Origin of the sequence: Kineococcus deserti, assembly GCF_050871945.1 — a bacterium.
GTDB lineage: Bacteria > Actinomycetota > Actinomycetes > Actinomycetales > Kineococcaceae > Kineococcus.
Genome location: NZ_JBJLSI010000004.1, coordinates 1 through 115,343 on the forward strand (window position 1 = coordinate 1; position 115,343 = coordinate 115,343).

The following is a 115,343-nucleotide window of genomic DNA, read 5'->3' on the forward strand; positions in this document are numbered from 1 at the left end:
CCCCCCCCCCGCCCCCCCCCCCCCCCCCCCCCCCCCCCCCCCCCCCCCCCCCCCCCCCCCCCCCCCCCCCCCCCCCCACCCCCCGGCCCCGCCGCCGCCACCCGCCCGTCACCGCTGATCGACAGCGGGTGCTCGGCGGCCGTCACGAACGCGCTCTGCCCCTGCGCCAGCTCCAGCGAGCCCGCCGAGGACTCCAGCCGCACCGATCCCTCGAGGACCAGCACCGCCCGCGGCACCGCCCGCTCCCAGCGCGTGGCGGCACCGGGGCGCACCCGCAGCACCGTCAGCGCGAAGTCGTCGACGTCGTCGGGTTCGAACACCTGCTCGTCGGCCGAGACGACCCGCGGGGCCAGCAGCGGCGGCGGGAGCACCCGGAAGTCCAGCACCCGCAGCAGCTCGGCGACGTCGACGTGCTTGGGCGTCAGCCCCCCGCGCAGGACGTTGTCGGAGCTGGCCATGAGCTCCACGCCGGTTCCCTCCAGGTAGGCGTGCACGTTGCCGGCCGGCAGGTACAGCGCCTCCCCCGCCGCCAGCCGCACCTGGTTCAGCAGCGTCGAGACCAGCACCCCGGCGTCTCCGGGGTGGTGGCCGGCGAGTTCGACGACGCAGCGGGCCGAGGGGTCGTCCAGGGCCGCGCAGGCCTGCGCCACCGCCTCCACCAGCGGGGCCACGGCCTCGCCGGGAGCGGTCAGCAGCAGCCGCGTGGCCTCCCGCAGCGCGTCGGAGTCGGGGCGGGTCAGCACCTCCAGCAGGTCGTCGAACAGCTCGCGCGAGTCCGCCGGCAGCGCCGGCAGCGCCAGCCCGGCCAGCAGCTCGCGCGCCTGCGCGGGCGCGCGGAACCCGGCCATCGCGGCGAAGGGCTCGAGGGCGAACAGCAGCTCGGGCTTGTGCGAGGTGTCCTTGTACAGCCGCTCGGGCGCGTCGATCGGCACACCCGCGGCCTCCTCCTCGGCGAAGCGCTCGGCCGCCGTCGCGTCGTCCGGGTGCGCCTGCAGCGACAACGGCGCCGCGGCCGACAGGACCTTGAGCAGGAACCCCAGCCGGTCACCCGATCCCGCCGAGGAGCCGAGGAACTGCGCGGGGGACGCCGCGATCCGCTCGTCCAGCCGCACCCCCTCGGCCTGCGACGGCGCCGCCGGGTGGGCACCGATCCACAGCTCGGCCTGCGGTCCGCCGTCCGGCTCGCGGCCCAGCAACCGCGGGATCGCCGTCGTCGACCCCCAGGCGTAGGGCTGCACGGCGTTCGTCAGTCTCAGCACAGCACCGAGGCTACGGGGACCGGCGGGCGCCGTGGCTAGAGTCGAGGTCATGAGCGTTCTCGTGACGGGCGGTGCCGGCTACATCGGATCCCACGTGGTGCGGCTGCTGCAGCAGCGCGGCACCGACGTCGTGGTCGTGGACGACCTGTCCAACGGCCGGGTGGAGCGCGTCGGGAACGCCGCGGTGGTCGAGCTCGACCTGGCCACCGACGCGGCCGTCCCGGCGCTGACCGGGGCGTTCGCCGAGCACGGCGTGGAGGCCGTCATCCACTTCGCCGCCCGCAAGCAGGTCGGCGAGTCGGTGGCGCACCCGGCGCGGTACTGGTCGCAGAACGTCGGCGGGATGGCGAACCTGCTGCAGGCCATGGAGACCGCGGGCGTCGGCAAGCTGGTGTTCTCCTCCTCCGCGGCCACCTACGGCGCCCCGCAGACCCCGGTGGTGCGCGAGGACGGCCCGGCCGAGCCGATCAACCCCTACGGCCAGACCAAGCTCGTCGGGGAGTGGATGAGCCGCGCCGCGGGCGTGGCGTGGGGGCTGCGCTCGGCCAACCTGCGCTACTTCAACGTCGCGGGGGCCGGCTGGCCCGACCTGGGCGACACCGCCGTCATGAACCTCATCCCGATCGTGTTCTCGGCCCTGGACGCCGGGCAGGCGCCGGCGGTCTTCGGCGACGACTACCCCACCCCGGACGGGTCGTGCATCCGCGACTACGTCCACGTCCTGGACCTGGCCCAGGCGCACCTGGCGGCCCTGGACCACCTGGCCACCGAGGACCGTCCCCACGACACGTTCAACGTCGGCAGCGGCCGGGGTGCGTCGGTGTTCGAGGTCCTCGCCGAGGTCCGGAAGGTGACCGGCATCGACGTCGACCCCGTCGTCAACGCCCGCCGCGCCGGGGACCCCCCGCAGCTGGTCGCCGACGTGGAGCGCATCACCACGACCCTGGGCTGGTCGGCGACGAAGGACCTGAGCGACATCGTCACCAGCGCCTGGGAGGCCTGGCGGAAGTAGCCGCGCGCAGCGGGAGCGGACGTCCGCCTCGCCGGCCGTGACCGTCGCGCAACGGGCAGTCGTCGCGGTCAGCCGGTGCGTCCCGCTCACGCCGCGGAGCGGTGGCCGACCCTCAGTGCGGCAGCAGCACGCTGATCAGCAGCAGCACGGGCGCGACCAGGACCGTCGTCACCAGCACGGTGTCGCGGGCCAGGTCGCGCCCGACGCCGTAGCGGACGGCGTAGGTGAAGACGTTCTGGGCCGTCGGCAGCGCCGCCACGACGGTCGCCGCGAACACCGCCGTCTCGTCCAGGCCCAGCACGAACCGCGCCACGGCCCACGTCACCAGGGGCTGCACGAACGCCTTGAGCGCGCTGGCCACCAGCACCTCCGGCGAGCGCCAGCCGGTGGTGCTGCGCCCGTGCAGGGAGATGCCGAAGGCCACCAGCGCGCCGGGGATGGCGAAGCCGGCGAGCAGGTCCAGCGGCTGGGCCAGCGCCGTCGGCAGCGTCCAGCCGGTGACCGACAGCACGATCCCGACCGCGCTGGCGATCAGCACGGGGTTGGCCAGCGGCGCCAGCAGCCGCTTGGCCGAGGCCCAGCCCCCGCCGCCCGGCGGGTGCCGGCTGACGTCCAGGATCCCCAGCGCCACCGGGGACAGCACGACCATCTGCAGCAGCATCGCCGGCAGCACCGCGGTGAGGTCCTGCAGCACGTAGGCCGCGACCGGCAGGCCGATGTTCGCGGCGTTGACGAAGGCGGCGGCCAGGCCGCCGATGACGAGGTCGTCGCGGGACAGGCGCAACCGGTAGCGGGCGATGAGCACCCACAGCACCACGGCCGCGACGACGCCGCTGGCGGTGACGACCAGCTGCTCGGAGAACAGGACGTGGACGTCGGCGTCGGCCAGCGTCTGCACCAGCAGCGCCGGGGACCCGACGAAGAACACCAGCCGGGACACCACCGCCTGCCCCGAGGGGCCCAGCACGCCGGTGCGGCCCAGGACGTACCCGACGGCGACGAGACTGGCGACGACGACGAACCCGGTGAGGACCCCGGTCACTGGACCTCGGTGCCGGATCGGCGCAACGCAGTCACCCGCAGGAGGGTATCCGTGGGCCGGGCCCCCGCCGGACGCCGCCGACCCACCCTCCGCAGGGGGTCACAGTCCCCTCACGATCCCCTCCGCCGGGCCTCGGTCGGCAGGGACCTGCCCGAACCCGTTGCTAGGGTCGACCGCTGTGATCGACGCGCTCGGAAACCCCCGCTCGGTCCTGCTGCTCGGCGGGACCTCCGACATCGGCCTGGCCGTCGTGGAGCGGCTGAGCCCCGAGCGCCCGCTGCAGGTGACCCTCGCCGCCCGTCCCGGCGCCCGCCGCGACGAGGCCGTCAGCCGCCTGCACCGCCGCGGCCACGAGGTCCGCACGGTCGACTTCGAGGCGACCGACCTCGGCTCGCACGCCGGGGTCGTCGAGCAGTGCTTCGACCCGACCTTCGGCGACGTGGACGTGACGGTCCTGGCCTTCGGGGTCCTGGGCGACAACGAGGTGTCCTGGCAGGACGCGGACGCCGCCGTGCAGGTGGCGACGGTGAACTACACCGCACCGGTCAACCTCGGGGTGCACCTGGCCGCCAAGCTGAAGGGGCAGGGCCACGGGGTCCTGGTGGCGCTGTCCAGCGTCGCCGGTGAGCGGGCCCGGCGCTCGAACTTCGTCTACGGCTCCTCCAAGGCCGGTTTCGACGCGTTCTTCACCGGCCTGCGCGAGGCGCTGCGCCCCAGCGGCGTGCGCGTCGTCGTGGTGCGGCCCGGCTTCGTCACCACCAAGATGACCGAGGGGCTGAAGACGGCCCCGTTGTCCGTGTCCGCCGAGCAGGTCGCGGAGGTGACCGTGAACGCCGTGCGCAGCGGCAAGGAGACCGTGTGGGCCCCTGAGCCCATGCGGTGGGTGATGTCGGCGCTGCGTCACGTGCCGGCCCCGGTGTTCCGCAAGCTCCCCCTCTGACGAGCGAGGTCCCACCCTGTCGACCACGCCCACGCGGCCCGGTGCTCCCGCCCTCGGGATCCCCGCCGCGCGACGACGTGTCCTGGGACGGGCGGAGGTCCCGGTGCTGCGCTCACGAGGCCGGCGGCCCGACCTGCTGCTCGGCCTCGGGGCGGTCGTCAGCGCCCTGCTCGTCTTCTCGTGGCGGCTGGGCACGCCGAGCCCCTGGCGCGACGAGGCCGTCACGATCGCCGTCGCCTCGCGCTCGGCCGGGCAGATCCGGGCGCTGGTGCAGGACGTCGACCTCGTCCACGCCCCCTTCTACTTCCTCACGCACGCCCTGTTCGGCGCGGACGTCGACATCGTGCAGGCGCGGTGGATCTCCGTCGTCGCCGCCTCGCTGACGGCCCCCCTGCTGTACGGCCTCGCGCGGCGGGCGGCGGCCCCGGCCGTGCCGGTCGCGACCGCGCGGCTGACCGGGGTCACCGCGGCCGCGCTGTTCGTGTCGATGCCGTTCGCGAGCCGGTACGCCCAGGAGGCGCGTCCGTACGCCCTGGCGACGCTGGTGGCGACGCTGGGGACGTACCTGCTCGTGCGGGCCGGCTCCTCGCACCGGCGCGCGTGGTGGGTCGCCTACGCGCTGTCCATCCCGGTGCTCGTCGCGCTGAACACGGTGGCCGCCCTCGTCCTGGTCGCGCACGCCGGCTGGGCGCTGGCCGCGGGCCGGACGGTGCGCTGGCGCGCGGCCGTGGCCGCCGGCACGGGGGTGGTGCTGTCGGTGCCGCTGCTGCTGGCCCAGGACGCCCAGAGCGCGCAGGTGGCCTTCCTGCAGCGGCCGACGGTCGCCGAACTGGGTGGTCACGTCCTCTTCGCGCTGGGCTCCTCCGGCGTCGCCGTGGTCGTGGCCGGGCTGGCGGCCGCGCTGGCCGTGTGGCGGGCGCGGGCCCGCCGCCTGGTGCTGGTGGGTCTGCTGTGGGGTGTGCTGCCGTGGCCGCTGCTGTGGGCCGTCTCGCAGGTCACACCGTTCTGGACGACGCGCTACCTGGTCTTCGTCGTGCCCGGGACGTGCCTGCTGCTGGCGTCGGTGGTGACGGTCGCCCTGCGCCGACGGGTCCCGATCGTGGTCGCCGCGACGCTCGTGGGGGCGATGACGGTGACGGGGCTGCACATGCAGCTGGTCTTCCGCTCCCCCACGATCGGGCACGCCGAGGACCTGCGCGGGACGGCCGACTACGTGGCGACCCACGCCCGGCCCGGCGACGGGTTGCTGTTCCTGCCCGACGGGGAGTACCGCTACCGCGTGCTCACCCAGCTGTACCCCGAGGTGTTCGCACCGCTCGACGACATCGCGCTGGAACGCACCGCGACGGAGTCGGCCACGTTGGTGGGAACGACCGTCCCGGCCCGGTTCCTGTGGCAGCGGATGGCCGACGTGCAGCGGGTGTGGGTCATCGGCGGGGTCGGTCCGGTCGTCACGAAGACGGCCGCCGACCGCGAGACGAAGCGACTGCTGGACAACGGGTACGAACTCGTCTCCACGGAGGAGAAACGGGCGTTCAGCGTCAAGCTGTACGTGCTGGACGATCCGGCGGTTCAATCCGACGCAGGGGTTTCTCAGTGATTGCGCCGAGATGACGCCCCCCTGTCGTCACGCCGGTCACACCTGACCCTCCATTTACAACTCAGCCCCACATCGCCTACGTTCCGTCGCAACCCCACGCGGACGGAGCGCACTTCCCCCATGGCCTCGCCCATCCCTGGACCACGTCGTCCCTCGACGCGGCCCCTCAGCCGCCGTGCCGCCCTGACCGGGATCGGCGGCGCCCTGGCCGTGCCGGCCGTGCCGGCCGTGCCGGCCCCGGCGCTCGCGGCGCCGACGATCCCGACGCCCACCACGACCGGAGGCGTGCAGACGTTCGGCCTCGCCGACCGGGTCCGCGCGCTGCTGTCCGGCGCGCTGTCCGGCGCGACGACCACCACGGTGTCGGTCCCGGTCGACGGCGGCGCGATGGTGGGTGTGACGTTCCCCCGCGGGACGCGCGCCGCGTCGGTGGCCGTCCGCGTCACCCGTGCGGGGGCCGCTCCCGGGCCGTGGCTGGACCTGGCGCTGTCCGACAACGCTCCCGACCCCGGCCGCGCCGACCCCGACGTCGTCGCCTCGGACCCGGTGTGGACCGGTGACCTCGGCCCCGGCGCGACGGTCGAGGTCCGGTTGCCGCTGGCCGACGCCGCCCACGCGCAGCTGGCGGTGGTCGACCCCGGTCCGGCGCCGTCGGCCACGCCCTCGCGGACCGCTGTGACGCTGGCCGCCGCCTCGGTCTCGGGTTCGACGGCCGACTCGCTCCGACCCCGGATCCGGTCGCGGGCGGAGTGGGGCGCCGACGAGTCGTTGCGCCGCGGCGCGGCGGAGTACTCCCCCGCCATCGCCGCCGCGGTCGTGCACCACACCGCCGACGGCGGCAGCTACAGCCAGGCCGACGTGCCGGCCGTCATCCGGGGGATGTACCGCTACCACACGCAGACCCTGGGCTGGAGCGACCTGGGCTACAACTTCGTCGTCGACCGGTTCGGCGGGATCTGGGAGGGCCGGGCCGGGGGCGTGACCCGGGCGGTCCTGGGGGCCCACGCCGGTGGGTTCAACTCGGGCACCTTCGGGGTGTCGATGATGGGTGACTTCACCTCCCGTGCCCCGTCGGAGGCCTGCCTGCAGGCCGTCGCCGCCGTCATCGCCTGGAAGTTCCGGCTGCACGACGTGCCGGCCGAGGGAACCGTGCAGCTCACCTCCTCCGGTGGTGGCACGGCCCGCTACGCCGCCGGCGCGGTCGCCACGATCGACCGGATCAGCGGTCACCGCGACGTGGGGTACACCGCCTGCCCCGGCGACGTCGGGTACACGCGCATGGGCGACGTGCGCGCGCGGGTGCGGACCCTGCTGGCCGGCCACCCGCGCGGTTCCGCGGTCGACCGCAAGTACGACGAGGTCGACGGCCCGTCCCTGCTCGGCGCGCCCACGAGCGCCGAGGGGAACGCCCTGCGCGGCGGCCGGTTCCGCCACTACGAGAAGGGGTCGATCTACCACCACCCCGACCTCGGGACGCACGTGGTGCGCGGGTCGCACACCGGCAAGTACGCCTCGGTCGGCTGGGAGTGGTCGCCGTTGGGTTTCCCGACGGCCGACACGACGAACCTGCCCGGGGACGTCGGGAGTTTCACCCACTTCGAGCACGGCTCGATCTACCGGCGCGCCGGGCAGGAACCCCGGATCGTGCGCGGCGCGATCCGGACGGCGTGGGCGGCGCAGGGCTGGGAGAACTCCGCCCTGGGTTTCCCCGTCTCGGACGAGTACGACGTCCGCGGCGGGCGCGCCTCGGACTTCGAAGGTGGTCAGTTGCGGTGGAACTCCTCCACCGGCCGAGTTCAGGAGGCTTCGTGAAACGTCTGCTCACCGTCACCCTCACCAGCGTCGGGGTGATCGCCCTGAGCGCCCCGGCCGCCTTCGCCGACGTGCCGCAGGCACCCGGTGGCCTGCCCGCGGCCGTCGACGACCTGGCCGAGTACGAGGGGGCGTCGACGTGCGACGTCGTCCAGCCCGGCACGGAGGCCCTGCGCGACCTGATCCGGGACGCCTACGGACAGCAGACCATCGGGATGACGCGCGCCTGCCCCAAGAGCGGCGCGGTGAACTCCGAGCACCACGAGGGCCGGGCGCTGGACTGGATGCTCGACGCGGCCGACCCGGCCGACGCCGCGCTGGCGCAGGAGTTCCTGACCTGGCTGCTGGGCCCGGAGGCGAACGGCGAGTCGGCCGTCAACGCCCGCCGGCTCGGCGTGATGTACGTCATCTGGGACAACCAGGTCTGGAAGTCCTACCGCGCCGACCAGGGGTGGCAGCCCTACACGGGGGCCAACCCGCACACCGACCACATCCACGTCTCGCTGTCGCACCGCGGTGGCGCGGCCGAGACGTCCTGGTGGACCGGGCAGACCGACCCGCTGGACGGCCACTGGGTCGCCACCGGCGGCGCCGGCTCCCGGTTGGGCAACCCCACCTCGGAGGAGTACTCCTACGAGTACTCCGGCGGTGAGGCCACGGCGAAGAACTACGACCACGGCACGATCCTGTGGTCGGAGGACACCCAGGCCCACTCCGTCCTCGACGCGATCGCCGCACACTGGTTCGAGAACGACCTGGCCGACGAGATCGGCCTGCCCGTCACCGACGAGTACGAGGTGCACAAGGGCGGGCGGGCCTCGCACTTCGAGACCGGCTCGATGTACTGGAGCCAGGACACCGGCGCCCACGAGGTCCGCGGCGACATCCGCACCGCCTGGGCGCAGCTGGGCTGGGAGAACAGCGCCCTGGGGTTCCCGACCAGCGACGAGTACGACGAGGGCGACGGCCGCCGCTCGGACTTCCAGGGTGGGTACGTGACGTGGACCGCGCAGGGGGGCGCGCAGGTCCACCTCAACTGACCCCTCCGGCGATCAAGGAAGCGACCCCGGTGATCAAGGATTCGCGAATCCTTGATCACCGGGGTCGATTCCTTGATCGTGGTGGGGGGTGGGAGCGTTGCCCCCCGGCCGGGCAGGACGGTGCTCGCGGGGGCGGGCGGCAGCGCCGGTGCGGACCTGAGGCCCCGTCACCCGCTCGGCTCAAGCTTTCAAGATCCTCTGCCGAACAGGTGCCGTGCCCACCCCGATCCGCGTCTCCCGTGGCAGCCGCAGCCCGGTCACCAGCCTCTCCACCCACGAGTCCGCCGCAGACCACCTCCACCTGCTCCGCCGCGCGACCTGGGGTCCCACCCCCGAGTCGCTGGCCGAGGTCGCCCGGATCGGCACCGTCGCCTGGCTGGACCGCCAGCTGAACCCCGCCGCCGTCGCCGACACCGCGATGGACGCCTTCGCCGGGCGGATGAGCTTCTACGGCCGCAGCCCGCAGGACCTGTGGGGCCGGCCGTACGAGGCGACCGAGTGGAACGCCATGTTCGAGACCGGCCGCCTCACCCTGGCCCGGCAGATCTGGAGCACGCGGCAGCTGTTCGAGGTCGTCGTCGACGTCTTCAACAACGTGCTGCACGTCACCAACCCGAGCTCGGAGGTGTGGTGGTGCCGGCAGGACTACGACCGCAACGTCATCCGCGCCCACGCCTTCGGGTCCTTCGCCGACATGCTCGTCGCCTCCGCCCGGCACCAGGCGATGCTGATCTACCTGGACAACACCTCCTCGAGTGCGGCGCACCCCAACGAGAACTACGGCCGGGAGCTGCTGGAGCTGCACACCGTCGGCGTGGAGGCCGGGTACGGCGAGGAGGACGTCAAGAACTCCGCGCGGTTGCTGACCGGCCTGACGATCGCCCGCGACGGCAGCTCGGTCTACGACGCCGGCCGGCACGACGGCGGCGCGCGCTCGATCTTCGGGTTCACCGTCCCGGCGCACAGCCCGGCCGACGGCAACGTCTGGATCGAGGGCTACCTGCGCTGGCTGGCCGTGCACCCCAGCACCGCCCGCCGCATCAGCACCAAGCTGGCGACCCGGTTCGTCTCCGACGAACCTCCGGCCTCCCTGGTCGAGGCCATGGCCCGCACCTGGCAGCAGACCGGCGGGCGGATCGTCCCGGTCCTGCGCACGCTGTTCGACTCGGCCGAGTTCTGGGCCTCGGCCGGCCAGAAGGTCCGCACGCCGCAGGAGGACTACGTCGCGACGCTGCGCACGCTGGGCACCGGCATGGAGTCCAGCGGCCTGGAGGGGATCACCAAGATCTACTGGCACGTCCTGGACCAGGGGCACGCGCCGATGGCGTGGGGCGCCCCCAACGGCTACCCCGACGTCGCGACCGCCTGGACCTCCCCCAGCGGCACCCTGAACCGCTGGAACCGGCACATGGACTTCGCGGCCGGCTGGTACCCGCCGGAGCTGAAGTTCGTCCCCGCGTCCTCGCTGCTGGCCTCGATCCCGGGCACGTGGGGCGAGCTCGTCGACGCCCTGGGCGTGCGGATCACCGGCAGCAAGCTCACCGCCGACGAGAAGGCGGGTCTGCTCGTGTACGCGGGCCGCTCGGCGAGCGCCCCCTGCTCCGCCGGTGACCGGTGGATCCGGGACAACCTCAAGTACCTCGTCGCTCTGACGCTCGACACCCCGACCTTCACGATCCGCTGAGGAGCCCCGTGAGCAAGAGCACCGCTTCCACCTCCACGGCCCAGGACCCCCGCTGCGGCTGCGACGAGGGTTCGCGCCTGGTCTCCCGCCGGTCCGTCCTGCGCGCCGCCCTGGCCGCCGCGGCGGCCGGGACGACCTCGTACGCCGTGGGTGACGTCTCCACCCAGGTCTCCTTCGCCGGCTCCGGCTGGAACGGCGAGACGCTCGTGGTGCTGAGCCTGCACGGTGGTTTCGACGGCCTGTCGGCGGTCGTGCCCGGCGGCGACGGCGGCTACTACGCGGCCCGCCCGAACATCGCCGTCCCGCGCTCCACGCTGCTGGGCCTGGACCAGATGTTCGGCCTGCACCCGGCCATGGCCCCCCTGATGCCGTTCTGGCGCAACGGGACCTTCGGCGTCGTGCACGCCGTGGGGCAGTCCGACCCGACCCGCTCGCACTTCGCGGCGATGGAGCAGATGGAACTGGCCGCCCCCGGCAGCTCGATCCGCACCGGCTGGATCGACCGGACCATCGGCTCGCTGGGCACCGGCTCGGTGCTGAACGCCGTGGGGATCTCGAACCAGACGCCGCGCTCGTTCGCGGGCCCGTCGCAGGAGACGACCACGACGTCGCTGGACGGGTTCGCCCTCATCGGCCCCGGCGACGACCGCGCCACCTGGCACGCCGCGCTGCGCCGCATCCACACCGGAGCCCGCGCCGAGGTCGCCCAGCCGGCGACCACGCTGATCACGGCGATGGAGGACGTCGCCCGCCTCAAGGGCACCACCACGAGCCCGGCCGGCTCCTACCCCGACACCGACCTCGGGCGCGCCCTGTCCCAGGCGGCCGTGCTGAAGAAGTCCGGCGCTCCCGTCCAGGTCATCGCGCTCGACTACGGCGACTGGGACATGCACGCCAACATGGGCCGCGTCGAGGCCGGCTGGATGCGCGACAAGCTCACCGAGCTGTCCTCGGCGCTGGCGGCGTTCGCGACCGACCTCGGTCCCTCCTTCGCCTCGACCACGCTGGCGACGCTGTCGGAGTTCGGCCGCCGGGTCGGCGAGAACGCCTCGGGCGGGCTGGACCACGGTCACGGCAACGCCGTCCTGCTGCTCGGCGGCGGGGTCGTCGGCGGGCGGGTGCACGGCCTCTGGCCGGGCCTGGGCGCCGACCGCCTCGTCGACGGCGACCTGGCCGGTACCACCGACTACCGCGCCGTCATCGGGGAGATCCTGCAGAAGCGGTGCGGGGCCGGCTCGCTGTCGACGATCTTCCCCGGGTTCACCGGCGGCCAGCTGGGGGTCGTCCGTTCGCGTTCATGATCACGGAGCGTGATCTTCGCACCGGCTGAACGTTTTCTGGACACGGCCCGACAGGACCCTCCGGACTCGCTGCGGATCCGGGGGGTTCTGCCTTGTCGCACACCGGAAAGCAGGGAACACCGTGGGACGAAACGGACGCGTGTGACTTAGAGTGAATGCGTGACCACGGAGGTGTTACCTGGTTGTGCACTCCCGTACCTTGTGCATCACCCGCACCATCCCCTACTTTGCGTTACGAATCAGGCACAGCCCGGTAGCGACACGCTCAAGGTCCGTTGCCAGCACGCCGATGCCGAGGACGAACGTTCACCCGTGTGGGTCTGACCACCGGTGAGCACCGCCCCCGCCAGAAGGAGGAACGAGGCCAGATGCGGTCCGTCACCACGCCCCTGTCCCGCCGCACCCTGCTGTCCGGCGTGGTGGGCACCAGCGTCACCGGCGCCGCCCTCCTGTGCGCGCAGAGCCCGGCCAGCGCCCAGACCGGCACGGCGCTGATCCCCACCGCCCTGACCCCCACGGCCCTGCAGGTCGGCGGCTCGACGCGCGCCTTCGCCCTCGCCGCCCAGCGCGCGGCGTCCCTGCTGTCGACCGGGGACCTGGCCACCGTGAGCATCGGCGTCGACGGCGGGCACATGGTCGGCGTGACGTTCCCCTCCGGCGCCTCCACCGACACCATCTCGGTGCGCGTCCGCACCGCCGGTGCCGACTGGACCGCGTGGAGCGACCTGCCCCTCAACGACTCCGAGCCCGACCCCGAGACGGCCGAGGGGCGGCGCTCGGTCACCGCCTCGGACCCGCTGTGGGTCGGCGCGCTGGGCACCGGGGCCACCGTCCAGGTCCGCCTGCCGCAGGCCGACGTCGCCGACGCGCACCTGCAGCTGGTCGACGCCGGGGAGAGCACCGCGCTGGCCCAGCCCGCCCAGGCCCGCACCACCCTCGCCTCCCCGGGGACCAAGACCAGCCCCAAGGCCGTCGCGCAGCCGACCATCCGCACGCGCGCGCAGTGGGGCGCCGACGAGTCGCTGAAGAAGGGCGGCGCGTCCTACAGCAGCACCATCAAGGCCTGCGTCGTGCACCACACCGCCGACGGCGGGACGTACAGCCAGTCCGAGGTCCCCTCGGTCATCCGCGGCATGTACCGCTACCACACCGTCTCCCTGGGCTGGTCCGACCTCGGCTACAACTTCGTCGTCGACCGCTTCGGCGGGATCTGGGAAGGCCGCGCCGGCGGCATCAGCCAGCCGGTCGTCGGCGCGCACGCCGGCGGGTTCAACACCGACACGTTCGGCGTGTCGATGATGGGCGACTTCACCTCCGTCGCCCCGAGCGCGGAGTGCCTGGAATCGGTCGCCAAGGTCATCGCCTGGAAGTTGTCGATGTACGGGCTGCCCGCCGACGGCGCCGCGTACCTCACCTCCGCCGGCGGCGGAACCGCCCGGTACGCCAAGGGCACCAACGTCAAGCTGCGCACGATCAACGGCCACCGCGACGTCGGGTTCACGGCCTGCCCGGGCAACGTCGGGTACACCAGGATGGACCAGATCCGCTCGCGCGTGGCGCAGATCATGGGCTCGGCGACCAGCACCGCGATCGACGCCAAGTACGCCGCCGTCGGTGGCGCCGGGGTCCTGGGCACGCCCACGACGTCCGAGAACGACACTCCCGCCAAGAACGGTTCCTACCGGTTCTACACCGGCGGCGCGATCTACTGGAGCTCCAGGACCGGCGCGCACACCGTGCGCGGGGCGATCCTGGCCGAGTACGGCCGGCTGGGCTGGGAGAAGAGCGGTCTGGGTTTCCCGACGACCGACGACTCCCCGGCCAAGGGCGGGTTCTACAACCACTTCGAGGGCGGCTCGATCTACTACTCCGCCGCGACCGGTGCGCGCGACGTCCGCGGCGCGATCCGGCAGAAGTGGGCCTCGATGGGCTGGGAGGGCGGTCGCGCGGGTTTCCCGACCACCGGCGACTCGCAGGCCAAGGGCGGCTGGTTCAACCACTTCCAGGGCGGCTCGATCTACTACTCCGCCGCCAGCGGTGCGCACTTCACCGGCGGCGCCATCCGCGACCGCTGGGCCGCCCTGGGCTGGGAACGCGGCGGCATGGGTTTCCCCACGACCGACGACACCCCGACGCCCAACGGCAAGGGCTGGTACACCCACTTCCAGGGCGGTTCCATCTACTGGAGCGCCTCGACCGGCGCGCACGCCGTCCGTGGCGGGTTCCGCGACACCTGGGCCTCCCTGGGCTGGGAGACGTCCTGGCTGGGTTTCCCCACGAAGGACGAGTACCCCGTCGCCGAGGGCCTGCGCATGGAGTTCCAGGGCGGGTCGCTGACGTGGAACAAGGGGACGAACAAGATCACCGCGAAGAAGAACTGACGTGACCCGGCTGCGCAGGCTCGTCGTCGCGGTCCTCGCGGGAACCCTGCTGGCCGGGGCCCAGACCGCGGCCGCGGCCCAGACCGCGGCCGCGGCCCCCCGCACCCCGGGGGGCCTGCCGGCCGCGGTCGACGCGTTCCCGTCCCGCTACCAGGCGCCGACGGCTTGCGCCGCACCGCAACCGGGCACCCTCGCCGTCGCGCAGCTGATCCGCGACGCCTACGGCCGGCAGACCACTAGCACCGCCCGCGCCTGCCCGGCGGGCGGGATCCCCACCTCCGAGCACTCCGAGGGCCGGGCCGTGGACTGGATGCTGCGGGCGTCCGACCCGGCGCAGGCGGCGCTGGCCCACGAGTTCCTGACCTGGCTGCTGGCCACCGACGAACGCGGCGAGGTCGCCGCGAACGCCCGCCGCCTCGGCATCATGTACGTCATCTGGAACCGGCAGGTCTGGAAGGCGTACAACCCCACCGCCGGCTGGCAGCCGTACACCGGTGCCGACCCGCACACCGACCACGTCCACCTGTCCCTGACGTTCTCCGGCGCGGCGCGTGAGACGTCCTGGTGGACCGGGACGGCCGACCCGCTGATCGGGCACTGGACCGCCCTGGGCGGCGACCGGTCGGTCCTGGGTCGCGACACCGGCGCACGGCGGACGACCTCGGCCGGCGGGATCGCCCGCAAGGACTTCGCCGCCGGCTCGGTCTACTCCTCCCCCACCACTCCGGTGCGCGAGGTGCACGGTGCGATCGGCAGGCGGTTCCTCGGCCTGGGCGGAACTGCCGCGCTCGGCGTACCCCTGACCGACGAGACGCGGACCCCGTCGCGGGCCGGCGCGTTCAACCACTTCCAGGGCGGGTCGATCTACTGGTCCCCGGCCACCGGCGCCTTCGAGGTGCGCGGCGCGGTCCGCGACCGCTGGGCGGCCCTGGGCTGGGAGAACGGTCTGGGGTTCCCCACCACCGGCGATCAGCGCACGCCCCGCGGAACCGGGAACTACACTCACTTCCAGGGTGGATCGGTGTACTGGTCCCCGGCGACCGGGGCCCACGCCGTGCGCGGCGCGCTGCGCGACACCTGGGCCGCCTCGGGGTGGGAGAACGGCCCGCTGGGTTTCCCGACCGGTGACGAGCACCCCGTCCCGGGAGGGCTGCGCATCGAGTTCCAGGGTGGCTCCATCACCTGGGACGCCGCGCGCCGCACCACCGCGATCTCTCGCGGCTGATCGACGAGAACAGAACAGCAGTCGGCGGAGTCCACGGAGGAACCAGTGAAGCGCAAGAAGTTGTCCCGACTCCTCGCCACGGGGCTGGCCACCGGCACCGTGGTCGCGGCCCTGACCGCGCTGCCCGCGCAGGCCGTCGAGGTGCGCCCCGCGGTGGGCGGTTCCTTCGCGATCACCGGGCACGGGTACGGGCACGGCATCGGCATGTCGCAGTGGGGCGCGCAGTCACGCGCCGTGGCCGGGCAGTCCTACCGGGACATCCTGGGCTTCTACTACCCCGGCACCGAGGTCGCCTCGCGCGAGAACCGCACGCTGCGCGTGGGACTGACCGCGTTCGCGAACGCGGCGGTGGCCGTCTACGCCCCCGGCCAGGGCCAGCTGACGCTCAGCAGCAGCGGGCAGCGGATCGGCGCCGGCCAGCGACTGGTCGTCGCACCCGACGGGTCGGGGCTGCGCGGGTTCGTCGACGGCGGCTGGAGCGAGAACTGGGGCGGCACCGTCACGATCAGCGGACCCCAGGGCGTCCTGCTGCAGAAGGGGGACGGCAGTTTCGTCCGCTACGACGGCACCATCCGCATCGTCACCGGCAGCAAGCTGACGGTCGTCAACGACGTGCCCATGGAGACCTACCTGCGGGGTGTCGTGCCCGCCGAGTCCCCGGCGTCGTGGAACGCCGAGGCGCTCAAGGCGCAGGCCGTCGCCGCCCGCAGCTACGCGCTGGCGGTGCTCAACCCGCAGACGCAGACCGACATCTGCGACACCACCGCCTGCCAGGTGTACCGCGGCGCGGAGACCCGCGACCAGAACGGCACCACGACCTGGACGACCCCGGCCTCGACGAACAACGCGATCGCCGCGACCGCCGGCGAGGTCCGCGCCTACGGCGGCCAGGTCGCGTTCACCCAGTTCTCCTCCTCCAACGGCGGCTGGACCGTCGCGGGGTCCAAGCCCTACCTCGTCGCCAAGGAGGACCCGTTCTCCGGCCCGGGCCGCACCGCCCCCGGGGACAGCGTCGCCGCCTGGAACGCCACCGTCCCCGCGGCGAAGTTCGACGCCGGCTGCGCCCCCGGCGGCACCGCCACCGGCATCGTGATCAAGGGCCGCGACGGCCGCGGCGACTACGGCGGCCGGGTCAGGACCGCCAGCCTGCTGTGCACCAACGGGTCGGTGGAGGTGACCGGCACGAAGCTGCGCCAGCTCGGCGGGCTGCGGTCGGACTACTTCTCGATCGTCTCCGCCGTGCAGTCGCGGTACCAGGCCCTCGGCGGCGCGGGCGGATCGATGGGCCCGGCCGTGAGCGGTGAGGCGGCCACCCCCAACGGGCTGGGTGCCTACCAGCACTTCGCCGGCGGTTCGATCTACGCCTCGGCGGCCGGAGCCCACGAGGTGCGCGGTGCGATCCGCAGCGAGTGGGCGCGCCTGGGCTGGGAGACCGGCCTCGGCTTCCCCACCACCGGTGACACCCGCACCCCGAACGGCGTCGGCTACTACAACCACTTCCAGGGCGGGTCGGTCTACTGGTCGCCGGGGACCGGCGCCCACGCCGTCGGCGGCGCCATCCGGGACCGGTGGGCGGGCCTGGGCTGGGAGACCGGGCTGGGCTTCCCGACCTCCTCGGACGCGCGGACCCCGAACGGCCTGGGCTGGTACACCCACTTCCAGGGCGGCTCGATCTACTGGACCGCCTTCACCGGCGCCCACGAGGTGCGCGGGTCGATCCTGCAGAAGTGGGCCTCGCTGGGCTGGGAGAACGGCCTGGGGTTCCCGACCACCGGTGACCGCGCCCTGCCCGGCGGCCGCTGGTTCACCGCCTTCCAGGGCGGCTCGATCTACTACGGCCCGACGACCGGCACCCACGCCGTCCGCGGCGCCGTCCTGGACGCCTGGGCCGGGCAGGGCTGGGAGAACGGCCCGCTGGGGATGCCCACGGGCGACGAGGTGTGGTCCGGTTCGACGATGTCGCAGACGTTCCAGGGCGGGACGCTGAGCTTCGACGCGGTGACGAAGCGGGTCACCCGCAGCTGAGGCGCCGGGCGGGCCTCACACGTCGGGCCCGGCGTCGGCGTCGGCGTCGGGCTCGGCGTCGGGCTCGGCGTCGGGTTCGGCCGCGAGGCCGGCGGTGCCCGCCTCCGCGTCGGCGGCGGTCAGCGGCTCACCCTCGGGTGGGGTGACCCGCTCGACGGCCGCGGCGGCAGGAGCCTGGGAGAAGTCGGGAACCGAGCTCATGGCCCCAGCCTCGCAGCGGGGCCTGTCGGGGGCGAGTCCGGGCGTGGCCCGCAGCGATGAGTCCGCGCGGTCCCCGAGGTCGACCCCGACGACGGCCGACCGGCCGCCGGACGCGACCCCGGAGGTCCCCGTGAGAACCAAGCGTGTCGTCGGGTGGGTGCTGCGCCTCGCGCTCGCCCTGGTGTTCCTCGCCGCAGGTGCGAGCAAGCTGGCGGGCGAGGCCTCGCAGGTCACCCTGTTCGCCGACATCGGCGCCGGGCAGTGGATGCGCCACCTCGTCGGCGTCTGCGAGGTCGCCGGCGCGGTGGGTCTGCTGGTCCCCCGCCTGCACCGCGCCGCGGCGGCGGGCCTGGCGCTGGTGATGCTCGGGGCGACCCTCGTCAACGTCGTCGTCCTGGGCTACGACCCGGCCCTGACGATCGGCCTGTTCGTCGCCGCGGTCGCCGTGCTGTGGCTGACCCAGCCCGTCTCAGACCGCGACCCGCTCGTCGCGGCGGACCGGTGAGACCAGCAGCACCACGAGCACCAGCAGCGACAGCGGCCGCGTCTGCGCCAGCACCGGGCCCCACTGCAGCACCGGCAGCGACCACGGCACCCCGGCCAGCACCACGAGGACGGGGAACCGGCGCAACCCCAGCAGCACCACGACGGCCAGCGGCGCGGCCAGCGCGTGGTGCGACCACGTCACCGGCGAGACCAGGCACGTCACGAGTGAGACCAGCAGGCCGAACCGCACCCGGTCCACGCGGTCGAGCCAGTCGCAGCGCCGGGCGAACCAGAGCACCAGCCCCACCAGCGCGACGGCCAGGACCACGGCGGGCCACGTCGGCAGCCCGGCGTGCGCGAACGCCCCGGCCAGGGAGTTGTTCGTCGTCGTCCCGGGCGCGGCGACCCGCGCGGAGTCCCACAGCAGCTCACCGAAGTACGACACCGCCGAGCGCGGAGCCAGGAGCACGCCGAGCACCGTGGCCACCGCGCCGACGACGGCCACGGCCACCGCGAACCACCACCGCGCCCGCCGGTTCACCACCGCGGCGACGACCAGCGCGGGCGTCACCTTCACGGCCCCCGACAACCCCGCCAGGACCGCTCCCCCCCGACCGCCGTACAGGCAGCCGACGACGAGGCCCACGACGACGAGCGGGCTGATCTGCCCGAGCACGAGGGCCTCGCGGAACGGGTCGCTCACCAGCACGTACGCGGTTCCCAGCCCCACCAGCAGACCCGCGCCGACCGAGCGGAACACCTTCCAGCACGCCCACACCGCGACCGCCACGAGGACGGCGTCCCAGACCACCAGGTCCACCGGGGCGGGCAGCAGCAGCAACGGCACGAACAGCACGGCCGCGAAGGGCGGGTAGACGAACCAGTGCCCGCGGTAGGTCTCGCGCAGGTACAGGTCGCGGCCGGCGAGCAGGTCGCGCGCGCCGTCGCGGTAGACGGCCAGGTCGTAGCCGGGTTGCCAGGACTGCTGGCCCCACCCGCTCAGCACCAGTCCCACCGACAGCAGGACCCCCAGCACGAGGGGGACCTGGAGGCGGGGACTACGCACGGGTTCTACGCACGGCTCTCCGCGCGGTCCGGGAAGACGAACGTGCGGAACGTGTAGAAGCGGAACACCATCGCGATCGCCATCCCGACGACGTTGCCGGAGACGTTGTCCACCAGCGGTGAGGTCCAGCCGAACCCGTAGTGGGTGATCGCCAGGCACAGCAGCTGCAGGCCCGCGGCCAGGGCGCTGAAGAGGAAGAACAGCGCGTACTCGCGTCCGGGGTGCTCGCTGCGCCGGTCGCGCCAGGTGTAGTACCGCGACCCCAGGAACGCGATGAAGATGGCGATGACGCTGGAGACGACCTTCGAGAGGGCCGAGCCGACGCCGGAGAACAGCAGCACGTTGAACACCAGCAGGTCGGCCAGGTACGCGATCCCGCCGGAGATGAGGAACCGGACGACCTCCCGGACCTTCTCGTGCTCCCTCACCGCGCGCATCACAGCCACACCGCCAGCAGCAGCGATCCGACCCAGAGCCCGGCCAGCGCCAGGAGCACCCGGTCGTGCAGCGCGATGTCCTCGGGTTCCTCGGCGTGGCCCTTGTCGACGTCGACGGCGTAGCGCAGGACGGCGAGCACGAACGGCACGATCGTCAGCGTCGCCAGGCTCGTCCCGGTCTGGGCGACCAGGACCTCCACGGCCCACAGCGCGTACGTGGTGACGACGACGGTCGCGGCCAGCGTCCAGACGAACCGCAGGTACGTCGTCGTGTACTTCTGCACGACGCGGCGCACCGGTTCGCCGGTGAGTTCACCGCGGCGCGCCTCGCCGTAGCGCTTGCCGGCGGCCATGAACAGCGACCCGAACGCCGTGGTCAGCAGGAACCACCCGGACAGCGGGATGTCGCCGGCCGTGCCGCCGGCCAGCATGCGCAGCAGGAAACCCGACGCGACGCAGGCCAGTTCGAGGACGGGTTCGTGCTTGAGCCCGAAGCAGTACGCGAGCTGGATCGCGAAGTAGACCGCGAGCACGACCCCGAGCATCGGCTGCCACCAGAACCCGACGGCCAGCCCGGCCAGCACCAGGACGACGGCCAGCACCACCGCGGTGCGCGCCGACAGCTCGCCCGCGGCGATGGGCCGGAACCGCTTGCGCGGGTGCGCGCGGTCGGCCTCGACGTCCTTGGCGTCGTTGACCAGGTACACCGAGCTGGAGACCAGGCAGAACAGGACGAACGCGACGCCGACCCCGGTGAGGGTGTCCAGCCCGACCTGCTCGCCCGCGGGGAACACCGGCGCCAGGACGAGGACGTTCTTGACCCACTGCCGCGGGCGCATGGCGCGCAACCACGCCGGCACCACCGACGTGGGGCGTTCCTGCGTGGTCACGCCCACCGCTCCGCCATCCCGCGCACGGCCACGGTGGTCGCCGCCCCGAGCAGCGCCCCGGCGGTCACGTCGGTCGGGTAGTGGACGCCCAGGACGAGCCGGGAGGCCATCATCGCCGGAACCAGCGGCCACGTGGGCACCGGCAGCAGCGGCGCGAAGGCGATGGCCGCGGCCGTCGTCGAGGTCGCGTGCGAACTCGGCATGCTCCACCGGCTCGGTGTGCCGACCCGGACCTGCACGTGGTGGTCCAGCGGGCGGTGCCGGCGGGCGATCCGCTTGAGCACCACCGAGGCGCCGTGCGCGGCGACGACGGCCGTGGTGGCGACGGCCCACTCGCGCCGGCGGCGGCGGTCCAGCGCGAAGCCGGCCGCGCCGATGCCGATCCAGGCCGCGGCGTGCTCGCCGGCGTGCGACAACCCGGTCGCGACCTCGACGGCCCCGGGGAAGCGGACACCGTTCTGCACGGTCCGCAGCAGGGACAGGTCCGCAGCCGCGACGGCGTCGAGAGCGCTCACAACCCACCTTCAGGTAGCAGGACGATGTCGGACACGGGCATGTCCCAGGTCGAGGAGACGGGCCACGTCGGCAGCCCCTGCGCCGCGGGCGGTGCGGTCCCGCGGTCGAAGCGGAACAGGTCGCCGGCGACGGGGACGGGTTCGGCGTCGCGGTCGCGGTGGGTGAAGTTGAACTCCAGCAGCCGCCGGCCCAGGGGCGACGCCTCGGCCTCGACCTCGTCGATCATCGGCTGCACCCGTGCGGGGTCGGCGAAGTAGTCCACGACGCAGTCGCAGACGAAGGCCAGGTGACCGATCTCGCCGGGCGAGGTGACGTGCTGCGGCCCGCCCCGGGCCTGCAGGATCGCGTCGACCTGCGTCGCGATCTCGGTGTACCGCGCCGGTTCGGCCCAGTTGGTCTGGATCGGGGCGATCGGCCACGGGGTGCCCGCGCGCAGGTCCGAGCCGACGCTGGCCACCACGAGCAGCGCCGCGGCCAGGCCCGCGCCCAGCCCCACCGGCCGCAGCTCGACGGTGCGGAACAACGCCCCGAGCGCGGCGGCCCCGGTGAACGTGGACAGCGCGATGAGCACCGCGTAGTACCAGTGGTAGGGCGGGACCCCCAGGACCGACAGCGCGACGTAGTGCGCGACGCCGGCCAGGCCGGTGACCAGCCAGGGCCAGTACCGCACGCCGGTGGGCTCGGAGGGGCGTTCGCGCCGGTCGTTCCAGCCCATCGCGGCCAGCACGCACCAGCCGAGGCCGCCGAGCACGACGGGCAGGAAGGCGAGCACCGCGACCAGCCCGTACACCTCGACGTACAGCTGGGCGCCGTTGCGGACGTCGAACTCCTCCCAGGCCGCCTGCAGCGTCTTGATGACGACGGTGTCCGGGACGGCGGAGCCGAGGAAGTACCAGCTCCACACCATCCACGGCAGCACGACCACCAGCGCCGCGGGGACCGCGAGGTGCACCCGGCGCAGGATCGCCGGGGTCAGCAGCGTCACCACCGCGATGACGACGCCGGCGTCCATCCGGGTCAGGAACACCGCCCCGGCGACGAGCCCGAACAGCACCGCCCGGCCGCGGACCGCGGTGAGCAGCAGCAGCGCGAGCAGCAGGACCAGGAACGCCGACTCCAGCCCGACCGAGCTCAGCAGCAGTGGGTTCACCCCGACGGCCACCGCGGCGGCCGGGCCCACCCACGCGGGCAGTCCGGTGCGCCGGGCCGCGGACGTCAGGGTCAGCGTCAGCCCGACGGCGACGAGGACGTGCAGGATCCCCAGGGCCAGCACGGGCCGGCGCACGACCGCGGTGACGCCGGACAGCACCAGCACCCACAGCGGGGAGGTCGCCGTGTTGGACTCGACGTCGGACAGCAGACCCCACGTGCCGTGCAGCGCGAGGTTCCGCGCGTAGGCCAGGGTGATGTAGGCGTCGTCGACCAGGGCCGTGCGCACGAGCAGGAACGTCGCCGCGGCGAGCACCCCGACGAGCGCCGCGGGCAGCAGGGCCCGCAGCCGGGACGCCGAGGGCCCGCTGGTTCGAGCGCGTTCGGCGACGGAGGCCATCGAGCTCACCCCTGCCCGCGCATCCGGGCCACGACCTCCACGGCGGTGTCGTCGGCCACGATCCGCCCCTGCTCCAGCAGCACGCCGCGCGTGCACAGCCCGGCGACCATGTCGAGGTCGTGGCTGACGATCACCAGCGTGCGGCCCTCGGCGCGCAGCTCCTCGATCCGCGCCAGGCACTTCTTCTGGAACGGCTCGTCACCGACGGACAGGATCTCGTCGATGAGGAAGACCTCGGGGTCGGTGTGCACGGCGACGGCGAACGCCAGCCGCAGGAACATCCCCGAGGAGTAGAACTTCACCTCGGTGTCGATGAAGCGCTCGATCTCGCTGAACGCGACGATCTCGTCGAAGCGGGCGGTGATCGTCGCCTCGTCCATGCCGAGGATCGCGCCGTTGAGGAAGACGTTCTCCCGGCCGGTCAGGTCGGGGTGGAACCCGGCGCCGACCTCGATGAGCCCGGCGATCCGGCCGCGCACGCCGATGGTGCCCTCGTCGGGGCGCATGACGCCGGAGATCAGCTTCAGCAGGGTCGACTTGCCCGAGCCGTTGAAGCCGAGCAGCGCCAGCGACTCACCCTGGTGGACGGTGAGGTCGATGCCGTGCAGCGCCCGGAAGTTGTCCGAGATCGGCTTGCGGCGGATCTTGGCCATCGCCAGCTCCTTGAGGGAGCGGTTGTGGCGCAGGGTGAAGTCCTTGACGAGGCCGTGGACCTCGATGGCGGTGGGGGCGCCGGGGACGGCGGCCCCCGGAACGCTCGATGTGTTGGAAGTCGTCACGCTCATCACAGCTCCTGGGCGAAACGGCCCTCGATGCGGCGGAAGACCGCCTGACCGGCGGCCAGCAGCACCAAGGCGATGAGCAGGCCCCACAGGCCCGACCACAGCAGGTGCGGCGGCAGTTCCGGTGGCACGGCGGCGGCCCGGACGTCCCCGGTCGGGTACCAGAAGGCCCAGTGGAACAGTTCCACGGCGGCCGTCACGGGGTTGAGCTGGTACAGCGTCATGAACCACGAGTCGGGGCCGCCGACGGCCTCGGCGACCCGGTGCCAGTCGTACAGCACCGGCGAGGTCCAGGTCACGACCATCAGCAGCAGGTCGACGATGTTCTCGAAGTCGCGGTACAGGACGTTGATCGCCCCGAACAGCAGCCCGAGCCCGACGGCGAGGACCGCCACGATGGCGAACCCGAGCAGCGCCCCGCCGATCTGCTGGGGCAGCGGTCGCCACCCCGTGGCGAGGCAGGCGATGAGCAGCACCACCAGCTGCGGCAGGAAGTGGATCGCCGCGACCCACCCCGAGGAGACCGCGAACAGCTCCCGGGGCAGGAAGATCTTCTTGATCAACGGCGCGTTGCCGACCACCGAGCGCGTCGCGTTGCCGAACGCCTCGGTGTAGAAGTTGATCACGACGATGCCGGAGAACAGGTACACCGCGAAGTTGGGGATGCTCTCGTTGAGCTTGAGGAACTCCCCCATCGCGAAGTAGAAGACGGCGAACTGCACGCCCGGCTTCACGTAGGACCACAGCAGGCCCATCACGGACCCGCGGTAGCGGACCCGCATCTCCTTGCGGACCAGGAGCTTGAGCAGGTACCGGTACCGGACGACGTCCAGCAGCCCCGAGCCGTGGCCCGGGGCCACCAGCGGGGCCGTCGCAGTGTCGGTGGTCACGGTCAGTTCTCCACCCGGGACTCAGCAGGGGGTTCGGACAGGTCGACGCCGAAGGTCTTGGCCCAGGCCTGCATCGACGTGATCTCCGGCAGCGACTTCTTGTACGCGGCGCGCAGCTGCGGCCACGACGTCAGCATCCGGCGGTGCAGGTCGGCCGACTCGGCCAGCAGCGCGCGGAACTTCTTCGGCTCGCGGCGGTACCAGACCGCGCCCTTGCCGTCGGCCATCGAGACCACGGCGCTGTCGTACAGCGACAGTTCCCACCACTTGCCCTCGCTGGCGGCCAGCGTGGCGTCGGGGCGCTGGGAGGACTCCGGCTTGGCCGGGCGCAGCTGGCGCAGCGCGGCCTGCGCCGCCCACGGCAGCAGCATCCCCTTGCGCGGGGCCTGCGGTTCCTTGCCCTTGTGCGCGGGCTTGCCGCGCTTGGGGGTCGGGAACGCGTCCGGCTCGGCCGCGACCTGCGCGTCCGGGTGCTGCGCGCGCAGCCCGCGGATGGCCGGCAACGTGCTGCCGAGCAGTTCGTGCAGGTGCCCCGGGCCCTTGAGCAGGTCGCTCAGCGCGCGGTTGCGCAGCGTCTGGGCGTAGTACTGCATCGAGATGAGGTGCTTGACGTCGGTGTAGCTGCTCTCGCGGAACAGCCGGCCACCGCGCTCGTACGGCGAGTACAGCAGCGCCACCAGGAAGCGGTTGCGCTCGTGGTAGTAGGCCTGCCAGTCGATCGTGTCGTCCTTGTCGTTCCACGACACGTGCCACACGCAGGCGCCGGGCAGCGACACCGTGGAGTAGCCGTGCTCCATGGCGCGCAGGCCGTACTCGGCGTCGTCCCACTTGATGAAGGCGGGCAGCGAGAGCCCGATCTCCTTGACGACCTCGGTGGGGATGAGGCACATCCACCAGCCGTTGTAGTCGGTGTCGACGCGGCGGTGCATCCACGGCGTCTGCCGCAGGTTCGAGGCCGCGAGGTTGTGGCCGTGGTACAGGCCGCGGGCCGGGCCCCAGAAGAACCGGTAGAGGTTGACCGACTCGCCCAGGGTGTGCAGGACCGACCGGTCGTACATGTCGAACATGTGCCCACCGACGAGGGTCGGCTTGCGGCAGGCGTCACCGAACTGCACGGCGCGCACGATGCCCTCGGGCTCGATGTTCACGTCGTCGTCCAGGAGCAGGACGTACTTGCTCTTGTCGGCGCGGACGGTCTCGAACATGCCGCGGGCGAAACCGCCCGAACCGCCCAGGTTCGGCTGCTCGATGATGCGCAGCTTGGCGCCCAGCGCGGCGGCGACCTCCTCGAAGCCGTCCTCCTCGCGGACCTTCTGGGTGCCCTGGTCGACGATGACGATCTCGTCGAGGACCTCGAGCACCGAGGCGTCCGCGGCCAGCGCGCCCAGGGTCTTGACGCAGTAGTCGGGCCGGTTGAACGTCGTGACGCCGATCGTCGCCTTCCCGGCGGGCTGGTCGGCGACGGGCGCGCTCCAGGCGGCCTCGACGAGGGTCAGCTCCTGCGAACCACCGGCGACGTCGATCCAGTACCAGCCGCCGTCGGCGAACGGCGCGAGGGTCAGTTCCTCGGACAGCCGCGCCTCGCCGTCCACGCGCCAGGACGTGACGCGCTGACGCGAGCCGCGGGCGTTGGACTTGAACAGCGTCACCGTGCCGAAGCCGGCGAAGGTGCCGTCGAAGCGGACCTTCTCGGCGCGCGTCCAGCGGCGCCAGTAGCTGGCCGGGAAGGCGTTGAAGTACGACCCCAGCGAGTAGCGCTTGCCGGCCGGGACGGTGAGGCTGCGCCGGTTCCCGGCCGCCTCGGTGTCGTGGTCCCCGCCACCGGTGTTGACGAACTCCATCGAGTCCGACTCCGCCGAGGCGTAGCCCTCGGACTGGGAGAAGTCGACGTACAGCGGCAGCACGTCGATGTCGGCGCGCGAGGGGAAGACGATGCGGTGGACCTCGCGCCACGCCCCGTCGTCCGGGGCCAGGCCCCGCGAGGCCTCCAGGTGCAGTTCGTTCCCGTGAGTCACCGTGGTCATGCGTCCACCCCACCGGCCACGAGGGCCGCGCCGTCCTTGAAGTGCGGAGTCAGCTTGTTGTCCACCATCGACAACGCCGCCCCGATCGCCATGTGCATGTCGAGGTACTTGTAGGTGCCCAGCCGGCCGCCGAACAGCACGCCCTTCTCCCGCGAGGCCAGGTCGCGGTAGGCCAGCAGCCTGGTGCGGTCCTCGGGCGTGTTCACCGGGTAGTACGGCTCGTCGCCGGCGACCGCGAAGCGGGAGAACTCCCGCATGATCACGGTCTTGTCCTTGGGGTAGTCCCGCTCGGGGTGGAAGTGCCGGAACTCGTGGATCCGGGTGTACGGCACGTCCTCGTCGGCGTAGTTCATGACCGGCGCGCCCTGGAAGTCGCCGATCGGCAGGACCTCCTGCTCGAAGTCGAGCGTGCGCCAGGACAGTTCGCCCTCGGCGTTGCCGAAGTACGTGTCCACCGGGCCGGTGTAGACGACCGGGACGTTCCCCACGACGTTCCCCTGGGAGACCTGCTGGTTCCCGTCGAAGAAGTCGGTCTCGAGACGGACCTCGATGCCGGGGTGGTCGGCCAGCCGCTCCAGCCACGCGGTGTACCCGTCGACGGGCAGACCCTCGTACGTGTCGTTGAAGTACCGGTTGTCGTAGTTGTAGCGCACCGGCAGGCGGGTGACCGTGGCGCCGGGCAGGTTCCTCGGGTCGGTCTGCCACTGCTTGGCGGTGTAGCCCTTGAAGAACGCCTCGTACAGCGGACGGCCGATCAGCGAGATCGCCTTGTCCTCGAAGTTCTCCGCCGCCGCGGTGTCGATCTCCCCGGCCTGCTCGGCCACGAGCGCGCGGGCCGCGTCCGGGCCCAGCGCCTTGCCGAAGTACTGGTTGATCGTGTGCAGGTTGACCGGCATCGAGTAGACGCCGCCCTGGTAGGTCGAGAACACGCGGTGCACGTACGGGGTGAACTTCGTGAACCGGTTGACGTGGTTCCACACGCGCTCGTTGGAGGTGTGGAACAGGTGCGCGCCGTAGCGGTGCACCTCGATGCCGGTCTCCGGCTCGGCCTCGGAGTAGGCGTTGCCGCCGATGTGGTCGCGGCGGTCGATGACCAGGACCTTCAGCCCGAGGTCCTCCGCGCACTGGCGCGCGACGGTGAGCCCGAAGAAGCCCGATCCGACGACGACGAGGTCTGCGTTCACTGCTGGGTCACCCTCGTTCGCTCCGTCTCACTGATCAGGTCTGGGGCAGCACTGTGCTCAGGCATGGTGGCGTCAGCGTAGCCGTCCCACGCGGCGAGCCCCGTCAACGACGCGGGGTGAGGCGCGCGCGGCCCACCGCGCGCAGTCGACGGCGGGCCGGTTCCTCCACGAACCTCCACAGGACCCACCCGAGACCGATCGCCACGATCGGCAGGTTGGGCACGAGGAAGCTCGTCCACGGCCCGCCCGGGGCGATCTGCGGGACCTCGCGCTGGAACGTCCAGAAGATCTCGTAGACGGGCACGTGCACGAGGTAGACGCTGTACGAGATCCGGCCCCCCAGCACGATCGCGGGCCGGGACAGGAAGGACGAGGGCCCCCGGTCGGTGAGCGCCAGCGCCCCGACCAGCAGCGGGAACAGGACCGCCACGACGGCGAACCGGTCGTAGGGGCGGCCGGCGGCCCAGCCGACGACGAGCACGGACTCCAGGACCAGGATCCAGGCGATGCGCGGCGCCCACACCGCGGCACGGGCGCCGGAGACGGGCCCGGCCTGCAGCTTGCGCACCGCCAGGCACACCAGCGCACCGGCGCCGAAGCAGGTGAAGATCCGCGACAGCCAGCTGTAGTCCCAGTAGATCTCCCCGGTCTGGTAGCTGCGCAGCGCGGCCGGCGCCATGAGCGCGACGGCCCCGGCCAGCAGCAGCCACCACGGCAGCCCCTTCAGCCGGTGCAGCACGAGCGCGAGCAGCGGGAAGGCGACGTAGGCGGCCATCTCGGCCGACACCGACCAGGTCGCCCCGACGAAGCTGGCCCCGTCGAAGTCGGGGCGGTGCCACAGCTGGACCAGCAGCAGCTGCTCGACCCAGGCCCACCAGCCCAGGTCCGGCTGGACGCCCTGGTAGGCGTAGAACGCCGGGTCGATGCTGCGCCGCCACAGCAGCCACCCGCCGAAGAGGACGACGACGACCGCGTACGCGGGCCAGACGCGGCAGATGCGGGCCCACCAGAAGTCCACCCAGGCGCGCAGCCGCGGCCGGCGGCCCATCTTCTCCACGTACGTCAGCGTGATGACGAAGCCGGAGATCACGTAGAACAGGTCGACCCCGAGGTGACCGGAGTCGACCACCGGGGTGAGGAAGGCCCGCACCCCGCCCCAGTCCGGCAGCGGGGTGAACTTCCAGTGGAACAGCAGCACCCACACCGCGGCGACGATGCGCAGGCCGGTGATGGAGCGGACCTCCGGCACGCGCGCGAGGGCCGTCGTGTCCGCGGGTGGTGTGGTGTCGGTGACGGCGGTCAACGCCCTGTCCCCCTAGCGATCAGCGCCCGGTAGGCGACGGTGCGGATCCGGGTGGGCACGAACCGGTACCCGCCGCGGACGACGACGTTGCGGGCGGCCTGGGCCGGTGAGGTGAAGCCCTCGCGGCGCAGGTGCCACTGCAGCCTCAGCTCCGAGCGGAACAACCGCAACCCTCCGCGCCGGGCGTAGGACCCCGCGTCGGGCGAGGCCCCCACCCGGTACTTCACGAGCGGTTCGGGCAGGTTCTCCACGCGGGCGCCGGCGGCGATCATCCGCGCGAACAGCCAGTAGTCCTCCATGAGGTCCAGGTCGCGGTACCCGCCGGCCGCGGCGACGGCCGAGCGGCGGTACACGACCGTGGGGTGGTTGAAGGGGTCGTGGAAGCGGGCGTACCGGGCGATCTCGGCCGCGCCCGTCGGCGGGACGCGCCGGCCCACGACGTCGTCCTCGTGCGCGCCGATCTCCAGCAGCCCCGCACCCACCAGGTCCGCGCCGGCGGCGATGACCGGCAGCTGGCGGGCGAACCGGTCGGGCAGGCTCACGTCGTCGGCGTCCATCCGCGCGACGACGTCGAACGTGCAGTGCCGCAGCCCCTCCTCCAGGGCGCAGGCCAGGCCGACGTTCTCGGGCAGTTCGTGGACCCGCACGCCCTCGAGGGCGTCCAGGGCGTCGAGGGCGCGTTGCAGGTCCGCGGGCACGGGCCCGTCGCGGACGACCAGCACCTCGTCCGGCCGCAGGTGCTGATCGGTCGTGACGCTGGCCACGGCCCGCCGCAGCTGCTCGACGTCGTCCCCGGCCCACACCGGCAGCAGCACCGAGAACCGCGGCACCTCCCCCGCGATCGAGGATCCGGTGCTCGAGGACTCAGCCCCGGCGATCGGGGATCCGGACCCCACGGCGCGGCCGGCGGCGGCCTCGACCGCGCGCACGTCCTCGGAGACCTCGCCCAGGCCGCGCAGCACGCTGGCGGTGGGCTCAGGACGGCCGAGGCCCTGCCGCAGCCCGCTGAGGAGCCCCTCGACCAGCACGTCCCGGCGCTGGGAGCGGGCCAGCGTGCGGGCCCAGCGGCGCACGGTGGCCCCGCCGTACAGGACGGTGTCGCGCGCGCCGAGCGGACGGGAGCGGGTGAAGGTCCACAGCTTGTTGCGGACCTCCAGGACGAACCGCTCCCCCGGGTCGGCGTCGGTGGAGCCGAAGACCTTCGTCCGGTGCTCGACGACGCTGGCCGGGCAGGAGACGCCGCGGCGGTGCCGCAGCAGCCGCGTCGTGTACTCGAAGTCGTCGTTCCACAGGAAGAACGCCGCCTCGGGCAGCCCGTCCTGCCGCACGGCGGCCGCGTCCAGCAGCAGCGCGACGAAGCTGGCCGAGCGGACCGGGACGCACCCGGCGCGGCGGGCCGCCGCGCGTTCGGCGGCGCTGACGCCGGGACGTTCGCGGGGAGTGTTCATGGGGTGCTCGCGCCCGTCGGTCCACACGACGCGGCTGGCGACGACGGCCGAGCCGGTGCTCCGCATCGCCGCCAGCGAGGCCTCGAGCGCCTCCGGACGCGGCACGGTGTCGTCGTCCATGAGCCAGACGGCGTCGGCGGCGTGCCGGTGCACCGCCCGGGCCAGCCCGGCGGCGAACCCGCCCGCACCACCGGTGTTGCGGGGCAGGACGACGAGGTCGACGGGCAGCTCGTGCACCTGCGCCCACCGCTGCACCGCCTCCGGCGAGCCGTCCGAGCTGGCGTTGTCGACGACGACGACCAGGTCGGGGCGGCGGGACTGCGCGGCGAGGGCGTCGAGACCGGCCAGGAGGAGGTCGCGACGGTCGTAGGCGACGACGACCACGACGACACGTTCGACCACCTGCTGCGGGGAGTGCACCGCCACAGGGTGCCAGGTCACGGCACGTCCACCTTCCACACACCGACGGTGCCGCTGGTGAACACCCTGGTCAGGCCGGGCACGGAGTCCAGGTCGACCAGACCCGGCGGGACCGCGTAGCCGGGGACGCCGAAGAACTGCGCGTCGGCCGGTTTGAGCGGCAGCCCGGGGGCGTCGGCGTCGACGACGACCCAGCCGACGTCCTCCTGCTCGACCAGGCGCGCGACCTCCGCGTCGGCCGGCAGGTCGCGGAAGCGGGCCAGCAGGGTGCGCAGGCCGGGCTGGGCGGGGCCGGGGACGGCCGTCGTGGCCAGGACCGGCACGCCCTCCAGGACGTAGGCGTAGGTGGAGCCGTCGTTGCCGGAGTTCAGGACGCGCTCGCCGTCGGTGACGTGGTCGGCGAGGTAGCGGGCCGCGGCGAGGTCGTCGGCGTCGACGCGCTGGTAGGTGGGGTCGGCGTACCGCTCGCGCAGCGCGGCGACCTCGGTGGGTCCGGACTCCACGGCCGCCCCCGCGAGGAGCACGAGCCCGAGGACGGTCGACACCACGGGCGCGGACCGGCGGCCGGCCAGGTCGGCGAGCCGCACGACCGCCACCCCGGCCAGCAGCCACGCCCACGCGCTGCCGTGCGCCACGATCCGGTAGTAGGAGTTCCAGGCGCTGTCCCACACCAGGTCCAGGACGAACCCGTGCACGTCGACGAGGTAGGCCGCGGCGACCGCGGACCAGACCAGCCAGGTCAGCGCGACGGCCCCGGCCCTGCGCCCGGCCAGCAGGGCGCCCAGGACGACGGCCACCGCCAGCCACCACTGCTCGTGGGTGGCCTCGGGGTCGATCCCGCCCTGCAGGGGCAGCGTGAGGACGCGGTGCAGGGCGTCCGGCCAGGACTGCGGCGGGACGTCCCGCGCGAACCGCGAGCTCGACCCGCCCCCGGTCGCCGCCGCCTGCGCCAGCGCGGCCCCCACCAGGCCCCCCGCCAGCAGCCCAGCCACCGTCAGCCCGGCGCACCACTTCCCCGCGGAAACAACAGTCTCCGTCCTCCGGACCCCCCGTTCGGCGACGGAGACTGTTGTTTCCGCGCGGGAGGGGAGCAGCGAGAGCAGGGCGGTGAACACCAGCCAGCCGGCGAACCCGCCGGCGACGGTGAGGACGGCGCTGGGGTGCACGGTGACCGCGCCCGCGCAGGCGAGCGCCAGGGCCGGCACGACCCCGGCGACGGCCCGGCCGGTCACGCGCGCGGGCGGCAGCAGCAGCGCGACGACGCCGGGGGCGAAGGCGATGGCGGCCGCGTTGGCCAGGGCGCCGGAGTCGTGGTGCATCGCCTGGACCGGCTGGTAGGCCAGCACCGAGGCGATCGCCGCCACGCCCCCGGCCGGCAGCCACGCCGGCGGCAGCGTGCGCGAGGCCAGGGCCAGCAGCCCGAGGGTCTGCACGACGGCGAGCACGACGACGCTGGTGGCGTTCAGCGCGCTGACCGCGTCGACCCCGCCGCTGCCGGCGACCAGCGCCGCCCACTGGTGCAACCCGTTGGGGTAGTAGACGGCCGGCTCGCCCGTGACGACGTCGAGGGCCTGCCCCCGCCACGGCGCCGCGTCACCGCTGCGCAGGATCCGCGCGACGACCAGGGTGTGGGTGATGGTGTCGTGCTCCTGGCTGGGGGTGGCCAGCGTCCCGGTCCCCCGCCGGAACAGGACGCACGCCGTGGCCGCGGCCGCCGCGACCAGCAGCCCCGCCGGCAGCAGCGGCCCCCGCGGCAGCTCCGGCCGCTCGGCGCGCCCCCGCACGAGCGCGGCGACGGCGGCCACTGCCGCGGTGACGGCCAGGACGAGCCACCAGCTGAACCGGGCGCCCGTCAGGCCGCTGACCGTCGCGGCGAGGGTGGACGCGCCGATCGTCGTCGCGGGCGCGGCGCCCAGCAGCAGCGGCACGCTGCGGATCCCCGCGGCGAGCAGGACGGCCCCACCCGGCACGAGCACCCACGCGACGGCCAGGGCGGTGGTCAGCGCGTCGCCGAGGGCCGTCCCGGCGGTGATGACCGTCACAGCAGTTCCAGCACCGCGTCGGCCGCCCGCCGGGCCGCGGCCGCCAGCGAGCCGTGCTCCAGGGCCCAGGCGCGCAGGCGCTCGCGGTCGTGCACCGTGGGCGCGGTCACCGACCGCAGCGCCTGCGCGACGGCGTGCGGGTCGTGCTCGACGACCCACCCCAGGTCGTGCCGGCGCACGAGCTGCGCACCGCTGCCGACCCCGGCGAACAGCACGGGTGTCCCGCACGCGGTCGCGGCGAAGATCTTCGTCGGCGACATGAGGTCGTAGCCGGTGCCCGGCACCAGCGAGGCGAGCGCCACGTCGGCGGAGGCGAGCAGTTCGGCGGCGCGCTCGGGCGGGACCGTGCCGGGCAGGTCCACGGTCGGCAGGTCGCGGGCCAGCTGCCGCAGCCGCGGCACGTCCACACCTCCCCCCACCATCGTCAGGTGGGCGTCGGGGCGCTCGCGGGCGAACTGCGCGAAGGCGCGGACGAACACCTCCGCCCCCTGCCACTCCGACATGGTCCCGCTGTAGACCACGCGCAGCCCGTGCGCGGCGAGCGGGGGGCCGGGCCGGAAGACGTCGACGTCGACCCCGTTGCCGACGACGCGGACGCGCTCGGCCGCGACCCCGCGCCCGATCACCTCCCGGGCCATGCCGTCGGTGACGGCCAGCACCCGCGCGGCCCCGCGCAGCGCGGTGGTCTCGGCGATCTCGACGGCCCGCAGCACGGGAACCGGTGCCCCGGCCGCGACCGCGCCCTGCGACCAGACGTCGGGCAGGTAGGAGACGTAGGGGATCCCCCGCAGCCGGGAGGTCAGCCGGGTGACGACGCCGGTGGTGGGCGGGGGTTCGTGCACGACGACGTCGGGCCGACGTCCGGTGAGCAGTCGCGCGGTGAGCGGGACGTCGAAGGAGAGGTAGGGCAGGTAGCCGCGGACGGTGCCGTCGGCGTCGCGGAGCACGGGGGCCCGGCGCGTGGCGACCCCTGGGTCTCCGGGACCGGCCGCGGGGTGGGAGGCGGTGAGGACCTCCACCTCGCAACCCCGCTCCACGAGGGCCTTCGCCAGCGCACGGAGGCGGAACGGCGCGGCCCCCACGTCGGGTGGGTAGGTCCGCGTCGCGATGCGGACCAGCGGCGACACGATCGGTGACCCTACCGACCGGGTCCGTGGTCACTTCCGCGCCACACCGCCGGTGGCCGCCACCACCGGTGTTCCGGCACCTAGGCTCACCCCCCATGAGCCAGCGCGGGCGCAGCTTCGTCGTCGCCGTCGACTCCGGCGGCACCGAGACACGGGTCGGCTGCTTCGGCCTCGACGGCCGCCCGCTGTCGACGGCCCTGGGCCCCGCCGGCGCAGCCCACCACGACCACGACGCCGCGGCGAACCTCACCTCGACGGTGCGCTCGGCCCTCGATGCCGGCGGCCTCACCCCCACCGACGCCCGCGCCCTGGTGGCGGGCGTCTCGGGCATCGCCCGGCGCGGGTCGAACCAGGGCGGCCTCACGCCGGCCGCGGCCCGGGAGTTCTACCCGATGCCGTGGCTGGACTGCCCCGTGGTCTTCGTCAACGACGCCGTCGTCGCCCACCGCGGTGCGCTGCTCGGCCGGCCGGGTGTCGTGGTGGTCGCCGGGACCGGTTCGATGGTCCTGGCGATCGACGGGGACGGCCGCGAGGTCGAGAGCGGGCAGTTCGAGCACTACGCCGGAGCGGCCCGGCACCTGGTGTTCGACGTCGTCCACCAACTGCTGCAGGAACGCGCGACGGCGGCCGACGCCGACCTCCTCACCCGCGTGCTGGACCACTGGGGCGCCTCCGACGTCGCGGCCCTCCGGTCGACGCTCCTCGACCTGGCGACCGTGGACCGCAACGAGGCGAAACGTCGCTGGGGCGCGCTCGCGCCCGCCGTCACCGAACTCGCCGACGCCTCCCCCGTGGCCGACCGGGCGCTGCGGGAGCTCACCGACCGGACCGCCTCAGGGGTGCTGCTCCTGGCTCCCCTCGTGGGCGGGACGCCGGTTCCGGTCGCCCTGACGGGTTCCCTGGCTCAGGCGCCCGCGTTCCGGCAGCGCCTGCGCACCTCCCTGCGGGTTCCGGGAACGACGGTCACCGACCTGGTCCCCACCGCACTGGGCGCGGTCGGCGGGGCGGCCCTGCTGGCGCTGCAGCGGCTCGGGCTGCGAACGGGTTCCGACGTCGTGGCGAACCTCCGTGCGGAACTCCCCGTCGCGACGGTGGCCCCGGCGTAGGAGCGCTACGCGGTGCCCGGTGGGCCGGGAACGCTCGACGTCGCCGGCTGGTCCCCGGGCTCCTCCCGCTCCGCCTGCGTCGCCCGCGCCTTCCGGGCGCCGTTCGGCGACACCTGAGCCGCGGCCGTCTCGTGCTGCAGGAACGTGCCGAGCTCGGAGATCGTCGACATCAGCGGTGCGGGCAGGACGACCGTGCTGTTCTTGTCGACCGCGATCTCGGCCAGCGTCTGCAGCGTCCGCAGCTGCAGCGCCAGCGGGTGCTCGGTCATGACGTCGGAGGCCTGGCCCAGCGCGTCGGCGGCCAGCATCTCCCCCTCGGCGTTGATGATCTTCGCCCGCTTCTCCCGTTCGGCCTCGGCCTGCTTGGCCATGGCCCGCTGCATGCCGGCCGGCAGCTGGATGTCCTTGAGCTCCACGAGGGTCACGTCGACGCCCCACACGCCCGTGGTGCGGTCCAGGATGCGGCGGATGTCCTCGTTGATCCGGTCGGTGTCGGCCAGGATGTCGTCGAGCACGTGCTGGCCGACGACCTTGCGCAGCGTCGTCTGCGCGATCTGGTTGATGGCCGCCGAGACGTTCTCGATGACGACGACGGACCGCGCCGGGTCGACGACGCCGTAGTAGGCGACGGCCGAGACGTCGACGCTGACGTTGTCGCGGGTGATGATCCCCTGCGACTGGATGGGCATCGTGACGATGCGCAGGGAGACGTGCCGCAGCACGTCGACGACGGGCACGATCAACCGCAGCCCCGGGTCCCGGACCGCGATCAGCCGGCCCAGCCGGAACACGACACCGCGCTCGTACTGCCGCACGATGCGCACCGACAGCAGCGCCGCCAGCAGGACCACGCCCAGCACGACCAACCCGACGACGACCGCAGTTCCCACGGCGCACCTCCACCCCCACGCTCATCCCCGCACTCCTCCCCGGCCCAGGGACTTCGGTCCCGCAACGGAACGGGCCGGCGGCGCCTCGGCGCGCGGATCCACCGCCCGTCGGCAACGCTGGGACGCATGAGCGACCCGCAGCAGAACGACCAGCCCGGCCTCGACCCCGACGCCGACCCCGAGGAGCTGAACCCGCGCGACCTGCGCGACACCGACAGCGAGGACGGCGCCCGTTCGGGGGACGAGGCCGACACCGACGCGGACCCGGAGACGCTGAACCCGGCCGACTGACCGACCGGTCCACCGAGCTGCTGCTCCGTGGCGCGAACCTGACGCACGACCGGTCCCGGGACCAACGTCCCGGGACTCGCGTCCCCCGGGACGTTTGGGTCGGCACCAGGTGGCACGCGCCACCGGAGCGGACCGACGGAGAGGTCGGGATGAGCAGCTACGAGTACCGCTGCGCGCGGGACGGGGTGTTCGAGCAGCGCCACGCGATGGGTACCGCTCCACCCACCGGGACCTGCCCGCAGTGCGGCGGGTCGTCGTCCCGCGTCTTCAGCCCTCCCCTGCTGGGCACCCGGGCCCGGGGGGCGCTGTCGCTCATCGACGCGACCGAACGGACCGCGAGCGAACCCGACGTCGTGTCCGCTCCGCCACCACGCCGCACGGGCGGACCCGCGAGAACGGCGAAGAGCCGGCCCGAGCCGAATCCCGCCCTGGCGCGACTGCCCCGGCCCTGAACCGGCCGGCCGTCCCCTGGAGGTGAATCGTCGATGGGAAGTGTCGGACTGCTCTACGTCGGAGCCGTCCTGGTCATCAACGGGCTCGCGCTGCTGGGTCTCGTCAGCGCGCGCGACGCCGTGCCGATCAACCTGTTCGTGGGAGGTCTGCAGGTCCTGACCCCCACGTGGCTGGTGTTCTCCTCGGGCGGGGATCCCGACGCCGTGCTCGCCGCCTCGGGGTTGTTCCTGTTCGGGTTCACGTACCTGTACGTGGCGATGGGCACGCTGCTGGGCCTGGACGGCACCGGGCTCGGCTGGTTCTCGGCGTTCGTGGCCGCGTGCGCCCTGGTCTACTCCGGGCTGAACTTCGGCCGGTTCGACGATCCCGCGTTCGGCGTCGTCTGGCTGATGTGGGCCTTCCTGTGGTTCCTGTTCTTCCTGGTGCTCGCCCGTGGCCGCACCGCGCTGACGCGCTACACCGGCGCCGTCGCGGTGGCCCAGGGCATCGTCACCGGCGCCGTGCCGTCGTTCATGCTGCTCACCGGGACGTGGGCACCGAACACCACGGCCACGGCGGTCGTGCTGGCCGTGTTCGCCGTGACGGCCTTCGTCGGACTGTTCGCCCTGTTGCGCCGGCCCGCGACCGTCACCCTCCCCCCGACCACCCCCGGCACCAGTGAGGACTCGCAAGCGTCAACGCCGAACAAGGAGCACAGACATGCCTGAACTGGTCTTCCCCCTGGACTCGCGCAAGAGGTTCTCCGAGCAGGACCTCGTGGGGCACAACCGCTGGCACCCCGACGTGCCCGCGCAGGTGCACGTCCGGCCCGACAGCTCCTTCCGGGTCCACTGCCGGGAGTGGTTCGACGGCGCCATCCACAACGACGACAACGCCGACGACATCCGCGACGCCCCGCTGTCCACGGTGCACGTCCTGTCCGGCCCGATCGCGGTGGACGGCGCCCACCCCGGGGACCTGCTCGTCGTCGACATCCTCGACGTCGGCCCCATCCCCGGGGAGGACTCCGGCCCGCTGGCCGGGCAGGGCTGGGGGTACACGGGCATCTTCGCCACGCAGAACGGCGGGGGTTTCCTCACCGAGCAGTTCCCCGACGCCTACAAGGTGATCTGGGACTTCCGGGGCCAGGTCGCCACGTCCCGGCACGTCCCGGGGGTGTCGTTCACGGGCATCGTGCACCCCGGCCTGATGGGCACCGCTCCCTCGCACGACCTGCTGGCCCGCTGGAACCAGCGCGAGGGCGCTCTCATCGCCACCGACCCGGACCGGGTTCCGCCGCTGGCCCTGCCGCCGCTGCCGCAGGACGCCCTGCTGGGCACCCTGTCCGGCGACGCGTTCGAGCAGGCCGCCGCCGAGGCGGCCCGCACGGCGCCGCCGCGGGAGAACGGCGGGAACCAGGACATCAAGAACCTCACCCGGGGCAGCCGGGTCTTCTACCCGGTGTTCGTCGAGGGCGCGAACCTGTCGATGGGCGACCTGCACTTCTCGCAGGGCGACGGGGAGATCACGTTCTGCGGTGCCATCGAGATGGGTGGGTTCATGGACCTGCACGTCGACGTGATCCCGGGCGGCATGACGACGTACGGCGTCGGGGAGAACGCGGTGTTCATGCCGGGCACCACCGACCCGCAGTTCAGCCAGTGGCTGGCGTTCTCCGGGACCTCGGTGACGCTGGACGGCGAGCAGCGCTACCTCGATTCCCACCTGTCGTACCAGCGCGCCTGCCTGCACGCGATCGACTACCTCACGAAGTTCGGGTACACCCCCGAGCAGGCGTACATGATCCTCGGCGCCGCGCCCATCGAAGGACGGCTGTCGGGTGTCGTGGACATCCCGAACTCCTGCTCCACGGTGTACCTGCCCACGGCGATCTTCGACATCGACGTCCGCCCGTCCGCGCAGGGCCCGGAACAGATCGACCCCGGTCAGGGAGTTCCGCGCTCGAGCTTCTGACCCCTACGAGCGTGCCGTGCTCCGTTCGCCCTCCTCGGCCACCGCGTCGGGGAGGACGGCGGGGACCGGGGCCGGGACGACGATCAGCGGTACCGGGCAGCGCCGCACCAGCGTGGTGGTGGTGGAGCCGAACAACGCCGACAGGAACGCACCGCGGCCGCGGTGCCCCGTCACGACCAGACCGCACCCTTCCGACCCGTCCGTTCGGCTCCAGCCCTGCAGCAGGGCGTCGGAGGCGAAGGCGCCCTCGACGATCCGGGTCCTGGTCACCAGCCCCGGGTGGGTCGCGGCGATCCGGGCGAGGGCGGCGTCGACCTGGTCGACGCGGTGACGTTCGGCGGCTTCCAGCCGGTGCACGTAGTTCCCCGGTCGCGTCGGCACGCCCGGCGCCTCCAGGCTCACGATCCCCACGAGCTCCAGCACCGCCCCGGCCGCCGCGGCGTAGCGCGCCGCGATCGTCACGGCCTCCTCGGAGGCGGGCGAACCGTCGAGCCCGACGGTCACACCGGGTGCTCCCGTGGGTTCCTCGGCGCCGACGGGGACGAACGCGACCGGGACGGCGGAGTGGTCGGCGAGGTACCTCGCCGTCGAGCCGAACAGCGGCGCGTCCTTGCGCCGCCCCCGCGTGCCCACCACGACGAGGTCGGCCGCCCCGGCCGCCGGCAGGAGTTCGACCCGTGGGCTGTGCCAGGAGAACTCCTCCACCAGCGTCCGGGAGGCGTCGGCCTGCCGGGCCAGCTCCGCGGCCGTCGCCAGGGCCTGGCGACCGGCGGCCACGGCGGCCCGGCGCGCGGGCGGGAAACGTCCACCGCCGGCGCGCGACTCCTCCACGCAGTGGACCAGCTGGAGCCGGGCGTCGGCCGGCAGACCCCAGCGGGCCGCCCACACCACCGCCGACTCCCCCGTCCGGCTGCCGTCCACGCCGACCACGATCGTCCTCGCGCTTCCCGCGTCCATGTCTGCCCTCCTGGGTGGTTGCCCCCAGGGTCCGGGTTGTTCAGCGGCCGCACAGGGCAGAACGTCCCGGGACCGACCACCTCGTGCGGGTTCCGCGGCCTCCACCTCCCGGCGAGGTGTGCGTCGGTGAGGTGGTCGTGCACGATCCGCCCAGGGACCGGGCCCGCTGTTCGAGGTTGGCCAGGCCGCTGCGCCGGTGCGCCGTTCCCGTTCCCGCGGCCGGCCCCGTCCCGACGCCGTCGTCGGCCACGGTCAGCACCAGTTCGTGGGGGGACAGTTCCACCTGCACGGTGACGTGCCCGGCGCGGGCGTGCCGGGCGCAGTTCGACAGCAGTTCCCGCACGACGGCCTCCACGTGCCCGGCCACGTCACCGGTGACCAGTGCACCGGCCGGGACGTCGAACGCGACGGTCGGCGGGAAACCCAGCAGGTCGGTGAACTCGGCGACCAGCGGCAGCACGACGTCGCGGACGTCGACCTCCCGCGGAGCGTGGGTGAGCTGGAAGATCGTGGAGCGGATGGCGCGGATCGTCTCGTCGCAGGCCTCCACGACCTGCCGCAGCGCCCGCGCGGTCTCCGGCTCCGCGGTGCGCCCGGCCAGGGCCGACAGCCGCAGACCCGAGGCGAACAACTGCTGGATCACGTGGTCGTGCAGGTCCCGCGCGATGCGGTCCCGGTCGTCGACCAGCGCGAGGCGACGACGGTCCTCCTGCGCCCGGCCGAGTTCGAGGGCCAGCGCCACGTGGCCGGTGAAGTCGCCGGCCATCGCCAGGTCGTCGTCGCCGAACGCCCGGGCGCCCGTGCGCCTCAGCAGCACCAGCAACGCGGGTCGCTGCCCGGGGGTGAGCGGGACGTGCACCATCATCGCCGGACCGCTGGGCACGGCGGTCAGCGACGTGTTCATGCCGGCCTGCGCGGCATCGGTGAACACGGCGTCGGCCTCCTGGCCCAGCACCCGGCCGGCGAGGGTCTCGACGCGCCTCCACGTGGTGCCCAGCAGCAGGTCCGCGACCTCGCCGTCGGCGGCCACGACCTGCAGCAGCTCCTCGTCGCCGTGGTCGACCCGCAGCACCAGCCCCAGGTCGGCCAGCGCCGCGGCACGGGCCTGCCGGGCGATGAGGGACAGCGGGGAGGACCGCTCGGCCAGCAGGTCCCGGACGATCTCGGCGGAGGCCTGCAGCCAGCGCTGCCGGCGTTCGGCGACGTCGAACAACCGCGCGTTGTCGATCGCCACCCCCGCGGCCGAGGCCAGGGCCACCAGCAGTTCGGAGTCCTCGGAGCTGAACGGCACCACGGTCCCGCCGACGATCTTGCCGCTGACGTGCAGGTTCCCGAAGAACTCCCCGCGCACCCGGACGGGAACCTCCAGCCGAGAGGTCCCGGCAGCGGGTTCGGCGACCGCGTCGCCGGCGCGGTACTCCTGCCACCCCGGGCCCGACTCCCCGCCGGGCCCGGGAACGGCGAGCACCGCGTACCGGGCCCCGACCAGGTCGCGGGCCGCGACGGCGGTGCGGCGCAGCAGAACGGGCAGGTCCAGGTCGGTGCTGATCGCGCGCGTCGCGGCCAGCAGGCTGCGCAACCGGCCCTGGGTGGACAGCACGTCCTGGGCCCGCTCGATGAGCTGTTCCAGCAACTGGTCCAGTTCCAGCCGGCCGACCTGCGGGAAGGTGATGCCGGGGTCGTCCGGGCCGCCGTCCGGATCACCGTCCGACCCGCCGTCCACCCCGCCGCGCGGACCGTCCCAGCGCGTGCGCTCGTCGAACCCGGACGTCATCGGCCTCGCCTCGCCTCCCGTCGCGCCCGACGTCTCGCCCGACGTCGCGCGCACCGCCGATGCAAGCACACGCGGGGCCGGTTGCCCAGGTGCGTTCCAGCGGGCGGGTACCGCGGGGCCGGGAGGTCATCCGGCGTGGGAACCGGCGGCCGGTGCGGCGCCGTGGGCGACCCGCGCGGGGTCGGGGACGACGACCACGGGTCCGCTCGCGCGGTGCAGGACGTCGTGGCTGGTCGAGCCGAGCAGGGCGGTCGCGAACGCCCCGTGGCCGCGCGCGCCGACCACCAGCAGGCGGGCACGGGCCGCGTACTCGACGAGCACCGGCCCTGGTTCGACCCCCTCGAGCACGTCGACGTCCACCTGCAGGCCGGGGTGGGTGGCCCGGACCTGCCCGGCCAGGACCTCGCCGTCGTGCCGGTGCGCGGTCTCCTCGACGCTGCGCAGCTCCCCGATCCGCACCGGGTCCCAGTCCCCGGCGTACCGGGAGGTGGACCGCCAGGTGCGGACGATGCGCAGGGGTTCGGCGAGGTCGGCCGCTCGCGTGGCCGCGAAACCCACGGCGGCCCGGGCCGCCGAGGAACCGTCGTCCCCCACGACGATCCCACGGGTTCCCGCGGCCGGGGCGGAGCGCACGACGGCGACCGGGCACGGGGCGTGCGCGGCGAGGAACAGGCTCGTGGAACCCAGCAGGAGACCGGAGAAACCGTGGGTGCGGACCCAGCTGCGGTGCGCCGCTCCACTCACCAGCAGCGCGGCGCCCTGGGCGGCCTGCTGCAGCACGCGCCGCGGACGGTCGCGGACGGTCTCGCTGGTCACGGTGAGGCCGGGGTGTTCCTCCCGCACCCGGGCGGCGACCTCGGCGAGCGCCTCCCGGGCCCGCTCGTCGACGTACCGCCGCAGGTCCTCGTCGTACCAGCGTGCGGTGACGTCGCCCGTGACGGTCTCCGGAACCGCGTGCACCAGGTGCAGGGCGAGACCGTCGTGGTGGGCGTGCTCGGCCGCCCAGTCCACGGCGGGGCGGTCGGCGTCGCCGTCGGCGACCCCGACGACCACGCGACCGGTCCGCTGCCCGGCGCCCATCAACCCACCGCCGTCCGCGTCCCGGCGGGCGGGACGAGCCGCAGCGGGCCACCGGAACGCGGCAGCGGCCGGATCCGCGGTGCGCCCGCGCCCGCTTCCGCGCCCGGCTCCGCGCCCGGTTCCGCGCCCGGCTCCGTTCCGTCGGGGACCCGCAGCGACCGGGAGCGGACGAGGAGTTCCCGATGCCCGGCCGGCGCCTCGCGGACGGCGGCGGGTCCGGGTCCGCCCGCCTCGTCGTGGGCGTGGACCGGGCGCGGTTCCACGGTGTTCCGCACCGCCTCGACCACCACCGGCCCGTCCCGCCCTCGTCCGCTCACGGGTGCAGCGTGTTCGGGGAACCGCCGGTGGATCAGGGCAGAAGGTCCCGCAGGAACTGCGGGAACCCCCGGCGCCGCGCCGCGGCCGGAACGTCGTCGACCCGACGGTCCCGGGTGCCCGGTGACGGCTGACCCGGGACCTCGGCCCCTGTCGCCGGAACCGGGCGGGAACCACGATCCGCCTCTGGTGCACCCACCGGAGGAGGCCGGTTCGCGTGGACGGTGAAGACCGCACCCTGCACCGGCGAGCGGGACTGCTCGCCCGTTGCCGCAGTCGCCTGGCCGGTTCCCTGGCGCGGGAGCGGACCGTCGTCGTGGTCCGCGGGGAACTGCACCGGTCCCCCCTGGTGAACCGCGCGACCCTGCTCGAGGCCACGGTCCTGTGCGCTGTCACCGTCGCGGGCCTGCTGGGCAGCGGGGCGCTGCTCGCGCACGCCCCCCGGGCCGCCGCGCAGGCCGGTGCCCAGGCCCGTGAACGGATCAGCGCCCAGACGGTCGTGCCGGCGACCTTGACGGTCGTCGCGGACGAGGCCTCCCGCGATCCCGCCGGTGACCACCGGGCGAGCAACGTCACGGTGCAGGTGCGCTGGGAGTGGGAGGGCCGCCCCCGCGAACGCACCGCGGCCCTGGGCACCGTCAGCGCGTGGCGGGCCGACGACGCCGCGCCCACCGGCACGGGACCGGCGTCGGGAACCGCGATCCGCGTCGACGCCCACGGCGCGCCGGCCCTGCCCGCCGAACCGCCCGCCCAGGCCGTGACCCTGGCGTGGATCACCCACCTCGTGGGGGCCCTGATCGTGGTGGTCCTGACGTCCGTGGCGCGCGGGGTCGTGACCGCGGCCGCGATCCGGCTGCGCGGCGCGGCGTGGCAGCGGGAGTTCGACCGGTGGCGGCCGGTCAGCGGAACGGGGGGACGGCGGCCACCGGAACCGTGGCCGTGAGCAGCACCGCGGGCCGCACCTGCCGCAGGAACTCCCGTTCCCCCTCCAGCGGACCACCCGGGTCACCGTCGGGAACACCGTCGGGCACACCGTCGGGCACCCGGACCAGCGCCCGGCCGCCCAGGGGACTTCGTCCCTGGCGCCGACCGCGGAACGGGGCCACCATGGGGGCCCGGGTCCTGGGAGGTGCTCAACGGTGCTGGTGAGGGAGGCGCTGCCGTCACGGCAGCCGGTCACCCTGGTGGCCGACGACGAGATCGCGCACGCGGCACGGGTGCTGCTGCACCACGGTTTCTCCTCGGCGCCCGTGCTGGGCACCGACGGCGGGCTGGTGGGCGTGGTCAGCGAGTCCGACCTGCTGCGCGGACGGGTGCGCCCGGACCCGCGCTCGCACCTGCTGCCCCACGACGACCTCGACGACACCGGCGAGGAACTGTTCCGCACGGTCGCCGAGGTGATGACCCCGCACCCCGTGACCGTGGACCTGCGCGACGACCTCGCCGACGCCGTCGCGGTCCTGCTGGATCGGGGTTTCAAGGCGGTTCCGGTGATGGACGGTCACCGCCTCGTCGGCGTCCTGGCCCGCCGCGACGTCCTGCGCACCCTCACCCACGACGACGAGGACGTGCGCCGGGCCGTGCAGGACCGGCTGGCGGAGGACCTGCCCGACCAGACGTGGACGGTCACCGCCGACAACGGCGTCGTCACCGTGAGCGGCCCCTACGACGCCGCCTCGCAACGGGTCGCGGCCGTCGTCGCGCGCACGGTCCCCGGTGTCGTCCGGGTCGCGGTCACCGCGGACCCGCTGAGCTACGACGATCCCGACGCCACCCGCCGGGACGGTCTCACCCGCGGGAACGCGCGGTGGTGAACAACGCCGCCTGCGTCCGGCTGGCCAGGCCGAGCTTCGCGAGCACGTTCGAGACGTAGTTCTTGACGGTCTTCTCCGCCAGGTGCAGTTCGGCGCCGATCTGCCGGTTCGTCCGGCCCTCGCTGAGCAGCCGCAGGACGCGGCGTTCCTGCGGGGTGAGCTCGGCCAGCCGCCGGTCGGCCGCCAGCGGGTCCTCCAGCCGCCGGCGCACCTGCTCCACCGCGGCCGGGTCCAGCAGGGTCCTGCCCTCGTGGACCGCGCGCACCGAACCCACCAGGTCGGTGGTGCCGATCTCCTTCAGCAGGTACCCCGCCGCGCCCGCCAGCACCGAGGCCATCAGCGCCTCGTCGTCGTCGTAGGAGGTCAGGACGATCGTGCGCGTCCCCGGTGAGAGCAGCGCCACCTGCCGGCAGACGTCGATCCCCGAACCGTCCGGCAGCCGGCCGTCGAGGACGGCGACGTCGGGACGCGTCAGGGTGATCCCCTCGAGGGCGTCGGCGACGGTCGCCGCCTCCCCGACCACCTCGACGTCGTCGCCGGCCTCCAGCACGGCGCGCAGACCGGCGCGGACGACGGCGTGGTCGTCGAGCAGGAAGACCCGGATCCTGGGCACGCGCGCGACCTAGCCGCGGCTCCCGACGACCGACTCCGCCCGGGCGGTCAGGCTGTCGGCCAGCTGGCGCAACGCGCGGGCGGTGGCGACCTCGGCGCCGACCTCGGCCGACGGCGCGTCCGCGGGCTGCCGGTGCGCGCTGCCCGTGCCGTCGAAACCGCTCAGGACCGCGTGCGCCGTGGTGTCGTCCTCGTGGGCGAACACGTCGACGGTGACGGTCCAGCGGCGCACGTGCTCCCAGCCCTGACCCGGTGGCCGCTCGCCCGCCGCGGAGGCCGCACCCCCGTCCGAACCCCCGTCCGAACCTTCGTCGTGGGAGACGCTGGCGTCGTGCCCGGGGAAGAAGACGGTCTCGGTGCCGGTGTCGTCCCAGCGGACGCGGTAGGGCGGGCTGCCGTCGGGGTGGGGGACGTCGACCACGACCCCGTCGCGCCGGGTGGCGCCGACGGTGGCCGAGGCGATGACGATGCGGTCGCCGGGACGAGCTCTCATGGTTCCTCCTCGAACAGCTGGAGCAGTTCCTCGACGGGGGTTCCCATCGTCCTCCTCCGGCGCGGCCAGGTCCACGCCCCACCTCGGCCGCCGGGCACCGCCTCAGCCGTCGAGGCGGGCGCGGTGGACCAGCGCCACGTCCACGGCGTGGAAGGAGTCGCGGACGCCCGGGGCCCACGGCGTCAGCCCGCGCCGCACCTCCTCGGGAGGATCGGGCAGCGCCCGGCAGCGCCCGGTCACGGTGATCGTCCACCCGGGGCCGCTCCCCGTCGTGGGGCCGTCCACGTCCACGGCGAAGGCGACCACGGCGTCCCGCACCGACCGGGCCAGGACGGTGTCGACGCCGGTGCGGAAGAGGATGCGCGCACCGAGCACCCGGTAGTTCACGGTCGCCACCGCGGGCAGCGCGCCGTGGGTGAACACGATGCGCCCCACTCCCTGCGGAGGCAGCCCGGCCACCGGAACCTCCGGCGCAGCCGTCGTCGGCACGGGTGCGTCCACGCCTCCCACGCTCACCGCCCCCACGCCACGACGGGGGTGCCGCGCCCGGACCGGTGCCGGGCCGTCACCCGCGGCGGACCGCTCCCGGACGAACTCCTGTCCATCCCCACCTCCCACCCGTGCGGCGTCGCACGGTCTCGGCGACGCCCCGCTCACGGTGGGTCCGCCGCGGCCGCGGTCCCAGGGGCCAAGGTCCCTGACGCCCTCAGTCGGTGCGGGGCGGCGGGATCGGCCGGGCGCTGAGCAGCCTGCCGGTGAACTGCACCATGTCCAGCGCGAGCACGGGCCCTCCGGGCTGGGGGCAGAACTCCTCCACGGCCTGCGGCCGGGCCCCCGGTGGCGCCGCCCGGCACCCGCCGAGGACGGTGACGCTCCACCCGTCGCCGATGGCCGCCTCCGCGTCCACCTCGACGTGGTCGACGTGGTAGGCCAGCACGTCGCCGTCGCGGTGGTGGCGCAAGGCGCTGCGGGCCGGTGTCGGGAACCACAACCGGTCGCCCCACACGACGTAGCGCGTGGAGGCCACCGCCGGGAGCGAGTCCTCGGTGAACACGATGCGGCCGCGTCCGCTGGTGCCGAGGAAGGTCCGGCAGGCCTGCGCGCTGAGTTCGGTCAGTTCCTGCACCCCCGCACAGTGCCCCCGGCCGCCGCGTCCGGGTCAGGGCCCTTCGTCCCCCGTCACCGCGCCCTCGCGCAGGTTCCCGCGGCCGGCGCGGCGGGCCACCAGCGCGCGGAACACCAGCGCGCCCAGCAGCCCGACGACCACTCCGACCAGGGTTTCGAGCACCCGGTCCGCGACGAGCGTGGCCACGGGACGGGTGAGCGCCAACTGTCCCGACAGCAGCGCCAGCGGCGTGATGAACAGCATGGCCAGGCCGTAGTTGCGGGTCACCACCAGTTCGGTGGCCCCCTGCAGCACGGCCAGCAGCACGACGACGGCCAGGGCCGGCAGGGGTGGCGCCAGCAGCACGGCCGCCACCAGGACGCCGACGACGGTGCCCAGGCTGCGCTGGACCCCGCGCACGACCTGGGTGGAGGACGTCGGCGCGGCCAGCGGGACCACGGCCGCCACCATGGCCCAGTAGGGGTGGCCGATGCCCAGGGCGACCGCGACCCCGCCGGCCGCCGCCACGACGACCGCGCAGCACAGCGCGTGGGCGAGCAGCGGCACCTCCCGCGGGACGTGCGGCGGCGGTGGCGCGGCGGCACGCGAGGGCGCCAGCCGCACCTCCAGCACGCCCAGCAGCACCGACAGCGCCGCCGCCCCCGCGGCCACACCGGTCACCGGCCCCACGTCCGAGGCGGCCACGGGGACCGAGCCGCAGGCGGTGACGGCGAAGACGAAGAACATCGGGCCCGGCGGCCGCCAGCGCCCGCGGTCGGCCAGCAGCGAGGTGCCGGCCGCCCAGGCGGCGGCGACGGGCACGACGAGCAGCGTGCGGTCCACGCTGACGGCCACGGCCGCACCGGTCGCGACCGCGGCGACGAGCAGGATCCCGACGGCACCCTGGGTCCGCCACCGGCCCGGTACCGGTGCGCGGCCGCCGTAGACCGAGGCGAACACGCCGAACGTCGCGTACAGCGCCCACGCCAGGTGCTCCAGCCACCACAGGGCCAGCAGCGCCAGCAGCAGGCAGCACGAGGCCCGCACCGCCACGCGCCAGGCGCCGGGTGCCGGCGCCACCCTCAGCAGGTCCGTCAGGAACTGGTGCACCCACCCAGTCTGCGGGCCGACGCAGGCACACCTGTGACGCCCGCGTCGTGGGGAGGAGTTTCGAGTGGTTGACCCTGCTCATCACGGGTAGGACAGGGCAGGACAGTTCGAAACCCCTACTGGACCAGGAGCACCTCACCGTGGCAGAGCGTCAGACCGTCATCCGTTCGCTGCACGACATCGGACTCGCCGCGTGGTTCGGTGGCTCGCTGTTCGGGGCCGTCGGTCTGAACGGCGCCTCCGCCGCGGTCAGCGACCCCACCGACCGCACGCACGTCGCCACCGCCGGGTGGGCACGCTGGGCTCCGGTCAACGCCGCCGCCCTGGCCGTGCACGCCATCGGCGGCATCGGGCTCATCGCGGGCAACAAGGGCCGCGTGGTGGGCCAGTCCGGAACCCGCGGGAACACCGTCCTCAAGAGCGCCGTGACCCTGGCCGCCATGGGCGTCACCGCCTGGTCGGGGCTGGAGGGTGCACGCCTGGGCAAGGACTCCAAGGCCCCGGCGAACTCCGGTGTCGACCCGAGCCCGGAGACCCCGGCGGAGCAGGCGAGCGCCATGAAGCGCCTCAAGGTGCTGCAGTGGACCATTCCCGCGCTGACCGGTGTCCTGCTGGTCATGACCGCTCAGCAGGGCGAGCAGCAGAAGGCGTCGCAGGTGCTCAAGGGCCTGCTGCCCGGCCGCAGCTGAGGACCCTCGCGGAAACCGGACCGCCAGCACGTCGGGAACGACGTGTCGGCGGTCCGGTCACGGGTGCGCCGGCTCCGCTCTGCGGCTCCTCCGGCCGCTTCCACTTGCCGCCCCCGCAGGGCGGTCCTAGCGTCGCGAACGGTCCAACCAGGGCCGACGAACCCCCTTCCGACAGGATCCCGGCGACCATGAGCGAACGCGCCACAGGCAGTGAGACGACGCACGGGACGATCCACCGCCACACCTCCCACCAGGACCAGCCGTCGGCCGGGCAGCTCATCTCGGCGGTGCTGGGGACGACCTACGTCGTCGTGGGGTTGCTGGGTTTCCTGGTGACCGGTTCCTCCGACTTCACCGGTCACGACCCGGCGCACAACATCGCCGGCATCACGGTCAACCCCCTGCACAACGTCGCCCACCTGCTCGTCGGCGGTCTCGGGGTCGCCGCCTACGCCCGGCCCACGTTCGCGCGCGCCTACGGCGCGCTGCTGCTGGTCGCCTACGGCGGCCTGTTCGTCTGGGGCCTGCTGGTCGCCGGGGAGCCCAACGCCATGAACCTCGACACCGGCGCCAACGTCCTGCACGGCGCGACCGCCCTGTTGGGCCTGCTCATCGCCCTGCTGCCGGCCCGGCACGAGGAACGGGCCGACTCCGCCCAGGGTGCTCGCTGACGGCTCGGCGTTCCCGGTCCTCCTCCACCGGCAGCAGGTCGCCCGCCGGCGTGCGCAGCCGGACCCGGTGGCCGCCCGCGAGCAGGGCGTCGCGGGTGGTCCACGACTGCCCTGTCGCCGGCGCGTGCTGCCGCTCCTCCGAGCGGACCCCGCACGACGCGGCGGGCCCGGCCGACGGCTCCGCTCAGTACTTGGCGGACTGTCCGCCGTCGATCGGGACGACCGCGGCGTTGACGTAGCTGGCGTCGTCGGACAGCAGGAAGGCGACGACCGAGGCGATCTCCGGAGCCCTGCCGTAGCGCTTGGTCGGGTTGACCTGGATGAACTGCTCGGCGGCCCCCTCCGGGTTCTCGGGGTCGAGCTGGCGCATGGAGTTCTCGACCATCGGCGTCCAGATCGCGCCCGGGGCGATCGCGTTGATGCTGATCCCGTACTGGCCGTACTCGACGGCGGAGTTGCGGGTCAGGCCCACGACGCCGTGCTTGGCGGCGGCGTAGCCGGACTGGTTGCCGACACCGCGGATGCCACCGACGCTCGCGGTGTTCACCACGCGACCCGAACCCTGCTCGCGCATGACCTTCAGGACCTTCTCCAGGCCCAGGAACACACCGCGCAGGTTGATGCCGTGGACGCGGTCGAACTCGGAGACCGTGAAGTCCTCGGTCAGGTTCTGGCGGCCCTCGATGCCGGCGTTGTTGAAGAACCCGTCGATGCGGCCGAACCGCTCGAGGGTGGCGGCCACGTAGGCCTCGACGTCGGTCTCCTCCGACACGTCCGCCACGACGGTGATGACCTCGGCCTGCGGGGCGGCCTCGGTCACGGCCGCGGCCGACTCGGCCAGGCCCTGCTCCGAGACGTCGACGAGCGCGAGCTTCGCGCCCTCGGTGGCCAGCCGTACCGCGGTGGCGCGGCCCAGGCCGGACCCGCCGCCGGTGATGAGGATGACGCGGTCGCTGAAGCGGTCCACGGGAACGTCCTTCCGACTCTGGTGTGCGTCCGCCGCACGCCGGGACGACCTCCGTCGACCGTTCCGGCAGGTGCTGCGCCTTCTGCTCAACACCTGTCGCTCAGGCTACTCGGATGTTTGAACCTCGAACAGCACGGGATGGCCCGTCCGGCTCAGTCCGCCCAGACGATGCCGACCTTGCCCCCGACCCCGGAGTCGGCCACCGCGTACGCCTCGGCCGCCTCCTGCAACGCGAAGGTGTGGGTGACGACCGCCTCCGGGTGCAGCCCCCACCGCACGAGGTTGGTCAGCAGTTCACCCGTGCGCACGGTCGAGGACACCCAGGAACCGTGGATCGTCAGCTGCCGGTGGATGATCACCTCGCTGACGTCGACGGCCAGCTGCCCACCCTCGCCGACCAGCGCCACCCGCCCCCACCGGCGGGTGTGCCTGAGCGCGGTGAGCTGGCCGGCCCCGTTGCCGGAGCAGTCGACGGAGGTTTCCGCGCCGTCGCCGAGCAGGGCGTCGAGTTCGTCGTCGGCGCCGGCCACGGCGTGGTCGACGGCGCCGAGCTCCAGGGCCAGCGCGCGCCGCTGCGGGCTGGGGTCGGTACCGACCACCGTGCCGGCACCCATGGCCTTGCCGAGCAGGCCGGCCGCCAGGCCGACCGGGCCCAGACCGGTGACCAGCAGCCGGTCGCGACCGGAGACGCCGATCCGGCACAGCGCCTCGTAGGCGGTGCTGAAACCGCACGCGACGCAGGCGCCGTCGAGGAACGTGAGTTCGTCCGGCAGGACCAGCAGGTCACGCTCCTCGGCCAGCAGCAGGTCGGCGTGCCCGCCGTCGCGCTGCCACCCGTACGCGGCCCGTTGCGGTGCGGTGCAACTGATCTGGTACCCGCGTCGGCACTCCTCGCACTGCCCGCAGCCGCTGATGTGGTAGACGACGACGCGGTCGCCGACGGAGATCCGCTGGACGCCCGGCCCCACCGCGACGACCCGCCCGGCGGGTTCGTGGCCACCGGCGACGCCCTGGTAGGCCTCCGGCCCCTCCCCGAGGTGCTCGCGGTAGATGGCGCGCAGGTCCGATCCGCAGATGGTGGAGGCGCGCATCGCCACGACCACCTGGCCGTGGCCGGGGCGGGGGTCCTCGACCTCGCGCAGGTCGACCTCGCGGTTGCCGGGCAGGTGGGCAGCGCGCACGGGAGAACTCCTCACAGGTCGTCGTCGATCAGCTGTTCTCACTTGAGCACGCGTGCTCGCACGTGATGCACTGAGCATCGGAACGAGCCCGCGCGTTGTCAACCCTCGCCGAGACCTCACGGAGGAAGCCGTGGCGCGCAGACCCACAGCGCAGTCGGTGGCCGCCCTGCGGCCCGGGGCGCTGGCCCTGGCGGTCGACGTCGCCCGCCGGTTCCACCTCGACGGCGACTCCAAGGTGCGGATCGCGCAGGACCTGGGGATCAACCGGTTCAAGGTGGCCCGGCTGCTGGAACTGGCCCGGCTCGCAGGTCTGGTGCAGGTCGTCGTGGGCGCCCCGGCCGACCTCGACGCCGGCCTGTCCGCCGCGTTGCGCGAGCGGTACGGGCTGCAGCACGCGCTCGTGCTCCTCGACGCCGGTGCTGACGGCGCCGTCCAGCGCCTGCGCGTCGGCCGGCTCGCCGCCGAACTGCTCGAACAACTCCTCACCGAGGACGACGTCGTGGGACTGGCCTGGGGGCGGACCGTGTCGGCCGTCGTCGACAGCTGGAGCGAACGGGTTCCCGCCACGTTCGTCCAGCTCGCCGGGTCGCTGGCCCGCGACGACGTCGCGCAGAACGGTCCCGAACTCATCACGTCGATGGCCCGGCGCGCGGGCGGCCGCGCGATCACGTTCTACGCACCGCTCGTGGTGGCCGACGAGAACACCGCCGTCGCGCTGCACGGCGACGGGCCGGTCGCGCGCGCCGTGCAGGCGATGGACGACCTCACCAAGGCCGTCGTCTCGATCGGCGCCTGGGCACCGGGCCAGTCGACCGTCCGCGACGCCCTGTCCCCCACCGACCGCGCCGAACTCGACCGCGCCGGCGTGCGCGCGGAGGTGACCGGCCTGCTGTTCGGCGCCGACGGCCGGGTCGTCGACGCCCTGGGCCCCCGGTCCCTGTGCGTCACCGAGCAGCAGTTGCGGAGCACCCCGCAGGTCATCGCCCTGGCCGCCGGCGCCGAACGCGCCGGAGCGGTGCAGGCCGTCCTGCGCAGCGGACTGCTCGACGGGCTGGTCACCCACGCCTCCCTCGCCCGGGAGGTGCTCGACGGTGCCGGCCCCTGAGCGCACTGCCCTCCCGTGATCGTGCACGGGAAATCCCCGTCGGGTCCGGCGACCCCGGTCACTAGGATCACCGCGACGCGAGGGCGCGGGCCGCGGGCACGCACCTCCCGGACCGACCGCCACCCCGCCGACCGGAGTTGATCCGCCGTGACCTCGCCCGTCTCCACCACCGCGCCGCCCACCACACCGGTGCGCCGGGCCCGCTCCGCCGTCGCCGGCTGCTTCTTCCTCAACGCCGTCTTCTACTCCAGCCTCGTCCCGCGCCTGCCCGAACTGCGCGACGGCCTGGGCATCAGCAACGCGGCGCTGGGCACGGCGATCGCCGCCCTGCCGCTCGGCAGCCTCGTCGCGGCCCCGTTCTCCTCCGTCGTGCTGCGCCGGCTGGGCTCCGCGTGGACGGCCTCGGCCGGGCTCGTCCTGCTCGCCGCCGCCATCTCGGCGGCGGTCGCCGCACCCACCTGGCCCCTCCTGGTGGTCGCGTTCTTCCTCGCCGGCCTCGTCGACGCCCTCGTCGACGTCGCCCAGAACGCGCACGGCCTCCGCGTCCAGCGGGCCTACGGGCGCTCGATCCTCAACTCCTTCCACGGCGTCTGGAGCGTCGGTGCGGCGACGGGCGCGGTGCTCGGCTCGGCCGGGGCCGCCCTGACGGTTCCGCTGACGGGTCAGGTGTGGGTCACCGCGGCCGTCCTCGGCGTCGTCGCCCTCCTGCTGCAACGCCTCATGCTGCGCGGACCCGACCGCCCCGAACCCACCGGGGACGAGACGGCGGCAGCGCGCCGGGCCACGCCACGCCGCCGCGCCCGGGTGGTCGCCGCGGTCCTCGCCCTCGGTCTGCTCGCCGCCTGCGGCAGTCTCGTCGAGGACGCCGGGTCGTCCTGGAGCGCCATCTACCTGCACGACGAACTCGGCACCGCCGCGGGTACCGCGGGGCTGGGCTACCTGGCGCTCATGGTCGCCATGACGTTCGCGCGGCTCACGGGTGACCGGCTCGTCGACCGCTACGGCCAGCGCCGGGTCGTGCGCACCGGTGGCGCCATGACGGCGCTGGGGATGGGCACCGCCCTCCTGTGGCCGTCGCTACCGCTGACGCTCGCCGGGTTCGCCCTGGCGGGCGCGGGCGTCGCGACGCTCATCCCCGCCGCCTTCCACGCCGCCGACGAACTTCCGGGCCTGCCGCACGGCGTGGGGTTGTCACTGGTGAACTGGGCCATGCGGCTGGGTTTCCTGCTCAGCCCGCCGTTGATCGGCCTGATCGCCGACACCGTGAGCCTGCGGCTGGGGCTGACCGTCACGGTCGCCGCGGGGCTCGCCACGCTCGTGCTCGGCCGGTCCCTGGCCGGCCGGGAACGCTGAGCCGGAGGGGTCGCAGGCCGACGGCCGGGTCGAGATCGACGAGGCGAACCTCCCCGCGGCGCATCGACGCAGTCCGTCAGCGGTGGCGCCCTCCCACACCTCACGGTCTCGCGGACGTCCTCGTCCAGTGCGGCCAGGCCGGGGAACCGACCGGACGGCGCCACGGATCGGAGCCGGCACGAACGGCGGCGGAACGGGAACCGAAGAGCTACCCGGTCGCGGTGTGCTCGCCGGGTGGCAGCAACCGGCACCAGAGGTGGGCACCGTCCGGGGCCGACCGCCATCCCCAGTCGGCCGAGAGGTTCGACAGCAGCGCCTGCGTCTCCGGTGGCAGGGGCGGCGGGCTGCTGTCGGGCAACTGCAGGTCCACGCCCAGGACCAGCGTGCCGCCCGCGTCCGTGACGTGCAGGGCGGTCGGCCGCAGGCGCTCCCCCAGCCCGCCGAGCAGTTCGGCGGTCACCTGCACCGCGTCGTCGCCCTGCTCCTCCAGACCGCTGCGTTCGGCCTGGAGGCGGACGAAACGCCGGGCCTGGCGCAGCGGTTCGGCGTCGCCGAGGAGGTCGATCCGGAGGCCGTCAGTCGTCGCGTCCACTCGCTGCCTTCCCGTCGCAGGAGGCCACCGGGTTGGACCACCGGTTGAAGTCTGACCCGGAACCCCGCCCGGGGCCACCACAGCCGCGGTCGCGGCCGGCCCGGCACCGCGGGGTGCCACAGGTGGGCCGGCCGCGCGCCTCAGCGGCCCAGACCGGCGCGGTCCACCCGGCGGTGGAAGCGCATGCCCGCCAGACCACCCAGCACGGCGCCCACGAGCGCGACGAGCGCGGCGGCGACGACGGCGATGACCGACCCGGCGGTCAGCGAACCGGAGTCGACGGGCAGCCGCGGGAAGCTGTTCAACTGTCCCAGGACGTCGTACTGGTTGCCCGCCACGGCCGCGACCACCGCGACCACGACGGCGATGACGACGGCCCACACCCAGACCGCGATCCCCTGGCGCGCCCCGTTGAAGCGCGCCATCCGGCCCGCGACGTAGCCGCCGCAGAAGTAGGACACCAGCAGGACGACGAGCAGCGCGATGCCGCCCACCACCCCGATGGTCCCCGCGTTCTGGTCGGCGGAGTTCTGCGCGGCGTCCAGCGCCTGGTCGACCCCGCCGGCCGAGGCGAGCCCGACGGCCGTGCCGGTGGCCGCCAGGAGGGCGGTGAGCAGGACGGCCGCCCCGGTGGCGGTGAGCCAGCCGAAGAACGCCGATCCCACCTTCACCCCGCCGTGGGCGTTCTTCTCCCGCTCGACCACGGCGTGACGGTCCATCGGCCGTTCGCGGTGCGGTTCCTGTCCGGCCTCGTGCCCGGGTCGCCGCACGAGGCGGGGGGTGTCGTCGCGGGTCTGCTGCTCGTTCCCGGCGCGGTGCGAGCCGGAGTTGTCGGGCGTGCTCATGATCGGCTCCTCAGCTGATGGGAACGGCCGGTGAGGCGTCCCGGTCGGGACGCCCCACCGGCCGGTGGGTGGTGCTTCGTGCTCGGGCGGGGTCAGGACCTGGCGTCCTGCGCGCTGCCCTTGACGTTGCCGGCCGATTCACGACCCTGCTCCTGGACCGTCCCGGCCGCGCTGCGCGCGTCCTCCTGGACGGTGCCGGCGGCGTCCTGCGCGGTCTCCTTGACCTGCGCCGCAGCCTCCTTGGCGTGCTCGCCGAGGGAGCTGCCGACCTCGGAGGCCATGCTCTTGGCCTCCTGCAGCAGCGGCTGGCCCTTGTCCTTGGCCGTCTCGACCAGGGCGCGGGTCGCCTCGGTCTCCTTGGCCGAGGCCGGGAAGAGCGAGGACAGCAGCCAGCCGGCGCCGAAGGCGATGACCCCGGCCGCGAGCGGATTGCCCTGGGCCTTCGACTTGGCCTTGGCCACGCCGCCACCGGCGGCGTCGCCGGAGGACGAGGCCGCACCCTTGACGCTGTCGGCCGCGCCCTTGACGCTGTCGGCGGCGTCGTGCGCCGACCCCATGATCCGGTCCCGGACGCCCGCCACGCTGGCCTTGGCCGCCTCGACCTGCCGGTGGGCGACGTTCGAGGGACTGATCTTGTCGCTCAGGGCGTCCAGGTCGGCGGACAGTTGGCTGCGCGTCCCCTCGATGTCGTGCTTCAGCTGTTCCGGTTCTTCAGCCACTGGACGTCCTCCTTCACACTCTCCTGCGTCTGCTGCATGGGCGGGGGAACCTTCTTGAGTTCCGTGCGGCCGCGCTGGACGAGCACGGCGGCGATGACGGCCCAGACGACGGTGACGATCAGCGCGGCCCAGCCGTAGCCGATGACCCCGCCGAGGGCGATGACCACCAGGGCGGTCAGCGAGATGAGGAACAGGTGCCCGGCGACGCCGCCGCCGGCCAGCAGGCCCACCCCCTTGCCCGCCGTCTTGGCGTCCTGGGTCGCCTCGGCCTTGGCCAGCGCGATCTCCTGGCGCACCAGCGTCGACAGTTCCGTGGTGATGCTGCCGACGATGTCGCCCAGGGAACGGTCCTCCCCCGCGCCGGTCGGTCCCCCGGGGGGCGGGGCGGCGGTGGATCCGCTCACGGCCGGTACCCGAGGTCGGCGCGCGTCGCGTTGCCCGGGAGCACGGGGTCACCCGTGGGGGTTCCCGGCACGCCGTACCCGGCGGAGGCGGTTCCCGCGTAGGGCTCGACCGGCGGGGTCAGGGTGGGGATGTCCGCCGGGCGCGCGGTGGGCGAGCCGGCCGGGACCAGTTCCGCGGACGACGCGGAATCCTGGTCGTGCTGGGCCTTGGCCCCACGGCTGAGCCGGCCCGCGGCCACCCCCGCGACGAGGGCACCGAGCAGGAACGCGCCCGGCCTGCGCCGCGCGAACGAGCGGGTCTGCTGCAGCAGGTCACCGGAGGAGGCGTCGTTCAGGTGCGAACCCCACGACGACGTCCGGTCGCCGAGCTGGCGCACCAGCTGGGTCGCGTGGCCCGAACCGCCACCGGAGGAGGCCATCTCGCCGAGTTCGGCACCGAAACCGGTGAGGAACTGCGACAGCTTGTCCCGCACGGCGTCGGACTGCTCGGACAGCTGCCGACGCAGCTCCTCCAGCAGGTCCCCGGCCTGGTCCTTGGCCTCCGCCAGGACGTTCTGCGCCTGCTCCTGCGCGCTGCCCGCCACCGCCGCGGCCTGTTCCTTGGCCGTGCCTGCGACGTTGCCGGCCTCTTCCTTGGCGGTGCCCGCCACCTGCTCGCGGGCGCTGCCGGACTGCCCCGGTCCCGCCGGTCCCGTCGTCGTGGGGCCCGTCACCGGGCCCGTTCCCGTGACCGGCCCGGTCGCGAACTGCGGGGCCAGCGGGTCGGCCGGCTCGGCGCGGTGCGCGGCGGTCGCCCCGGTGTCGTCGTTGCTGCTCATGCGTACCTCCGGATGTCTCACTCGGTGCTGGATGTGTTCTCGGTCGCCGGACCGACGACGGTCACGTCCGCGACCTCGGTCGCCAGGTCGGCCGAGACGACGTCCTCGCCCCGGACCGTCCGCTTGCGGACGACAACTCGCTCCACGGGCAGGACCCGCAAGGTCACCTCGGGAACCTCCTCGTGCAGGACGACGACGATCTCGTCAGCGTCCGCGGCAGGTTCCGCGAGGGGCACGGGGTCGAGTTCCTCGCGGGTGACCACGAGTTCCTCGGTCCGCACCGGAACCTCGATCGTGCGGGTCTCGGTCACGATCCGTTTCGCGACCCGGACACGTTCGACGGCGACCCGTTCGGTCCCGACGTGCAGGACCTCCTGGTGCAGCTGGACCTCCGGCGCTGCCCGCCGGCTGCTGGGTTCTGCCACCGCCGGCTCCTCCGGCTCCTCGGGGTTCAGTCGCGGTCGCCGCGGCCCGTGGTGCCGGTGCGGGTGGTCGAGTCCGTGTCGAGGTCGATGTGCTCCTCGCGCACCTCGGCCTGGACGGTCTCGGTGTCCTGCACGGTCTCGGTGCCGAGCTTGACGCGTTCGACCGGAACGGTCTCCTTCGCGGCGACCGCGTGCTCCTCGGTGAGCACGACCTCGTGCTCCTCCTCGGTGAGGTCCCCACCGGACAGCGCCGCGCCGCGGTTGGCCTCGGTGATCGGCTCGCGCTCGACCACGACCTCCTCGTGCGAGACGGGAACGGACTTCGAGACGGTCTCGCTGGTGATGTACTTGCGCAGCCGGGCGCGGCCCGCTTCGCGGGTCTCGGTGCCGACGTGCAGTTCTTCCTTCGAGCGCGTCATGGCGTCGTCGGTGTTGGGGCCGGAGGTGTCGTGGCCCTCGGTGCGACCCTCGGTGTACCCCTCGGCCCGCGTTCCGGTGGCGAACTCCGCGTCGCGGTCCGTGCCGGAGGTGACACCGGTTCCGGTCGTCCCGACCGTGTCCGTGGTCGTGTGGCCCGTGGTCGCGGTGCCCGTCGTGGTGGTCGTGTCGGTCGTGGTGCCGCCACCGGCGATGCCGTAGTAGCGGTACAGGTCGTCCTCGTCGCTCGGGCTGAGTTCACGGCCCGGGTCGTGGTGCGGGGCGTCCTTCACGAACGACTTGTCGAACGGGACGGTGACGGTGTCCCCCGAGACGGTCGCCTGCGACAGCGGGATGAGGGAGACGTTCGAGCCGAAGAGGCCGGTCTTGACCGAGACCCATTCCGGCTGGCCGGAGGTGTTGTCGAGGTACACCTCGTCGACCTTGCCGATCTTGTCGCCGTTGGAACCGGTGACGGTGGCGCCGAAGAGGGTGTCAGGCGTGTCGAACTGAGGCAATGTCGTCATCTCCTGCGTGAGTCGGTCGTCTCGGGCAGGGCTGCTTCCGAGCCCGTGTTCGCGGCGCCGATCACCGGCGCCGACCCCATGGTGGACACGGCTGGAGGCGTGCGCGACTCGAAACGTTCTTGCGAACTGGTCGCAGGAGGCGGGACGGCCGTTCCCCGGATGGATCCCCCCGGGGAACGGGACGTCAGCCCTGGACCGCGTGCCGGGGCGCGGACCGCGCGCGACGGCGCTCGGCCCGGCGGGTCCCCCACCGCTGCCCGAGGACGTAGATCACCGGGACGACCACTAGCGTCAGCAGCGTGGAACTGATCAGCCCGCCGATGACGACGACCGCCAGCGGCTGGGAGATGAAACCCCCGTGCCCGGTGATGCCCAGCGCCATCGGGATCAGCGCGAAGATCGTCGCCGCGGCCGTCATGACGATGGGCCGCAACCGTTGCCGCGCGCCCTCGGTCACGGCCTCGTCCAGCGACCGGCCCTGCGCCCGGTACTGGTTGACGAGGTCGATGAGGACGATGGCGTTGGACACGACGATGCCGACGAGCATGAGCAGCCCGATGAGCGCGGGAACCCCCAGCGCGGTGTCGGTCACCAGCAACCCGATGAGCGCGCCCGTCGCGGCGAACGGCACGGACACCAGCAGGATCAGCGGCTGGGTCAGCGACCCGAACGTGGCCACCAGGACGATGTAGACGATGGCGATCGCCAGCAGCAGCGCCAGCCCCAGGTCGGCGAAGGCATCCTGCTGGTCGGCCGCCACCCCGCCGACGGTGAGTTCGACGCCGGTGGGCAGGTCGAGGGGGTCGGTGGCGGCGGTCAGGTCAGCCGTCAGCGAGCCGACGTCCTGGCCGGCCGGGGTGACTGAGACGGTCACGGTCCGCTGCCCGTCCTGCCGGGTGGTGCTGGCCGGCGCCGAGACCTCCTCGACGCTGGCGAGCGCCTGCAGCGCAACCGGTCCGGCCGGCGTGGTGACGGGCAGGTTCCGCAGGGCGGCCAGGTCGGCGGGGGCGTCGGCGAAGTGCGCGACGACGTCGACGGGACCGCTGCCGAGGTCGACGGAACCGACCGTCGGGTCGTTCATCGCCCCGGCCACCGCGGTGGTCACCGCGGCCTCGGTGACGCCGGCCGCGGCGGCCGCGGCGCGGTCCACGCTGACCTGCACGACGGGCTGCTCCTGGGCGAGGGTGTTGGTGACGTCGGCGACCCCGGACACGTCCTGCACGGCGGCCTGCACCGCCTCGGCCGCCTGCGCCAGCGCCCCGGGGTCGTCGCCGGCCAGGACGAGGTCGACCGTCGAGGAGCCGAAACCGCCGCTGTCGGCGCTGACGTCGAGGCCGGTGACGGGGTCGTCCTCCAGCCCTTCCAGCGCCTGGGTGATGCGGTCGGCGGCACCCTGGCCGTCGGCGTCCTCGGCCAGGGTGAGCGCGAAGCTGGCCGTGAGGGTGCCGCCTCCGCCGAAGGCCGCGAACCCGGAGCCGCTGCCCACGGTCGTCTGGACCGTCTCGACGTCGTCGTGGCCGATGAGCCGTTCCTCCACGGCCCTGGCCGCGGCGTCCTGCGCGGCCAGCGACGTGCCGGGGGCGAAGGTCTCGGTGACCGTCAGGGTGTTCTGGCCCGAGTCGCCGATGAGGTTGGTCTGCAGGCGCGGGACGAGGGCCAGCGTGCCGCCGAGGACGAGCACGGCGATGACGAGGGTGACCACGGGGCGGCGCAGCGAGGCGGCGAGCACGGGCAGGTAGCCGCGCTGCCACAGGCTGCGCCGCTCCTTCGCCTCGGCCGTCTCCCGGGCGTGCGCGGCGGCGGCGAGCTGCTCGACCCCGCGCGGGGAGCGCAGGAACCAGAACGCCAGCACCGGGATGATCGTCAGCGCCACGAACAGCGAGGCGAGCATCGCGATGGCCACGGTGAGGGCGAACGGCCGGAACAGCTCGCCGACGAAACCGGAGACGAAACCGATGGGGGCGAACACGGCGACGGTGGCCAGGGTGGAGGAGGTGATGGCGCCGGCGACCTCGCGCACGGCGGTCTGGACGGCCTTGCGGCGTTCCTCCCCGTAGGACAGGTGCCGGGCGATGTTCTCGATGACGACGATGGAGTCGTCGACGACGCGGCCGATGGCGATCGTCAGCGCGGCCAGGGTGAGGATGTTCAGCGTGTAGCCGGTGATCCGCATGACGGTGAACGTCACGAGCAGCGACAGCGGGATCGACATCGCCGAGACGACCGTGGAACGCCACGAGGCGAGGAACAGCAGGATCACCACGACGGCGAACAGCAGGCCGAGGCCGCCCTCCTGGGCCAGGCTCTCGATGGACTGCTGGATGAAGGGGGCCTGGTCGAACACGACGCTGACCTGCACGTCGAGCGCGTCGAGGCGGTCGGCGACGTCGTCGAGCGCGGCCTGCACGGCGTCGGAGACCTCCACGACGTTGCCGTCCGGGGTCCTGGTCAGCGCGACGCCCAGGGAGGGCTGACCGTCGAGGCGGGAGAACGACGTGGCGGCGGCTTCGCCGTCGACGACCTGGGCGACCTCGCCGAGCGTCACGACGCGGCCGGTCGTCCCGGTCAGGGGCAGGCCCGCCAGGTCCTCGACGCTGCCGAGGGGCGTGCCGACCTGCACGGAGACGGTCTGGTCGCCCTGGGTCAGGGTTCCGGCCGGCGCGCGGATCCCGTTGTCCTGCAGCACCGACAGCACCGCCGCCGGGGACAGGCCCGCAGCGGTCAGGGCCGCCAGGTCGACGTCGAGGCGGACCTGCGCGGTCGGCTGCCCGGTGACCGAGACCGAGCGCACGCCCTCGAGGTCGGACAACGCCGGGCTGAGCACCTCCTCGACGGCGGCCTGCAGCGCCGCCTGGTCCGCACCGCCGGCGACGGCCAGCTGCACCACGGGCAGGTCGTCGACGGAACCGGCGACGACCTGGGGTTCGACGTCCTCGGGCAGCCCGGCGGACACCTGGTCCAGGGCGCCGCGCAGGTCCGACAGCGCGGCGCTGATGTCGGTGCCGTACTCGAACAGCACCGTCGTGGTCGACAGGTTGGCGGCCGAGGTGGACTGGACCGACTCCACGCCGCCGACGCCGGCCACGGCGTCCTCCACGACGGCGGTGACCTGGTCCTCGACCACCTGCGGGGAGGCGCCGGGGTAGGCCCCCACGACGGCGGCCGCGGGGAACGAGATGGAGGGGATGAGTTCCTGCCGCAGCGACCCGAGGTTGACGGCGCCCAGGACGGCGATGGCCACCGTGATGAGCGCGGTGAGCGCCCGGTGCCCGAGGGAGAAGTGGGAGAGGCGGTGCACCCCGGAAGTCTCCCCTACGCGCGGTGACCGGTGCGTGACGAGGCGGATGGACGCCGGTGCAGTGGGTAGATGGCGTGTCAGGAACCGCAGCACCGATCCAGGAGTTCGCCCGTGGCCAGCAGCGACACGTCCCTGCCCTCCCCCGCCGGCCGGCCCGACGAGCCGGAGCCGGAGGTCGAGGACGCCTTCGACCGTCTCGTCGAGGAGGGCGAGGACCGCCTGCGGCGCCCCCTGCTGCCCCTGCTCAGCGTCGGGCTGCTCGGCGGCATCGACGTCGGCACGGGGGTGCTGGCCTACCTCGTCGTCGAGCACGCCACGGGCAGCAAGCTGCTGGCGGGTCTGGCGTTCTCCCTGGGTTTCGTGGCCCTGCTGCTGGCCCGCAGCGAGTTGTTCACCGAGAACTTCCTCGTGCCGGTCACGGCGCTGGCCGCCCGCCACGGCACCCTGGGCCAGCTGCTGCGGCTGTGGTCGGTCACCCTGGTCACCAACCTGGCCGCGGGCTGGGTCATCACGTGGGTGATCGTGCGGGCGCTGCCGGAACTGTCCGGCACGGTGGTCAGCTCGGCCCGGCACTACGCGCAGTTGGGGATCGACCTGCAGTCGTTCTGCCTGGCGGTCCTGGCCGGTGCCGTCATCACGCTCATGACGCGCATGCAGCACGCCACCGAGAGCATGGGCGTCAAGCTCGTGCCGGCCGTCCTGTTCGGGGCCCTGCTGGCCGGGGCGCAGTTGTTCCACTGCGTCCTGGACTCGCTGCTGATGTTCGCCGCGTTCCACGTCGGCGCGCCGTTCGGCTACTGGCACTGGCTGGGGTTGCTGGGCTGGTCCGCCCTCGGCAACCTCGTCGGCGGCCTGTTCCTGGTGACGGCCGTCCGGTTGCTGCGGGTTCCCCACCGGCTGGCCGAGGCCCGCAGCGACGGCTGAGCGGAACAGGGCGCACCCCTCGTCGTCACCGCAGGAGCCGGACCCGGTGGAGCAACCGGCGGGCCCGGCGGCGGCTGGGGGCCGGAACCACCGCCCGCACCAGCGGTGTCAGCGCGCCGAGGGGCGGGGCCGTGGGCAGCTGCCGGGCGCGGGCCCGCTCCTCCAGGTCCAGCGGGGTGAGGACCTGCTGCACCGCGGTGAGGATGCTGCCGCGCAGCAGCCACAACGACGTCTCGGCCCGCGGGTCGACGAAGAGGAGTTCGGTGAGGATCGCGCGCGCCTCCCCGGCCGTCTCCAGGCTGCGCGCCAGCGCGCGTTCGGCGTCCTGTTCGGCGCCGGAGACCTCGGCCTCCACCAGCGCGCCGAAGGTCTGCAGGCAGGCGGCCACCTCCGCCAGGACGACGGCGAAGGCCTGCCGGACCTCCTCGCCGTACCCGTCGTCGAGGGTGGCGCGGTGCGGGGCCTCGGTCAGCACGACGGCGAACAGGCTGCGGACGGCCAGGCCGCTGCGCTGCAGGGCGTCCAGTCCACTGCTCAGCCGGGGCTCGACGTCGGGGGCCCTCAGGGCCCGCGGGTTCAGCCGCCGCACGTCCCGGACGGTGCCGAGCACCTCGGCGGCCTGCTCGGCGGTGCCCTCCACCCGCCGGGCCCGGGCCAGCCAGGTGGCGACCTCCTCGCGGGTGATCGGCTGGGTCGCCATCGAGACGCTGGCGGCCAGCAGGCAGTCCGCCTGCTCCTCGGCCACCGTTCCGACGCTCACGGCCGCCTCGCGGGTGGGCACCGGCGGGGGCAGCAGCAGGTTGAACGCCATGCCGATGCCCGCGCCGACGAGCGTGGTGACGATGCGCGTCTCGGCGGCGATCTCCTGACCGCCGACGGCGAGGACGAGCATGGCGCTGATGGGCGTCTCCAGCGCCTGCGCCCCCAGCCGCAGCGCCGCCGCCAGCAGCAGCGAGACGGCGATGGCCAGCCCCAGGCTCCACCAGGTCAGCCCGCTCCACGCGGACAGGGCGACGGCGACGAGCACCCCGGTGACCACCGCCCCCACCCGCACCAGGCCCATGCGCAGGCTGGCGTGGGCGGAGGCCTGGATGACCAGCAGCGCGGTCAGCGCGCCGGTGAGGTCGACGGGCCCGTCGGTGACCTCCAGCGTCAGGAGGTAGGCCAGGACGCCGGCCGCGGTCAGGCGGGCGGTGGTGCTCAGGGTGGGCCTCACCCGGTGCGCCGTGTGGCGCCAGGCGGTGCGGGTGCGGCGGAGCCGGTGCGGACGTGGGCTCACGGGTGCTCCTCGTCGGGCGGGACGTGCCGGCAGGACCACTGTCGTGGACCCCGGGCGTGAGCACCACGCCCCGCCCGGTGCCCGGGACGGCGAGCTCGGTGGTCAGGTCACTCGGGCAGGCGGACGGCGCGCCCGTCGCCCCGCCCCACGAGCCCGCACTCGTACGCCGCGATGACCGCCTGCACCCGGTCGCGCAGCCCGAGCTTGGCCAGCACGTTCCCGACGTGGGTCTTCACCGTCGTCGCGGACAGGACGAGGCGTTCGGCGGTCTCGGCGTTCGACAGACCCTCCGCGATGCACCGCAGGACGTCGAGTTCGCGTGGCGTCAGCGAGCGCAGCCGGGGGTCGAGGTCGCCGTCGCGCGGCCCCTGTGCGGTCGTCGGGAAGTGCGGGGCGAACAGGTCGAGCATCCGCCGCACGACGCGCGGCGCGACGACGGAACTGCCCGAGGCGACCGTCCGGATCGCCTCGACGAGTTCGGTGGGTCTCGCGTTCTTCACCAGGAAACCGCTGGCTCCGGCGCGCAGCGCCGCGAAGGCGTACTCGTCGACGTCGAACGTGGTCAGCACGAGCACCCGTGAGGACGGGTGTTCGGCGGCGATGCGCCCGGTGGCCTCGATGCCGTCCATGCCGGGCATCCGGACGTCCATCAGCACCACGTCCGGGGCCAGCGCGCGGACCTGTTCCAGCGCGACGGCGCCGTCGGAGGCCTCGCCGACCACCTCCAGGTCGGGTTCGGACTCGATGACCAGCCGGAAACCCATGCGCAGCAGGGCCTGGTCGTCCACGAGCAGCACGGTCGTCACGTCCGGTCCCCCTCGGCCGATCCGCCGACCGGCAGCACCACGCGGACGCGCCAGCCACCTGCGTCCCCCGGGCCGGCCGCGACGTGGCCGCCGAGGAGCGCGGCGCGCTCGCGCATGCCGATGAGACCACGGTGGGTTCCGCGGTCGTCTCCCGCGCGGGTGCCGCCGGCGTCGACGACCTCGACCTCGACGGCCGCGCCGGTGCACCGCAGCGCGACACCGGCGGACGGGGTGCCCGGGGCGTGCCGCAGCACGTTGGTCAGTCCCTCGGTCACGATGCGCACGACGGCCAGGCGCAGCGCGGTGTCGGGCGGCAGCGGGGTGTCCAGACCGCTCGTCGTCAACGGCAGGCCGGCGGCGCGGAAGCGTTCGACGACCGCGCGGAGATCCGTCTCCGTCGGCGCCGCCGGTCCCCCCTGCGGGTGTTCCTCCGGCCGCAGCGAACCCAGCACGCTGCGCATGTCCTGCAACGCCTCCCGGCCCGTCCTGGACAGTTCGGTGAGGGCGGCGCGCGAGGAGTCCGGGGCACGGTCGAGGGCCGAGAGGGCACCGTCGGACAGGGCCACCATCACCGAGACGCTGTGGGCGACGATGTCGTGCACCTCGCGCGCGATCCGGGCGCGCTCGGCCGACCGGGCCAGGGCCGCGCTGGTGTCACGCTCGCGGGCCATCGCCGCGTACCGCTCGGCGAGGTCGTGCGCGTGCACGCGGCGGGCCTGCGCGCCGGCACCGGTCACGCCGCCCAGCACCAGCAGCACGAGCAGCAGCACCACCGTCCACGACCGGCGCCCCGACGAGAACTCGGGCTCGGCCAGCTGCCCGGCCGGCGGGCCGCCGACGAGCGGGACCTCGTCGCTCCACAGCAGGACCTCACCGAGGCCGATGTCCTGCCACCACCACACGGCGACCGTCACGACCACCAGCACCGACGTGCCGACGATCCACGCGGTGCGGGCGCTGTGCCGGGCGGCCACGGCGTGCAGCGCCCACGCCAGGCAGAACCCCAGCACCCCCAGGACGCCGGCCACCTGCAGCGACAGGACCGCCAGCACCGTCAGCACCGCCGTGACGGCCAGCGGTCGCCGGCGCCGGGCGAGCAGCACCAGCGCCCCCAGCACCGCCCCGGCCAGCCACGCCCTCACGACCACGTCCGCCACGGGGGCACCGGGCAGGAACAGGCCCAGGGCCGTGGCCCCCCGGACCGTTTCCGACGCGAGACCCGCGGTGGAGGTCCCGAGCAGCAGCACCACCGTCACCAGGGCCACGTGGGTGGTCCACGGGTGCTCGGCCAGGAGCCGGCCGGTCGTGGTCTGCCGCTGCACCTGAGGTGGGGTCACGGCCGGCGGGCCGCTGGTCCGCTCGACCTCGCCGGCGCGCCTCGTGCTCACCTCCCCACCCTCCCACCGGCTGCCTCCGGCCCCTGTCCGAGGCAGCCGGACGCCCGGTGGGGCGGCGGCAGGCTCACGTGAGGTCACGGCGGACGAGCCGGTACCCGGCGAGGAGGACCACCACGGCGCACCAGCCGCCCAGGACCAGCCCACCACCCCACGCCCCGAGGTCGGGACCCGGCCCAGCGGCCAGCGCGGCGAGCTGGGGATCGTCGGCGAACATGCGGGTGCCGCTGCCCGGCAGCAGCGCCCGGACCGTGTCGGTGACCGCTCCGGGGTTGGCGGCCAGCACCCGGTCGACCACCACGAACACCACCACACCGGTGGTCAGCGCGGCCGTCGGCCGGCGCAGCAGCGCCCCGGAGCCGACCCCGAGCACCGCGACACCCGTCAGGAACAGCACGTACCCCGCAGCGACGCGCGAGGTCCCGGGGTCCGAGACGTCCCACGACAGGCCCGCGTCCCCTCGGGCTCCCGTGGTCACCAGGACCGACGCCACGAAGGCTGCCGACCCGGTGACCAGCGCCACGGCCGCGGTCACGAGGACCTGCGCCACGAGCACCGGCAGGCGGCGGGGCACCGCCGCGAACGTCGTGAGGGACGTCCCGGTGGAGAAGTCCCCCGCCCCGACCAGCACGCCCAGGACGAGCACCCCCAGCTGGGCGAGCAGACTCCCGGAGGAGACCAGGGACGAGGCGGTCACCACGTCCCCGGGCCCGGTGAACAGACTCAGACCGAACGCCAGCGCGACCGCCGCGACGACCGTGCCGACGACGAGCCACGTGGTCGAGGTCAGGCTCGCCAGCTTCGTCCACTCCGCGTGCAGCACACGCGGCAGGGTCACCGCGTTCCGCTGCGCCACCCCGACCTCAGGCGAGGTCACGACGACGCAACCGGTACGCGGCCACGGCCAGCGGAACCGTCACCCACGCGGCCAGGACCAGCGCGGCTCCCGGCATCCCCAGGTCGGGGGCCCCGTCGAGCCCGCCACCGCCCGGCGTCGTCAGCACCCCACCGGCACCGACAGGGGTGAAGGTCTCCACCGTGTTCACCACCGCCGTCCCGGGAGGCGTGGTTCCCTGCGCCGATGCCTCCAGCGGCGGGCCGGTGGCCAGGTCCACCGCGAGGGACAGCACGACGGGGGCGATCACCACGACGACGAACGCGGTGACCAGCGCGGGCACCGGACGGCGCAGCAGCACCCCGATCGCCAGTCCCAGCAGTGCCGTACCCACGAGGTGGCCCACCGAACCCAGGAGGATCTGCGGGACCCCTGCACCGGCCAGGTCGGGAGTCACGTCCCGCGATGCCGCAGCGGGCAGGATCCCCAGCACCGCCGCGCCGACGGTCAGCACCGCGACCCCGAGCACGAACCCGGCCGTGACCAGGGCCTGCGCGGCCAGCACCGGCACCCGCCGCGGCACCGCGGCGAACGTCGAGCGGAAGCTGCCCGTGCTGAACTCACCGGTCCCGACGAGCACCCCCAGGACCAGCGGGCCGAGGAAGGCCAACGGCAGGGCATCGGTGAGGTTGCGGGTGGGAACGAAACCGGGGTCGCCCGATGCGGCGCCGGCGAACAGGTGGGTCAGGACCCCGGTCACCACCACCGTGGCCACGCCGATCGCGACCGAGGACCGCAGGCCCAGGAGTTTCGTCCACTCCGCGGCGAGCACCCGCCCGAAGGACGGACCCGAACGCGTCGTGGGCGTGTGACGCACGGAGGAGCTCGAGGAGGCGTTCACCGGGAACCTCCTGCGTGGTACTGCACGGAACCGCTCGTGAGTTCGAGGTAGGCCGCCTCCAGGGAACCGACCTCGGCGGCGAGTTCCAGGACGGTCACCCCGGCCCGGCCGGCGACAGCCCCCACCTCCTCGACCGGGACCCCCCGCACGTGCAGGACACCGTCCTGCTGCGCGACGACGTCGGCCCCCCGGTGCACCAGCGCCTGCGCCAGGACGTCGGGTTCGACGGTCCGCACGCGCACCCGCCCCGCGCCTTCGGACCGCTCCAGGACCTCCTGGATCGAGGCGTCGGCCAGCAACCGACCGCGGCCGATGACGACGACCCGGTCCGCGCACAGCGCCAGTTCGTGCATGAGGTGGGAGGACAGGAACACCGTGCGGCCCTCGGCGGCCAGGTTCCGCACCAACCCACGCACCCACAGCACCCCGTCGGGGTCCAGACCGTTGACCGGCTCGTCGAGCATCAACGTCGCCGGATCCCCCAGGAGCGCACCCGCGATCCCCAGTCGCTGGCCCATCCCGAGGGAGAAGCCCTTGACCCGCTTGCCGGCCACCGACTCCAGTCCGGTCAGCCCGATGACCTCGTCCACCCGCGACCTCGGGATCCCGTGGGTACGGGCCAGGGCCAGCAGGTGGCGGAAGGCGGTGCGGCCCGGATGCACCGAGCGGGCGTCGAGCATCGCGCCGACGGTGCGCAGCGGTGCGGGCAGGTCGGCGTAGCGCTGACCGTCGACCGTCACGGTTCCGGACGTCGGACGTTCCAGCCCGAGGACCATCCTCATGGTGGTGGACTTCCCGGCGCCGTTCGGGCCCAGGAACCCCGTGACCGTTCCGGGCCGCGCGGTGAACGACAACCCGTCCACGGCCGTCGTGGTCCCGTAGCGCTTGGTCAGCGCCTCCGCCGTGATCATGCGTCCTCCTCGTGTCGGGCGCCGGGCGGCACCGCGCGCCCGACGAGATCGACGCTACGAACGCCCGCCGGGCGTCAGAACCTGCTCGAGGACGAGATCGGGGTGCGTCCCCCTCCTCCTGGAGGAGGAGGACGCACCACCTGAGGTGGATCAGCGGGCGGTGACCGGGTGGTCGTCCCGGTCGAGCTCCTCGAGTTCGCGGACGAACCGTCCCGGACGCCGCAGCGCCTGCTCGATCTGCTCGAGGCTGCGACCCTTGGGTTCGGGCACGTAGCGGGCCACGAACACGATGCAGGCGACGTTCATGAGCGCGTAGATCCCGAACGTGGCCGTCCGGCCGATGCTGTTCACCGCGGTGAGCGCGGTGACGGCGATGAGCAGGTCGAAACCCCACAGGGTCAGCGCCGCCAGGCTGGTCGCCGGCCCGCGCACCGCCAGCGGCAGGATCTCCGGGCCCAGCAGCCACACGACCGACTGCATGCTGACGCCGTTGAGGCCGATGTAGGCGAACAGGGCCGCGACGATCACCCACTGCTGGGTCACCGACGTCTGCTCCGGCAGGAAGGAGAGCGCGAGAACTCCCATCGCCAGCGCGGAACCGGGCATGAGCAGCAGCAGGATGCGACGCCGGCCGATGCGGTCCACCAGCAGCGTGCCCGCGATCCCGGCCGCCACGAGCATGACGCCGATCCCGATGCCGGTCAGCAGCGCCACGGAGTCGCCGAAACCGGCGTCGGTCAGCACCGTCGGGGCGTAGTAGACGACCGCGTTGATCCCGGTCAGCTGGGAGAACATCGCGATGCCGAGCGCAGCCACCAGCGCCGGGCGGATCCAGCCCCGGCGCAGTTCGCGCCAGGGGTTGCTCGGGATCCGGTCCTGCAACGCGTGGATGTCCGCGATCTCGCGGTCGACGTCGTCCTCGGGCCGGCGCAACCGGGCGAGCACGGCGCGCGCCTGCTCGACCCGCCCGGCCTCCACGAGCCAGCGGGGGCTCTCGGGCAACCTCGTCATCCCGACGACCAGGACGAGCGCGGGGATCGCGGCCAGCGCGAACATCCACCGCCACCCGCCGGTTCCGGCGAGCAGGTAACCGCAGACGTAGGCCGCCAGCTGCCCGATCGCCACCATGAGCTGGAACAGCACCATCAGCCGCCCGCGGATCCCCGGCGGCGACATCTCGGCGATGTACACGGGCACCATGGCCGACGCGCCGCCGACCGACAGCCCCAGGACGAACCGGGCGGCGATCAGCGACGCGGTGTCCGGGGCCAGCGCCGCCGCGAGGGCACCGGCACCGAACACCACGGCGACGGCCATGACGATGCGCCGTCGTCCGAACCGGTTGGACAGCGCACCACCGCCGAGGGCGCCGACCATGGCGCCGACGAGGATGGCGCTCACCACGAACTCCTGTTCGCGCGAGGACAGGTCGAAGTCGCGGCTCAGGAACAGCAGTGCGCTGGAGATGATCCCGGTGTCGTAGCCGAACAGCAGACCGCCCAGGGCGGAGGTGGCGGCGACGGCGTGGACGAGCCGGGGGTGTCCCGAGGTCGGGGCGGGAGAACCGCTCACGCCTCACCCATGACGAGGCCCTCGATGGTGTGCTTCTGCGCGATGGGCGTGAGTTCGTCCACCACCGGGCACGTCAGGTGGGCGCGGACCCGCTCGGGCAGCTGCTCCCAGTACCGCTTCGTGACGGCCATGTCGTGGTGCTCGGCGTTGCCGGCGCCGGGAGCGTCCACACCCAGGACCAGGACGGGGCGGGGTTTGTCCGAGAAGTTCTTCGTCCCGCGGTGGATCGTCAGGGCCGAGCGGGCCGAGATGTCACCGCGCTTCGGGTACTTGCGCACCGCCAGCTCCTCGTAGCGCCCGTAGGCGGACTTGTCGGGGAACATCTCGTGCTTGAACCCGGCCCCGTCGTCGAACTGGGTGCCGGGGGCGACCTCGAACGGACCCATGTCCTCCTCGGTGTCGACCGCGGTGAGGTTGAAGGCCAGGGACGTCAGGCGCCGGTCGCGCCGGGTCTCCTCGGGGGCGGGGAAGTCGCGGTGCCAGGGCTGGTTGACGGCGCCGGCGAAGGGGATGTCGAAACCGAGTTCGACGATCTCGTAGTCCTCGCCGAGGACTCCGGTGCACACCTGGCGCACCCACGGGTGGTCGACGAGGTCGACGAACCCGCGCATCTGCTCGGGGTGGATCTCCACGTAGTAGCGGTTGGGGCCGCGGCCCACCGCGCCGTCCGGACGGGAGCGGGCCTCCTCGAAGGCCGTCTCGATGTCCTCGCGGAGCCGGTCGGCCCACTCGACGCTGAACGCGCCCTTGCTGGCGACGATGCCGTCCCGGTAGATCGTGGAGACGAGCTCCTCGGTGGTGGGCTCGGCGGCGTTCGCGCCGGTCGTGGCCGTCGTTCCTGCGGTCGTGGTCATCAGGTCAACCTCTTCGTCGAGTTGCTGGGACACCCCATGTTGCAACGTGGCATGCGAGGTGGCAAGCCCGGCTCGCGGACGGCTCGTGGCACGATCGGGCGCAGCGAGGACAGGCTCGGGCGGAAGGAGTGCGCGTGGCGGCGAACCTGCGCGACGTCGCGGCGAAGGCCGGGGTCTCGGTGCGGACGGTCTCCAACGTCGTCAGCGGTGCCGGACCGGTTGCTCCCGCCACCCGCGCCCGCGTACAGCAGGTCCTCGACGAGCTGGGCTACCGGCCCAACCTGGCCGCCCGTCACCTGCGCGGCGGGCGCACGGGCGTCATCGGCCTGGTCGTGCCGGAACTGACCTCCGCCTACTTCGCCGAGCTGGCGGGCCTGGTCGTCCGGACGGCCGCCGACCGCGCCTGGACGGTCCTGGTCAACGAGTCCGGCGGCACCGTCGACGGCGAGCGCCGCCTGCTGGAGGGCAGCGGCAGCCGCATGATCGACGGGCTGGTCGTCAGCCCGTGGGCGCTTCCGCCGGAGGAACTGTCCGAGCACGCCGGCCGGCTGCCGCTGGTCGTGCTGGGCGAACGGGACCCGGCCGGGGTGGCCGACCACGTGACCGTGGACAACGTCGCCGCCGCGCACGCCGTCACGTCCCACCTCATCGCGCTGGGCCGCCGCCGCATCGCCGCCGTCGGCCTGCAACCGCACCTGTCCAACGGCACCGCGGCGCAACGACTCCTGGGCTACCGCCAGGCCCTGACCGACGCCGGCCTGCCGCACGAGGCCACCCTGGAGGTCCCCGTCGAGGCGCTGCACCGCGCCCAGGGCGCGCAGGCCGTGCAGACCCTGCTCGCCGCGCCGCAGCCTCCGGACGCGGTGTTCTGCTTCAGCGACGGGCTCGCCCTGGGAGCCCAGCGCGCCGCACTGCGCAGCGGCCGGCGGGTTCCCGAGGACCTCGCCGTCGCCGGGTTCGACGACATCGAGGACGGCCGGTACGCGACCCCCTCGCTGACCACGGTGTCGCCGGACAAGCAGCAGATCGCCGAGCGGGCGCTGATGTGCCTGGCCGACCGCATCGACCGGCGCAGCACGGCTGCGGCCCAACGGATCGTCGTGCCGCACCGGCTGGTCGTGCGGGAGAGCACCGCGGGGATCGAGCCGCCGGTCTGAGGTGCGGGGCGGGGCGGGCCGACGACGGGCCCACCCCGCCCCGGCCGTTCACCCGCGACGCCTCCGGACGAGGGAGCGGACCGCGTCGGTGACGACGCCCAGGAGGGACCGCTTCCGTTCACCGGTCGACGCCGGACCCGGCGACGGCACGGCGTGCCCACCGGCACTGCCGGCTCCACGCGCGGACTGCGGCGCGGACTGCGGCGCGGATTGCGGCGCGGCAGTGGGCTGCCCGGCGGGGGCGTCCACCACGGGCGGGAGCGTGCCGGAGGTCTCCTCGGAGCCGGCGGCCACCCCGTCGGCCACCCCTGACCCGGTCGTCGCGGGCTCGGCGGGCTCGGCGGGCTCGGTGTCCGGGAGGTCGTCCTCCCCCGGTCCGGCGGCGAGCCCGGGCAGGTCGATCCCGAGGTCGGCGCCTGCCCTCAGGTAGTGCTCGCGCAGACCGCGCTCGTCCGCGGCCGACAGGTCCGTCCCCGCGGGGTGGCGCGGGGCCTGCTCCACCTGCTCCGCCGTGAAGGGCACGACGAGCGACCCGTGGCCGGAGTCGGCTCCCACCGGGACGACCGACACGTCGGTCTCCGCGATCCCGGTCCTGACCCACACCCACCTCGGTGTCGCGGACCTGCGCGGGTAGGCGTCGACGACCAGCCCGAGCCGCTCACCGGTGTCGGTCAGCGCCACCAGGTCGGTCAGGGTCTTCGCGTCGGGCAGTTCGGACATCACGGGTCCTCCCTCTCGTTCGTCTCGTGCAGCGTGCTCGTCCCGGACCCGACGAGTTCGTCCCTCCCCTACCCGCACGACGCGTCGGCGACACCACGAAGCGGGCAGGACGTGGCCCCGGCGCCCGGGCTGCCGCCTGCGGTGCGGGCAGGGCGGTCCTAGAGTTGCGCACGGCCACCGCGCGTGTCCGTGAGGACGTCCGCAGCGCGGCCCGCCGATCGAGAGGGTGTGGATGGAACGGGGCGGGACTCCCCGCAGCACTCGTCCGACGATCAAGGACGTGGCCGCCCTGGCGGGGGTGTCCAAGGGCATGGTGTCCCTGGCGCTGCGCGGTGCTCCCGGCCCGAGCGCCGAGACGACCGCGCGGGTGCGCCGCGCCGCCGCGGACCTGGGCTACCGCGCGGATCGCGCCGCGGCCTCCCTGGCCCTGCGCCGCACCGGCCTGCTGGGGGTCGTGCTGGCCGTGCGGAACCCCTTCCACGCCGAGCTCGCCGAGGAGCTGCACGTCGCGGCCGAGGAGGCGGGCTACGACGTCGTCCTGGCCGCCGTGACCCGGTCGCGCGGGGAGCGGGCCGCGACCGAGACCCTGCTGGACTCCCGCTGCGAGTCGCTGGTGCTGGCCGGTCCCGAGATGTCCGCAGCGGACCTCGCAGAGCTCGACGCCCAGTGCCCGACCGTCGTCCTCGGCCGCCGCCTGCCCGCCGGGGCGGGCGGCACCGGCGGCCGCCGTGGCCCCGACGTCGTCCGCGTCTCCGACGAGGAGGGCATGGCCGCCGTGGTGGACCACCTCGCCGCCCTGGGCCACCGCGACGTGCTCCACGTCACCGGCGGCTCCGGGGCCATCTCCGCCGAGCGCCGGCTGGGCTTCGAGCGGGCGGCGGCCCGGCACGGCCTGCGCACCCACGTCGTCGACGCCCGGTTCGACGAACGGGGCGGGGTCGACGCCGCCCGCCGGGTCCTGGACAGCGGCTGGCAGGGCTCCGCCGTGGCCGCCGCGAACGACCGGATCGCCGTGGGGTTCCTCGACGTCCTGCTGCGGGAGGGGGTCGCGGTGCCGCAGCAGGTCTCCATCGCCGGGTACGACGACAGCTCGCTGGCCGAACTCGGGCACGTCCAGCTCACCTCGGTGAGCCAGCAGCCGGCCGAACAGGCGCGGTGCGCGGTGCGGCTGGCCACCGAGCGCCTGCGCGGGGAGGCCGAGGGGGAGGCGGCCGACGTCGTCCTCGAACCGCACCTGGTGGTGCGCCGGACGACCGGACCCGCCCGGAGCTGACGCGAGCAGCCTCGTGGTCCGGCCGAGGGGTGGAGGTCACCTCCACGGGGTAGGTACTCCTCCACCCGACCCCGCACCTGGACGACGCCACCTGGACGACGCCACCTGGACGACGCCACCTGGACGACGCCACCTGGACGACGCCACCTGGAACGACACCACCTGGAACGACACCGGAACGACACCCCGGAGATCGGTAGGACCATGACGAGCGCGAAGAACTCCTCCCGGCCGGCGGGCAGCGGCCGGTCCCGCCGGCCCGTCGCGGTGCTGCGGGCGGCCGGCGTGGGAGCCGTCGCGGGGCTGGCCGGCGGGGCCGTCATGAGCCTCGGGGAGAAGCTGGAGCAGGCGGTGACGCACCGCCCGGACTCCCACGTCCCGGCGCGGGCCCTGCTGGCGCTGCTGGGCCGGGACCCGGGCGATGCGGCCACACCGGTGCTGTGGAACCACGTCATGCACTACGGCACCGCGGCCACCCTCGGGGCGTTGCGCGGGGTCTGGGCGGTCACCGGCATCCGCGGCGCGCACGCCGACGCCTGGCACACCGTGGTGCGCCTGGCGTTCGACCAGACGGTCGAGAACGTCACGGGCGCGGGCGCGCCGCCGGCGACGTGGCCGGCCCGGGAGCTGGCGGTCGACGTGCTGCACAAGACGGTCTTCTCGGTGGTGACGGGCCAGGTCGCCGATCGCCTGCTGCCGGCGACGCTGGTGTCGGGGCGTGGTCGCCTCAGCCACTGACCGCCCACCCGACACCGGCGGGACCGCGAAGCCCCGTCGGCCCCGGCCGCTTCGAGCCGGGTAGCTTCGGTCCACGTCTCGCACAGGCGCGGACGGGACCGACTGGACGAGGGACACCCCACTGACCATGACGCACGCCGCCGACATCGATCGCATCCACGAGGAAGTGACCCGCCGCAACCCGGGTGAGGCCGAGTTCCACCAGGCGACCCGCGAGGTGCTCAGCACCCTGGCCCCGGTGCTGGCCAAGCGCCCGCACTACCTCGACCTGAAGATGATCGAGCGCATCTGCGAACCCGAGCGCCAGATCATCTTCCGCGTCCCGTGGCAGGACGACCGCGGACAGGTGCACATCAACCGCGGGTTCCGGGTGGAGTTCAACTCGGCGCTGGGCCCGTACAAGGGCGGCCTGCGCTTCCACCCGTCGGTCAACCTCGGCATCGTCAAGTTCCTCGGCTTCGAGCAGATCTTCAAGAACGCCCTGACGGGCATGCCCATCGGCGGCGGCAAGGGTGGAGCCGACTTCGACCCCAAGGGCCGCAGCGACGCGGAGGTCATGCGGTTCTGCCAGTCGTTCATGACCGAGCTGTACCGCCACCTGGGCGAGTACACCGACGTACCGGCCGGGGACATCGGCGTCGGCGGTCGGGAGATCGGCTACATGTTCGGCCAGTACAAGCGCATCACCAACCGGTACGAGTCCGGGGTCCTCACCGGCAAGGGCCTGGCCTGGGGTGGAGCCCAGGTGCGTCCGGAGGCCACCGGGTACGGCCTGATCTTCTTCGTCGAGCAGATGCTCGCCGCCCGCGGTGGGTCCCTGGACGGTCGGCGCGTGGTGGTCTCCGGCTCGGGCAACGTCGCGGTGCACGCCATCGCCAAGGCCCAGCAGTACGGCGCGCGGGTGGTGGCCTGCTCGGACTCCGCCGGCTACGTGGTCGACGAGTCGGGGATCGACGTCGACCTCCTGCGGCAGGTCAAGGAGGTGGAACGCGCCCGGCTCAGCGTCTACGCCGAACGTTCCCCCTCGGCCCGGTACGTGGGCGGCGGTTCGGTGTGGGACGTCCCGTGCGAGGTCGCGCTGCCGTGCGCGACCCAGAACGAGCTCGACGAGGCCGCGGCCGCGGAGCTGGTCGGGAACGGGTGCCGCCTGGTCGCCGAGGGCGCGAACATGCCGACGACGGCCGCGGCCGTGGAGGTCCTGCGATCCGCGGGGGCCGCCTTCGGCCCGGGCAAGGCCGCCAACGCCGGCGGCGTGGCGACCTCGGCCCTGGAGATGCAGCAGAACGCCTCGCGCGACTCCTGGACGTTCGAACGTTCCGAGGCGAAGCTCGCGGAGATCATGCGCGACATCCACGCCCGGTGCTTCGAGGCCGCCGAGGAGTACGGACGTCCGGGTGACTACGTCCTGGGCGCGAACTGCGCCGGGTTCGTGCGGGTGGCCGACGCGATGCACGACCTCGGCGTCGTCTGAGGCCGCCGTCCCCGTTCCGCCTCCCCGGGGATCACGTCGGTTCGTCCGCGCGACTCACCGGCACGTGGCCGCGAAGGCGTTCAGGCACCGGGTGAGCCCCCGGACGACCGTCCGCTCCGGGTGGCGTGGCACGAGGACGTCGCCACCGTCGTCGACTGAGGCGGACCGGTCGGCGGCGGCTCCCCCGCGGACCGGGCGGACGACGCTCGGACCGCGACGGTCGGCGAGCCTCCACGCGTCCCAGCCGGCGGCCACCGGTTCCGCCGGTCGTCGTGGGCGACGACGCCCAGTTCCTCGAACGCGGTGTGGAGGTCAGGAACCTGGACAACGGTCCGTGTCGTGCCCAGGTCGATGGCGGCGCCGGCTGCGGTGAGCACCGCTCACCTCGCGGCGCCGGCCCGCTGGGTGCAGGGAACGCAGCCACTGGCGTGCGGGAGGAACTCCAGACGCGCCCACGGGACGGGTTTCCGGCAGCGGACGCACAGACCGGAACTGCCGTCGTCCCTGCGGGCCGGCGCGTCCTCGGCCTCCTCCACCGTTCGCGACGCGCGCCTTCCAGCACGGTTCGCAGAGCTGCGAGTTCCGCGATGCCGGCCGGACCCGGAAGGCCGTGGGCGACAGCGGGGGTGCTCTCGGTGCTGGAGGTGGTGGTGGTCATCGAGTTCTCCCCGGGTGGACGGGTGCAGCTGCCGCACCGAAGCGCTGCGGCTGGAACCCGGCGGAGCCGAACCCGGCGCGGTGGTCAGCACGACGGAACCGGTTGCCCCCGGCCGAAGTCGCTCACCACATGTCCGCACAGAACTCACCACAGCCGGGAAGCAGGGGAAGTCCAGCGGGTTCCGCCGAACGCGCGCGTGGGGCGGAACCGTGCGGTGGTCGTGCAACCGGTCAGGGGTCAGGGCCGGGCGGGCAGCGACTCAGTGGCCGCTGCCGAGGTGCCCGGCCAGGCGCTGGTGCCGGGCCGAACTGTCGGCGTTCAGGCCGGTGATGCGCACTCTCTTGCCCCGGGCGGCGTACTTGGTCTCGACCGCGTCCAGCGCCGCCACGGTGGAGGCGTCCCACACGTGCGCGGCGGACAGGTCGATCACCACGTCGTGCGGGTCGCCGGGGTAGTCGAACCGGGTGACCAGGTCGTTGGACGAGGCGAAGAACAACGCGCCGGAGACCGAGTACACGCGGGTGGTCCCGGCGGGATCCAGGACGCTGGTGACCTGGACCAGGTGCGCGACGCGGCGGGCGAACAGCAACGCGGCGGCCAGCACCCCGACGACGACGCCGACGGCCAGGTTCTCGGTGACCACCACCACGACGACGGTGGCGACCATCACCGCGGTCTCGCTCCCGGGCATCCGGCGCAGCGTGGCGGGGCGGATCGAGTGCCAGTCGAAGGTGCCGACCGCCACCATGACCATCACCGCGACCAGGGCGGCCATCGGGATGCGGGCCACCACGTCCCCCAGTCCCACGACCAGGACCAGCAGGAAGACCCCGGCCAGGAACGTCGAGGTGCGGGTGCGGGCCCCGGCCTTCACGTTGATCATCGTCTGACCGATCATCGCGCAGCCCCCCATCCCACCGGAGAAACCGGTGATGATGTTCGCCGCGCCCTGCCCCCAGGCCTCCCTGCCCTTGCGCGAAGGGGTGTCGGTGACGTCGTCGACGAGCTTGGCCGTCATCAGCGACTCCATCAGCCCGACCAGCGCCATGCCCAGGGCGTAGGGGGCGATGACCGACAGGGTGTGCAGGGTCAGCGGCACGTCGGGCAGCAGCGGGAACGGCAGGCTGTCGGGCAGTTCCCCCTCGTCGCCGACGTTCGGGACGGCCAGGTGGGCGGCCACGGTGACGACGGTGAGCACGACGATCGCGACCAGCGGGGCCGGGACGGCCCTGGTCAGGCGGGGGAAGAACACCATGAGCGCGATGCCCGCGGCGACCATCGGGTAGACGATCCCCGGCACGTCGCGCAGGTGCGGGACCTGCGCGGCGAAGATCAGGACGGCCAGGGCGTTGACGAAACCGACCATGACGCTGCGCGGTACGTACCGCATCAGCTTGGCCACGCCCAGCAGACCCAGCACCACCTGCAGGACCCCGGCGAGGATCACGGTGGCCAGCAGGTGGTCCAGCCCGTGGTCGCGCACCACCGGGGCGATGACCAGGGCGACCGCGCCGGTGGCGGCCGAGATCATCGCCGGCCGCCCGCCCAGGACGGCGATGGAGACGGCCATCGTGAAGGAGGCGAACAGCCCCACGCGGGGGTCGACGCCGGCGATGACGGAGAACGAGATCGCCTCCGGGATGAGGGCCAGGGCCACCACCAGGCCGGCCAGGGCCTCGGTGCGCAGCACCCTCGGCGCCAACCAGGGCGGCCGGCGGCGGCGGGTGGTTCCTGCGGTGGGTGAGGTGGCGGCTGGGATGCCGGCTGGGGACGCCACGGAGTGCTCCATTCGCGGGGTGGGCATCGACGCCGGCGGGTGGGAACCGTCCAGCGACCGGTGGTCGGGCGAGCGGTGGGGCGGGCGGCGTCACCGTCGGATCGTTCTGCTCACCACGTCGTCCCCTCGCCGCGGTGCGCTGCAGAGCCCGTCGGAGCGTTCCCGTGCCGGCGCGAGCACGGGCTGCAACTGGTTGCGACGAGTTCGTGAAGAGCTGGTCCGGGTGGTTGATGAGCGCCTCGCGCTGCTGTCAACTCTACCCTAACGTAAGGGTAGAGTTCCGATCCTGAACATCGCCGTCGACGCCCACCGGGTGCTCACGCACCACCCGGTGAGGCCCCCAACGACCCCCTCAGCGGGGCCGATGAGATGAGGACGAGTGAGCACCACCCCAGGCCGTCGCGCGAACGGCCACCCCGGCCGGCCCACCGGTCCGTCCACCGGCGACTCCCCGGAGTTCGGCGGCGTCCGGGCCGAGGCGTCGTCTGCTGCGCCGGTGGTTCCGTCGCGCCGCCGAGCGACCACGCTGCCTCCTCCTCTCCCCCGGGCGGGACGACCCCGGCGAACACTGGCCGAGGCCTTCGACCCGCGCAGCAACGCCCTGGACCTGCTGCGCCTGCTGCTGGCCACCACGGTCGCCGTGGTGCACACCCTGCAGATCGGCACCGGCCGGCAACCCCGGACCGGCTCGACCGACCTGGGCAGCCTGGCCGTCGACGCGTTCTTCGTGCTCAGCGGGTTCCTCGTCGCGCGCAGCTACCTGCGGCTGAACTCCCTGCGCCGCTACCTGTGGCACCGCGCGCTGCGGATCCTGCCGGGGTTCTGGGTCTGCCTGCTGCTGACCGCCCTGGTGGTCGCCCCGCTGCTGGCGGTCCTGGAGGGGCGGGCCGCGAGTTCGGTGTTCACCGGCCCGGACTCGGCCCTGGACTACCTGCACCGCAACGCGTTGTTGCAGATCCAGCAGTTCGGCATCGCCAGCCTGACCGGGAACAGCGGCACCCCGGACGTGGTCAACGGATCGTTGTGGACGTTGTTGTTCGAAGCCTGCTGCTACGGGATCGTCGCCGGCCTGGGGCTCCTGGGGATCCTGCGCCGGCAACGGTGGGTGGTCCTGGTCCTGCTGGCGGCCCTGTGGCTGCTGACCATCGCCGCCACCGCGGGCTGGAACCCGCTGGGCTCGGAACTGATGCTGCGGCTGGGTTTCGTCTTCCTGCTGGGCACCGCCGGGCACCTGTACGCCGACCGGATCCCCGTGCGCGGGTGGCTGGCCGCGGCGAGCCTGGCCCTGGTCGTCGTCGGGCTGTCCGCGCTGCCGGACCACCGCGCCCTGGCCGGGCCGGCGTTCGCCTACCTGTGCCTGTGGGCGGTGGTGAGCTGCCCGTGGCGCCCCCACCTGCGCTGGGACCTGTCCTACGGCACGTACGTCTGGCACTGGCCGATCGCCCAGCTCCTGTTCGCTGCCGGACTCGCCTCGGTGAGCGCGGTTCCCTTCGTCCTGCTGGGTCTGGCGGTGACGGCGGTGATCGCCACGGCCTCGTGGCTGCTCGTCGAGCACCCGGCGCTGAGCTGGAAGAACGCCGCCTGGGTCACCAGCGGGCCCGGGTCGAACCGGCCGACGTGAGGCCGGTGAACCGGACCTCCGACGGGCCGCCGGCATCGCGGGGTGCTTGACTTCCGCGATGGTCACGGCAGACACCCCGGGTCACGACGCCGGGCGGCTGATGCAGATCGGCGAGGTCGCCGAGCGGGTCCAGCTCTCGCACCGCACGGTGCGCCACTACGACGACGAGGGCCTGCTCACCCCCACCCGCAGCGCCGGCAACTTCCGCCTCTACACCGAGACCGACGTCCAGCGCCTGCTGCTGATCCGGCAGATGAAGCCGCTGGGTTTCTCCCTGGACGACATGCGCCACCTCATCGAGGTCCTGGACCACCTGTCCACCGCTCCTGGCGATGCGGAACGCAAGCAGGAGTTGCGCACGTTCATCACGGTCGCGCAGGCACGACGCGACCGCCTCGCCCAGCAGGTCCGCACCGCCGATTCCTGGTTGGAGGGTCTGCGGTCGCACCTGTGAGGGGATCGCCAGCGCGACCTCGCGGCGGACGGTTGGCCCTCGACGTGGCTCCAGCGCCTACGGGTCAGGCCGGCGGAGCTGAGGCCGCGGACGTGGCAGGCCAGAGCCACGGCAGCCAGCACGCACTCGAAGGAGCCGGTCAGCCGTCCGCTCGAGCTGGCGTGCCGGCCTGCTGGCGCCCGGCGGTGATGGTGAGGACGACCGCGGCGTCAGCCGCTGGTCGGCGCCGGTCCACCGGCCAGCGAGGCCACGGTGCGGACCACCAGCCCGACCCGCAGCACGCGCCGGCGCCCGGTCAGGTCCCCGGTGCGGCCCTCGAGGAGCAGGCGTTGATCACCCACGGCAGCGCCGCCGGGGACATGCCCAGATCAGCCTGGATGCTCGGCAGGGCCGCGTTGGCGACGGTGTCGTCGAGCACGGTCATCAGCTGGGCAGTGGCGATCACCAGCAGCCCTGGTTCCGAAGGTCGAGGGGAGGCCGTAGGGCCTACGGCTGGAGCAGAGCGGGCATGAACGGTCCTCGATCGGCCGGTGGGTACCCCTAGGGGTACCCACCGGTCGGGGGTGGGCGTGTCCGAGGGCTGGGCGTCGACGAGGTGGCGCTCACTCCCGAGACCGCAGGCCCTGGGTTGCGCTGATGACCAGGACCAGCACGAGCAGGCTCGCCGCGAGACCGTCGAACCCGATGCGGGCCAGGACCGGGCCGGCCACGGCACCACCGGCCGCACCGGCGTAGTTCATGAGCGAGTCGGAAACCCCTTGCAGCCGCGGTCGTTCGGCCGGGCCCACGGCGGCGCTGACCAGCGTGGAACCGGCCACGATCGAGGCCGACCAGCCCAGGCCGAGCAGGACCAGGCTCACCGTCACCAGGACCGAGTCGTCCGCGCCCAGCAGCGAAAACAGCAGTGAGCCCAGGTAGAGCACCTGGCCGAGCAGGACGACGGTGCGCGCACCGAGGCGGTCGGTGAGAGCCCCGAAGACCGGCGAGAGGGCGTACATCCCCGCCACGTGCAGGCTGATGGTCAAGCCGACCACGCTCAGCGAGGCGCCGTGCTCGGTCAGGTGCACCGGAGTCATCGACATCAGCGCCACCATCACCGCGTGGCTCAGCGCCACCGTCAGCACCGCCCGGCGGGCCGCAGCCGAGGAGCGCAGCACCGCCAGGCCGCCGGCCGGTCGCCGGCCGCCCTTGGTGGCGCCCGCACCGGCGGCGCGCTGGGCCGCCGTGGCCGTGAGCAGGGGGTCGGGCCGCAGCCCGGTCCAGAACACCACCGCTCCCAGGACCTGGGCGATCGCGGAGATGACGAACCCACCGGTCAGCGACGGCAATCCCAGGGCCCGGCCGACCGCTTCGCCGGGTCCGAACAGGTTCGGGCCGGCGACCGCGCCGATCGTGGTGGACCACACCACCAGCGACAGGTCCCGCCCGCGGGTCTCCGGGGCCGCCAGGTCGGTGGCGGCGAAGCGGGCCTGGAAGTTCAGCGCTTGGGCCGAGCCCATCAGCAGGATGCCGGCCAGGACCAGCCACAGGCTGCCCAGCACGGCCGCGGTGACCACGACCGCCCCGCCCAGCACGGCCAGCAGGGCCCCGGTGCTCAGCGAGGTACGCCGCCCGCGCGCCTGGGCCAACCGGGCCAGCGGAACGGCCAGCACCGCCGCACCCAAGGTGCCCATCGTGGCGGCCATCCCCGACCAGGCCGAGGAGCCGGACACCTCGGTGATCAGCAGCGCGCCCAGGCTCAGGGTGGCGCCGGTGCCCAGTCCCCCCAGGACCTGCCCGGCGGCCAGGACGCGCACGACCCGTCGCTGCAGCTCGCGGTGCCTGCCCCCGGCCCCGGCGTCGGGCACCGTCGGTGCGTCCGGTTCGGTCATGTCCGTCTCCTCCAGTGCTCCAGAACTTCCGTGGACAGCCTCAGAAGGTGAGGGTCTCGCCGTCCTCGGGGACCAACACCTGCTCACCCAGGCCGCGTTCGCGGGCCAGGTCGCGCACCTGGGCGCGAGTGACGGTGCAGTGGTTGAGGGCCTCCATGTGCACGGCCACGATGCGGGCCGCGGGTGCGGCCTCGTGCACCGTCAGCACGTCCTGGTCGCCCATGAGGATGGCGAAACCGGGACCGACCCGGGCTTCACCGGTGTTCAGCACGACGACGTCGGGCTGGTGCTCGGCCAGCGCCGCCTGCACCTTCTCGTTCCACACGGTGTCGCCGGCGATGTACAGCGTGGGCTCACCGGGGTGGCGCACCACCACACCGCTGACCTCGCCCAGCACCGGCAGCGCGCTGAGGACCTCCTCGGCGCCGTGCCGGCCCCCGGTGAGGGTGAACGACGTCTGCCCGACCGTGACGGTTCCGTCGAGGATCCGCACGTCCTGGAACCCCGCGGCGGAGATCTCCTCGGCGTCGGCCTGGTTCTGCACCAGCAGCGTCACACCGCGGGGCAGCAGCGCGGCCGCGGCGGTGTCCCAGTGGTCGCCGTGGGTGTGGGTGACCACCACGACGTCGGGGTCGAGCAGGTCGGCCAGCGGGACGACCAGGTCGACCGTGGGGTTGCGGGAGGTGTTCCCGGAGGCGGCGGGGAAGGGGTCCATGGAGCCCTTGGCGCCCAGCATCGGGTCGACCACGATCCGGTGACCGCCGACCTCCAGCAGCAGGGTGGCGTTGCGGACCTGAGTGATCTTCACGGGAGAGCTTCCTCTCGAATCGTGGGCCGACACCGGGGCTTGCGCTCGACGCACGGTTGGCGTGGCGGTTTGCCGTGAGAAGCACGCTAGCCCACTCTCACGGATGTCAGCAATTGATATCGTGAGGGGGTGTCCGAGCACCAGAGCGCGCCCGCCACCCCGCTACCACCGGCCCCCGGAGCCGACGCGCACGTCGGCCTGGAACTGGCCAACAGCGCCGTGCGGGTTCCCCGTCGCGGCGGCACCGGACACGAGGTCGTCGAACTGCTGCCCACCCCCGCCGCCGCCACCGGCTGGCTCGTGGCGCACGGCCTGGCTCCCCGCGACGCACGTCTGCAGCAGTACTGCGCCGACCGGCTCACCACCTTGCGCGGCACCGTGCGGGAACTGCTGGCCGCCGCCGTCGACGGCCGCGCCCCCTCACCCGGCGCGGTCGAGGCGCTCAACCGCGCCCTGACCCGCACCCCGACAGTCCAGCTGGTGGCCTGGAACTCCTCGGCCGGTTTCCACACCGAACTGACGCACCCCACCACACAGATCGTCGAGCACGCCCTGGCCGCGATCGCCGGCGACGTCGTCGGCCTGCTCACCGGACCTGACGCCGCTCTACTGGCCGCCTGCGGGGCCGAACCGTGCAACCGCTACATGCTGCGCACCCACGGCCGGCGGCACTGGTGCTCCACCCGTTGCGGCGACCGCGTCCGCGCCGCCCGCTCCTACGCCCGCCGCACTCAGGTACCCGCCTGACACGCACCGCGCTCGGCCAACCTCCTCGCGGTTCGTTCCAGTTCCACCGTGATCCGAGTGTTGCCGGGAAGGGATGACGTCGAGCGCCCGCCCCACGCAGTCGAACACCGCCGCTCGCCTCGTCGGTGCTGGACAACGCCTTCACCGCAGTCGGGCGGACCGCCCAGGACACGCTCGCCGAGGTCGTGGCCCCCGGCTGGCGGCGGCCCCGGGCCGCCCGCACGCCTTCGCGACGCAGTTCGGCCAAGCCGACGTCGAGGCGGCCGTGGAGTTGCACCGCAAGGAGTTCCAGCCCGCCGAGGCACTGCCCCAACCGTACGACCTGGTGGGCGTCATCGCCGACGACGACCCCGAGCGGGCCCGCCGCGAGGCGGCGTCCTCGGCGTCCTCGGCGATGGCCGTCTGCGCATGTTCCAGGGCCGGCACTTCAGCCTGCTTCCCCGGGAGGAGGTGCAGGCCACCCCGCCGACCCGCGAGGGCGGGCTGTCCTGGACCTGTACACGCGCGAGTTCCTCGACGGCACGCCCGCCGAGGTGGCCGGCCCCTTGGAGCGGCTGCACGCCGGAACCGGCGTCGATGAGGTGATGCTCGTGGTCACGGGGCGGTCTGACCGTCCTCGCCGCCCTGGTCGTGGTCGTCACCTTCGAGGACCCCGGCCTGGGCGCCAGTGAACCTGCCACCGCGCGCACGACGGCCGAAGAACGCGCCAGCAGCCCCGAACTCCGGTCGCATCGTGGTCCTGCAGGTCGCCCAGTCCGGTTCCGGCCTGGCGGCCATCGTCGGCACGCAGGTCGACTGGGGTTCCATCGGTCTCTTCGCGGTCTTCTGGGCGCTGATGGGCTTCGTCCAAGGGCTCAACCCCGGCGTGAACCGTCCCATCGTCGCCGCCGTGGTGCCGCCGGAACTGCGTGGTGCGGCCTTCGCCCTCATGCTGTCCGTCTTCCAGGCACTGGGGTACGTCGTCTTCAACCTCGTCGCCGGCTACCTCGGCGAACGCATCGGCCTGAGCGCGGTCATGCTCTGGATCCCCGGGGTGCTGATGCCGGTCAACGGCCTGTACCGCACCTGCCCGCGACACCGCCCGCCTCGAGGAACTGATGCAGGAACGCGCCGGTCGCTCAGGTGCGAGCGCGGCCCCGCCGGTGCCACGAGGCACCGACGGGGCCGCGGTGGTCGTCCTGCCACCTCGAGTGCTCGTGGCCCGTTGGCCAGTGCTCCATGATGGAGCCCAGGACCGGCGCCCCTGACCGGAGGACATGCGTGAACCACCCCGTCGGCAGCTTCTGCTGCACACCTCGCACCGCCCGCGGACCGCTCGAGCAACTCTCGAGGTCGGTGGGCGCGCCCACGGACGCGCCGCTGCCCGCCACGGCGAACGCCCTACCCGGTGGCCCCTTCCGGATGGGCACCGACGACGCCGAGGGCTACCCCTCCGACGGTGAGGGACCCGTGCGCGAGGTGACGGTCGGCCCGTTCGCCATCGACACCCTCACCGTCTCCAACGCCCGCTACGCGCAGTTCGTCGAGGCCACCGGGTACGTCACCGAGACCGAGTGGGAGTACGCCGCCCGCGGCGGGCTGGAGCAGGCCCGCTTCCCCTGGGGCGACGAACTCACCCCCGGCGGGCAGCACCGCTGCAACGGCTGGAAGGGCACCGCCCCCGTGGACGCGTACGCACCCAACGGGTTCGGCCTGCACAACGTCGCCGGGAACGTGTGGGAGTGGTGCGCCGACTGGTTCTCCGCCACCCACCACCTGACCCGCACCAGTCCCGCGGACCGGACGAACCCCACCGGTCCGGCCACCGGGGACTCCCGGGTCATGCGGGGCGGGTCGTACCTGTGCCACGCCTCCTGCTGCAACCGCTACCGCGTCGCGGCCCGCACCGCGAACACCCCCGACAGCGCGGGTGGGAACAACGGGTTCCGCGTGGTCTGGGACCTGCCGACCGGAGCCGGCCGGTGAGCAGCTCGACTCCCGCACGGCCCAAGCGGTTCCCCGCCTCGGTCTACGACCACGGGGCCGAACCGGACCCGCGGTTCTCCCTGGCCAACGAACGCACGTTCCTGGCCTGGATCCGCACCTCGCTGGCGCTGCTGGCCGCCGGCGTGGCGCTCGAAGCCCTCAGCCTGCCGTTGCAGCCGCAGCTGCGGCTGGCCGCCTCGGTGGTCCTGGTCGTGCTCGGGTTGCTGGCGCCGGTGCAGGCCTGGCGCGGCTGGGCCCGCGACGAGCGGGCCATGCGCCGCGGCGAGCCGCTGGCCTCCCCAGCGCTGGCCGCCCCGCTGAGCGTGGGCACCGTCGCCGCCGGGGTGCTGGTCCTGCTCGGGCTGCTGCTGCGGTGAGCGCCGACCCCACCGGGCCGGGGCCACGGCGCCTGTACGACCCGGGACTGCAGCCCGAGCGCACCGCCCTGGCCTGGCGGCGCACGTCCCTGTCCCTGCTGGCCGTCTCCCTGGGCGCCGCCCGGGTCCTGCCCACCCAGCTCGGCACCGGCGCGGTCGTGCTGGGGCTGCTCGGAGCCGCGTGGGCCGTGGGCATCCACCACCTCTCCGGCCGCCGCGTCCGGCGGGCCACCGACCGCCTGCTCACCGCAGGCGACCTGGCGCACCCCCACAGCGGCGGCGTCCTGCTGGCCGGAACCGCCGCCGTGGTCCTGCTGCTGGGCCTGGGTGGGCTGGCCCTGGTGCTGACGCACGGCAGCAGCTGACCCGGCGCTGCGGTCGCCGGGGGGCGAGACGCCACCCGCACGAGCGCGGGCTCATCCGATCTCCTCCTTGCGCGGCTCCCTGCGCCCGGTCGCGTCCGCGACGTCCACCTGGCGCGGCAGCCGCTCGAACCTCAGCAGGGCCGCGATGACGCTGGCCGCCACGAGGAACACCGCGATCGTGACGAGGGCCAGCGTGAAGCTCCCGGTCGACTCCCGGACCAGTCCGATGCTCCACGGCCCCACGAGACCGCCGAACTGGGCGATCGTGTTGACCAGCGCGACCGTCGCCGCACCCGCCGCCCCGGTGCGGATGGACGAGGCGAGGCTCCAGAACAGCGGGTTGCCCGCGTAGATGAACAGGCCGGTCAGGCAGAGCAGCAGGTACGCGACGACCTGGTTCGGGACGTAGGCGCTGGCCGCGATCGCCACGGCGCTGGCCCCGTAGACCACCGACAGGTGCCGCTTGCGGTCCCCCGTGCGGTCCGAACTGCGCCCGACGACGAGGACACCGACGACACCCAGCAGCGGCGGCAGGGCGGACAGGAAACCGACCTGCACCTCGCTGAAGTCCCCCATGCCGTCGATGATCTGCGGCAGCCACAGGAGCAGGCCGTAGATGCCCACCAGGGCGCAGCCGAACATCGCGGCCAGCGTCCAGACCCGGGCGTCACCCACGACCTCCCGTACGCGCACGTGCCGGCTCCCACCCAGCGCTTCCCGTTCGGCGGCGAGGGTGCTCTCCAGCCAGTTCCGCTCCTCCGGCGACAGCCAGGACGCCTCCGCCGGGCGGGGCGTCATCGCCCGGACGGCGACGAAGCCCAGCGCCGTGGCGGCCAGGCCCTCGACGATGAACATCCACTGCCAGCCGTGCAGTCCCGCGAACTCGTCCAGGGAGGTCATGAGCCCGGTCGACAGCGGCCCGCCCAGGACGGCCGCCACGGAACTGCCGACGATGTACCCACCGACAGCCCGCGCGCGGTACTGCACCGGGAACCACAGGGTGACGTACACCGCGACCCCGGGCAGGAACCCCGCCTCCATCGCGCCGAGCAGGAAGCGCATCACCCAGAAGCTCGTGTCGCCGACGACGAAGGCGGTCGCGGCCGCCACCAGTCCCCAGGTGACCAGGATGCGCGCGATCCACCGCCGGGCACCCACCCGGTGCAGCGCCAGGTTGCTGGGGACCTCGAGGAGCATGTACCCGAGGAAGAAGATGCTGCCCGCGAACCCGAAGGTCGCCGGACCGATGCCCAGGTCCTCACCCATCTGGAGCTGGGCGAAACCGATGTTGATCCGGTCCAGGTAGTTCACGAACAGCATGACGAACAACAGCGGAACCAGCCGCACGTAGGCCTTGCGCATGGTCCGGGCCGCGATGTCGGGCACGGGGGTCCTCGTCGACTCCATGTCCCGACGGTAGGAGCCGCGGTCGGCGGGAGTCCAAGACGGTTCCGGGAACCTTGTATGCGGGAGAACTATGGTTCCTGGTCAGGACCCTGCTGCTCGTCCGGCAGGCAGTCCAGGAAGTCGGTGACGGGAACCACCGCACCGTCGGTCGGCCAGGTGACCGCGACGGTCGAGCGGGCCTCCGCGAACTCGCGCACCGGCCGGAAGGCGACGTCGGCGCGCCCGTGCCGGGCCACCGATTCCGCCACGAACGTGACGCCGAGCCCGGCCGCCACCAGGGCGATCGCCGTCTGGATCTCGAACGTGCGGTGCTCCACGTGCGGCACCAGGCCCGCGGCGCGGTAGAGGTCCTCGACCGAGCGCGCGAACTGCGCGCGGGGATCCCTGGGGTACAGGACGACCGGCGACGCGGCCAGGTCGACCAGCGACGGCTCCCGGTGGGCTGCCGCGGGGTGGTCCCGGGCGAGCGCCACGAGCACCCGCTCGCTCAGGACCGTCCGCGTGGAGAAACCCTCCAGCGGGGAGGGCTGCCGACCGAGGCCGACGTGGATGCTCCCGGCGCGCAGGGCGTCCGCCTGGTCCTCGGTCACCATCTCGAACAGCTTCAGCTCCACGTCGGGGTGCCGTGCGTGGAACGTCTTCAGCGCCGGCGGCAGGACGCTGTACCCCGAGGACCGGGTGAACCCGATGGAGAGCCAGCCCCGTCGTCCCAGGGCGATCTCACGGGTTCCGGCGGCCGCCCGCTCCCAGGCGGTGATGACCTGCTGGGCGTGCTGGCTGAAGTACTCCCCGGCCGGGGTGAGCCGCAGCGGCCGGTGGCTGCGGTCGACCAGCTGGGCACCGAGGTGGGACTCGATGCGCCTGACCTGCTGGCTCAGAGCCGGTTGCGCCAGGTGCAGTCGCTCCGCGGCCCGGCTGAAGCTCAGCTCGTCCGCGAGGACCACCACGCACTGCAGGTCCCTGAGGTTCACGCGTCGCCGGCCGTGCGGGTCACCGGCTCGCGGCCTCGGCCGGCGAGTGCGTCGCGTCCAGCCGCGCCTGCCGCGTCCGGGGCCCGAAGACGGCCAGGACGACGGCTCCCACCAGCCAGGTTCCCGCGATGAAGTAGAAGACGCTGCGGTAGCCCGACCCGCTGTAGAGGCCGGCGATGACCAGTGGCCCGACGGCGTTCGACAACCGCCCCAGCCCGTAGGACACACCCGTCCCGAGCGAGCGCCCCCTGGTGTCGAACAACTCCGGGGAGTAGGCGTAGCCGAGGGCGGTGTAGCCGCGCTCGAAGAGGTTGACGAGGAAGCCGAACACGACGATGAGCACCGGGTTGAACGTCAGGCCGTAGACGAGCCCGCACAGGGCGATGACCGTTCCGAAGGCGACCAGGCACCACTTGCGCTCGAACCGGTCGGTCACCAGCGAGGCCAGGAACGAACCCAGCGGCGCCCCCACCGTGGTCAGGGCGACGTAGAAGATCGACTTCTCGACGCTGAACCCCTCCTGGGCCAGCAGCGTCGGCGCCCAGCTGGAGTACCCGAAGAACCCGATGGTCTGGGTCACCCACAGGACCGTCAGCAACAAGGTGGGGCCGAGGTACTTGCGCTGCAGCAGGATGGACAGCGGCGCCTTGGCGATGGGAACGACCGGGGCGGGCGGCGCCGGCTGCGCCAGCTGTCCCCGCTCGGCGGCCACCTGGTCCTCGATGTCGCGCAGGACCGCGTCGGCCTCGTCGTGCCGGCCCTTGCTCTCGTACCAGCGCGGCGACTCCCGCAGCCGGCGCACGAAGAGCAGGAAGAAGATCCCCAGCGCACCCCAGAGGTACACCAGGCGCCACGACCAGTCGTTGGCGGGGACGACGGCACTGGCGATGAGGTTGGTCACGGGCGTACCGCAGATGCCGATGACGATGGCGTAGGCCTGGTACTTGCCCCGGACCGCCGACGGGTACATCTCGTTGATGTAGATGACCGCGACGACCGTCATGGCCGACAGTCCCGCCGACGTCAGGACCCGGCAGACGCCGAGCGAGACGACGTCCCAGGTGAAGACGGAGGCGAAGGAGAACAGCGCGAACCAGACCGTCGTGGCGGTCAGCGCGCGCAGACGCCCCCACCGGTCGGCGAACCAGCTGCCCACCAGCGATCCGAAGAACATGCCGACGAACGACAGCGACGTGACGTACGCGATGTGGTCGACGGTGACACCCCACAGGTCCACGAGGCGTGGGGCGGTGGTGGCGAAGGTGTTGATGTCGGCGAACTCGAAGAAGTAGGCGAAGGAGACGGCGACGAGCATGACCTTGTGGAACCGCGAGACCGGCAACCGGTCCAGACGGTTCGCGGCGTTGGCGTTCAGCACGGGATCCCTCTCAGCGGGAGGACGATCGGGGTGGGTGGCAGCTCAGACGGCTTCGTCCGGCCAGTACAGGCGCATCGGGTTCTCGACCAGCAGCAGTCGCTGGGCCTGCCCGGTCCGGGCGAGCAGGGGCACGTGGTCGACGAGGAGCCCGTCGTCGGGCATGTGGTCGGTCAGGTTCGGGTGCGGCCAGTCGGTGCCCCACAGGACGTGGTCGCCGAACTCCTCCACCACCCGACGGCTGAAGGGCAGGACGTCCAGGTAGGCGTGCCGTTCCCCGTTCAGCGCGGGCGGGCCGCTCACGCTGAGGCGTTCCGGGCAGCTCACCTTGACCCAGGCGGCGGTGCGGTCGACGAAGCGCAGGAACCGGCTGAACTCCGGACCGGTCACCGGGGCCGTCACGTCGGGCCGCCCCATGTGGTCGATGACGAGCGGGACGGGCAGCGTCTCGAAGAAGCCCTCGAGCTCTTCGAGCTCGGCGGCCTCGAAGTAGACGACGACGTGCCAGCCCAGGGGCGCGATGCGGCGCGCGATCGTCGCCAGGTCGTCGCGGGGGGAACCGTCGACGAGGCGTTTGAGGAAGTTGAACCGGATGCCGCGCACACCGGCCTCGTGCAGTTCGCGCAGTTCCTCGTCGGTGACGTCCGGCCGCACGGTCGCCACTCCCCGCGCGCGTCCGGCTGACGACCGCAGGACGTCCACCATCGCGCTGTTGTCGGCACCGTGGCAGGTGGCCTGCACGACGACGTTCCTGCTGACCCCCAGGTGGTCGCGCAGCGCGAACAACTGCTCCTTGCTCGCGTCGCACGGGGTGTACTTGCGTTCGGGGGCGAACGGGAACTGCGCCGCGGGACCGAACACGTGGCAGTGCGCGTCGACGGTTCCCGGCGGCAGCCGGAACTGCGGCCGGGTCGGGTCGGCGTACCAGTCCAGCCAGCCTTCGGTCTTGGACGGCGTCGTGGTCACGGCATCTCCCTCGATGCGGAGGACCGGCCGCGGAGGCCGGAGCGGGTACGGCGGGCCGCGTCCACGCGTGCCCTCGTCGCCGACGACCCTAGGTCGCCCGGGAAGACTGCGCAAGAGATTGGCGACACGATTGTCAACGATGTCGTGACGGATACGATCGGGGTGATCTGAGGAGGTCGGAGATGACGGACACCCCCCGCGAGGGCGCAGCGGCCACGCGTCGCGCCGTCGAGGCGTTGCGGTCGGCGCTGCTGGCCGGCGACCTCGCTCCGGGGCAACGGCTCGTCGAGGCCGACCTGGCTGCCACCTTCGGCGTCAACCGGGCCAGCGTGCGCGCGGCACTGCTCGACCTCGCGGCCGAAGGGCTGATCGAGCGGATCCCCAACCGGGGCGCCCGGGTGCGGGTCGTCTCCGTCGAGGAGGCGGTGGCGATCACGGAGTGCCGGATGGTGCTGGAGGGCCTGTGCGCGGCCAAGGCGGCCGAACGTGCGACCGGTGAGCAGATCGGCGTCCTGCGGGACCTCGGCGGCCAGCTCGAGGCGGCCGTCGCCGGTGGTGATCCGATGAAGTACTCGGCCCTGAACCGGGAACTGCACCGCCTGGTACGTGAGTACTCGGCCCAGCCCTCGGCCTCCGAACTGCTGGACCGCCTGAACGGGCAGATCGTCCGCCACCAGTTCCGGCTGGCCCTGCGGGCGGGCCGGCCGCAGGTCTCGCTCCCCGAGCACCTGGCGATCATCGACGCGATCGCCGCCCGCGAGCCCGAGCGCGCCGAGAGCGCCGCCCGGGCCCACCTGGCGAGCGTCATCCGGGCACTTCAGGAAGACGTCTGAGCGTCGTCGTCGCAGGAGCGGGCGCGGGGGTAGGCGGTGCCGTCGAACAGCAGGCGGGCGGTGCGGACCACCCCCGAGCGCAGGGCCCGCGGCGGGTCGGCCGTGGCGTCCACGACGACGTCGACCCGCAGGCTGCCCGTCGGGTGCTCCACGTCGACCGACGTCCGGTCCGCCGGCCAGTCGCGGGTCAGGTCGTGTCCCACCGCACCCGGCAGCAGGAGCCCGGTGACGACGGTGACCGCCGCCAGGACCCCGATGGAACTGTGCGGGGTGGTCGGGATGAACGACCGCGTGCACACCTGACCCCCCTCCCGGGCCGGAGCCACGAGGATCGTCTTGGGCACCGAGGAACCCGACACGTCACCCAGGCCCATGAGTTCCCCGGCCCGGGTGCGGAACTCGTCGACGCGCCGCAGGAGGTCCTCGTCGGCGGCCAGCTGCTCGTGCGTCTCGTACCCGGTCAGCCCGAAGGCGGCGGCCTCGGCCAGCACCACCGGCATGCCGTTGTCGACGCAGGTCACCTCGACCTCGCCGATGCGGTCCCGGACGTTTCCCGTCGGCAGCAGCGCGCCGGTCGTCGACCCCTCGGTGTCGCCGAAGGCCAGCACCACCGCCGCGGCCGTCCCGGGGACGCCCGCGATCGCCACGTCCCCGCGGTACTCCACGCGCCCTCCGGGGGTGCCGAACGTCGCCACGGCCGTGCTGTCGGAGTTCACCATGCGGATCCGCACGCTCGTCTCCTGCGCACCGGCCTCGACCAGCCCGCGCTCGACGGCGAAGGGACCGACGCCGGCCAGGATGTTGCCGCAGTTCTGCTTCGCACTGACGAGCGCCTCGTCGACCCCGAGCTGCAGGAACAGGTAGTCGACGTCGGTGTCGGGGTGCTGCGACGGGCTGACGACCGCGACCTTGCTGGTGAGCGAGGTGGCCCCGCCGAGCCCGTCGATCTGCCGGGGATCCGGGGTTCCCATGAGCCGCAGCAGCAGGTCGTCGCGTTCGTCCGGGTCCGACGGCAGGTCCGCCGCCTCGAAGAACAGGCCGCGCGAGGTCCCACCGCGCAGCATCGCGCACCGGACCCCGGTGTCCGCGTAGGTGTCCGCGTAGGTGTCCGAGTAGCCGCTCACCGGTCCCCCTTGGCGAACTCCTCGTAGGTCACGTACTCGATGCCGAAGCCGGCCAGCCGATCGCGCATGCCGTAGACGTCCAGGCCGAGCTCCCCGGCGCGGAACGCCGTCCTGTTGCGCTCCTCCTTCTCCGCGCGGGCGCGGGAGGCGGCGAGCACGGCGGTGGCGTCGTCGCGCGGGACGCACACCACTCCGTCGTCGTCGGCCACGACCACGTCACCGGGGTGGATCGTCTGTCCGCCCAGGGTGATGGGCACGTTGACCGCACCCGCGGTGGCCTTGACGGTGCCCTGGGCGCTGACCGCGGTGGACCAGGCCGGGAACCCCATCTCCCGCAGCTCGGCCACGTCCCGCACGCCGGTGCCGAGGACGACACCGCGCACCCCCCTGCGGGCCAGGGCGGTGGCGAACAGCTCACCGAAGAGCCCGTCGGTGGACGGGGAGTTGGTCGCGACCACCAGGACGTCCCCCTCCTGGCACTGCTCGACGGCCACGTGGATCATGAGGTTGTCCCCGGGCCAGCACAGTGCGGTCACGGCCGTGCCGCCGATGCGGGCCCCGGACCAGGCCGGGCGCAGGTCCGGGCCGAGGTAGCCCGTCCGGCCCTGCGCTTCGTGGACGGTGGCGACGCCGAACTCCCCCAGCGCCGAGGCGGTCGCCGGGTCGGCGCGGGGCGGACCGGTGACGACGACGTTCTTCACGCGGGAACTCCTTCTGCTCGTGGGCTCCGGTCCTGCCGGAGGAGTGCGTCCAGCCGCGGGTACACCCGGCGGGCGTTGCCCTCGTAGACCTTCTGCAGGTCCTCGGGCGACAGGCCGTGCGCCTCGACGTAGCGGCGGGTGTCGTCGAAGTGGTGACCCGTGCGCGGGTCGATGCCGCGCACGGCGCCCACCATCTCCGAGCCGAACAGGACGTTGTCCGTGCCGACGACGTCCAGCAGGAGGTCGACGCCGGGCTGGTGGTAGACGCAGGTGTCGAAGAAGACGTTGCCCAGCAACGACTCCTCGACCGCGGGGCGTCCCAGCATGTCGGCCAGGCCGCGGAAGCGGCCCCAGTGGTAGGGCACCGCTCCCCCGCCGTGCGGGATCACGAACCGCAGGGTCGGGAAGTCTCGGAACAGGTCGGCCTGCAGGAACTGCATGAACGCCGTGGTGTCGGCGTTGAGGTAGTGCGACCCGGTGGCGTGGAAGTTGGGGTTCGTCACGGCCGACACGTGCACCATGGCCGGGACGTCGAGCTCGACCATCGCCTCGTACAGCGGGTACCAGCTGCGGTCGGTCAAGGGCGGCGAGGTCCAGTGCCCGCCGCTGGGGTCGGGGTTGAGGTTGCACCCCACGAAACCGAGCTGCTCGACGCACCGCCGCAGCTCGGGCACCGAGTCGGCGATGGGAGCGCCCGGGGACTGCGGCAGCTGGCAGACACCCGTGAACCGCTCGGGGTGGAGCTCCACGACGCGCGCGACGAGGTCGTTGGACACCTCGGTCCAGCGCTGGCTGACCGACTGGTCGCCGACGTGGTGCCCCATGGCCGAGGCGCGCGGCGAGAAGATGGTGCGGTCGATCCCCCGTTCGGCCATCAGCCGGACCTGACTGGCCTCGACCGACTCGCGGATCGCGTCGTCGGAGATCGACGGGTACGCCGGCGGGCGGGTTCCGGCGGCGAAGGCCGCCTGCTGCTCCTCGCGCCAGGACGTGTGGGCGGGTGGAGCCGTCGTGTAGTGCCCGTGGCAGTCGATGATCATGAGATCTCCTCGCGGTACCGGACCGGCCGCGACAGTGCTGAGCACCATCGCTCGTCGCAGCGACGCTAGGCAGCGCCACCTGGATTGTCAACACTCCTGTCGCCAATAATGGCGTCCGTCGCGGTGGATTGTCGACGAAAGCGTTGACCGAAGTGCTGACAGTCCGTAGCGTCAGCCCCTCGAGGACGACGTCGAAGGAGACGGTCGATGACGACAGTGGTGGTCGTGGGGCTCGGCGAGGCAGGGGCCCTGTACGCCCGGGGACTGCGGGACGCCGGCTACTCGGTGAGGGGGTTCGACCCGTTCACCCGGCTCGACGAACCGGGGGTCCGCCAGGAGGACGACCTCGGCGCAGCGCTCGACGGCGCGCAGCTGGTGCTCAGCCTGGTCGGGGCGTCGGCGGCCCGCGCGGTCGGTGAGCAGATCGTCGCCGGTGCACGGCCGGGCACGGTGCTGGCCGACCTCAACACGGCCTCCCCGGCGCTCAAGCAGCAGCTGGGCCGCCTCGCGGCGGAGTCCGGGGTCCGCTTCGCCGACGTCGCGGTGCTCGCCCCGGTCCCCCGGTCCGGGGTCGCCACACCCCTGATGGTGAGCGGCCCGGGCGCCGAGGCCTTCGCGGACCTGATGCGCGACTGCCCCGCACCCGTCGAGGTGATCCCCGGTGATCCGGGAGCGGCCGCGTCCCGCAAGCTCGTCCGCAGCGTCTTCATGAAGGGCCTGGCGGCCGTCGTGCTCGAGAGCGTCACCGCCGCCCGGGCCGCCGGCTGCGAGGACTGGCTGCGCGAGCAGATCGCCACCGAACTCGCCGGCGACCCCCACGCGCTGACCGACCGGCTCCTGGAGGGCTCCCACCGCCACGCCGCCCGCCGGGTGCACGAGGTGGACGACGCCCGCGAGTTCCTCGACAGCATCGGAACCCCGCACTGGACCACGTCGGCGGCCCACGAGTGGCTGTCGTCCCTCGTGGCCGAACCCGCTCGAGGATGAGGGAACCAGCATGAAGATCACCGTGGAGAACCTGACCCTCAGCTACGGCGGGTCGGTGGCCGTCCGCGACCTGGACCTGGAGATCGAGCAGGGTGAGGCCCTGGTCCTGCTCGGCCAGTCCGGCTGCGGCAAGACGAGCACCATGCGGTGCATCGCCGGGCTGGAGACCCCCGACGCCGGCGTCATCCGGGTGGGCGACGAGGTGCTGTTCGACGCCGCGCGCGGCATCGACCGCCCACCGCACCGCCGCAACATCGGCATGGTGTTCCAGTCCTACGCGATCTGGCCGCACATGACGGTGTTCGAGAACGTCGCCTTCCCGCTGCAGATGCAGCGGACCGGCAGGACCGAGGCCCGCCGCCGCGTGCTCGAGACGCTCGAACTCGTCGGCCTGGACGGTTTCGCCGACCGGGGCGCGAGCATGCTGTCCGGCGGGCAGATGCAGCGCGTCGCCCTGGCGCGCAGCCTGGTCATGCAGCCGTCGGTCATGCTGCTGGACGAACCCCTGTCCAACCTCGACGCGCGGCTGCGCCACCGCCTGCGCAGCGACCTGCGGGCGCTGCAGGTGCGTCTGGGCCTGACCTCGGTGTACGTCACGCACGACCAGGAGGAGGCCCTGGCGCTGGCCGACCGGATCGCCGTGATGCAGTTCGGTCGCATCGTGCAGTTCGGGCGGCCCCAGGACCTGTACGCGCGACCGGCCAGCGCGTCCATCGCCGACTTCCTCGGCGTCGGGAACATCCTCCCCGTCGAACCCCTGGGCGGGGACACGGTCCGGGTCACCGGCAGCGGCATCGGGCTCCGCGCCGGCGCACCGGGGGTCGGCGCACCCGGGGCGCGGGACCTGAGGGCGTGCATCCGGGCCGAGGACGTCCTGCTCGGTGAGGAGGTCGTCCACGGGGACGGCCTGAACACCTTCCGGGGCACGGTGGTCTCCGAGGAGTTCCAGGGCGCCACCGCGACCCACCGGATCCGGCTCGACGACGGCTGCGAACTGACGGTCTTCGGCAGCAAGCGCCGCCGCGTGGAACGTGGCGCCGACGGCCTGGTCGACGTCGCCGTCCCCGCCGAGGCGGTCCAGGTCCTGCCGCTCGACGTCGACGACCCCCGGGGCGACCGGGTGGCCGCGTCGCCGGAACCGTCGGCCGCGGTGCAGGTGGCCGGGCGATGAGCACGACCGAAATCCCCCGCCCGGTCCGGGACACCGGGCCGGCGCGCCCCGCACGCGGCGGTGGGCGCGGGGCCCTGAACGCCCGGCGGGCGATCGCCCCAGCGCTGCTGTACGCCCTGCTGGCCGTCCTCATCCTGCTGCCCATCGCCCTGGTGGCGCTGTCGGCGTTCACCTCCACCACACCCCGCCCGGGCGGCATCGGGTTGTCCGGTCTCACCCTGGACAACTTCTCCACCGTGGTCGGCCCGGGCGCCCGCGGGGCCGCGCTGAACTCGCTGGCCGTCGGCGTCGGTGCCTCGGTCCTCGCCCTCGTCATCGGCGGGTTCCTGGCCTTCGTGACCGCCCGCACCAACGTGCGCGGGCGCCGCTTCCTGTACTTCGTCGGGCTGGTCCCGATGTTCCTGCCCTCCTACGTCGGCGCGCTGGCCTGGTCGGTGCTCGGCGGGCCCAACGCGGGACTGGTGAACATCCTGGCCCGCGACCTGGGCCTGCCCACCGGGTTCGACGTCCTCAACGTGCCCGGCCTGGTCTTCGTCCTGGCCATCTACTACGCGCCCTACGCGTTCCTGCTCGTCCACGCCTCGCTGAGCCTGATGAACCCCGACCTGGAGGAGTCGGCCAGGGTCCACGGCGCGGCGCCGTGGACGGTGCTGCGCCGGGTGACCCTCCCGCTCGCGACACCGGCCGTGCTGGGCGCGGCCATCCTCATCTTCGTGCTGACCGTGGAGAACTTCCCCGTCTCGCAGATCATCGGTACCGCGGGCGGCGTCGACACCATCCCCACCTACGTCTACCGCCTGATGAACTCCGCGCCGTCGCGGGGCAACGAGGCCGCCGCGGTCGCCCTGACCCTCGTCGCCGTGGTGGTCGTGGTGACGGTCCTGCAGCGCAAGGTCGTCTCGCGCCGGAACTACACGACGGTGTCGGGCAAGGGCCTGAAGCTGAAGGTCGTCGACCTCGGCCGGTTCCGCACCCCGGCCCTGCTGCTGGGCCTGGTGTACTTCGCCGCCGCGACCGTCCTGCCCCTGCTGGCGCTGCTGTTCGTGACGCTGCACGACAGCCCCTACGTCAGCAGCGTGACCGGCGCCTTCACCCAGGGCGGGCTGAGCCTGGAGGCGCTGACCGAGACGGTGACGAACTCCGTCGTGCACCGGGCCACGGTGAACTCCGTGGTCGTCGCCGTGGCCGCCGCACTGCTCGGGACGCTGCTGGCGTTCGCCGTCTCCTACGTGGTGAACCGCACGAAGCTGCCCGGCCGCGAAGGCCTGGGGCACATCAGCATGCTCCCCCTCGCGGTGCCGTCCATCGTCCTGGGTCTGGGCCTGCTGTGGACCTGGCTGATCCTGCCGGTCCCGGTCTACGGAACCCTGCTGGTGATGGTCATCGCGTTCGTCGCCGCCCAGATGCCGCAGGGGTTCCAGGGAGCCAGCGCCGCCATCCTGCAGGTCCACGCCGAACTCGAGGACAGCGCGGTCATGCACGGGGCGAGCCGGCTGCGAGCCGTCTGGCGCATCACCGTCCCGCTCCTGCGGGTCCCGTTGACCTCGACGTTCCTGCTGCTGCTCATGCTGTCGATGCGTGAACTCACCGTTCCGCTGTTCCTCTTCACCACCGACACCCGGCTGCTGTCGATCGTCATCTTCGACGACCTGGAGAACGGCGTCCTGCAGCGCAGCGCCGCGACCAGCCTGCTGTACTGCCTCGTCATCTTCGTCCTGGCCTACGTGACCCGGCGGTTCGGGTCGCGGGACCGCACGGGCCGCTGAAACCACCCCGCGAACCACCATGACGTCTCAGAGAGGACTCGTCGTGTCCCAGCTCAACCCAGCCCCCCGCAACCTCACCCGGAGGAGCACCCTGGCCCTGGCCACCACCGCGCTGCTGGCGACCGGCGTCGCCGGCTGCTCCGGCGGTGACAGCAGCGGCGCCGCGGCGACGGCCGCCAACGGCGACCTGGTCATCGACGGTGAACTCGTCGCGGCCGCCGACCTCTACGCCGCGGCGCAGGACCAGGGGCGGCTGGTCTTCTACACCGGGGCCAGCGAGCAGTCCGAGAAGCAGGTCGCCGACGCCTTCACCGAAGCCACGGGCATCGAGGTCGAGATCGTCCGGCTGGCTCCCAACAAGCTGTCCGAGCGCATCCTGTCCGAGGTGGCGGCCGACAAGCTCGGCGCCGACGTCATCCGCATCTCCGGTGAGGACCTGGTCGCGGCGATGGCCACCGCGGGCGCCTTCGACCCCGTTGCGCTGACCGACGACATCACCGCCGCCGTCGACACGGCAGCCGTCTACGAGGACGGTCTGTACTACAGCAGCTTCGACCGGGTCTACAGCTTCGGCTACAACAACCAGGTCGTGGACGAGGCCTCGGCCCCGAAGAACTGGGCCGACCTGGTGGACGGTTCGGTGTCCGCCCCGACGGGGACGGTGCAGGTGGGCGCGGGGGGCAGCACGGCGGCCCTGACCCACTTCCAGCTGCAGGTCCTCGGCGAGGACTGGCTGCGGGACTACGCGGCCACCGGGCCGCGGATCTTCGACTCCTCCGCCTCCCTCACCGACGCCCTGGCGCGCGGTGAGATCGGCATCGGCACCATCCCCATCGCCACCGCGTACTCGGCGATCCTCGAGGGCGCACCCCTCACCGTGGCGACGCCCGAGGAGGGCGCCGCCGCCTACCCGTTCTACCTCGCGCAGGGACACGCAGCGGCCAACCCCGAGGCCGCGACCGTGTTCGTCAACTGGCTGATGTCCGGAGCGGGCCAGAAGCTCGCCGCGTCGATCGGTGACTACCCCGTCCACGCCGGCATGCCCGAACCCACGATCGGCGACATCACCCTGCCCGCGGCCGGCAGCGGTTTCGTCCACCGCGCCACGCTGGAGGAGTCCCTGGCCAGCCTCGAACCCGATGCGCAGACCTGGACGACGATCTTCGGCTACACCGGCTGAGTTGGAACCGACGTGGCAGAACTCGTCGCCGACATCCGGTCGCTGGTCCTGCGGGGCGAACTCGTCCCCAACCAGCGGCTGATCGAACACGACCTCGCCGAGCAGTTCGGCGTCTCGCGGGCCGCGGTCCGCGAGGCGTTGGGCCGCCTGGAGGCCGAAGGACTCGTGGAACGCGTGCACAACCGCGGGGCCCGCGTCCGCGCCATCCCCTTCGAGGAGGCGGTGGAGATCGCCGAGGTGCGCCGGGCCCTGGAGGGGTTGTGCGCCGGCAAGGCCGCCGAACTGGTCTCGGAGGAGGAGATCGAGGAACTGCGGGCGATCGGGCAGGGCATGCTCGACGCCGTGGCCGGCGCGGACGTGGCCGGGTACTCGGCGCTGAACCGTGACCTGCACCGCCGGATCCACGAGATCAGCCGCCAGCGGACCGCGCGCTCGATCATCGACAGGATGCGCGGGCAGAGCGTGCGCCACCAGTACCGGCTGGCCATGAAACCCGGGCGGCCCACGGTGTCGGTCGGTGAGCACCTCGCCATCGTCGACGCCATCTGCCGCCGGGATCCGGGGGCGGCCGAGCGCGCGATGCGGGCTCACCTGGACAGCGTCATCGCCGCCATGCACGAGGTCGACGAGGCGGCTCGCGAGGGGGCGCTCGAGACGGCCGCCCGGTGAGGAGTTTCCCGTGAGGCCCGTCCTCCCGGTCTCGCTGCTCGCCCACTCCGTGCTCCTGCAGGCGCTGAGCTACGCGCTGCGGCCGGCGGTCTCGTACGACGTCCTGCACCTGGACGCGGGATCGTCCTGGCTGGGCGTGGTGGCGGCGGCCTTCGCGCTGCCGCCCCTGCTCACCGCGCTGTTCGCGGGGAACCTCAACGACCGGCTGGGAGAGCGGACCAGTCTGCTGCTGGGCTCGGTCGCCTGCCTGCTGGCGACCTCGGTGTGCCTGCTGGCCGGGCGCACCCTCGTCGGGCTGATCAGCGGATCGGTGCTGCTCGGCCTGGGCATGCTCTTCGCCATCGTCGGCCAGCAGGCCTGGGTGATGCGGGCAGCCGGCGCCGGACGGCTGGACTCCTCCTTCGGCCTCTACACGCTGGCGACGTCCAGCGGTCAGCTGCTGGGACCGCTCGCGCTGCTGCTGCCGGGGGCCGGGTCGGCGGACTCGGCGTCGTTGCCCGTCGTCGGCCCGGTCCTGCTGGTGGCCTCCCTGGTCTGCGTGGGGCTCGCCGCGGCCGTGCCGGCAGCCGACGGGCGGGCGGCCCGGGACGTCCCGGCCGAGGAGGAGGCACCGGCCCGACCGGGGGAACTCCTGCGTCGTCGCGGTGTGCTGCGGGCGCTGGCGACCAGCAGTCTGGTGCTGGCCTCCCTCGACGTCACGGTGGCCTACCTGCCGCTGCTCGCGCAGGAGCGGGGCCTGTCCCCGGCGTGGACGGCCGGGCTGATGGTGGCCCGGGGCGGGGCGACGATGGTGTCGCGCCTGGGTCTGTCGGCACTCACCGGTGCCCTGGGGCGCCGGCGGGTGCTGGTGGCGGGCAGCGGGTTCGCGGCACTCGGCCTGGGAACCCTGGCGCTGCCGGCGCCTGCGGCGGTGCTGCTGGTGTCCGTGCTGGTCTACGGCCTCGCCGCGGGAACCGTGCAGCCGCTGACGATGTCCTGGATGACGCTCATCACCTCCCCCCGGCAACGGGGGGTGACGGCCTCCCTGCGCCTGGTCGGCAACCGGGTGGGCCAGACGCTGGTTCCCCTGGTGGTCGGTGCGGTCTCCACCGGCGGCGGTGCCGCGGTCGCCTTCGCGGCGACGGGTTCGAGCCTGGTGCTGTCGGCCTGGTGCGCGCGAGCGGCGCCGGAGGGCGATGCCCGGTCCGCGCGGTGACCGGTCCCGGCGCCCGGTCGCCGCCTCACCACGACTCAGCGACCGCACAGCGAGCGCACCGGGGCCGCTCTGGCGGCGCTCGTACGTTCCTCACCATGACCGAGACCAGCGCCTCGCCCGAACACCTCACCAGCCGTCGCGGCCTCTTCGGCCTGGCCGGAACGATCGCCCTCGTCGGTGGACTCGCGGCCTGCGGTGACTCCGCGACCGCCAGTTCCACCGGCACGAGTTCCACCTCGGCAGCGGCCGGCACCTCCTCGGACAGCCTGGTGTCGCTGGCGGAGGCCTTCGCGGCGACGTTGTCCGACGAGCAGCAGTCGGCCCTGTACCAGGACTACACCTTCGACAACGCGCAGAACTGGTCCAACTTCCCCAACGCCCTGCTGGCCGGCACGGTCTCCGTCGGGGGAACCGCGTCGGCCGACGGTTCGACCGCGCCGAGCGGCGACCTCCCCTCCGGCGCCGCACCCACCGCCGACGGCACCGGAACCGCCCCGAGCGGCGGGCCGGGCGGCAGCAACAGCACGGGCCGTGTCGGCGTCCAGACCGACACCCTCAGCGACGAGCAGTGGACCGCGTTCAAGGCCTTGATGGCGGCGGCCACCGGCACCGGGGAGAACGAGGGCTGGGACGAGATCCAGCAGATCCTCAACGCCGACGACTACCTCGCCTCCATCGACTCCGGCGGTGGGTACGGCAGCGGGAACTACTTCATCGCCTTCCTCGGCACCCCCTCGACGAGCGGGACCTGGGAACTGCAGTTCGGCGGCCACCACCTCGCGTTCGCCAACACGTACACCGACGGCGCCCTCGCCGGAGCCACGCCGTCGTTCCGCGGACTCGAACCGGTCGCGGCCTTCGACTACGACGGCCGGACGAACGCGCCCCTGGCCCAGGAGGTCGCCGCCTTCACCGCCGTCCTGGCCGCGCTGGACTCCGACCAGCTGGCCGCCGCGACGGTCACCACCAGCGACCTCGTCCTCGGCCCGGGCCAGGACTGGGCGTTCCCCGACACCTACGAAGGCACCCCGGTCGCCGACATGACCGACGCCCAGAAGTCGCTGGTCCTGGCTGCCGTCACCACCTACGTGGCCGACGTCTCCAGCGCCGACGCCACCACGATCCTGTCCCGCTACGAGTCCGAACTCGACCAGACGTACGTCTGCTGCTCGGGCACGGGGCAGTTCACCGCCCGCGGCGACTACATCCGCATCGACGGCCCGTCGGTGTGGATCGAGCTGGCGATGCAGCCGGGCCTGGTCTTCCCCGACACCCCGCACATCCACTCGGTGTGGCGCGACCGGAACACCGACTACGGCGGGCTCACCGGCTGACGGTCCTGCGCAGCGCCGACGAGAAGCGCTTCCGGCGGGCGCCGACTCGCTCCTCCGAGTGAAATCACTCACCGTGGTTAGATGACCACCATGGGTATCATCCAGGAGAAGCAGCTGCTCCGGCTTCCCGCGGTCGGGATGGCCGCCGCGCTCGTCTTCACCCTGACCAGTTGCGGCACCGACGACGAGAACTCCGAGTCGAGTTCCTCCTCGTCGACCTCCAGCTCCTCGGCCACCGCCACGGCCGGCAGCGCGGAGGTGGTCGCGGCGGCCGAGGCGTTCGCCGCCACCCTGGACGACGACCAGCGCGAAGCCCTCAACCAGGACTACACCTTCGCCAACGCCTCCAACTGGTCCAACTTCCCCAACGCCCTGCTGACCGGCATGGGCACCGGAGGCGGCGGCGGGGGCACACCGCCCAGCGGCGGCACGCCACCCAGCGGGGACACGACGGGAATGCCCACCGGGGCAGCCCCCAGCGCGGGCGCCGCACCGGGCGGCTCGAGCTCCAGCACCGGTCGCGTCGGCCTGCAGACCGACTCCCTGACCGACGAGCAGTGGACCGCGCTGGAAACCCTGCTCGCCGCCGCCACCGGATCGGGCGAGAACGAGGGCTACGACGAGATCGTTCAGCACCTGGCGGCCGACGACTACCTCGCCGACAACGGCGGCGGCGACGACTACGGGCGGGGCAACTTCTTCGTCGCCTTCCTCGGAACCCCCGCCGACACCGGCACCTGGGAACTGCAGTTCGGTGGGCACCACCTCGCCGTCGCCAACACCTACACCGACGGCGCACTGGCCGGGGCGACCCCGTCCTTCCGCGGCATCGAACCGATGAGCACGGTCACCGTGGACGACGAGACCGTCCAGCCCGAACAGCAGGAACGGGCCGCCTTCGCCGCCGTCCTGGCCTCCCTGGACGAGACGCAGAGGAGCGCCGCGACGCTGTCGCAGTCCTTCGGCGACATCCTGCTCGGCCCCGGCACCGACTGGGCCTTCCCCGAGACGTCCGAGGGCGTGAAGGGTTCGGACCTGACCGACGACCAGAAGTCGCTGGTCCTGGCTGCCGTCAACACCTACGTCGGCGACATCGCCGACGCCGACGCCGCCACCGTCCTGGCGGGGTACGAGAGCGAACTCGACGACACCTACGTCTCCTTCGCCGGCACCGGGAACATGACCGACATCGGCGACTACGTCCGCATCGACGGCCCCTCGGTCTGGATCGAGTTCTCCCTGCAGAACGGCGTCGTCCTCGAAGGCGCCCACCCGCACGCGGTGTGGCGCGACAAGACCACCGACTACGCCGGCCTGACGGGCTGACATGACCACGACGCGTCACGACCCGAGCGTCCCGCTGCGCGCCCGGTCGATCGCCGGGCCGGGTGAGCCGCCGCCCGGTACCCCTCCGGGCCGATCCCGCCCGGCCGGCGGCCGGCCCGTGCGGCACCGGACGGACGGCCGTCCGCGAACCCTGCGGCAGCGGTTGGGCGTCGCGGCGCTCGCCGTCGTCGGTGCCGCCCTGGCCGTCCTGGCCACGGCGGCGCCGGCCTCGGCCCACGTGGTGCCCTCGACCGTCATCGCCCTCGACGTCCAGGCCGACCACGTCACCGCACGGCTGACCCTGCCGACCGCTGACCTGATCACCGCCTCCGGTGTCGAGGTCCCCACGAGCGGTGCGGTGCCGGCGCAGACCGCGCAGGAGATCACCGACTACCTCCAGCAGCACTTCACCGTCAGCACCGGAACGGGCCCCGAGGCCGACCTCTGGACCGTCGAGGTCGGCGACGTCGCCCTGACCCGGACCGAGCAGTGGGGAACCGGCGGGTTCCCCGCGGTGACCGCCACCGCCACCCTGACCCCCGAGGCCGCCGAGGACGTGCGGACCTTCACGCTGGACTTCGACGCGATCGTGCACCAGGTCGTCACCGCCGACGTCTTCGTCCTGCTCACCGGCGACGCCACGGGAGACGCCACGGGGGACGTCGAGGTCAGCGGAGGGAGTGCGAACCGGAGCGGGCAGGCCCGGGAGCAGGCCGCCCAGTTCGAGCGGAGCGGCGACTCCGGCGGGCAGGTGCGCACCCTGGGCACCATCAAGACCGACACCGTCACCGGTACGGTTCCGGCCCTGACGGTGGACCTCGACGACAGCGGCGCCGGCCAGGGTTTCCTCGGGATGCTCACCGTGGGCATCTCTCACATCGCCGAAGGCACCGACCACCAGTTGTTCCTGCTCACCCTGCTGCTGCCGGCGCCCCTGCTCGCCTCCGCAGCCGCCGCCGGTGCCGCCGCCGGGACCGGACGGCGCTGGCGCGAGGTCGCGCGTCCGGGCCACGCGGTGCGGCGCATCACGACGATCACCCTCGCCTTCACGGTCGGGCACTCGCTGACCCTCGCCCTGGGGGCGGTCGGCCTGCCCGTTCCGCAGCAGCCCGTCGAGGCCCTCATCGCGGTCAGCATCCTCGTCGCCGCCGCGCACGCCGTGCGACCGCTGTTCCCCGGCCGGGAGGCGTTCGTCGCGGGGTTCTTCGGCCTCGTCCACGGCATGGCGTTCTCCACGACGCTGTCGGAGCTGCAGCTGTCCGGCGGCCAGCTGGCCTGGAGTCTGCTCGGTTTCAACGTCGGCATCGAGATCATGCAGCTCGTCGTGGTGCTGCTGGTGCTGCCGCCGCTCATCGTGCTGGCCCGCACGCCGATCTACCCGCCGCTGCGGGTGGGCGCCGCCGCCGTGACCGCTCTGGCCGCCACCGGCTGGCTGATCGACCGGATCGGGTACCCCACCCCGCTCGGCGCGGCGGCCGACAACCTCGGCGCGGCGTCGCCGTGGATCGTCGCGGCCCTGTGGATCGCCGCAGCCGTCGTCGCGGCGAGGTTCCTGACCAGGAGGACCCGTCCGGCGCAGGACGCGCAGGTGAGTGTTCTCGACACACCCTCGAAGAGCGGCACCGGCTGAACCCTCGAGCCGCGGTGACACTCCCGGCCTTGTCCGGCCACCGGGAAGCGCCCTAACTTTCCGACTACGGAGAGTAGGCTTCAGTCAACTCCCCGCACCCACTGGGCGGCCGGCGTCTCCCTCCCCGACGGCCGCGGCCGACGCCGGCCCTGTTGAAGAGGTACTCCTGTGGACAGTTCGAGTTCGCGCACGAAGAAGTCGCTCCGCCTCGGCGCCGGTGTCGCGGTCCTGGTCGGGCTCACCACCGTGGGCGCTCCCAGTTCCTCCGCCGACTCCAGCTTCGACCCCAGCGCCGCGCAGGCCCGCATCGCCGGGGCCGACCGGTACGCCACCGCCGCAGCGATCGCGCTGAGCACCTGGGACGCGGCCGACACCGTCGTCGTGGCCAACGGCGAGAGCAACGGCATCGACGCCATCTCCGCCTCCTACCTCGCCGGTGCCGTGAACGCGCCCATCCTGCTCACCCAGGCCGGGACGGTTCCCGCGGCGACGGCCGAGGCCCTCGCCGCGCTCGACCCCTCCGAGGTCGTCGTCGTCGGCGGGGAGTCGTCGGTCTCGGCGAGCACCTACGCGACGCTGACCGCCGGGCGCAGCGGCGACCGGATCGCCGGCACCGACCGCTTCGACACCGCCGCCCGGATCGCGCAGGCCGCGGCCGACGCGTCCTCGGCGCCGGCGACGTCGGTGTTCATCGCCCGCGGCGACGTCTACGGCAACCAGGTCGCCGCCGACGCCCTGGCGGTCTCACCGGTGGCCTACCGTGCCGGCGTCCCGGTGCTGCTCACCGGCGCCGACGGGCTGTCCGCCTCGACCGCCGCCGCGCTCAGCGCCCTGCAGCCGACGTCGGTGGTCGTCCTCGGGGGCGAGAACTCGGTCAGCGCCGCGATCGCCGGCCAGGCGGCCGCCGCGGCCGGGGTCGACTCGACCACCCGACTGCAGGGCGCGGACCGCACCGAGACGGCCGCTGCCATCGCCGAGTCCGGGATCGCCGCCGACGCCGGGTTCCTCGACACCGGCGTCGGGCTCGCCAACGGCTACCGCATCGACGCCCTGGCTGCCGGCCCGGCCGCCGGTGAGGCCGGGTTCCCGCTGCTGCTGACCGGATCGGCCACCACGCTCGGCGCAGGTACCGAGAGGTACCTGCAGGAGAACGCCGCAACCCTGACCACCGCGCAGGTCTACGGCGGAACCGCCTCCGTGGCGAACAGCGCCACCCGCGCCGCCGCCGTCGCCGGCGGCAACGACGACCCGGCCGGTGCCAGCGACGTCGTCACCCTGGCGGAGGCGTTCGCCGCGGCGCTGACCGACGACCAGAAGACCGCGCTGTACCAGGAGTACACGTTCGCCAACGCCTCGAACTGGTCGAACCTGCCCAACGACCTGCTCGGCGGCGGAGGCGGTGGCGGTGGCACTCCCCCCACCGGCGGAACCGCCCCGACCGGCGCGCCCACCGGCGGTACCCCTCCGACGGGTGCACCGACGAGCGGGGCCACCGCCACCGCCACCGCCACCGGCACGGCGACCGAGGCCCCCACGGGAACCGCGACGGGGACCGCTCCCGGAGGTGGTGGCACCAGTTCCGGGCGCGTCGGCCTGCAGACCGACTCCCTGACCGACGAGCAGTGGACCGCGCTGGAAACCCTGCTCGCCGCCGCCACCGGATCGGGCGAGAACGAGGGCTACGACGAGATCGTTCAGCACCTGGCGGCCGACGACTACCTCGCCGACAACGGCGGCGGCGACAGCTACGGGCGGGGCAACTTCTTCGTCGCCTTCCTCGGAACCCCCGCCGACACCGGCACCTGGGAACTGCAGTTCGGCGGGCACCACCTCGCCGTCGCCAACACCTACACCGACGGTGCGCTGGCCGGGGCGACCCCGTCCTTCCGCGGCATCGAACCGATGACCACGGTCACCCTGGACGGGGTGACCGTGGACGCCGAACAGCAGGAGCGGGCCGCGTTCGCGGCGGTGCTCGCCTCCCTGGACGAGACGCAGAAGAACACCGCGAGGTTGTCGCAGTCCTTCAACGACATCGTCCTCGGCCCCGGCAGCGACTGGGCGTTCCCCGAGACCGCCTCCGGCGTCAAGGGATCCGATCTCGACGACACCCAACGCGCGCTCGTCCTGGCCGCCATCGGCAAGTACGTGGGCGACATCGCCGACGCCGACGCCGCCACCGTCCTGGCGGGGTACGAGAGCGAACTCGACGACACCTACGTCTCGTACGCCGGCACCGGGAACATGACCGACATCGGCGACTACGTCCGCATCGACGGCCCCTCGGTCTGGATCGAGTTCTCCCTGCAGAACGGCGTCGTCCTCGAAGGCGCCCACCCGCACGCGGTGTGGCGCGACAAGACCACCGACTACGGCGGCCAGACCTCCTGACGCCGCAGGGGCGGCGGCGGCACCGTCGGCGACGGGCCGCCCCGCCCCTCCGGTCGTGCGGCGAGCGCCGGCGCCGGCACCTGCGCCACCAGCAGTTCGACTCCTCATGGGCGTGACACAGGAAACGGACAAGAAGCCTCTCTAGCGTGGTGGTCATGACGGAGATCGACACGACCCCCGCCCCGACGAGGCGCCGGCCGCTGCGAGCGCGGGCCACCTGGATGGCGGCCATGCTGCTGGCCGGCGGCCTGGCCCTCACCGGCTGCAGCACGACCACGGACGCGTCCGCGACGAGTTCCACGGCGACCAGTTCCACGTCGAGCTCGATCACGGACGCCGCGACGACCTCGACCACCGACGCCACCACGACGGCCGGGACGATCAGCGACACCGCCGCCGCCGCCGAGGCCTTCCTCGCCACGCTCAGCGACGAACAGCGCGAGACGGTGCTGTACGACTACGACGACGAGACCAAGACCACCTCCTGGTCCAACTTCCCCGTCACGTTCGTCGAACGCGCCGGCCTGAACCTCACCGACCTCACCGAAGAACAGCAGACCGCCGCCCTGGCCGTCCTGCAGGCGTTGCTCAGCGACGAGGCCTACGAGACCGTCACGGGCATCATGGGCGGTGACGAGTACCTGCACGAGAACTCCGACTCCACCGAGGAGAGCCTGGGCCAGTACTACATCGCCTTCTTCGGCGACCCGTCCACCACGAGCGCCTTCGAGGTGCAGTTCGGCGGTCACCACCTGGGCATCAACGCCACGCTCGACGGCACCGCCGACGCCATCACGTTCGCCCCGACCCACCTCGGGGTGCAGCCGGCTGTCTACACCGACGAGGACGGCAACGAGGTGCAGCCGTTCGACGGCATCTACACCGACGCCTTCGCGTTCTTCGACAGCCTGACCGCCGAGCAGCAGGCGACCTTGACCTCCGGTGACGTCAGCTCCTGCGCGCCCGGTGACACGTGCGAGTTCTCCACGGGCGCTGGCCTGACCGGTGCGGACCTGACCGACGAGCAGAAGCAGTTGCTGCTCGAGCTCATCGCCAACTGGGCGGGCATGGCCGACGAGGAGAGCAGCGCGACGACCCTGGCCGAGATCGAGGCCACCCTCGACACGACGGTCGTGGCCTGGTCGGGCGAGACGACGTACGACATGAGCACCGGCGACGGGATCTCGTTCTCCATCTCCGGGTCGAACGTGTACGTCTCGTTCCAGGCGCAGGGCGGATCGGCCGGAGCCGACGTCGAAGGCGTCACCACCAGCGGCTGGGGTCACGTCCACACGATCTACCGCGACCCGACGAACGACTACGCCGGCAGCGCGACGCAGCAGGAAGCGTCCGGGATGGGCGGCGGGGGCGCACCGGGCGGCGAGGCACCCGGCGGTGGAACTCCTCCCTCGGGCGCTCCCTCCTTCGGGTGACGCGGGGGAACGGGGAACCCGTGCCCGCGGACGTGACCGGCTACCGCCGGGGTAGCCGGTCCCCCGGTCCGTGCGGCCCGCACGCCCCGACGCGAGTCACGTCCAGGGACGGGTGCTGGCGAACCACCCCTCGTCCGGGGCGTGGCCGACCCGGTTCCGGCTGAACGGACGGGACCAGCTCGACTCGGGGGCCGCTGCTCCCGCGGGTGACGCGGCGGCCGCGCTGGTGCGCCGCCGCGTCAGCAGCAGGGTCAGCACCGCGGCGACCTCCTCGGGGCTGGCCCGACCCCGCACCACCCGCACCGGAACCATCACCGCGCGCCGGTCACGTGCCGCCGCACGGGAGCCGGGACACGTTTCGTCCGCAACCAGGACAACCCGCGCCGCACCGCTCCTGCCGTCGCGTCCGGCTCGACGACCTCGTCGAGCAGTCCGGCCGCCACCGCCTGCTGCGCGTCGACGGTCCCGTCGCCGAAACTGGCCTGCGGCCAGCCCAGCACGAGGTCGGCGCCCAGCGCCCGGGCGCCCAGGACGCTGCCGGCCAGGCCGTGGGCGCGGCCGGTCACGACGGTGACGAGCGGCACGGACGCGGCCGCGTACACCTGCCCCAGACCGGCCAGGTCGCGCACCTGCCCGGAACGTTCCGCGGTCACGTCCGGAAGAACCCCGGGGGTGTCGACCACGGTGACGACGGGAAGCCCGAAGGCGTCGCAGAACCGGACGAAACGCGCGGCCTTCACCGCCGCCTGCGGGGTCAGCGCACCGGAGTCCGTCTCGGAGGCCGTCGCGACGACACCGACGACATCGCCACCGGTGCGGCCCAGTCCGCAGCGGACGTTCGCGGCGTACCCGGGTTGCAGCTCGAGGAACCGGGCACCGTCGAGGAGGGCCCGCAGGCCGGTACCGCCGGTGGGGGCGGCGGCCGGCACCGGCCGGGGGCGGGAGAGGTTGTTGGCCGGCAGCAGGCCGAGCAGTTCCCGCACCCGCTCCAGCGCCGCCGCCCGGTCGGGGACGCTCAGGTGGGCGGTGCCGTTGTCCCGCAGGACGGCCGCGGCCCCGAGGTCGTCCGCGCTCACGAGTTCCCCGGTGGCCGCGGCGACGTCGAAGGGGTGCACGGTGCGCAGGTGGGCCTCGTCCTCGGCGACGACGACGAGGTCCGCGGCCGCGGCGACGGCGGCCCACGGGCCGAGGCACGGGCCCACCACGACCGCGATCTGCGGCACGATCCCCGAGGCGTGCGTCATGCGCCGCAGGAGCGCGGACCCGGCGGTGACGTCCTGGCCCGTCGGCGGCACCGACCCGTCACCGGCACCCCCGTCCACCCCCAGCACCAGCACCAGCGGCCGTCCACCCGAGGAGGCCAGGTCGACGACCCGGCCGACCGCCTCCCCGACGGCCGAGACGGGAACCTCGGCCGGTACGACGGCCAGGGCGATCTCCTGGCCGTCGACGGAGCCCAGGCCCGCCCACGCCCCGCGGGACGCACCGGCGACGGCGGTGGCACTCCCCTCGTCCAGCAGCGCGGCTGCGGTGTCGGCGACCGGTGCGGTGACCGTCACGTCGTCCCCCCTCACTCTTCGATCCGGCAGATCACGGCACCCGGTGTGAGTGCACCGCCCGTGTCGACGGACAGCCCGGCGATCCGCCCCGCGCGGTGCGCGGTGACGGGCTGCTCCATCTTCATGGCCTCCATGACCAGGACCAGGTCACCGGCCGCCACGGTCTGCCCGTCGCGGACGGCGACGCTGACCACCGAACCGGGCATCGGCGCCAGCAGCGCCTCCGGCCCCGTGACCGGGACCGCGCCGGTGGGCGCGGCAGCGGGTGCGGTGACGGGTGCGGTGGCGGGTGCGGCGGCGGGGGTCAGCAGGTCGGCCGGCAGCGCGATCTCGACGCGGCGACCGTCGATCTCGACGACCACGGTCTCGGTCGCGACCGGCCCCGCCGCCGGGGACGGCACGGCGACCGGCGCATCGGGTGCGCTCAGCCGGTCGAGCGGGAACTCGGTCTCGATCCACCGGGTGTGCACCGTGAACTGCTCGGCGCAGGCCGCCGCGAACGCCGGCTGCTCCACGACGAGCCGGTGGAACGGCAGGACGGTGGCCACGCCCTCGACGGTGAACTCGGCCAGCGCCCGACGGGCACGTTCCAGCGCCTGGGTGCGGTCGCGGCCGGTGACGACGAGCTTGGCCAGGAGGGAGTCGAAGTCGCCCGAGACCTCCCCGCCGGTCTCGACCCCGGCGTCCACCCGGACGCCGGGCCCGCTGGGGACCGCGAAACGGGTGACGGTGCCCGGTGCGGGGAGGAAACCGCGGGCGGGGTCCTCACCGTTGATCCGGAACTCGAACGAGTGGCCGCGCGACTCGACGCTGTCGTACCCCAGGGGCTCGCCGGCGGCGATGCGGAACTGCTCACGGACCAGGTCGATCCCGGTGATCTCCTCGGTCACCGGGTGCTCCACCTGCAGCCGCGTGTTGACCTCCAGGAAGCTCACCGTGCCGTCCGCACCGACGAGGAACTCGCACGTCCCGGCGCCGACGTACCCGGCCTCGCGCAGGATGGCCCGCGACGCCCGGTCCAGTTCGGCCCGCTGCTCGTCGGTGAGGAACGGGGCGGGGGCCTCCTCGACGAGCTTCTGGTGCCGGCGCTGCAGCGAGCAGTCCCGGGTCGAGACGACGACGACCCCGCCGTGCCGGTCGGCCAGGCACTGGGTCTCGACGTGGCGCGGCCGGTCGAGGTAGCGCTCGACGAAGCACTCCCCGCGCCCGAACGCCGCCACCGCCTCCCGGACGGCCGAGGCGTACAGCTCGGCCACCTCGTCGCGGGTGCGCGCCACCTTCAGGCCGCGTCCACCGCCGCCGAAGGCCGCCTTGATGGCGATCGGCAGACCGTGCTCGTCGGCGAAGGCCAGGACCTCCTCCGGGCCGGAGACCGGGTCGGGCGTCCCGGCCACCAGCGGAGCACCGGCCCGGGCCGCGATGTGCCGCGCGGACACCTTGTCCCCCAGCGCCTCGATGGCCGCGGGGGGCGGGCCGACCCACACCAGGCCGGCCTCGATCACGGCGCGGGCGAAGTCGGCGTTCTCCGACAGGAACCCGTAGCCGGGGTGCACCGCGTCGGCACCGGACCGCACCGCGACGTCCAGCAGCTTGGCGACGTCGAGGTACGTCTGCGCGGCCGTCCGGCCGCGCAGCGCGTGGGCCTCGTCGGCCAGGCGGACGTGCAGTGCGTCGCGGTCCCCGTCGGCGTACACGGCCACGGACTCCAGCCCGGCGTCGCGGCAGGCCCGGACCACCCGGACGGCGATCTCGCCGCGGTTGGCGACGAGCACCTTCTTCAGTTGTCGTGCGTCGGGGGTCACGGGAACAGCCACTCCACTCAGGACTTCCGGATCAGGACGTTCGGGTCAGGACGCGGTGATGCGCGCGTAGTCGATGGTGCTGTCCGTACGGTACGCGTACCCGGTCAGCGAACTCGTGAACACCATCGACGGCTGGATCATCACCAGCGCCGTCTCCGGGGCCTGGGACATCACGTAGCGCGTGATCTCGTTCCACTTCTCCCCCGCCTCCTCGCTCAGCGGGTCCGCGATCGCGCGCCCCTCGTCGACGAGGCGGTAGAACTCCGGGTCCTCCCAGCGCGGGACGTTGCCGGTGTTGTTGTTCGGCAGGAACCACGAGGCCGTCGAGTACACCGGCGACTGCGTCTGCGCCCGGGTGCGGTACAGCAGCGCCTGGAACGTCCCGCCGGAGCGGCCCTGCGCGAAGGCGGCCGACTGCTCCTGCTGGACGGTGACCGCGAAGCCGGCGCTCTCGGCGTAGGACTTGATGAGCACCGCGGTGTCGACGGCGTCGGGGACGTTGTTCGCGACGCTCAGCGTGAAGGCCACCGGCTCGGTGTAGCCGGCGTCGGACAGGATCTGCTGCGCCTTCTCCGGGTCGTAGGAGTACTTCTCGATGCCGTCCAGCGTGTAGCCCTCGGTCTGCGGGTTGATCAGGCCCTGCGCCTCGACCGCGCGGCCGGAGTAGACCTGCTTGACGATCTCCGAGTACGGCACCGCCCAGACGAGCGCCTGCCGGACGGCGACGTCGTCGAAGGGCGCCTTGTTGGTGACCGCCGCCAGGTCGAGGAACTCGATGGGGTGCTCGAAGGTCGGCGCCGTGAAACCCTCCATGTCCAGGAACAACGCCTGGTCGGCCGGCCGCAGCTGCTCGGCGAACTGGATGTCGCCGGACTGCAGCATGGACACCCGGGTGCCGGGGTCGGTGACCTGCTTGATGACGACGCGCTTGACCTCGGGTTCACCGAAGACGTAGTTCGGGTTGGCCACCAGCACCAGCTCGGTGTTCGGCGTCATCGACTCGACGGTGTACGCCCCGTAGCCCCAGCCGGAGTTGACCTTCGACCAGGCCGTGGCGTACGGGTCGTCGGGGGTGGCGTTGGCCTTGAGCACCGTCGAGTCGTAGATGCGGCCGTAGAGGTTGGCGAGGACACCCAGGAGGGTGAACCCGTCCGACGGCTGCTTGACCGTGAAGGACACGTGGAAGTCGTCCACCCGCCGGATCTGCGACAAGCCCTCGAAGTACGGGCTGAGCACCCCCGGCGTCGGGGAGGTGGGCACGTTGTACTTGCGCTCGAACGACCACATGACGTCGTCGGCGGTGAAGGGGTTGCCCGCCTGGCTCAGCACGTCCTGGCGCAGGTTGAACGTGTAGG

108 protein-coding genes (1 of these 108 running past the window's edge) are annotated in these 115,343 nt (G+C 73.4%); 46 read left to right on the top strand and 62 right to left on the bottom strand.

Going from position 1 to position 115,343, the window contains the following annotated elements:
* Positions 1–1,259, bottom strand: a 1,259-nt coding sequence (manA, locus tag ACRYR2_RS04415) for a mannose-6-phosphate isomerase, class I (protein WP_432561617.1), incomplete at its 3' end; no start/stop codon positions are given.
* Positions 1,260–1,308: 49 nt separating this feature from the next.
* Between manA and galE the strand changes: the two genes are divergently transcribed.
* Positions 1,309–2,271, top strand: coding sequence for a UDP-glucose 4-epimerase GalE (gene galE / locus ACRYR2_RS04420; RefSeq protein ID WP_432561618.1), 963 nt, complete (start codon positions 1,309–1,311; stop codon positions 2,269–2,271).
* Between the two features lie 112 nt (positions 2,272–2,383).
* On the opposite strand, the gene ACRYR2_RS04425 is transcribed toward galE, so the two are convergent.
* Positions 2,384–3,313 (bottom strand): AEC family transporter, encoded by a 930-nt coding sequence (locus tag ACRYR2_RS04425; protein ID WP_432561619.1) that lies wholly within the window; start codon positions 3,311–3,313, stop codon positions 2,384–2,386.
* Between the two features lie 178 nt (positions 3,314–3,491).
* Here ACRYR2_RS04425 and ACRYR2_RS04430 point away from each other — a divergent pair, with 178 nt between their 5' ends.
* The 9 genes from ACRYR2_RS04430 to ACRYR2_RS04470 all read left to right on the top strand — a co-directional run bounded on the left by ACRYR2_RS04430 (position 3,492) and on the right by ACRYR2_RS04470 (position 17,321).
* Entirely contained in the window at positions 3,492–4,253 is a 762-nt protein-coding gene (locus ACRYR2_RS04430; protein ID WP_432561620.1) for a decaprenylphospho-beta-D-erythro-pentofuranosid-2-ulose 2-reductase, read from the top strand.
* Positions 4,254–4,356: 103 nt separating this feature from the next.
* A complete protein-coding gene (locus ACRYR2_RS04435) occupies positions 4,357–5,853 on the top strand; it encodes a glycosyltransferase family 39 protein (RefSeq protein ID WP_432561621.1) in 1,497 nt (498 codons plus the stop codon).
* Positions 5,854–5,973: 120 nt separating this feature from the next.
* Positions 5,974–7,665, top strand: coding sequence for an N-acetylmuramoyl-L-alanine amidase (locus ACRYR2_RS04440; protein WP_432561622.1), 1,692 nt, complete (start codon positions 5,974–5,976; stop codon positions 7,663–7,665).
* Positions 7,662–8,705 carry an LGFP repeat-containing protein gene (locus tag ACRYR2_RS04445; RefSeq protein ID WP_432561623.1) on the top strand — a complete coding sequence of 348 codons (1,044 nt, stop codon included), beginning with the start codon at positions 7,662–7,664 and terminating at the stop codon, positions 8,703–8,705. Before ACRYR2_RS04440 ends, ACRYR2_RS04445 begins: the two co-directional genes overlap by 4 nt.
* Positions 8,706–8,919: 214 nt before the next feature.
* Complete coding sequence (locus ACRYR2_RS04450) at positions 8,920–10,389, top strand: DUF1800 domain-containing protein (RefSeq protein WP_432561624.1); 1,470 nt, start codon at positions 8,920–8,922, stop codon at positions 10,387–10,389.
* 8 nt (positions 10,390–10,397) lie between these two features.
* The gene (locus ACRYR2_RS04455; RefSeq protein WP_432561625.1) at positions 10,398–11,690 is read left to right on the top strand and encodes a DUF1501 domain-containing protein; all 1,293 of its coding nucleotides are present in this window, start codon (positions 10,398–10,400) and stop codon (positions 11,688–11,690) included.
* 368 nt (positions 11,691–12,058) lie between these two features.
* Positions 12,059–14,071 carry an N-acetylmuramoyl-L-alanine amidase gene (locus ACRYR2_RS04460; RefSeq protein ID WP_432561626.1) on the top strand — a complete coding sequence of 671 codons (2,013 nt, stop codon included), beginning with the start codon at positions 12,059–12,061 and terminating at the stop codon, positions 14,069–14,071.
* 1 nt (position 14,072) lies between these two features.
* The gene (locus ACRYR2_RS04465; protein WP_432561627.1) at positions 14,073–15,296 is read left to right on the top strand and encodes an LGFP repeat-containing protein; all 1,224 of its coding nucleotides are present in this window, start codon (positions 14,073–14,075) and stop codon (positions 15,294–15,296) included.
* A gap of 45 nt (positions 15,297–15,341) precedes the next feature.
* Complete coding sequence (locus ACRYR2_RS04470; protein ID WP_432561628.1) at positions 15,342–17,321, top strand: SpoIID/LytB domain-containing protein; 1,980 nt, start codon at positions 15,342–15,344, stop codon at positions 17,319–17,321.
* A 15-nt stretch (positions 17,322–17,336) separates the two neighbouring features.
* Here the strand turns inward: ACRYR2_RS04470 and ACRYR2_RS04475 are convergent, their stop codons facing one another.
* Positions 17,337–17,522 (bottom strand): hypothetical protein, encoded by a 186-nt coding sequence (locus ACRYR2_RS04475; protein ID WP_432561629.1) that lies wholly within the window; start codon positions 17,520–17,522, stop codon positions 17,337–17,339.
* Between the two features lie 130 nt (positions 17,523–17,652).
* Here ACRYR2_RS04475 and ACRYR2_RS04480 point away from each other — a divergent pair, with 130 nt between their 5' ends.
* Complete coding sequence (locus ACRYR2_RS04480) at positions 17,653–18,027, top strand: DoxX family protein (RefSeq protein WP_432561630.1); 375 nt, start codon at positions 17,653–17,655, stop codon at positions 18,025–18,027.
* Here the strand turns inward: ACRYR2_RS04480 and ACRYR2_RS04485 are convergent.
* From ACRYR2_RS04485 to ACRYR2_RS04545, 13 genes are all read right to left on the bottom strand, one after another.
* Positions 17,992–19,044: a glycosyltransferase family 87 protein gene (locus tag ACRYR2_RS04485; RefSeq protein WP_432561631.1), complete on the bottom strand. Its 1,053-nt coding sequence runs from the start codon at positions 19,042–19,044 to the stop codon at positions 17,992–17,994. The two genes, ACRYR2_RS04480 and ACRYR2_RS04485, sit on opposite strands and share 36 nt — an antisense overlap.
* A 35-nt stretch (positions 19,045–19,079) precedes the next feature.
* Positions 19,080–19,502 (bottom strand): GtrA family protein, encoded by a 423-nt coding sequence (locus tag ACRYR2_RS04490; protein ID WP_432561632.1) that lies wholly within the window; start codon positions 19,500–19,502, stop codon positions 19,080–19,082.
* 8 nt (positions 19,503–19,510) lie between these two features.
* Positions 19,511–20,401, bottom strand: a complete 891-nt coding sequence (locus tag ACRYR2_RS04495; RefSeq protein WP_432561633.1) for a decaprenyl-phosphate phosphoribosyltransferase — start codon at positions 20,399–20,401, stop codon at positions 19,511–19,513.
* Positions 20,398–20,916, bottom strand: a complete 519-nt coding sequence (locus ACRYR2_RS04500) for a phosphatase PAP2 family protein (RefSeq protein WP_432561634.1) — start codon at positions 20,914–20,916, stop codon at positions 20,398–20,400. The genes ACRYR2_RS04495 and ACRYR2_RS04500 overlap by 4 nt, the downstream gene beginning before the upstream one ends.
* Complete coding sequence (locus tag ACRYR2_RS04505; RefSeq protein ID WP_432561635.1) at positions 20,913–22,466, bottom strand: hypothetical protein; 1,554 nt, start codon at positions 22,464–22,466, stop codon at positions 20,913–20,915. The genes ACRYR2_RS04500 and ACRYR2_RS04505 overlap by 4 nt, the downstream gene beginning before the upstream one ends.
* Positions 22,467–22,471: 5 nt before the next feature.
* The gene (locus ACRYR2_RS04510; protein ID WP_432561636.1) at positions 22,472–23,251 is read right to left on the bottom strand and encodes an ABC transporter ATP-binding protein; all 780 of its coding nucleotides are present in this window, start codon (positions 23,249–23,251) and stop codon (positions 22,472–22,474) included.
* The gene (locus ACRYR2_RS04515; protein WP_432561819.1) at positions 23,251–24,144 is read right to left on the bottom strand and encodes an ABC transporter permease; all 894 of its coding nucleotides are present in this window, start codon (positions 24,142–24,144) and stop codon (positions 23,251–23,253) included. The genes ACRYR2_RS04510 and ACRYR2_RS04515 overlap by 1 nt, the downstream gene beginning before the upstream one ends.
* Positions 24,141–26,162, bottom strand: coding sequence for a glycosyltransferase (locus ACRYR2_RS04520; RefSeq protein WP_432561637.1), 2,022 nt, complete (start codon positions 26,160–26,162; stop codon positions 24,141–24,143). The genes ACRYR2_RS04515 and ACRYR2_RS04520 overlap by 4 nt, the downstream gene beginning before the upstream one ends.
* Positions 26,159–27,346, bottom strand: a complete 1,188-nt coding sequence (gene glf, locus ACRYR2_RS04525) for a UDP-galactopyranose mutase (protein ID WP_432561638.1) — start codon at positions 27,344–27,346, stop codon at positions 26,159–26,161. Before glf ends, ACRYR2_RS04520 begins: the two co-directional genes overlap by 4 nt.
* 103 nt (positions 27,347–27,449) lie before the next feature.
* Positions 27,450–28,649 carry an acyltransferase family protein gene (locus tag ACRYR2_RS04530; RefSeq protein ID WP_432561639.1) on the bottom strand — a complete coding sequence of 400 codons (1,200 nt, stop codon included), beginning with the start codon at positions 28,647–28,649 and terminating at the stop codon, positions 27,450–27,452.
* Positions 28,646–30,538, bottom strand: a complete 1,893-nt coding sequence (locus ACRYR2_RS04535) for a glycosyltransferase (RefSeq protein ID WP_432561640.1) — start codon at positions 30,536–30,538, stop codon at positions 28,646–28,648. The genes ACRYR2_RS04530 and ACRYR2_RS04535 overlap by 4 nt, the downstream gene beginning before the upstream one ends.
* Entirely contained in the window at positions 30,535–32,559 is a 2,025-nt protein-coding gene (locus ACRYR2_RS04540) for a DUF6541 family protein (protein ID WP_432561641.1), read from the bottom strand. The genes ACRYR2_RS04535 and ACRYR2_RS04540 overlap by 4 nt, the downstream gene beginning before the upstream one ends.
* Entirely contained in the window at positions 32,556–33,686 is a 1,131-nt protein-coding gene (locus tag ACRYR2_RS04545) for a glycosyltransferase family 4 protein (RefSeq protein ID WP_432561642.1), read from the bottom strand. Before ACRYR2_RS04545 ends, ACRYR2_RS04540 begins: the two co-directional genes overlap by 4 nt.
* Positions 33,687–33,781: 95 nt before the next feature.
* Here ACRYR2_RS04545 and ACRYR2_RS04550 point away from each other — a divergent pair, with 95 nt between their 5' ends.
* Positions 33,782–34,792, top strand: coding sequence for a BadF/BadG/BcrA/BcrD ATPase family protein (locus ACRYR2_RS04550; protein WP_432561643.1), 1,011 nt, complete (start codon positions 33,782–33,784; stop codon positions 34,790–34,792).
* A gap of 5 nt (positions 34,793–34,797) precedes the next feature.
* On the opposite strand, the gene ACRYR2_RS04555 is transcribed toward ACRYR2_RS04550, so the two are convergent.
* Entirely contained in the window at positions 34,798–35,682 is an 885-nt protein-coding gene (locus ACRYR2_RS04555; protein ID WP_432561644.1) for a slipin family protein, read from the bottom strand.
* Positions 35,683–35,808: 126 nt separating this feature from the next.
* Between ACRYR2_RS04555 and ACRYR2_RS04560 the strand changes: the two genes are divergently transcribed.
* From ACRYR2_RS04560 to fmdA, 4 genes are all read left to right on the top strand, one after another.
* Positions 35,809–35,973, top strand: a complete 165-nt coding sequence (locus tag ACRYR2_RS04560) for a hypothetical protein (RefSeq protein WP_432561645.1) — start codon at positions 35,809–35,811, stop codon at positions 35,971–35,973.
* Positions 35,974–36,122: 149 nt separating this feature from the next.
* On the top strand, positions 36,123–36,425 hold the full coding sequence (locus tag ACRYR2_RS04565) for an FmdB family zinc ribbon protein (RefSeq protein ID WP_432561646.1): 303 nt from the start codon (positions 36,123–36,125) through the stop codon (positions 36,423–36,425).
* A 33-nt stretch (positions 36,426–36,458) separates the two neighbouring features.
* Complete coding sequence (locus ACRYR2_RS04570) at positions 36,459–37,133, top strand: AmiS/UreI family transporter (RefSeq protein WP_432561647.1); 675 nt, start codon at positions 36,459–36,461, stop codon at positions 37,131–37,133.
* Positions 37,126–38,379, top strand: coding sequence for a formamidase (fmdA, locus tag ACRYR2_RS04575; RefSeq protein WP_432561648.1), 1,254 nt, complete (start codon positions 37,126–37,128; stop codon positions 38,377–38,379). The genes ACRYR2_RS04570 and fmdA overlap by 8 nt, the downstream gene beginning before the upstream one ends.
* 3 nt (positions 38,380–38,382) lie before the next feature.
* Here fmdA and ACRYR2_RS04580 read toward each other — a convergent pair whose 3' ends face one another.
* From ACRYR2_RS04580 to ACRYR2_RS04595, 4 genes are all read right to left on the bottom strand, one after another.
* Positions 38,383–39,336, bottom strand: a complete 954-nt coding sequence (locus ACRYR2_RS04580; protein ID WP_432561649.1) for a universal stress protein — start codon at positions 39,334–39,336, stop codon at positions 38,383–38,385.
* A 40-nt stretch (positions 39,337–39,376) separates the two neighbouring features.
* Positions 39,377–41,110: a sensor histidine kinase gene (locus ACRYR2_RS04585; protein ID WP_432561650.1), complete on the bottom strand. Its 1,734-nt coding sequence runs from the start codon at positions 41,108–41,110 to the stop codon at positions 39,377–39,379.
* Positions 41,111–41,236: 126 nt separating this feature from the next.
* Positions 41,237–42,190 carry a universal stress protein gene (locus tag ACRYR2_RS04590; protein WP_432561651.1) on the bottom strand — a complete coding sequence of 318 codons (954 nt, stop codon included), beginning with the start codon at positions 42,188–42,190 and terminating at the stop codon, positions 41,237–41,239.
* Positions 42,190–42,507 (bottom strand): hypothetical protein, encoded by a 318-nt coding sequence (locus ACRYR2_RS04595; RefSeq protein WP_432561652.1) that lies wholly within the window; start codon positions 42,505–42,507, stop codon positions 42,190–42,192. The genes ACRYR2_RS04590 and ACRYR2_RS04595 overlap by 1 nt, the downstream gene beginning before the upstream one ends.
* A 215-nt stretch (positions 42,508–42,722) precedes the next feature.
* Here ACRYR2_RS04595 and ACRYR2_RS04600 point away from each other — a divergent pair, with 215 nt between their 5' ends.
* Positions 42,723–43,448: a hypothetical protein gene (locus ACRYR2_RS04600; protein WP_432561653.1), complete on the top strand. Its 726-nt coding sequence runs from the start codon at positions 42,723–42,725 to the stop codon at positions 43,446–43,448.
* Here the strand turns inward: ACRYR2_RS04600 and ACRYR2_RS04605 are convergent.
* Positions 43,405–43,614 carry a hypothetical protein gene (locus ACRYR2_RS04605; protein WP_432561654.1) on the bottom strand — a complete coding sequence of 70 codons (210 nt, stop codon included), beginning with the start codon at positions 43,612–43,614 and terminating at the stop codon, positions 43,405–43,407. The two genes, ACRYR2_RS04600 and ACRYR2_RS04605, sit on opposite strands and share 44 nt — an antisense overlap.
* 30 nt (positions 43,615–43,644) lie before the next feature.
* Between ACRYR2_RS04605 and ACRYR2_RS04610 the strand changes: the two genes are divergently transcribed.
* The gene (locus ACRYR2_RS04610; RefSeq protein WP_432561655.1) at positions 43,645–44,319 is read left to right on the top strand and encodes a CBS domain-containing protein; all 675 of its coding nucleotides are present in this window, start codon (positions 43,645–43,647) and stop codon (positions 44,317–44,319) included.
* On the opposite strand, the gene ACRYR2_RS04615 is transcribed toward ACRYR2_RS04610, so the two are convergent.
* From ACRYR2_RS04615 to ACRYR2_RS04635, 5 genes are all read right to left on the bottom strand, one after another.
* Entirely contained in the window at positions 44,294–44,932 is a 639-nt protein-coding gene (locus ACRYR2_RS04615; RefSeq protein WP_432561656.1) for a response regulator, read from the bottom strand. The genes ACRYR2_RS04610 and ACRYR2_RS04615 overlap by 26 nt on opposite strands.
* 9 nt (positions 44,933–44,941) lie before the next feature.
* Complete coding sequence (locus ACRYR2_RS04620; RefSeq protein WP_432561657.1) at positions 44,942–45,424, bottom strand: DUF1918 domain-containing protein; 483 nt, start codon at positions 45,422–45,424, stop codon at positions 44,942–44,944.
* A gap of 102 nt (positions 45,425–45,526) precedes the next feature.
* On the bottom strand, positions 45,527–45,925 hold the full coding sequence (locus ACRYR2_RS04625; protein WP_432561658.1) for a pyridoxamine 5'-phosphate oxidase family protein: 399 nt from the start codon (positions 45,923–45,925) through the stop codon (positions 45,527–45,529).
* A gap of 205 nt (positions 45,926–46,130) precedes the next feature.
* Complete coding sequence (locus ACRYR2_RS04630; protein WP_432561659.1) at positions 46,131–46,550, bottom strand: pyridoxamine 5'-phosphate oxidase family protein; 420 nt, start codon at positions 46,548–46,550, stop codon at positions 46,131–46,133.
* 33 nt (positions 46,551–46,583) lie between these two features.
* Positions 46,584–47,639 (bottom strand): FUSC family protein, encoded by a 1,056-nt coding sequence (locus ACRYR2_RS04635; RefSeq protein ID WP_432561660.1) that lies wholly within the window; start codon positions 47,637–47,639, stop codon positions 46,584–46,586.
* 140 nt (positions 47,640–47,779) lie between these two features.
* On the opposite strand from ACRYR2_RS04635, the gene ACRYR2_RS04640 reads away from it, so the two are divergent.
* Positions 47,780–48,328: a hypothetical protein gene (locus tag ACRYR2_RS04640; RefSeq protein ID WP_432561661.1), complete on the top strand. Its 549-nt coding sequence runs from the start codon at positions 47,780–47,782 to the stop codon at positions 48,326–48,328.
* 188 nt (positions 48,329–48,516) lie between these two features.
* A complete protein-coding gene (locus tag ACRYR2_RS04645; protein ID WP_432561662.1) occupies positions 48,517–48,999 on the top strand; it encodes a DUF4383 domain-containing protein in 483 nt (160 codons plus the stop codon).
* A gap of 184 nt (positions 49,000–49,183) precedes the next feature.
* Here ACRYR2_RS04645 and ACRYR2_RS04650 read toward each other — a convergent pair whose 3' ends face one another.
* A complete protein-coding gene (locus ACRYR2_RS04650; protein ID WP_432561663.1) occupies positions 49,184–49,966 on the bottom strand; it encodes an SDR family oxidoreductase in 783 nt (260 codons plus the stop codon).
* 152 nt (positions 49,967–50,118) lie between these two features.
* Positions 50,119–51,147 carry a zinc-dependent alcohol dehydrogenase family protein gene (locus tag ACRYR2_RS04655; protein ID WP_432561664.1) on the bottom strand — a complete coding sequence of 343 codons (1,029 nt, stop codon included), beginning with the start codon at positions 51,145–51,147 and terminating at the stop codon, positions 50,119–50,121.
* 130 nt (positions 51,148–51,277) lie between these two features.
* Between ACRYR2_RS04655 and ACRYR2_RS04660 the strand changes: the two genes are divergently transcribed.
* Both ACRYR2_RS04660 and ACRYR2_RS04665 read left to right on the top strand, forming a co-directional pair.
* Entirely contained in the window at positions 51,278–52,252 is a 975-nt protein-coding gene (locus tag ACRYR2_RS04660) for a sugar-binding transcriptional regulator (protein ID WP_432561665.1), read from the top strand.
* Positions 52,253–52,399: 147 nt separating this feature from the next.
* Entirely contained in the window at positions 52,400–53,605 is a 1,206-nt protein-coding gene (locus ACRYR2_RS04665; protein ID WP_432561666.1) for an MFS transporter, read from the top strand.
* A 208-nt stretch (positions 53,606–53,813) separates the two neighbouring features.
* Here the strand turns inward: ACRYR2_RS04665 and ACRYR2_RS04670 are convergent, their stop codons facing one another.
* The 8 genes from ACRYR2_RS04670 to ACRYR2_RS04705 all read right to left on the bottom strand — a co-directional run bounded on the left by ACRYR2_RS04670 (position 53,814) and on the right by ACRYR2_RS04705 (position 61,650).
* Complete coding sequence (locus tag ACRYR2_RS04670; protein WP_432561667.1) at positions 53,814–54,197, bottom strand: hypothetical protein; 384 nt, start codon at positions 54,195–54,197, stop codon at positions 53,814–53,816.
* Between the two features lie 140 nt (positions 54,198–54,337).
* Positions 54,338–55,042 carry a hypothetical protein gene (locus ACRYR2_RS04675; RefSeq protein WP_432561668.1) on the bottom strand — a complete coding sequence of 235 codons (705 nt, stop codon included), beginning with the start codon at positions 55,040–55,042 and terminating at the stop codon, positions 54,338–54,340.
* A 92-nt stretch (positions 55,043–55,134) separates the two neighbouring features.
* On the bottom strand, positions 55,135–55,761 hold the full coding sequence (locus tag ACRYR2_RS04680; protein ID WP_432561669.1) for a DUF3618 domain-containing protein: 627 nt from the start codon (positions 55,759–55,761) through the stop codon (positions 55,135–55,137).
* Entirely contained in the window at positions 55,737–56,165 is a 429-nt protein-coding gene (locus ACRYR2_RS04685) for a phage holin family protein (RefSeq protein ID WP_432561670.1), read from the bottom strand. The genes ACRYR2_RS04680 and ACRYR2_RS04685 overlap by 25 nt, the downstream gene beginning before the upstream one ends.
* Positions 56,162–56,983, bottom strand: coding sequence for a CsbD family protein (locus ACRYR2_RS04690; RefSeq protein ID WP_432561671.1), 822 nt, complete (start codon positions 56,981–56,983; stop codon positions 56,162–56,164). Before ACRYR2_RS04690 ends, ACRYR2_RS04685 begins: the two co-directional genes overlap by 4 nt.
* Before the next feature lie 17 nt (positions 56,984–57,000).
* Positions 57,001–57,408 (bottom strand): DUF2382 domain-containing protein, encoded by a 408-nt coding sequence (locus ACRYR2_RS04695; RefSeq protein WP_432561672.1) that lies wholly within the window; start codon positions 57,406–57,408, stop codon positions 57,001–57,003.
* A 26-nt stretch (positions 57,409–57,434) separates the two neighbouring features.
* Complete coding sequence (locus ACRYR2_RS04700; protein ID WP_432561673.1) at positions 57,435–58,352, bottom strand: DUF2382 domain-containing protein; 918 nt, start codon at positions 58,350–58,352, stop codon at positions 57,435–57,437.
* A 184-nt stretch (positions 58,353–58,536) separates the two neighbouring features.
* On the bottom strand, positions 58,537–61,650 hold the full coding sequence (locus ACRYR2_RS04705) for an efflux RND transporter permease subunit (protein WP_432561674.1): 3,114 nt from the start codon (positions 61,648–61,650) through the stop codon (positions 58,537–58,539).
* Between the two features lie 111 nt (positions 61,651–61,761).
* On the opposite strand from ACRYR2_RS04705, the gene ACRYR2_RS04710 reads away from it, so the two are divergent.
* Entirely contained in the window at positions 61,762–62,574 is an 813-nt protein-coding gene (locus tag ACRYR2_RS04710; RefSeq protein ID WP_432561675.1) for a formate/nitrite transporter family protein, read from the top strand.
* Between the two features lie 25 nt (positions 62,575–62,599).
* Here ACRYR2_RS04710 and ACRYR2_RS04715 read toward each other — a convergent pair whose 3' ends face one another.
* From ACRYR2_RS04715 to ACRYR2_RS04750, 8 genes are all read right to left on the bottom strand, one after another.
* On the bottom strand, positions 62,600–63,853 hold the full coding sequence (locus tag ACRYR2_RS04715) for an FUSC family protein (RefSeq protein ID WP_432561676.1): 1,254 nt from the start codon (positions 63,851–63,853) through the stop codon (positions 62,600–62,602).
* A 107-nt stretch (positions 63,854–63,960) separates the two neighbouring features.
* Entirely contained in the window at positions 63,961–64,659 is a 699-nt protein-coding gene (locus ACRYR2_RS04720; RefSeq protein ID WP_432561677.1) for a response regulator, read from the bottom strand.
* Complete coding sequence (locus tag ACRYR2_RS04725) at positions 64,656–66,047, bottom strand: sensor histidine kinase (protein ID WP_432561678.1); 1,392 nt, start codon at positions 66,045–66,047, stop codon at positions 64,656–64,658. The genes ACRYR2_RS04720 and ACRYR2_RS04725 overlap by 4 nt, the downstream gene beginning before the upstream one ends.
* A 73-nt stretch (positions 66,048–66,120) precedes the next feature.
* The gene (locus ACRYR2_RS04730) at positions 66,121–66,930 is read right to left on the bottom strand and encodes a hypothetical protein (protein ID WP_432561679.1); all 810 of its coding nucleotides are present in this window, start codon (positions 66,928–66,930) and stop codon (positions 66,121–66,123) included.
* The gene (locus ACRYR2_RS04735) at positions 66,917–67,789 is read right to left on the bottom strand and encodes an ABC-2 transporter permease (RefSeq protein WP_432561680.1); all 873 of its coding nucleotides are present in this window, start codon (positions 67,787–67,789) and stop codon (positions 66,917–66,919) included. Before ACRYR2_RS04735 ends, ACRYR2_RS04730 begins: the two co-directional genes overlap by 14 nt.
* Positions 67,786–68,700, bottom strand: coding sequence for an ATP-binding cassette domain-containing protein (locus ACRYR2_RS04740; protein ID WP_432561681.1), 915 nt, complete (start codon positions 68,698–68,700; stop codon positions 67,786–67,788). Before ACRYR2_RS04740 ends, ACRYR2_RS04735 begins: the two co-directional genes overlap by 4 nt.
* Positions 68,701–68,850: 150 nt before the next feature.
* Positions 68,851–70,272: a sugar porter family MFS transporter gene (locus tag ACRYR2_RS04745; RefSeq protein ID WP_432561682.1), complete on the bottom strand. Its 1,422-nt coding sequence runs from the start codon at positions 70,270–70,272 to the stop codon at positions 68,851–68,853.
* Positions 70,269–71,126: a phytanoyl-CoA dioxygenase family protein gene (locus ACRYR2_RS04750; RefSeq protein ID WP_432561683.1), complete on the bottom strand. Its 858-nt coding sequence runs from the start codon at positions 71,124–71,126 to the stop codon at positions 70,269–70,271. The genes ACRYR2_RS04745 and ACRYR2_RS04750 overlap by 4 nt, the downstream gene beginning before the upstream one ends.
* Positions 71,127–71,260: 134 nt before the next feature.
* Between ACRYR2_RS04750 and ACRYR2_RS04755 the strand changes: the two genes are divergently transcribed.
* On the top strand, positions 71,261–72,283 hold the full coding sequence (locus ACRYR2_RS04755; RefSeq protein ID WP_432561684.1) for a LacI family DNA-binding transcriptional regulator: 1,023 nt from the start codon (positions 71,261–71,263) through the stop codon (positions 72,281–72,283).
* Positions 72,284–72,331: 48 nt separating this feature from the next.
* Here ACRYR2_RS04755 and ACRYR2_RS04760 read toward each other — a convergent pair whose 3' ends face one another.
* Positions 72,332–73,003: a hypothetical protein gene (locus ACRYR2_RS04760; RefSeq protein WP_432561685.1), complete on the bottom strand. Its 672-nt coding sequence runs from the start codon at positions 73,001–73,003 to the stop codon at positions 72,332–72,334.
* 280 nt (positions 73,004–73,283) lie between these two features.
* Here ACRYR2_RS04760 and ACRYR2_RS04765 point away from each other — a divergent pair, with 280 nt between their 5' ends.
* The 3 genes from ACRYR2_RS04765 (at position 73,284) to gdhA (ending at position 76,485) form a co-directional block, all read left to right on the top strand.
* Positions 73,284–74,276, top strand: a complete 993-nt coding sequence (locus ACRYR2_RS04765; RefSeq protein WP_432561686.1) for a LacI family DNA-binding transcriptional regulator — start codon at positions 73,284–73,286, stop codon at positions 74,274–74,276.
* A gap of 204 nt (positions 74,277–74,480) precedes the next feature.
* Positions 74,481–75,014, top strand: coding sequence for a hypothetical protein (locus tag ACRYR2_RS04770; RefSeq protein WP_432561687.1), 534 nt, complete (start codon positions 74,481–74,483; stop codon positions 75,012–75,014).
* 127 nt (positions 75,015–75,141) lie between these two features.
* Complete coding sequence (gene gdhA / locus ACRYR2_RS04775) at positions 75,142–76,485, top strand: NADP-specific glutamate dehydrogenase (RefSeq protein WP_432561688.1); 1,344 nt, start codon at positions 75,142–75,144, stop codon at positions 76,483–76,485.
* 917 nt (positions 76,486–77,402) lie between these two features.
* Here the strand turns inward: gdhA and ACRYR2_RS04780 are convergent.
* On the bottom strand, positions 77,403–78,920 hold the full coding sequence (locus ACRYR2_RS04780; RefSeq protein WP_432561689.1) for a SulP family inorganic anion transporter: 1,518 nt from the start codon (positions 78,918–78,920) through the stop codon (positions 77,403–77,405).
* A gap of 379 nt (positions 78,921–79,299) precedes the next feature.
* Here ACRYR2_RS04780 and ACRYR2_RS04785 point away from each other — a divergent pair, with 379 nt between their 5' ends.
* Together ACRYR2_RS04785 and ACRYR2_RS04790 are read left to right on the top strand one after the other, a co-directional pair.
* Entirely contained in the window at positions 79,300–80,541 is a 1,242-nt protein-coding gene (locus ACRYR2_RS04785; RefSeq protein ID WP_432561690.1) for an acyltransferase family protein, read from the top strand.
* A 58-nt stretch (positions 80,542–80,599) separates the two neighbouring features.
* Positions 80,600–80,995: a MerR family transcriptional regulator gene (locus ACRYR2_RS04790; RefSeq protein ID WP_432561691.1), complete on the top strand. Its 396-nt coding sequence runs from the start codon at positions 80,600–80,602 to the stop codon at positions 80,993–80,995.
* A gap of 209 nt (positions 80,996–81,204) precedes the next feature.
* Here ACRYR2_RS04790 and ACRYR2_RS04795 read toward each other — a convergent pair whose 3' ends face one another.
* The 4 genes from ACRYR2_RS04795 to ACRYR2_RS04810 all read right to left on the bottom strand — a co-directional run bounded on the left by ACRYR2_RS04795 (position 81,205) and on the right by ACRYR2_RS04810 (position 83,674).
* Positions 81,205–81,336, bottom strand: coding sequence for a hypothetical protein (locus ACRYR2_RS04795; protein WP_432561692.1), 132 nt, complete (start codon positions 81,334–81,336; stop codon positions 81,205–81,207).
* Positions 81,291–81,440 (bottom strand): hypothetical protein, encoded by a 150-nt coding sequence (locus ACRYR2_RS04800; protein ID WP_432561693.1) that lies wholly within the window; start codon positions 81,438–81,440, stop codon positions 81,291–81,293. The genes ACRYR2_RS04795 and ACRYR2_RS04800 overlap by 46 nt, the downstream gene beginning before the upstream one ends.
* A gap of 157 nt (positions 81,441–81,597) precedes the next feature.
* Positions 81,598–82,866 carry an MFS transporter gene (locus tag ACRYR2_RS04805; protein WP_432561694.1) on the bottom strand — a complete coding sequence of 423 codons (1,269 nt, stop codon included), beginning with the start codon at positions 82,864–82,866 and terminating at the stop codon, positions 81,598–81,600.
* Between the two features lie 40 nt (positions 82,867–82,906).
* Positions 82,907–83,674: an MBL fold metallo-hydrolase gene (locus ACRYR2_RS04810; protein ID WP_432561695.1), complete on the bottom strand. Its 768-nt coding sequence runs from the start codon at positions 83,672–83,674 to the stop codon at positions 82,907–82,909.
* 129 nt (positions 83,675–83,803) lie between these two features.
* Between ACRYR2_RS04810 and ACRYR2_RS04815 the strand changes: the two genes are divergently transcribed.
* The 5 genes from ACRYR2_RS04815 (at position 83,804) to ACRYR2_RS04835 (ending at position 87,128) form a co-directional block, all read left to right on the top strand.
* Positions 83,804–84,421, top strand: a complete 618-nt coding sequence (locus ACRYR2_RS04815; RefSeq protein WP_432561696.1) for a CGNR zinc finger domain-containing protein — start codon at positions 83,804–83,806, stop codon at positions 84,419–84,421.
* A gap of 733 nt (positions 84,422–85,154) precedes the next feature.
* Entirely contained in the window at positions 85,155–85,643 is a 489-nt protein-coding gene (locus ACRYR2_RS04820; RefSeq protein ID WP_432561697.1) for an MFS transporter, read from the top strand.
* Entirely contained in the window at positions 85,643–86,386 is a 744-nt protein-coding gene (locus ACRYR2_RS04825) for a formylglycine-generating enzyme family protein (protein ID WP_432561698.1), read from the top strand. Before ACRYR2_RS04820 ends, ACRYR2_RS04825 begins: the two co-directional genes overlap by 1 nt.
* Entirely contained in the window at positions 86,383–86,763 is a 381-nt protein-coding gene (locus tag ACRYR2_RS04830; RefSeq protein ID WP_432561699.1) for a YidH family protein, read from the top strand. The genes ACRYR2_RS04825 and ACRYR2_RS04830 overlap by 4 nt, the downstream gene beginning before the upstream one ends.
* The gene (locus tag ACRYR2_RS04835) at positions 86,760–87,128 is read left to right on the top strand and encodes a DUF202 domain-containing protein (RefSeq protein WP_432561700.1); all 369 of its coding nucleotides are present in this window, start codon (positions 86,760–86,762) and stop codon (positions 87,126–87,128) included. Before ACRYR2_RS04830 ends, ACRYR2_RS04835 begins: the two co-directional genes overlap by 4 nt.
* A gap of 51 nt (positions 87,129–87,179) precedes the next feature.
* Here ACRYR2_RS04835 and ACRYR2_RS04840 read toward each other — a convergent pair whose 3' ends face one another.
* The 4 genes from ACRYR2_RS04840 to ACRYR2_RS04855 all read right to left on the bottom strand — a co-directional run bounded on the left by ACRYR2_RS04840 (position 87,180) and on the right by ACRYR2_RS04855 (position 91,847).
* Complete coding sequence (locus ACRYR2_RS04840) at positions 87,180–88,535, bottom strand: MFS transporter (RefSeq protein WP_432561701.1); 1,356 nt, start codon at positions 88,533–88,535, stop codon at positions 87,180–87,182.
* 68 nt (positions 88,536–88,603) lie between these two features.
* Positions 88,604–89,506 (bottom strand): LysR family transcriptional regulator, encoded by a 903-nt coding sequence (locus ACRYR2_RS04845; RefSeq protein WP_432561702.1) that lies wholly within the window; start codon positions 89,504–89,506, stop codon positions 88,604–88,606.
* 19 nt (positions 89,507–89,525) lie between these two features.
* Positions 89,526–90,884 carry an MFS transporter gene (locus ACRYR2_RS04850; RefSeq protein ID WP_432561703.1) on the bottom strand — a complete coding sequence of 453 codons (1,359 nt, stop codon included), beginning with the start codon at positions 90,882–90,884 and terminating at the stop codon, positions 89,526–89,528.
* 42 nt (positions 90,885–90,926) lie between these two features.
* On the bottom strand, positions 90,927–91,847 hold the full coding sequence (locus ACRYR2_RS04855; protein WP_432561704.1) for an amidohydrolase family protein: 921 nt from the start codon (positions 91,845–91,847) through the stop codon (positions 90,927–90,929).
* A gap of 182 nt (positions 91,848–92,029) precedes the next feature.
* On the opposite strand from ACRYR2_RS04855, the gene ACRYR2_RS04860 reads away from it, so the two are divergent.
* Positions 92,030–92,680 carry a GntR family transcriptional regulator gene (locus tag ACRYR2_RS04860; protein ID WP_432561705.1) on the top strand — a complete coding sequence of 217 codons (651 nt, stop codon included), beginning with the start codon at positions 92,030–92,032 and terminating at the stop codon, positions 92,678–92,680.
* Here the strand turns inward: ACRYR2_RS04860 and ACRYR2_RS04865 are convergent.
* The 3 genes from ACRYR2_RS04865 to ACRYR2_RS04875 are packed head-to-tail and all read right to left on the bottom strand — an operon-like array spanning position 92,665 to position 95,545.
* Positions 92,665–93,744, bottom strand: coding sequence for a 4-oxalomesaconate tautomerase (locus ACRYR2_RS04865; protein WP_432561820.1), 1,080 nt, complete (start codon positions 93,742–93,744; stop codon positions 92,665–92,667). The genes ACRYR2_RS04860 and ACRYR2_RS04865 overlap by 16 nt on opposite strands.
* A gap of 56 nt (positions 93,745–93,800) precedes the next feature.
* The gene (locus tag ACRYR2_RS04870) at positions 93,801–94,505 is read right to left on the bottom strand and encodes a 4-carboxy-4-hydroxy-2-oxoadipate aldolase/oxaloacetate decarboxylase (protein WP_432561706.1); all 705 of its coding nucleotides are present in this window, start codon (positions 94,503–94,505) and stop codon (positions 93,801–93,803) included.
* Positions 94,502–95,545 carry an amidohydrolase family protein gene (locus ACRYR2_RS04875; RefSeq protein WP_432561707.1) on the bottom strand — a complete coding sequence of 348 codons (1,044 nt, stop codon included), beginning with the start codon at positions 95,543–95,545 and terminating at the stop codon, positions 94,502–94,504. Before ACRYR2_RS04875 ends, ACRYR2_RS04870 begins: the two co-directional genes overlap by 4 nt.
* 207 nt (positions 95,546–95,752) lie before the next feature.
* On the opposite strand from ACRYR2_RS04875, the gene ACRYR2_RS04880 reads away from it, so the two are divergent.
* The 11 genes from ACRYR2_RS04880 (at position 95,753) to ACRYR2_RS04930 (ending at position 110,627) form a co-directional block, all read left to right on the top strand.
* Positions 95,753–96,532, top strand: a complete 780-nt coding sequence (locus ACRYR2_RS04880; RefSeq protein ID WP_432561708.1) for a DUF1932 domain-containing protein — start codon at positions 95,753–95,755, stop codon at positions 96,530–96,532.
* Positions 96,533–96,542: 10 nt separating this feature from the next.
* On the top strand, positions 96,543–97,703 hold the full coding sequence (locus tag ACRYR2_RS04885; protein ID WP_432561709.1) for an ABC transporter ATP-binding protein: 1,161 nt from the start codon (positions 96,543–96,545) through the stop codon (positions 97,701–97,703).
* A complete protein-coding gene (locus ACRYR2_RS04890; protein ID WP_432561710.1) occupies positions 97,700–99,469 on the top strand; it encodes an ABC transporter permease in 1,770 nt (589 codons plus the stop codon). The genes ACRYR2_RS04885 and ACRYR2_RS04890 overlap by 4 nt, the downstream gene beginning before the upstream one ends.
* 43 nt (positions 99,470–99,512) lie before the next feature.
* Complete coding sequence (locus ACRYR2_RS04895) at positions 99,513–100,649, top strand: ABC transporter substrate-binding protein (protein ID WP_432561711.1); 1,137 nt, start codon at positions 99,513–99,515, stop codon at positions 100,647–100,649.
* A 12-nt stretch (positions 100,650–100,661) separates the two neighbouring features.
* Positions 100,662–101,318 (top strand): GntR family transcriptional regulator, encoded by a 657-nt coding sequence (locus tag ACRYR2_RS04900; RefSeq protein ID WP_432561712.1) that lies wholly within the window; start codon positions 100,662–100,664, stop codon positions 101,316–101,318.
* A gap of 10 nt (positions 101,319–101,328) precedes the next feature.
* Positions 101,329–102,513, top strand: coding sequence for an MFS transporter (locus ACRYR2_RS04905; protein ID WP_432561713.1), 1,185 nt, complete (start codon positions 101,329–101,331; stop codon positions 102,511–102,513).
* 95 nt (positions 102,514–102,608) lie between these two features.
* Positions 102,609–103,847: a DUF3500 domain-containing protein gene (locus tag ACRYR2_RS04910; protein ID WP_432561714.1), complete on the top strand. Its 1,239-nt coding sequence runs from the start codon at positions 102,609–102,611 to the stop codon at positions 103,845–103,847.
* Between the two features lie 81 nt (positions 103,848–103,928).
* Positions 103,929–105,173, top strand: coding sequence for a DUF3500 domain-containing protein (locus ACRYR2_RS04915; protein ID WP_432561715.1), 1,245 nt, complete (start codon positions 103,929–103,931; stop codon positions 105,171–105,173).
* Position 105,174: 1 nt separating this feature from the next.
* Entirely contained in the window at positions 105,175–106,803 is a 1,629-nt protein-coding gene (locus tag ACRYR2_RS04920; protein WP_432561716.1) for a HupE/UreJ family protein, read from the top strand.
* Positions 106,804–106,971: 168 nt separating this feature from the next.
* Positions 106,972–109,194, top strand: coding sequence for a DUF3500 domain-containing protein (locus ACRYR2_RS04925; protein WP_432561717.1), 2,223 nt, complete (start codon positions 106,972–106,974; stop codon positions 109,192–109,194).
* Positions 109,195–109,349: 155 nt separating this feature from the next.
* Positions 109,350–110,627 carry a DUF3500 domain-containing protein gene (locus ACRYR2_RS04930; RefSeq protein ID WP_432561718.1) on the top strand — a complete coding sequence of 426 codons (1,278 nt, stop codon included), beginning with the start codon at positions 109,350–109,352 and terminating at the stop codon, positions 110,625–110,627.
* 96 nt (positions 110,628–110,723) lie between these two features.
* On the opposite strand, the gene ACRYR2_RS04935 is transcribed toward ACRYR2_RS04930, so the two are convergent.
* The 4 genes from ACRYR2_RS04935 to ACRYR2_RS04950 form a co-directional block, all read right to left on the bottom strand.
* On the bottom strand, positions 110,724–110,921 hold the full coding sequence (locus ACRYR2_RS04935) for an acyl-CoA carboxylase epsilon subunit (RefSeq protein WP_432561719.1): 198 nt from the start codon (positions 110,919–110,921) through the stop codon (positions 110,724–110,726).
* A gap of 17 nt (positions 110,922–110,938) precedes the next feature.
* Positions 110,939–112,186, bottom strand: a complete 1,248-nt coding sequence (locus ACRYR2_RS04940) for a carboxyl transferase domain-containing protein (RefSeq protein WP_432561720.1) — start codon at positions 112,184–112,186, stop codon at positions 110,939–110,941.
* A gap of 11 nt (positions 112,187–112,197) precedes the next feature.
* Complete coding sequence (locus ACRYR2_RS04945; RefSeq protein WP_432561821.1) at positions 112,198–113,967, bottom strand: acetyl/propionyl/methylcrotonyl-CoA carboxylase subunit alpha; 1,770 nt, start codon at positions 113,965–113,967, stop codon at positions 112,198–112,200.
* 66 nt (positions 113,968–114,033) lie between these two features.
* Positions 114,034–115,343: the 3' portion of an ABC transporter substrate-binding protein gene (locus tag ACRYR2_RS04950; protein WP_432561721.1), read on the bottom strand. 355 nt of this gene lie beyond the right edge of the window; 1,310 of the gene's 1,665 nt are visible here — the last part of the coding sequence; its start codon lies beyond the right edge, outside the window; its stop codon occupies positions 114,034–114,036.

What these genes read in the sequence shown, in the direction of transcription:
- galE (WP_432561618.1), top strand. Translation starts at nt 1,309, where the DNA reads ATGAGCGTTCTCGTGACGGGCGGTGCCGGCTACATCGGATCCCACGTG.
- ACRYR2_RS04440 (WP_432561622.1), top strand. Translation starts at nt 5,974, where the DNA reads ATGGCCTCGCCCATCCCTGGACCACGTCGTCCCTCGACGCGGCCCCTC.
- ACRYR2_RS04460 (WP_432561626.1), top strand. Translation starts at nt 12,059, where the DNA reads ATGCGGTCCGTCACCACGCCCCTGTCCCGCCGCACCCTGCTGTCCGGC.
- ACRYR2_RS04475 (WP_432561629.1), bottom strand. Translation starts at nt 17,522, where the DNA reads ATGAGCTCGGTTCCCGACTTCTCCCAGGCTCCTGCCGCCGCGGCCGTC.
- ACRYR2_RS04505 (WP_432561635.1), bottom strand. Translation starts at nt 22,466, where the DNA reads ATGGCCTCCGTCGCCGAACGCGCTCGAACCAGCGGGCCCTCGGCGTCC.
- ACRYR2_RS04510 (WP_432561636.1), bottom strand. Translation starts at nt 23,251, where the DNA reads ATGAGCGTGACGACTTCCAACACATCGAGCGTTCCGGGGGCCGCCGTC.
- ACRYR2_RS04520 (WP_432561637.1), bottom strand. Translation starts at nt 26,162, where the DNA reads ATGACCACGGTGACTCACGGGAACGAACTGCACCTGGAGGCCTCGCGG.
- ACRYR2_RS04550 (WP_432561643.1), top strand. Translation starts at nt 33,782, where the DNA reads ATGAGCCAGCGCGGGCGCAGCTTCGTCGTCGCCGTCGACTCCGGCGGC.
- ACRYR2_RS04560 (WP_432561645.1), top strand. Translation starts at nt 35,809, where the DNA reads ATGAGCGACCCGCAGCAGAACGACCAGCCCGGCCTCGACCCCGACGCC.
- ACRYR2_RS04565 (WP_432561646.1), top strand. Translation starts at nt 36,123, where the DNA reads ATGAGCAGCTACGAGTACCGCTGCGCGCGGGACGGGGTGTTCGAGCAG.
- ACRYR2_RS04570 (WP_432561647.1), top strand. Translation starts at nt 36,459, where the DNA reads ATGGGAAGTGTCGGACTGCTCTACGTCGGAGCCGTCCTGGTCATCAAC.
- fmdA (WP_432561648.1), top strand. Translation starts at nt 37,126, where the DNA reads ATGCCTGAACTGGTCTTCCCCCTGGACTCGCGCAAGAGGTTCTCCGAG.
- ACRYR2_RS04580 (WP_432561649.1), bottom strand. Translation starts at nt 39,336, where the DNA reads ATGGACGCGGGAAGCGCGAGGACGATCGTGGTCGGCGTGGACGGCAGC.
- ACRYR2_RS04585 (WP_432561650.1), bottom strand. Translation starts at nt 41,110, where the DNA reads ATGACGTCCGGGTTCGACGAGCGCACGCGCTGGGACGGTCCGCGCGGC.
- ACRYR2_RS04590 (WP_432561651.1), bottom strand. Translation starts at nt 42,190, where the DNA reads ATGGGCGCCGGGCAGCGGACCGGTCGCGTGGTCGTCGGGGTCGCCGAC.
- ACRYR2_RS04605 (WP_432561654.1), bottom strand. Translation starts at nt 43,614, where the DNA reads ATGGTGGCCCCGTTCCGCGGTCGGCGCCAGGGACGAAGTCCCCTGGGC.
- ACRYR2_RS04620 (WP_432561657.1), bottom strand. Translation starts at nt 45,424, where the DNA reads ATGAGAGCTCGTCCCGGCGACCGCATCGTCATCGCCTCGGCCACCGTC.
- ACRYR2_RS04645 (WP_432561662.1), top strand. Translation starts at nt 48,517, where the DNA reads ATGAGCGAACGCGCCACAGGCAGTGAGACGACGCACGGGACGATCCAC.
- ACRYR2_RS04675 (WP_432561668.1), bottom strand. Translation starts at nt 55,042, where the DNA reads ATGAGCACGCCCGACAACTCCGGCTCGCACCGCGCCGGGAACGAGCAG.
- ACRYR2_RS04690 (WP_432561671.1), bottom strand. Translation starts at nt 56,983, where the DNA reads ATGAGCAGCAACGACGACACCGGGGCGACCGCCGCGCACCGCGCCGAG.
- ACRYR2_RS04700 (WP_432561673.1), bottom strand. Translation starts at nt 58,352, where the DNA reads ATGACGACATTGCCTCAGTTCGACACGCCTGACACCCTCTTCGGCGCC.
- ACRYR2_RS04740 (WP_432561681.1), bottom strand. Translation starts at nt 68,700, where the DNA reads ATGATCACGGCGGAGGCGCTGACCAAGCGCTACGGGACCACGACGGCC.
- ACRYR2_RS04750 (WP_432561683.1), bottom strand. Translation starts at nt 71,126, where the DNA reads ATGACCACGACCGCAGGAACGACGGCCACGACCGGCGCGAACGCCGCC.
- ACRYR2_RS04760 (WP_432561685.1), bottom strand. Translation starts at nt 73,003, where the DNA reads ATGTCCGAACTGCCCGACGCGAAGACCCTGACCGACCTGGTGGCGCTG.
- ACRYR2_RS04770 (WP_432561687.1), top strand. Translation starts at nt 74,481, where the DNA reads ATGACGAGCGCGAAGAACTCCTCCCGGCCGGCGGGCAGCGGCCGGTCC.
- gdhA (WP_432561688.1), top strand. Translation starts at nt 75,142, where the DNA reads ATGACGCACGCCGCCGACATCGATCGCATCCACGAGGAAGTGACCCGC.
- ACRYR2_RS04790 (WP_432561691.1), top strand. Translation starts at nt 80,600, where the DNA reads ATGGTCACGGCAGACACCCCGGGTCACGACGCCGGGCGGCTGATGCAG.
- ACRYR2_RS04805 (WP_432561694.1), bottom strand. Translation starts at nt 82,866, where the DNA reads ATGACCGAACCGGACGCACCGACGGTGCCCGACGCCGGGGCCGGGGGC.
- ACRYR2_RS04825 (WP_432561698.1), top strand. Translation starts at nt 85,643, where the DNA reads ATGGAGCCCAGGACCGGCGCCCCTGACCGGAGGACATGCGTGAACCAC.
- ACRYR2_RS04840 (WP_432561701.1), bottom strand. Translation starts at nt 88,535, where the DNA reads ATGGAGTCGACGAGGACCCCCGTGCCCGACATCGCGGCCCGGACCATG.
- ACRYR2_RS04860 (WP_432561705.1), top strand. Translation starts at nt 92,030, where the DNA reads ATGACGGACACCCCCCGCGAGGGCGCAGCGGCCACGCGTCGCGCCGTC.
- ACRYR2_RS04865 (WP_432561820.1), bottom strand. Translation starts at nt 93,744, where the DNA reads ATGCTGCGCGGTGGGACCTCGCGCGGCCTGTTCTTCGAGGCGGCGGAC.
- ACRYR2_RS04875 (WP_432561707.1), bottom strand. Translation starts at nt 95,545, where the DNA reads ATGATCATCGACTGCCACGGGCACTACACGACGGCTCCACCCGCCCAC.
- ACRYR2_RS04880 (WP_432561708.1), top strand. Translation starts at nt 95,753, where the DNA reads ATGACGACAGTGGTGGTCGTGGGGCTCGGCGAGGCAGGGGCCCTGTAC.
- ACRYR2_RS04885 (WP_432561709.1), top strand. Translation starts at nt 96,543, where the DNA reads ATGAAGATCACCGTGGAGAACCTGACCCTCAGCTACGGCGGGTCGGTG.
- ACRYR2_RS04890 (WP_432561710.1), top strand. Translation starts at nt 97,700, where the DNA reads ATGAGCACGACCGAAATCCCCCGCCCGGTCCGGGACACCGGGCCGGCG.
- ACRYR2_RS04910 (WP_432561714.1), top strand. Translation starts at nt 102,609, where the DNA reads ATGACCGAGACCAGCGCCTCGCCCGAACACCTCACCAGCCGTCGCGGC.
- ACRYR2_RS04915 (WP_432561715.1), top strand. Translation starts at nt 103,929, where the DNA reads ATGACCACCATGGGTATCATCCAGGAGAAGCAGCTGCTCCGGCTTCCC.
- ACRYR2_RS04920 (WP_432561716.1), top strand. Translation starts at nt 105,175, where the DNA reads ATGACCACGACGCGTCACGACCCGAGCGTCCCGCTGCGCGCCCGGTCG.
- ACRYR2_RS04930 (WP_432561718.1), top strand. Translation starts at nt 109,350, where the DNA reads ATGACGGAGATCGACACGACCCCCGCCCCGACGAGGCGCCGGCCGCTG.